Raw genomic sequence first — 111802 nt, 5'->3', positions numbered from 1 at the left:
CAGGGGGACCGCGACCGCGCACGCGCCGACCGCGGCGGCGACCACCGGGTCGACGACGGCCAGGATCGCGACGACGACGACCGTGTTCGCCGCGACGATCCCGACCTGCGGCACGTACCGGCTGAAGTACGGGTCGAGGTTCTCCACGCCGTCGACGAGGAGCGACTGCACGTGCCCGGTGCGTTCGCGGGCGAGCGGCACGGGCCCCCGCGCGGCGAGCCGGTCGAGGACCCGGGCGCGCAGGTCGGACTTCACGCGCGTCATCGCGAGGACCGACAGGCGCTCGCGGGCGATCGCGACGCCGGGCCGCACGAGGAGCAGCACGACGAGCAGCGCGAGCCACGGCCCGGTCTCGCCGACCGGGTCGGCGAAGAGCGCGACGAAGATCCGCGACGTCGCGTACGCCTGCGCGAGCAGGAGGAACGAGACGAGCAGGCCGAGGAGGAACGGCCCGACCAGCGTCCGGCGGAGCGGACCCAGCAGGCCGAGCAGGCGGAGGTGGACGGAGTCGGGCCTCATCGTCGTGCGCTCTCGGACATGGTCACGGACCCTAACCAAGAACGGTTATCATTCGCAACCATGACGACCGAAGTCACCCGGATTGCGCGCACCGGACATCGCGGACCAGGGGCGTCCGCGCTCGTGCTCGGCGCCTTCGCCGTCGGGCTCGCCGCCACGGCGGTCCTCAGCGTCGGCGTCGGCTCCGTCGCCGTCGCGCCCGAGCGCGTGCTCGCCGTCGTCGCCCACCACCTCGGCGTCGGCGCCACCGACCCCTGGTGGAGCGCGTCCGAGGACAACATCGTCTGGCTCCTGCGCGCCCCGCGAGTCCTCACCGGCATCGCCGTCGGCGCCGCGCTGTCCGTCGCCGGGGCGGTCATCCAGGCCCTCGTGCGCAACCCGCTCGCCGACCCCTACCTGCTCGGCATCTCCTCCGGCGCCACCGCGGGCGCGGCGGCCCACATCCTCTTCGGGCTCGCCGCCGTCACCGGCGCGACGGCGCTCGCCGGCAGCGCGTTCCTCGGCGCCGTCGTCGCGATCGTGCTCGTCTTCGCCGTCGCCCGGATCGGCGGTCGCCTCGTCCCGTCCCGCCTCGTGTTCGCCGGGATCGCCGTCGGCCTCGCGCTCGGCGCGCTCACCAACCTCATGGTGTTCTTCGCCGACTCGCGCGACGGCGTCCGCGCCGTCCTGTTCTGGACCCTCGGGTCGCTCGGCCAGAGCCGCTGGGACGTCCTCGGCCCGGTCTGGATCGTCACCGCCGTGTCCGTCGTCGTGTTCTGGGCCTGGTCGCGCCGCCTCGACGCGATGGCGCTCGGCGACGACACCGCGCGGTCGCTCGGCACGCACCCCACGCGGTTCCGCGCCGCCGCGGCGCTGCTCGTCGCCCTCCTCGTCGCCACGGCCGTGTCCGTGTCCGGCGCGATCGGGTTCGTCGGGCTCGTCGTCCCGCACCTCGCCCGCCTGCTCGTCGGCGGGGCCCATCGCGTGCTGCTCCCGACCGCGGCGCTGCTCGGCGCCGTCGTGCTCGTCTGGGCCGACACGCTCGCGCGGTCCGTCGTCGCCCCCGCCGAGCTCCCCCTCGGCGTGCTCACCGCGCTCCTCGGGACGCCGCTGCTCGTCGTCCTCGTCCACCGCCTGTCCACCGCCTGACGGCCCGCCGTCGGACCGGCCCACCGAACCACCCACCCATCCACCGATCCCGAGAGGACCCTCATGACCACCTCCCTGCACCGCACCCCGCGCGGACGCGCCCGACGCCGCCCGGCCGTCGCGCTCGCCTCGCTGGCCGTCGGCACGCTCGCCCTCGCGGGCTGCGCGAGCGCGAGCGACGCCGGCGCTCCCGACGACGCGGAGCCGTCCGCGACGTCCGGGACCACGGACGCCGCCGCCACGACCTACCCCGTCACCGTCGAGGACTGCGGCGAGGAGGTGACGTTCGACGCCGCCCCCGGCTCCGTCCTCACCATCGGGAGCGACGCCGTCGCCCTGCTCGACGCCGCGGGCGCGGCCGACCGCGTCACGGCACGCTCCGGCGAGTTCGGGGCCGAGCTGCCCGAGGGCCTGGAGAACCCCCCGACGGACGCGACGGTCGTCGACCCCTCCGACCCGACGACCGAGCAGGTCATCGGGGCCGGGGCCGAGGTCGTCGTCGGGTACGGGTTCTTCAACGCCGACCCCGCCGCGCTCGCAGACGCCGGCATCCCCACGCTCACCGTGTCCGGCGAGTGCGGGCACGACGTCGGCACGACCCCCGAGCCCGTGACGTTCGACGTCGTCCTCGGTGACATCGAGCGCTTCGGCGCCGTGTTCGACACGCAGGCAGCCGCCGCGGCGTCGGTGGACGCGCTGCGCGAGCGCCTCGACGCCGTCGCGGCCGAGCGGCCCGACACGTCGCGCTCGGCGGCCACCGTGTACTACTTCTCGTCCAGCTCGCCCCTGAGCACCTACGGGGGCGCGGGCATCATCCAGTCGCTCATGGACGAGGCGGGACTGGAGAACGTGTACGCCGACGAGCCCGAGACGTACCTGGAGATCTCGCTCGAGTCGCTGCTCGACGCCGACCCCGAGGTGATCGTCCTCGCGTACGGCCTGCACGGAGAGTCGTTCGAGGAGGCCGAGGCCCGGTTCCTCGCCGAGCCCGGGGCGAGCGACCTCCAGGCCGTGGAGGCGGGTCGCGTCGTCGGGATCCCCGCGAACGAGACCACCGCCTCGCCGGCGTCCGTCGCCGGGCTGGAGCGGCTCCAGCAGGCCGTGGCGAACCTGGGCTGACGTGCTCCGGGCCCGGGACCTGCGGGTCCGCTACGGCCGGTCCGTCGCCCTCGCCGGGGTGGGCCTCGAGGCCCGCCCCGGCCGGGTGCTCGGGCTCATCGGCCCCAACGGGAGCGGCAAGTCGAGCCTCCTGCGCGCGTTCGTCCGCGCCGTCGACTCCACGGGGACGCTCGTCGTCGGCGACGACGACGTCCGCCGCCTCCGCACCGCGGAGCTCGCACGGCGCACCGCGCTCGTGTCGCAGCAGGAGGAGCCCGCGCTCAGCCTGAGCGTCGGCGAGCTCGTGCTGCTCGGCCGGAGCGTGCACCGCTCCGGCTGGGTGTCGTACACCGCCGAGGACCGCCGGCTCGCGGCCGAGGCGATGGATCGCACGGGCGTCACCCACCTCGCGCACCGCGGCGTCGCGGGGCTGTCCGGCGGCGAGCGCCAGCGCGTCCTCGTCGCGCGCGCCCTCGCCCAGCACAGCCCCTACCTGCTGCTCGACGAGCCGACCAACCACCTCGACGCGCGCTACCAGCACGAGGTGCTCGCGCTCGTGCGCGACCTCGGCCTCACGACCGTCGTCGTGCTGCACGACCTCAACCTCGCGGCGCGCTACTGCGACGACCTCGTCCTGCTCGACGCGGGCACGCTCGTCGCGACGGGCACGCCCGAGGAGGTGCTCGTCCCGGCGGTGCTCGAACCCGTCTACCGGGTGCGCGTCACGCCCGTGGACGTCGACGGCGTGCACCAGCTCGTGCTCGCCCTGCCGCGGGACCAGCCGCAGGTCGCCCCGGCACGCGCTCCCTGAGCGTCCCGCGACGGGCGCGAGGCCACGGTGGCGTCCCCGCAGATGCACGAACGGCTCGAGCGATGCACCCGGAGGTGCATCGCTCGAGCCGTGGTGCATCGCTCGCTGGCGGGCCGGTCGGCCGCCGGCTCAGCCCTGGCGCGCCTTCCAGCGCGGGTTGAGCCTGTTGATGACGTACGTCTTGCCTCGGCGCCGCACGACCTTGGCGCCGGGCTTGTCCTTGAGCGAGCGCAGCGAGGCGCGGACCTTCATCGCGCACCTCCGTCCTGCACGCCGCCGCGGGTGCCGTAGCGCTGGCGGAACCGCTCGACGCGGCCGGCGGTGTCGACGACGCGCTGCGTGCCCGTGTAGAACGGGTGGCTCGCGCTCGAGATCTCGACGTCGACGACGGGGTAGGTGTTCCCGTCGGTCCACGTGATCGTCTCGCGCGGCACGCCCGGACCCTGCGGGTGGTCGCCCGCGAGGGTCGAGCGCGTGAGGAACGCGAAGTCGGCGGACTTGTCGCGGTAGACGACGGGCCCGTACTCGGGGTGGATGGTCTTCTTCACCGTGCTTCTCCTTCGTGCTGGTGCTGTGCCGGGTGCGAGGCGGCGTGCCGCCCGCCGGCTACCAGCTGGACTTCGTGACGCCGGGCAGCTCGCCGCGGTGCGCCATCGCGCGCATCCGCACGCGCGAGATGCCGAACTTCCTCAGGTGGCCGCGGGGGCGGCCGTCGGCCACGTCGCGGTTGCGCAGGCGGGTGGCGCTCGCGTCGCGCGGCTGACGCTGCAGCTCGAGCACGGCCGCGGCCTTCTCGTCGGGCGTGGACGACGGCGACGCCACCACGCGCTTGAGCTCGGCACGCCGCTCGGCGAACCGGGCGACGACGAGCGCGCGCTGGTCGTTGCGGGCGATCGTGGACTTCTTGGCCATCAGCGCTCCTCGCGGAAGTCGACGTGCCGGCGCACGACGGGGTCGAACTTGCGGAGCACGAGCCTGTCGGGGTCGTTGCGCCGGTTCTTGCGGGTCACGTACGTGTACCCGGTGCCTGCGGTGGACCGCAGCTTGATCACGGGACGCAGGTCCTGTCGGGCAGCCATCAGAGCTTCTCCCCTCTCGCGAGGATCTGCGCCACGACGACGTCGATCCCCGTGCGGTCGATGGTCTTGATGCCGCGGGCGCTCACGCGCAGCGTGACGGTGCGGCCGAGCGAGGGCACCCAGTAGCGCTTCTTCTGGATGTTGGGGTCGAAGCGCCGCTTGGTCCGCACGTGCGAGTGCGAGATCGAGTGGCCGAACCCCGGCGAGGTGCCGAGCACCTGGCAGTGGGCGGACATGGTGGTTCCTTTCTGGACGACCCCGCGACGGTAGATAGTGAGAACCATTCCCGTCAAGATGTAGAGTGCAACGCGCCCACCGCCCGGATGTTCCCGCGAGCGAGAACTGGAGACCTCCGCATGACGACCGACCGCCCGCACGCTCCCGACCCCCGCACGCCGCTCAGCGTCCTCGCGACCACCGACCCCGTCCTGCGCGACTCGGCGGTGTTCGGACTCGCCGTCGGCGGCGCGGGAACCGTGGTGCTGCGCCACGACATCCACGCGTCCGAGGGCGAGCTGCGGCGCGTCGTCGTCGACGGCACGGGCGTGGTCGAGGACGTCCGCGTCCCGCTGGAGCACGCGTGCCTGTCGTGCGCGGTCCGCGAGGACGCCGTGCCGACGCTCCGCCGGCTCGCCGAGGAGGCGCGCTGGGACCACGTCGTGCTCGCGCTCCCCGTGGCCGCCGAGTCCCTCCCGGTGACGCGCGCGCTGTCCGCGGCGAGCGCGCCGGGCGGCGACCTCGAACGGCTGCGCCTCGCGACCGTTCTCGCCGCGGTCGACGTCGAGACGGTCGAGCACGACCTGCTCGGCGACGACCTGGTCGACGAGCGCGGCATCGCGCTGACGCCCGACGACGAGCGCGCCGTCGGCGAGGTGCTGGCGGCGCAGCTCGAGCACGCCGACCTCGTCGTGACCACGGGGTCGCCCGACGCCGCCCCGACGGGATCGGGTCTCGTGGACCGCCTGCGCGGGGCGGGGACCCGACGCCTCGACGGCCTGCACGGCCTCGACGCCGCGGACCTGGCCGCCGGCCGCCACGACGCCGCCCTCGGGGAGCGGCGCGCGCACCCGCTCGGCGCGAAGGGTGCGGGACGGCACGGGGGCACGCGGCGGCGACCGGGCGACCGGAGCTGGACCCTCGAGCTGCGGTCCGGGCGCCCGTTCGACCCCGAGCGGCTGCTCGCCCGCATCGAGGACCTGGGGACCGGTCGCCTGCGCTCGCGCGGCGTCTTCCACGTGGCGAACCGCCCCGACTCGCTGTGCGCGTGGGACGGTGCGGGCGGCCAGCTGTGCATCGGCGGGCTCGGCACCTGGGACGACGCGACGTCCGCCGAGGGCCACCGCGTCGAGCCGCACACCCGCATCGTCATGATCGGCGTGACCGACCCGGACGCCGACGACGAGCGCGACCGCCTGCTCGCCGCGTTCCGGGAGGTGCTGGCCACCCCCGAGGAGCTGTCCGACGGCGGGCTGCGCTGGCTCGGGCGCGACGACGTCCTCGCGCCGTGGCTCGGCGCCCGGTCCGACGCGGCGTGAGCAGCCGAACCGTCCACGAATGACGAACCGGTGGCGGTCCGCCACGTGAGCTCCCCCCTGCCGAGCTCGCGTCGCGGACCGCCACCGGTCCGGGTGTCGCCGCGTGACCCGTCGCGACGACGTCCCCCACCTGCGAACGAGGGGCGCGCGGCCGGACCCGGACATCTCCGTGACGTGATCTGCGTCACATCATGTCGCGGCGCGCGGGCGCCCGCACGCCCGGGGACACCTCAGCCCTGGCCCGCACGCCGCGCGCGGACCGCCCAGGCACCCCCCGCTCCCGCGAGCACCGAGGCCCCGACGACCCCCGCGACGAGCGGCGCGAGGGGCGTCGGGTCGGCACCGGCCGCCACGGGCGCCGCCGCCGCGGGGCTCAGCGTCGCGGCCGTCGCGACGAACGTCGGCGCGGGCCGCTCCCCCGACGGCTCGGTGTCGTCCCACGTGTACGACGCGCCGGACGGGCACTCCTGCTCGGCGACGAACACGAACGCCTGCCCGATCTCCCCGGTTGCGCGCACGTCGACCGTGAAGGCCGCGCGGTCGCCGTCGGGCACGGGCTCGCCCTCCCACGCCACGGCGTCCGGGGTGAGCTCCGAGGTCCAGTCGTCCGGCTGGTCGGCGGCGAGGGCCTCGACGCCGGCGGGCATCGTGACGCGCAGGGCGTCGGTGGGCTCGCCGTCGCACCCGTGGTCGAACGTGAACGTGATGCGCGCGGTGCCGTCCCCCAGCGGCTCGACGGTCTCGATGAGCACGTGGGCCGCGGCCGGGGCGACCGTGGCGAGCACCGCTCCCCCGGCGAGCACGCCCACGGCGAGGGCACGGGTCAGCGTGGCACGCCGGGTCACGACGCCACCTCCAGGGGGATCTCGACGATGGGGCTCTCGTACTTCGACGTCCGGACGTTGAGGGTCAGCGTCCACGACCCGGCGAGCGGGAGGTCGAGCGGCGCCTCGTACGCGCCGGGACCGGTGTTCACGAGCTCGTGCGAGAACGGCCCGAGGGCCGGCTCGGCGAGGGTCGTCGTGACCACCGGGTCGGCGGTCGGCTCGAGCGGCGCGCCGTCGGCGTCGAGCAGCACGATCTCCAGAGCGTTCACCCCGACGACGCCCGGTGTGACCCGGACCTGCACGGTCCCGTCCCCGAGCGGCTCGGTGACCTCGACGCCGGCGGGTGCGGTCTCCTCGGCCGACGGGGCCGCGGCCGCGGTCCCGTCGACGGGGCTGCGCGAGACGAGCACGCCGGTGACGGCGAGCACGACGACGAGCAGGCCGGCCTCGACCGCGACGGTCCGGCCGAGACGGTGCGAGGCGTGGGCGTCCGCTCCGGATCCGCCGGTCCCGGCGGTGCCGCGCTCCGTGCGCGCGGCGAACGACGGCACGAGCCGGTAGCGGTTCCACGCCGCGACGGCGACGATGCACAGCGCGACACCGACCTTGACGAGCAGCGCCTGCCCGTAGGCGGTCGACACGAGCGCGTCGAGCGTGCCGAGGATCCGCCAGCCCAGCAGCAGGCCCGTCACCGCGAGCGCGAGCACGACCCACGCGCCGAGCGCGGAGAACCGGGTCACGGTGACCGCCGCGCGGCGGGCGTCGACCTGCGCCGAGCGCGCGAGCACGAGCGCGAGCCCGACGACGCCGCCGAGCCAGACCGCCCCGGCGACCACGTGCAGCACGTCGGCCGCGACGACGAGGACCGTCGGGCCGAACGTGCGCGTGTGCCCGACGAGCGCGAGCGCCCCGAGCGCGAGGGCCGCACCCCCGAGCGCGACGCCCGCGGGCCACAGCGCCCGCGTCTCGCGCGCGGCGCGGGGCGTGAGCAGGGCCGCGCACAGGAGCCCGGCCAGGCCGAGCGCGGCCGCCAGCGCGGTGTCCGAGGTGAGGCCGGTGCGCCAGGTCGCCGGGTCGAGCACGGCGTCGAGCCCGCGACCGGCCTGCCACGCGGGCGTGAGCGGGACGCTGAGGACGAGGCCGACGGCGCCCACCGCCAGCCCGACGGTCCGCACGCGCCGCAGGCGCGACCGCAGTCGCGGCATGGCGCCGGGTGTCGCGTGCAGCACGAGGAGCTCGAAGACGACGAGGCCCGCGACGAGGAACGTGCCGAGGTAGACGGCGGACTGGTCGACGGCGCGCACGGCCACGAGGGCGGCCGACGGCTCGGCCACGCGCGCCTCGACGCTCGTCGCGCTGGGTGCGCCGACGGAGAACGTGAACGCGCCTGCGACGGGGTGCGAGTCGAGCGAGATGACGCGCCAGCTCACGACGTACGTGCCGTCGGCGAGCTCGTCCGCCGGGGTCACGACGAGGGCGGCGTCCACGGAGGAGACGGCCACGTCGACGGGCGTCCCGTCGGCGGCGAGGACGGTGGTACCGCCGTCCACCGCCTGCACGGGCTCGTTGAACGTGATGGTGAGGTCGTCGGGCGGCGCGTCGAGCACGGTGCCGTCCTCGGGGTCCGTGCCCACGAGGACGGCGTGCGCCGCGGCCGGGCCTCCCGCGAGGATCGCGAGGGGGACCGCGGCCGCGGCGACGACCGCCAGCGCCACCGCCCGGTGCAGGACCGAGAGGCGGGCCGTGCCGGTCATGGAGGTGTCAGCCCTGGGCGCGGCGCGAGCGCACGAACGCGAGCGCGCCGAGCAGGAGCCCGGCGGCACCGAGGACGAGGGCGACCCACGAGACGACCGGGGTCGCCGCGTCGTCGGAGGCCGCGGCGTCGTCCGACGCGTCCTCTGCCGTGTCCTCGGCGGCGACCTCCTCGGTCTCCGCCTCGGCGGCGGTGTCCTCCGTCGCCGTGTCCTCCGCGGCGGCGTCCTCGGTCGCGGCGGCCGCGGTGACCTCGAACGCCGGGGCGGGCGACTCGAGGTCGTCGCTGGTCTGGCCGTCCGCGGGGATCTCCACCCAGGCGGTCTCCCCCTCCTCGCAGGTCTGGACGGTCGGGAAGCTCAGGGTCTCGCCCGCGGCGTCGGGCAGCTTGAGGGAGAGGTCGAACGCGTCGCGGTACCCGTTGGGGATCGGCGTCTTCGCGGTGTAGACGACCTCGGCGACCCGCTCGGTGTACTCGCCGCCGTGCCCGTTGTCGACGGGCGTCTCGAGGTCCTCCATGACCTTTTCGACGTCCCAGCCGGGGTGGATCTCCGGTGCGACGGAGATGATCTGCTCCGGCATCTGGATGGCGATCTCGGTCGTCGCGGACTCCCCGCAGCCGTGCCCGAACGCGAACGTCAGGACGGTGTAGGAGTCGGCGGTGGAGACGCTCGGGCTGACGGTGACGTGGGCCGAGGCGACTGACGCGCCGGCGACGACGAGACCGGTGGTGAGGGTGGCGGCGCCGAGGGCGCGCAGGGAGGTACGCATGGGGGTGTGCCTTTCGGAAAGCGGTTCAGGGGGGTACGTGCAGCGGCACGACGGCGTGCCCGCGACGGCGCGCGGAGAGGGGACGCCCGCCGAGGCGGGCGCCGGGCTCAGGCGAGCGCCGGTGGCGCGCGCCCCCCGACCGTCCCGGGCACAGGGGCGGGGCGGTCGACCGGGAGGGTGACGAGGACAGGGACGGCGGCGAGGACGGCGAGGGGGCGGGGGTGCCCCGGGACCTGCCGGCCGGTCAGCCAGGTCCACAGCCGCCAGAGCACGGCGTCGCCGTGCCGCAGGACGAGCGCGACGGCGACGGTGGCGACCGCGTGCGCGCCGAGCATCGCGAGGGTCGAGAGCGCGTCGTCGTGCTGGTGGGACGAGGGTCGCGGCGCGACCGACAGCGTCGCGCACGCCACGAACACGTGGTGCAGGGCGAGCTGGCCGACGCCGAGCACGGCGAGGAGAACGGGGAGCCGGATCTCGCGCCGCGCGAGCGGGCGGACCACGACCGCGGCGAGGGCGGTGAGGACGACGAGCGGGACGACGCCCGGGTGGGCACCGCCCGCGAGGTCGTGGGAGACGAGCGACAGGCCGACGGCGGTCGCGGCGAGCACGAGGGCGCGCACCGCGCGGAGCAGACCGGACCCGGGCGAGCCCATGCCCGCGACGCCGCGCTCCGGCGTCGGGCAGGGCACGGCTCGAGGTCCTGACCTGGTCGGCATCGACCGGTACCTCCTGCCCGACGGCGGCGGTGCCTCGTCGCACCGCGTCCACGCTTCCGTCAGAAGGTAGCCGCGCTTTCGACGATGGTCAATCAAAAGTGCGAACCTGGTCGTGCGAGACCCTCGCCGACCGTTCCGGGCCTCACGCACCGAGCAGCCCCTCGCCCAGGTACTCCCCGTCCCGCGCGCCCGGCGGGACCGCGAAGACCGCCGACCCCACCGGCGTCGTCCACTCGTTGAGCAGGTCCAGCTCGTCGAGGCGGCGCTGGATCGGGACGAACTGCCGGTCCACGTCCGCCTGGAACGTCACGAACACCAGTCCCGAGTCCGAGAGCGCCCCCACGGGCGGCGCGTCGTCGTAGTTGTACGCCCGCCGCAGGAAGCGCTGCTCCGGGTCGTCGGTCCGCGAGCGGCGGATGTGCGCGAACGACCCGATGACCTCGAACCCGTTCGGGCCCTTCGCCTCGAGGTCGGGCTCGTCGTGCTCCGCGGTGCCGGTCAGCGGCGCGCCGGTGTCGAGACGACGCCCCACGGCCTCCTCGCGGCCCGACCGGTCGAGCTCGTCCCACGACTCCAGGTTCATCGCGATACGCCGCACGACCATCGACGTGCCGCCCGCGAGCCACCCCCGCGACGCGTCGACGTGCCACACGAGGTCCGGGTCGATCGCCGGGTCGAGGTTCCGCGTGCCGTCGACCTGCCCCATGAGGTTGCGCATCGTCGTGCCGGGCGCGACCGTACCCGGCGAGCGGCGGAAGCCCCGCTGCACCCAGCGCACCGTCGTGAACGTCCGGGCGTCCTTGACGAGCAGCCGCACGGCGTGCGCGACCGTCACCTCGTCGTCCGCGCACACCTGCAGCAGCACGTCACCGTCGTTCCAGCGGTCCTCCAGGCGGTCCACCCCGAAGGCCGGCAGCGGGCGCAGCCACGACGGCCGCCGGTCCTCCAGCCCCGCCGCCGTGAAGACCGCCGGCCCGTACCCCAGCGTCACCGTCAGTCGCGCGGGGACGGCCGCCAGCTCGGGCTCCGTGTCCGCGAGGCCGGGTCGGCCCGCCATGAGGCGTTCGACGTCGTCCGTCCAGATCCGCATGAGCCGCACCAGGGCGTCCCGGTCCACCCCGTCCACGAGGTCGAGCGCGACGAACGCGGCGAACGACTGCGGGACCGTGTCGACGCCGGGCTGGCGGGCCCCGCGGAACGCCACCGTCGCGGCGCCGGTCGCGTCGGGCGCGGGGGTCGGGGGCGGCGCGGGCGTCGCCGCGTCCGCGACGGCCCGCCCGCCCACCGCCAGGGCGGCACCGCCGAGCGCGGCGGCGCCACCCTGGAGGAACGCCCGGCGCGACGCGCCGCGCCGGGCCCGAGCGGCCTTGTCCGGATCGCTCACGAGTCCGCGCTCTCCTCGTGCTCGCCGCCCATGTCCGTGTCGCCCTCCTCCATGGCCCCCTCGCCGTGGTACTCCTCGTTCGCCCCCGAGAAGGTCCGGGCGGGCGCCGTGAACGCGTAGGTCGACCCGTCCTCCGCCGTCAGGGTGACCGTCACCTCGTCGCCCGGCTGGATCGGCTCCGTGACGTCCATGAACATGAGGTGGTCGCCACCGGGCGAGAGCTCGTGCGACTCCCCCGCCGCGACGACGAAGCCGCCGGCCTTCTGCTGCATCACCATCTCGCCGTCGTCCCCCGTCGCCATCTCGTGCAGCTCCATCGACGAGGTCGCGGTGCTCGTCGCGGAGACGACGCGCACGTCGGCGTCGGAGTCGTTCGTCAGCGTGCCGAAGGCCGCGGTCATCCCCTCGTCGGCGGCCTTGACCCACGGGTCGGTGATGCTCAGCGCGTCGGCCTCCGCGGCGGCCGGGGCGTCGCCGGAGGCTCCCTCGGCGCCCGACGAGCACGCGGCGAGCGTGCCGCCGAGGACGAGGGCGCCGAGGCCGGCGAGCAGGCGGGTTCGGGTGGTGTGCACGGTGTTCTCCAGGGTCGTGAGGGGTGTCGTGGGGGTGGGACGCGGCCGGGTCATGCGCGGACCCGGCTCGTGCGACGCGCTCGCGCCGCGAGCAGGAGGTCGACGAGCAGGAACGCCGCCAACGGGATGCCGAACAGGGGCAGGAACCAGCCGACGGCGGCAGCGAGCGCCAGGACGGTGATCGAGAGCCAGAGCGGGGCACGGCGCAGCGCGCCACGCCCGACGACCGGGCCCGGGCCGCGACCCACGGAGCGGGTCGGGCGGCGCTGCCACCACATGCGGTAGCCGAGCACGACCAGGGCGACGAGACCGAGAGCGACGGCCGCGAGGGCGATCTGGTTCCAGATCCCGAACAGCAGGCCCATGTGCGCGGCGATGCCCCACTTCGTGAGCTTCGCGCCGAGCGGGTAGTCGGCGAAGTCGAGACGGTCCACCACCGCGCCGGTCGACCCGTCCACGGCGATCGTGTCGGACTCCACCGGCCACGAGGACGTCGTCTCCTTCACGGTCCAGGCCTGCCAGTCCTCCGCGGGCGGCGTGACCTGGAGGGGATCGACGAGCCCCTCGGCGCGCGCCACGGCGAGCACGCCGTTGATCCCGACGCCCGCGGTCAGCACGTCGTCGGACGACGGTCCCGCGGAGGGACCGTGGTGGTGTCCGTGGCCGCCGCCGTCGCTCTCCGGCGCCTGCGCGTCGGGCAGCGTGGCGTCGACCTGCGGCGTCGTCCAGGACAGGGCGGTCCGCATCTCCCCGATGTTCGCGCCCGCGTGCTCCGACCACGTCAGACCCGTGACGGCGATGCCGAGGAGACCGGCCGCGACGACCGTCCCGACGGCACCGTGCCACGACAGGACACGCTTGCGGGCGCTCTTCGCGCGGACCTCGGGCACCACGAGCCGACGGGCCGAGCGCGTCCGGGCCACGCGCGCGACCCACATCGCGAGACCGCCGAGCACGACGACCCACAGCCAGGACGCCGCGAGCTCGGAGTAGAGGCGGCCGGCCTCACCGAGGTGCAGGCTGGAGTGCAGCTCGCTCACCCACGCGCGCGTCCCGAACGCGTCGCCGGACATCGTCTCCGCGCCGCGCACCTCCAGCGTGTACGGGTCGACGAACACGGTGCGGTTGAAGCCCTCGGGGACGTCGTCGACGGCGAGGACGACCCACGTCGTCGCGTCGGCGGTCGCCGCGGGGCGCACCTGGGAGACGGTCCCCTCGGGGTGCGCGGCACGTGCCGCGGCGAGCTGCTCGTCGAGCGCGAACGTGCGGGTGCCGACCTCGTCGACGCGCAGCTCCTGCCGGTGCAGGAGCGAGTCGACGGTCGGCATCGCGGTGTACATCAGGCCGGTCAGGGCCGCGACGAGCAGGAACGGCCCGACGAGGATCCCGGCGTAGAAGTGGAGCCGGTGGAGCAGGGGACGCAGCGCCCCCCAGGTGGTGGGTCGTGGCGGGGGCGGTCCGTCGCCCGCGGGCGTGGGGAGCGTGTCGGCCGCGGTGGGCGGCCGGGTGGCCGTGTCGTCGTCGACACGAGGGGTCGCTGAGGTCATCGGTGGGGTCCTTCGGGGCAGCGCGACGCACGGCCGCGCACGGGAGGGGGCAGGGGTCGTCCGACCGCCGGCCTCCCCTCGGGAGCACCGGCGCGGTCAGGCGGGGGCGAGGCGCGGCGCGGGCGGGCCGCGGCGCGGGGCGACGGAGCGCCCGGCGCGGTGCAGGGGCCACCCGACGGCGTCGGCGTCGGGGACGGGGGTGCGCGACCCGCCCGGGACGGGCAGGGCGCGTCCGCGCAGGAGGGGCAGGAGCCACGTCCACAGCGCGACGGCGAGCCGCGCGGCGCGCTCGGCGGCGCCGAGGAGGACTGCGGTGACCACGACGGCGACGGCGTGCAGCGCGAGCATGCCGGGCGTCGCCGCGGCGGCGTGCACGGCGTGCGCCGCCTGGTCGGCACCCGTCGCCGCGAGGCCGGACAGGTCCGGGACGGCGGCGTGGCCGGTCCCGTGGGCGCCGGACACCGCGGGGCCGGTCGCCGTGCCGGTCGCCGTGCCGGTCGCCGTGCCGGTCGCGGTGCCGGACGAGGCCCCCGGGAGAGAGGGGGGCGTCGCGACGAGGACGAACCCGTGGTGCAGGAGCACCTGGAGCGCGCCGAGGAACGGCACGAGGACGCGCACGCGCGCCCGGGTGCGCGCCATGAGCGCGCACAGCACGACGGTGAGGATCCCGAGGAGGAGCGCGCCCGCCCCGGTGGGCACGTGCCCGCCCGCGGCGGAGTGCGCGGCGGCGGCGACGGCGAGGGTCGTGGACGCGAGCACGGTGGCGCGCGCGCCGCGGGCGACCCCGTCGGGGAGGACCGCGGACGCGCGGGCGCGCACGGCGGCGTTCCTCGTCGTCGTCATCGGCACGGCCCTTCGTCGGCGGGGCCCGGTGCGCTGGCGCGCCTTCCCCCCGTATCGGGCAGAAAGTAGCGGGGGCCCGGGGCGGGCGTCAACGGTCGGTGGTGGTCGTCGGGCCTCATCGGGCGCTGGCGTCGCGCCGGGCGAGCTCGGCGAGGCGTGCGTTGTAGGCCGCGAGCTCCGCCTCACCGTCCCGGTCCGCCTGCCGGTCCCGGCGCCGTCCGGCCCGCTCGTCGTCGCGCGTCCACTGGACGGCGACGACGATCGCGGCGATCACGACCGGGAGCTCGCCGGCGCCCCACGCCACCGACCCGCCGACGGCCTGGTCCTCCAGGAGCGCCTCGGTGTCCGTGTACTGCATCGCCGTCCACCAGTCCGCGGCGAGGACCTGCTGGTCGGCCATGACTGCGACGCCGAAGAACGCGTGGAACGCCATGGTCACGAGCAGGACGAGGAGCCGGATCGGGTAGGCCGCCCGGGCCGGGCCGGGGTCCACCCCGAGGACGACCCAGAAGAACAGGTAGCCGCTGAGCAGGAAGTGGACCTGCATGAGCAGGTGCCCCGGGTGCTCGAACAGGGCGTACTGGAACCAGCCCGTGTAGTAGAACGCGACGAGGCTGCCCGCGAAGATCAGCCCCGCCACGGGCGGGCGGGTGAGGAACCGCGAGTACCGCGAGTGCACGACGACGAGGATCCACTCGCGCGGACCGCGGGACCGGTCCCGGCGCGCGGGCAGGGCGCGCAGCGCGAGGCTGACGGGTGCCCCGAGGGCGAGGGGCAGCGGCACGACCATCATGAGCGTCATGTGCTGGACCATGTGCGTCGAGAAGTGCACCGCCCCGTAGACGCCCGGACCGCCGCTGGTCGCCCACGCGAGCGCGACGCACCCGAGCAGCCACATCACGGTGCGGCCCACGGGCCACCGGTCCCCGCGGCGGCGCAGCCTCACGACCCCCGCGACGTACAGGCCCGCGAGGGTCGTCGCGATGCCGAGGAACAGCCAGTCGGGCTGGACCGACGTGACCATCCGGGCCAGGGACACCGGCTCCGGGTACGGGAACCCGAGGAGCGCGTGGCGCACGTCGTACGCCACCGGGTCCTGCGGCACCGGCGGGGACGAGCGCGAGAGCGCGACGGACGCCCCGAAGGTCGCCGCCATGACCACGACCTCCCCGACGGCCAGGCGCACGAAGGCGCGACCGCCGTCGGGCCCGCCGAGCCTGGGGATCACGCGCTGCCGCTGGGCCCAGCCCGCGACGCCGAGCAGGACCAGGGCGACGACCTTGCCCGTGAGCAGCAGCCCGTACGACGTCGTGACCAGGTCGACGGGCGACCCGAGCCGCAGCGACGCGTTGACGACGCCCGAGAACGCCGCGCCCGCGAAGCACCACGCCGCGACGACGGAGTAGCGGCCCACGACGTCGGGCAGCGCGTCCCGCACGCGCCCGCGCAGGAGGACGAGGCCGACGAGCCCGCCGACCCACACCGTCACGGCGACGAGGTGGACGAGCAGGCTGTTCACGGCGTTGAGGTGCTCGTCCGAGCCCGCGGCGTGCCCGGAGAGCGCGACGGGCAGCAGCGCGGCGAGCGACAGCACCGCCGCGACGCCGACCCGCCCGACGCGCCGCGCACCGGTCGACGCCGCGAGGGTGGCCGCGACGAGCAGCGCGGACACGCTGAGGTACTGGCCGAGCTCGATGCCGGTCGCGTAGTAGCGCACCTGCTCCCAGAAGCCCGGGTCGCCCGGACCCATGCCGACGCTGTTGCCGGTGGTGAGCACGATGACGGCGACCGCGGCAGCGAGCCAGACGGCGGCCGCGCGGGCCGCCCAGCGCGTCGCCGTCCACTGGGCGTACGACACCGCGCCCAGAACCCGGTCCTGGCCGGGCAGGACGCCCGCGGCGAGGACGAGCAGCCCGATCGTCAGGGCGGCGGCGCCGTCGTGCACGACGCGCGCGACGGGCAGCCCGTAGCGCACGACGGCGCCCGGGTCCAGGAGCAGGCGGGGCGCGAGCTCGCCGGTGAGAGCGAGCCCGGCGAGCGCCACGACGACGGCGAGCGGCAGGCACCACAGGAGCACGAGCTCGGCAGGGCGCACCGCGGGCAGGCGCAGGCCCGCGACGTGCGGCACGTCAGGACGGGCGACCGTGGGGTCGCCGGAAGGGTGTGACGAAGGCATGGTGTTCCTCGGCCAGCACGACGACCCGGACGACGCGGTCGCGTCGCCCGGTCGTGCGCCGGAGGTCAGGCCTGGGGGCCGGTGCCGTCGTCCGCGCCGTCGGCGGGTCCGTAGCCACGGCGGCGCAGGACCAGAACGACGGCCGTGCCCACGACGGCGAGGACGGCGATCGCGCCGACGACGATCGGGAGCGCGCTGCTGCCGTCCTCAGCGTCGGTCGCGTCCGCCTCGTCGGTCGTCGCGGCGGTCGTGTCCGGCTCCGCCGCCGCGCTCTCGTCGGCGTCCTCGGTGGCGGTGTCCTCGGTAGCGGCGTCCTCGGTCGCGGGCGCCTCGTCCGTGGCGCTCGTCGGCTCGCTCGGGGTCGGCTCCGGCTGCTCCGCGACGGCGAACCCGAAGGACCCCTCGATGGGGTGCCCGTCGGACGAGACGACGCGCCACGCCACCGTGTAGGAGTCCCCGCCGAGGGTCGCGGCGTCGAGCGGGAGGGTCGCGACGCTGCCGTCGATCGTCGGCGCGCCCTCCGCGACGACCTCCCCCGCGGCGTCGGTGACGACGACGCGGGGTTCGACGGCGAGCGGTTCCGTGTTGAACGTCAGGGCGATCGCCGCGGGCGGGGTGTCGAGCTGTGCGCCGTCCCCGGGCTCGGAGCCGGTGAGACGGTCGTGGGCCTGGGCGGCGGGGGCCGTCGCGGTCGCGAGGACGGCCGTCAGGCCGAGCGCCGCGAGGAGCGCGACGAGGGCCGTGAACAGGGGGGAGGCCGCCGGGCGGGCGGCGAGGGTGCGTTCGCGGGTCATGGGGAGTCTTCCGTCGAGGTGCGGCGGGGTGCCGCGGGGCCCGGCCGGCGTGCGCCGGGGTGTCCTCGTCGGGGTCTCGCGCGGTGCGCGAGCGGTGGGCAGGTCCTAGGCAGGGCTCCCGACGAGGCCGCCGGGCGGCGGCCCGCGTGTCGGGGCCGTCCCCGGGTGGCGTGCGGCCGCGCCGTGCACCGTCCGCCCGACGGCGCGGACCGCGCGCGCGACGGGGAGGGCGACCGGGTCGAGGACGACCGGACGCGGGGCGAGCCAGGCGACGAGCCGCACCAGGGCCTGCTCGCCCCGGGCGAGCACGACCGCGAGCACGAGCGTCGCGGCGACGTGCGCGAGGAACATCGCGGTGCCGGGGACGACCGGGGCGACGGCCGAGACGGCCGGTGCCGCGGCGTCGGCCACCGTGGGACAGACGACGCCCCCGTGACCGCTGTGGCCCGCGCCCGTGGAGGTGCAGGCCACCGCACCGTGCCCGAGGGCGTCGAGCGTGAGGTGCAGGCCGAGCTGCGCACCGCCGAGCACGCCCACGAGCCGCGGCACCGTGAAGCGGTGCCGTGCCGCCGCGGTGGTCCCGGCCAGCGTGAACGCGCCGAGCGCGGCGAGGACCAGCGGGTCCGGGAGGTGTCCCCCGCCGAGGGCGTGCGCGCCCGCCGTGACGGCGAGCACGAGGGTCGCGACGAGCGCCGCGCGCGCGAGGCGCAGCGGGCCGGCGACCGGGGAGACCATGCGCCCCAGCCTAACGGCTCGGTCTCACGCGCTGAGACCTGCTCCCGGGGTCGCGGGAGGGGCGTCGGTCACGTCGTCGCCGGGCGGAGGGCCCGCGTCGTCGCCGGGGTCGACCGCGCCGTCGTACCCCCCGACGAGGGCGCGCGCGGGCAGGACGCGGTCGATGCCGACGAGCACGAGGCCGAGCACGAGGAACCCGGCGCCGTAGAGCACGACGTTGACGAGGAGGCCCGTCCAGCCGAGCGCGTCGAGGTCGACGAACCCGTACGGGTACTCGCTGCCCGCGCTGACGAACCCGCGGATCGTGGTGAACGCGAAGTAGGCGAGGGGGTAGAGCAGCCACTGGGCGGCGGTGAGGCCGCGCAGGCGGCGGTGCGGGGTGAGGAGCACGAAGTCGACGAAGACCGCGAGAGGAAGCACCTCGTGCTCGATCTGCCCGTCGGTCAGGCCGAGGAACACCGCCGGGGCGTCGGGGTCCTCGGGGGCGAGGACGAGGAGGGACACGAGGCCCGTGATGGCGGCGAACAGCGTCACCGCGCCGGTGACCCACGCGGGCGGCTGCCGACGTCGCAGCAGGGATGCGACGCCCGACCACGTGAACGCGACCGCGACGAGGAACCCGGTCTGGTTGGTGAAGTAGATCAGCCCCTCGACGTCGCCGTCGCGCCAGATCGCGCGCGTGCCCACCAGCGCGAGGACGACGAGGAACAGCCGGAACAGACCGACGACGACGTGCATGCGTGCTCCTTCGCGCGCTCCACCGGGCCGACGACGGCCCGTACGCCGAGCCTATCGCCGCCCGCGCCCCGCCCGTGCCGCACCCGCCGGGTGATGATGGGGTCATGACCTCCTCCCCCACGCGCCCGGAGCGCACCACGCCCCGCACCGCCCGAGGCACCGTCGCCGTCACGAACGGCTACGTCGTCCCGATCGCCTCCTCCCCCGTGGAGAACGGCACGGTGCTGATCGAGGACGGCATCATCACCGCGGTCGGCGCGGACGTCGTCGTGCCCGACGGCGCCCGCGTCCTCGACGCGCACGGCCGGTGGGTGCTCCCCGGCTTCGTCGAGGCCCACGCGCACCTCGGCGTCCACGAGGAGGGCGAGGGCTGGGCCGGCAACGACACGAACGAGATGACGAACCCCAACGGTGCCGCGTTCCGCGCGATCGACGGCATCTACGTCGAGGACGAGGGGTTCCGCGACGCGCTCGCGGGCGGCGTCACGACCGCCGTCGTGAAGCCCGGGTCGGGCAACCCGATCGGCGGGCAGACCGTCGCGATCAAGACGTGGGGCGGGCGCACCGTCGACGAGCAGGTGATCCGCGAGGCCGTGTCCGTGAAGTCCGCCCTCGGCGAGAACCCCAAGCGCGTGTACGGCGACAAGAAGCAGACCCCGTCCACCCGCCTCGGCGTCGCCCAGGTGATCCGTTCCGCGCTCGTCGACGCGCAGAACTACGCCGCGAAGCGCGACGCCGCGGACGCGAAGGGCGAGCCGTTCGAGCGCGACCTCACGAAGGAGACGCTCGCGCGCGTCCTCGCCGGCGAGCTGTTCTGGGACCAGCACACCCACCGCGCCGACGACATCGCGACCGCCCTGCGCCTCGCCGACGAGTTCGGGTACCGCCTCGTCCTCAACCACGGCACCGACGGCGCCGCCGTCGCCGACGTGCTCGCCGAGCGCGACGTGCCCGTCATCTTCGGGCCCATGTTCACGACCCGTTCCAAGGTCGAGCTGCGCGACCGCGCCATCGCGACGCTCGGCGTCCTCGCCCGCGCGGGCGTGCGCGTCGCCATCACGACCGACCACCCCGTCGTCCCGATCAACTTCCTCGTGCACCAGGCGTCGCTCGCCGTCAAGGAAGGGCTCGACCGCGACGTCGCCCTGCAGGCCCTCACCCTCAACCCCGCCACGTTCCTCGACCTCGACGACCGCGTCGGCGCGCTCGCCCCCGGCCTCGACGGCGACGTCGTCGTGTGGTCCGGCGACCCCCTCGACGTGACGTCGCGCGCCGAGCACGTCCTCGTCACCGGCACCGAGGTCTACACCTGGGACCCCGCCGGGAACCACGGCCGCGGCGCCGGCCGCGTCGTCGAGCGCCGCGAGCGCTTCACCGGCTGACCCGATCCGCAGCACCACGCTCGCCCCGCTCAACACCCCACTCACCGGAGCGACGCGCACGCGACGCACGCGGTCGCCGTCGGGCGGGCCTCCAGACGCTCCGCGGGGATCGGCCGTCCGCACCGGGCGCACACGCCGTACGTCCCGGCGTCGAGGCGTGCGAGGGCCGCGTCGACCTCCTCCACGCGGGCCGCCGCGTCCCGCGCGAGCGCCTCGACCTGGGCCCGCTCGAACGCGACCGTCGCGCCGTCGGGGTCGTGCTCGTCGTCGGCGTTCGAGTCGCGCGACGCCTCGACGATGCCGACGACGTCCGCCCGCAGCGCACGGCGCCGCCGCTCGGCGTCGGCACGGACGTCGAGCAGTCTGTCGCGTGCGCCGTCGTGCGCGACGCGAGGTCGAGCGTCCGGTCGTGGGGTCGGTCGTGACGTCATCGTCCTGGTGCAACGCGCCCGGCGGCGAGATTCCTCCCGGGGCGGCGGTCACGTCGTCTCGCGAGGCGTCGGACGCTGGCAGCGTGTCCACCGTGGTGGGAGAGTGGGCGCGTCCGGGCCGTCCCGGGCCGCCTGCGCGCCGTGCGGGCGGGGCGACGTCGCCCGCGGGCGATCCCGGGAGGACCGATGAGCACACGGGCGACGACCGTCGTCGGCTTCGACGCCTTCGGCGGGCCCGAGCGCCTGCACGTGGGGCGGGAGCAGGTGGGTGAGCCTGGTGCGGGGCAGCTCCGCGTGGCGAACGTCGCGATCGGCGTCAACCCGGCGGACGTGAAGCGGCTCGCGGGGTCGTTCGGGGGCGCTGTTCCCGGGGTGCTGGGGTTCGAGGCCGCCGGGGTGGTGGACGCCGTGGGCCCCGAGGTCGAGGGGTTCGCTCCGGGCGACGAGGTGGTGTGGCACGGGACCGGTGCTCAGCGCGAGCTCGCTCTCGCGCGGGCGGACCAGGTGCGGCGCAAGCCGTCGTCGGTGCCGTTCGAGCAGGCGGCGGTGCTGCCGGTGGCGGCGGCGACCGCGTTCTCGGCGCTCGTCCAGGCGGACGTCGGCGAGGGCGACGTGGTGCTGCTGCACGGTGCGAGCGGGGGCGTGGGCTCGGCGGCGGTGCAGATCGCGCGGGCGCTCGGGGCACGGGTCGTCGGCACGTCCTCGCCCGCGAACCACGAGTACCTGCGTTCTCTGGGCGCGACGCCGGTCGCCTACGGCGCGGGGCTCGTCGCGGCGGTTCGTGCGCTGGGCGACGGGCTCGACGAGGTGAGCGTCGTGGTCGACCTCGTCGGCTCGGCCGAGACGGTGGAGGCGACGGTCGAGCTGCTCGGGGACGGCCTCACGGACCCCGATCCCGACGCGCCGCCGATGGCGGTCACCGTCGCGGGGTCCGCCGCGGCCCGCGCCGCCGGGATCGTGGACAAGGTCGACGCGCGGGGTGCGCTCGACGAGGTGCTGGCGCTCGCGGAGGACGGCGGTCTGCGACTGGAGGTCGCGCGACGCTTCGCGCTCGCCGACGCCGCGGCGGCGCTCGACCTCGTCGCCGGTGGCCACGTGCGCGGGAAGGTCGTCCTGCTGGTCGACGAGAACGGGACCGAGACGGGCGTCTCAGACGTGTGAGGCTGCCCACAGGGAGGGCGAGGAATCGGCGGGATTCCGCCGCTGAGAGCCGCTCCGGGTCGGAAACTTCCTTGCACGGGCGGGGCGCGCCGGTGTCCAATCCTTAGCATGCGTAAGTACCTTGCCGCTACCGCGGCGCTCTCCTGTGCCCTCCTGCTGGCGTCCTGCGCGTCGACGACCGACCCGTCGAGCAGCGACACCACGACCCCCGACGAGACCACCACCACCGAGGCCGAGGCGCCCGAGGCGACCGTGCTCCCCATCGAGCAGTCGTGCGCCGGCTTCTACGACGGCGGCGAGAACTCCCTCGCGACGCGCGTCGACGAGACCTTCCCGCTGACGACCGAGGAGGTCACCGACGAGACGGTGACCGAGCTCGCGACCACGCGCGACAAGATCGCCTCGGTCCAGCGCTTCGCCGACATCGAGCTCCAGGCCGACCTCAACGGCATCAAGGCCCCGTTCGAGGCCGCCCTCACGGGTGTCGAGGTCACGACGGTCGACTTCGAGCCGGCGCTCGAGTCGTTCCGCACGCAGTGCGCCGAGGCCGGGTACGAGTTCGCCGCCTGACCTGAGCGCAGCGCCTCCTCCAGCGCCGAGAACGGGGTTGCTGCCGGTATCCGTCGGATAGCGGCAGCAACCCCGGTCTCGGGTGCGAGGAGGTCCGTGGTCGGCGTCAGCGGGTGCCGGCCTCCACGGGCTCCTTACCCGCCGCGCCCGGAGCACCCGCCGTGCCCGACGCCGCGGCCTCCTCGGTGCCCGAGGTCGCCTCGTCCGTCGTGCCGGTCGCGGCGTCGGCGGTCTCGTCGTCCGCGAACAGGTCCTCCGCCGTCGCGGACTCGTACTGCTCGACGTCGAGGATGCCCTCGCGCTTGGCGACGATCGTCGGCACGAGCGCCTGGCCCGCGACGTTCACCGCGGTGCGACCCATGTCGAGGATCGGGTCGATCGCGAGCAGCAGGCCGACGCCCGCGAGGGGCAGGCCCAGCGTCGAGAGCGTGAGGGTGAGCATGACGACCGCGCCCGTGAGCCCCGCGGTCGCGGCCGAGCCGACCACGGAGACGAACGCGATGAGCAGGTAGTCGGGGATCGTCAGGTCGATCCCGAAGATCTCCGCGACGAAGATCGCCGAGATGGCCGGGTAGATCGAGGCGCAGCCGTCCATCTTCGTCGTCGCGCCCAGCGGCACGGCGAACGACGCGTACTCGCGCGGCACGCCGAGGTTGCGCTCGGTGACGCGCTCCGTGACGGGCAGCGTGCCGATCGAGGAGCGCGAGACGAACGCGAGCTGGATCGCCGGCCAGGCGCCCTTGAAGTAGCTCGTGATCTTCAGGCCGTTGGCGCGCAGCAGCACCGGGTACACGACGAACAGGACGAGGGCGAGGCCCACGTAGATCGCGGCGGCGAACCACGCGAGCGAGCTCAGGGAGCTCCACCCGTACGTCGCGATGGCGTTGCCGATGAGGCCGAGCGTGCCGAGCGGCGCGAGGCGGATGATCCACCAGAGCACCTTCTGGATGATCGCCAGGGCGGACCGGTTGAACGCGAGGAACGGGTCGGCCTTGCTGCCGGACTTCAGCGCCGCGATGCCGATGACGAGAGCGACGACGAGGATCTGCAGCACGTTGAAGCTCACGGACGTGGACGCGCCGCTCACGGCACCGTCCGCGCCGGTCTCGAGGTTCGTGCTCGCCCCGAGGCCGAGCACGTTGCCCGGGATGATGCCGGTGAGGAAGTCGAGCCACGACCCGGTGCGGCCGACCTCGGACGCGTCCTCGACCGAGACCGACGCCCGGTTGCCCGGCTGGAACAGCAGGCCGAGGCCGATGCCGACGGCCACGGAGATCGCCGCGGTGATGGCGAACCACAGGAGCGTCTGCCCGGCCAGGCGCGCGGCGTTGGTGACGGTCCGCAGGTTCGCGATCGACGCGACGATCGCCGTGAAGACCAGCGGCGGCACGATCGCCTTGAGCAGGGTGACGAACGACCCGCCGATGGTGGCGAGCGTCGTCGTCAGGCCGTTCGGCACCTCGCCGTCGGCGTCCTGGGGGCCCATCGCGAGCGCGACGCCGCCGAGGACCACGCCGAGCGCGAGGCCGAGGAGGATCTGGGTGCTGAAGGACGGGAAGCGTCGGCGACGCTTGCCGGACGCCGACGACGCGGCGTCGGGCTTGGCCGCGGAGGGCGGCGTGGAGGAGGTCGAGGGCACGGAAGGACCTTTCGGGGTGCGTGCGGGAGCACGGGCGCGACACGGCCGCGCTCGGGGAGGGGGCGGGGTGTGTCGTCGCCTCCGCGCGACGGACCCGGGACGGGGTCGGGCGGAGGGTCCAGCCGGACGGCCGCGGACCGCACGGGACCTCAGGAACCGCGCGTCACGACGGGACGGGACGGGTCCGGGAGCCGGGGAGCGGCGGGAGGATCAGCGACGACGAGGGGTCAGCGACACAGCGCGCTGGCGACTCGACGGAGGTCGACGTCGCGGCGCTCGGTGAGGTACCACGTGGGCACGCTGACGGACACGAAGGTGTCTCCCGGTCTCGCTGGAAGGACTGCAGGGCGGCATGATCGTCGCCCGCGGCACCCGATCCTACCTGCTCCCCCAACCCCTCGACCCCGTCGCGCATTCCCGCCGGTTGCCGACCCCGCGGCAGCGGCGGACACTCGAAGACGTCAGGGGGAAGCGCACCGCAGCGCCGCACGACGTCGTGACCGCGCCACGCCCCGTCCGGGCGGAGGTCGCGTCCGACGCCCGCCACGCGGGCCACACGAACCGAGCGGGCCCCGGCCCGCGACCTCGAAAGAGGCACAGGGGGATCCACCATGCACACGCTCACCATGCGGCGTGCGGCCGCGGCCGCCGTCGCACTCGTCCTCGGGACCGTCGGCATCGCCGCCGCCCAACCCGCCTCCGCAGCGCCCGTCACGTCGACAGGGTCCCTGGGGACCAGCGACATCACCGTCACCTACTCGGAGACCGACCTGGCACCAGGGGACACCGTCGACGCGACGATCTCCTTCCGCAACGTCGACGGCATGCCCAAGGACGTCGACTACCGCATCGGCGGCGGCGGTCCGTCGCTCGCCGACGTGTTCGACCTGACCGCGTGCACCTTCGCCCCGGGAGTCGCCGTGACCTGCGGCTTCGGCGGCTTCAACGGGGCACTCGTGGTCACCGTCGACGACCTGCCGAGCAAGGTCACCACCGTCGACGTCGAACTGACCGTCCGCGACGACGCCGCACCCGGCACCGTGGCCGTGCCCCAGAGCTACGCGGACCAGAGCACGCTCACGATCCTGTCGCCGCCCGTGGCGTTCGAGATCCTCGCCGCGGACGCCGACCTCGGGGTGTCGCTCGACGCCGTCGCCGGGCCGCTCCTGTCCTCCCAGATCACGTACACGCTCGACGTGACCAACTCCGGCCCTGCCGACGCGACGGCGTCGGTCGTCACGGTCGCCGTGCCGAGCCAGGCCTCCTCCGCGACCGGGCTGCCGCCTGGGTGCACCTACTCGTCGGGGAACGACACCATCACGTGCGACACGGCCGCCGTCGCGAACGGGACGACCGCGACCCGGAGCTTCACCGTCAACGTCGGCCTGCTGTCGCTCGGCTCGCTGCCGGCGACGGCGACCCGCACGTCGTCGAGCCCGACGGACCCGAACGCCGCCAACGACACCGCGAGTGCGAACTGCACCACCCTCACGAGCCTGCTGATCAGCTGCCCGTGACACCTGCCGCGCGGACGGGGCGGGCCGCCCCGTCAGCGCGCCGGGCCCCGCGGTGCCGGCGTCAGCGGTTCGGCGCGTCGAGGAAGTCGCGCATGAGCGGGCCGGCCGTCGTGGACCCGCCGTCGCCCGTCTCGACGAACACCGCGACGGCGAGGTCGCCCTGCGTCGCGATCATCCACGCGTGCGCCTGGGTGCCGTCGCCGTACTGCGCGGTGCCGGTCTTCGCGCCCGGCTCCTCCGGCAGGTCGGCCAGCATCGACGCGGACCCGTCGGTCACGACGGACCGCATGAGGCTGCGCAGGGTCGCCGCCTCGTCCTCGGTGAGGTCGCCGGACGGCTGCTCCGCGTCCGCGGGCTGCACGTCGGGGCGGACCATGACCGGCGCGACCCGGTGCCCGGCCGCCACGCTCGCCGCGACCGTCGCCATGCCGAGCGGGGACGCGAGAACGCGGCCCTGGCCGATCATCGACGCCGCGTGGTCGGTGCCCACGGAGTCCGTCGGGACGTCCCCCCAGAACGCCGGGGCGCCGAGGTCCGCCTCGACGCCCAGGCCGAGGGACGCCGCGGCGTCGTGCAGCGCCTGCTGGCTCACGGTGTCGCGCTGGCCGATCATCGCGGTGTTGCACGAGTTCGCGAACGCGGTGCGCAGCGGGACGTCGCCGAGCGCGTCCGCGGGGTAGCCCGGCACGTTCTGGAACGTGCGGCCGTCGACCGTGATCTCCGCCGGGCAGGCCACCGTCGAGTCCGGGGTGAGGCCCGCGCGCAGCATCGCCAGCGTCGTCGCGACCTTGAAGGTCGAGCCCGGCGCGTACTGACCGGTCGTCGCCGTCGACAGGCCCTCGCCCGCGGTCCCGCTCGCCGCCGCGAGCACGTCACCCGTCGACGGGCGGATCGCGACGATCGCGCTCGGCGACGTCTGGCCGGCGAGCACCTGCTCCGCGGCCATCTGCATGTCGGGGCGCAGGGTCGTGCTCAGCGGGACGCCCGCCACCGGCTCGACGGCGAACACCTCCCGGGTCTCCTCGTCCGGCGTGCCGCCGTCCGGCACCACGGAGATCGACACGCCGGGGGTGCCGCGCAGCTGCTCGTCGTACTGCCGCTGCAGGCCCGACAGGCCGACAATGTCCCCGGCCGCCACCGCGCCGTCGGACTCCTCCACGACCTCGGCGGTCGCCGCGCCGACCCGGCCGAGGAGGGGCCGCGCGAACTCGCGCGTCGGGGCGAGCGGCAGCTCCGCGTCGAGGACGGCGACGCCGTCGATCTGCCGCGCCGCGTCGACGTCGATCCCCGCGCTGTCCTCCGTGCGGACCGTGATCGCCTCGACGAACGCCTTCTCGCCCGCCCCGGCGACGCGCTGGGCGTACTCGTCCGCGTCGATCCCGACGACGTCCGCGAGCGCCCGCGCCGCGCCGTCCCACGCGTCGGCCGCCACGCGCGTCTTGTCCACGCCGAGGCGGTGCACGGGCCGGTCGGTGACGATCGGGACGTCGTCGGCGCCGAGGACGTCGGCACGGTCGGGGCGCACGCGCTCGACGGCGAGGCGGTCGCCCTGCCCGAGCTCGGGCACGAGGACGTCCGGCGCCCAGGCGACCTCCCACGCGCCCGGCCCGTCCTCCCCGTCGCCGGGCTCGGCGAAGGTGAGGTCGACGGTGGTCGTGTACTCCCAGGCGGACTCGTCGGTGACGTCCCACCGGTAGGCGAGGGTCGCCGTCGCGCGGTCGCCCGCGTCGTCGCCCTCGTCGTCGACGTCCACGGTCTCGACCTCGACGGTGTGCGTGAGCTCCGCGACGGGTTCGAGGACGGCGTCGAGGTGGCCCTGCACGTCGTCGACGGCGCCGTTGGAGAAGGTCAGTCCGCTCACGTCGCCGGCCGCGATGCCCGCGGCGAGCCGTTCCGCGGCGTCCTGGGGCTCGGGCCGGTCGGGCGAGCAGGCGGCGAGCGGCAGCGCGAGCGCCGGGACGAGGAGCGCGACCGTGGCGCGACGCCGGGCGGCGGGGCGGGCGTGGGCGACGGTCACGGAGGTTCCCCCTGTTCCGGACGGACGAGACACACCGGACCGTATCCCACGGCGCCCACGGCCCGGTGCGTCCCCGTCAGGTCAGCGCGACTCCTTCACCGCCTCCTCGCCGGCGGCCACGGCGGGCTCCTCGGAGCCCTCGACGTGCGGGTGGCGCCGCTCGAGCGCGGCACCCTCGACGTCGACGTCGGGCAGGATCCTGTCGAGCCACTTCGGCAGCCACCACGCGGCGCCGCCCAGCAGGTGCATGACCGCCGGGACGACGAGCATCCGCACGACGAACGCGTCGACGAGCACGCCGAACGCGAGCGCGAAGCCGATCGGCCGGATCATCGCGTCGTGGGCGAAGATGAAGCCGCCGAACACGGAGATCATGATGATCGCGGCCGCCGTGACCACGGACCGGCCCGCCCGGAAGCCCTGCACGACGGCGAGCCGCGCCGGCGCGCCGTGGGCGTAGGCCTCGCGCATGCCCGTCCCGAGGAACAGCATGTAGTCCATCGCGAGACCGAAGAGCACGCCGACGAGGATGGTCGGGAGGAAGTTCAGCACCGGGCCGGGCTGCTCCACGCCGAACACCGGCGCCAGCCAGCCCCACTGGTAGATCGCGACCACGCCGCCCAGCGCCGCGTAGTACGACAGGACGAACCCGGCCGTCGCGACGAGCGGGACGAGCAGCGAGCGGAACACGACGACCAGGATGATCAGCGAGAGGCCGATCACCACGGCGAGGTAGACGGGCAGCGCGGCGGACAGCTTCTCGGAGATGTCGATGTTGCCGCTCGCGGCGCCCGCGACCCCGAGCTCGACCTCGCCGCCGGCGGCGTCGACGGTCAGGGGCGTGAGGTCGCGCAGGTGGTGGACGAGCTCCTCGGTGGACTCGCTCGTCGGGCCCTCGGCGGGCACCACCTGGAACGCGAGGACCGTGCCGTCCTCGGACGCCCCGGCGGGCGCGACCGCGACGACGTCGTCCTGCGCGGCGAGCTGCTCGCCGATCCCGAGCTGGACGGCGACGAGGTCCTCCTCCGCGACCGGCTCGGGCACGTCCGCCACGACGAGCAGGGGGCCGTTGACTCCCGGCCCGAACTCCTCGGCGACCGTGGAGTACGCCTGGTACGCGGTCGAGTCGTGCGGCTCGGAGGAGCCGTCGGGCAGGTTGATGCGCAGGTCCGTCGCGGGGATGGCGACGACGCCCAGCACCGCGACGCCGAGAACCACGCGGCCCACGGCGACGAGGGTCGACATGGGGCGGACAGGCTTGCCGTCCGTGCCGGTCGTCGCCGTGCTCGGGGCCGCGTGCGCGCCGTGCACCGGCTCCAGGGCCGCACGCTCCTTGCGGTTGAGGATGCGCGGGCCGATCGCGGAGAGCAGCGCGGGCGTGAGCGTGACCGCGACGAGCACGGCGATCGCGACGCTCGCCGCGCCGACCGTGCCCATGAGGCCGAGGAACGGGATGCCCGTGACGTTCAGCGCGAGGAGCGCGATGACGACGGTCGACCCGGCGAACACGACCGCGTTGCCGGAGGTCCCGTTCGCGAGCCCGATGGACTCCTCGACGTCGTAGCCCTCCTTGAGCTGTCGCCGGTGCCGGTTGACGATGAACAGCGCGTAGTCGATCCCGACGGCCAGGCCGAGCATGAGGCCGAGCACCGGGGTGACCGACGACATCTCGACGACGCCGGAGAACGCGAGGGCGCCCAGCGCGGCGACGCCCACGCCCACGAGCGCCGTGACGAGCGGGAGCCCGGCACCGATGAACGTGCCCAGCATGACGACGAGCACGACGCCCGCGACGACGAGGCCGACGATCTCGCCGGGGCCGATGATCGACGGGGCCTCCATGGAGATGTCGGAGCCGAGGTCGACCTCGACACCGTCGATCGCGGCGACGCCCTCGGTGAGAGTGTCGATCACGGCGTCGCGGGTGTCCTGCGACACCGTGAACTGGTCCTCGGTGAACACCACCGTCGCGACGGCCGCGTCGGCGTCCTCGGAGACCACACGGATCTCGGACGCGAGGTCGAGCAGCGCCTGGCCCTGCTCGAGCTCGGCCACGCCCGCCTCGAGCTCGGCCGCGTTCGCGTCGAGCGTCTCCTGCTGCGTGTCGAGCTCGGCGAGCCCGGCGTCGATCTGCTGCTGCTGCGCGTCGAGCTGGGGCGCGACGGCGTCGGCCTGGCCCGCGGCCTCGGCCTGGGCGCGGGCGGCGTCGAGCTGGGCCTGGCCCTGCTCGAGCTGCGCCCGGGCGTCGTCGAGCTGCTGCTGACCGGCCTCGATCTGCTCGCGCCCGGTCGCGATCTCGTCCTGCGCGGCGTCGAGCTGCGCGGCCTGGTCGGCACGGTCCGCCTCCGAGGCGAACGGGTCGACGACCGTCTCGACGCCGTCGATCGCCTCCACGTCCGCGAAGACGTCGGCGAGCGCGGACTCCTGGTCGGCGGTGAACGCCTCGTCGCCCGTCGTCGTGAGGACGACCGTGCCCGTGCCGCCGGCCGCCTCGGGCAGCTCGTCGGCGACGCGGTCCGTGACCTCCTCGGTGGGCGTGCCCGGGATGGAGAAGCTGTCGGTGAGGGTGCCGCCGGCGACGGCGAAGCCGACGCCCGCCACGACGAGGAGCGCGAGCCACGCCGCGACGACGGCGCGCACGTGCCGGGCGGCGCCGCGCCCGAGACGGTAGAGGAGCTCTGCCATGGTGTCCTTCCGAGGGTGTGTCAGGTGGCGGGGAGACCGGTGGTGCCGGTGAGGTGGACCATGCGGTCGAGGAGGTCGGCCCAGGCGGCGCGGGAGGCGGCGTCGTCCGCTCCCCCGGTCCGGGCGAACCAGTAGCGGTGGAGCACGACGAGGTTGCTCGTCATCGACCCGACGACGAGGTCGACGTCGATGCGCTCGACACCAGGGTGACGCCGGTGGAGCGCGTCCGCGAGATCGTCGCTCGTCCCGACGAGGGACCGCAGCAGGAGGACGACCTGGTGGGCGGGGACGGCCACGTCCTCGGCCGCGCACGCCGCCCAGTCGCCGATCCCGAGGCCGCGCGTCAGGGACGACAGCGCGGGGACGAGGTCGGCGGAGCGCAGGGCCCGGGCGGCGTCCGCGGCGACCGCGGCGCGCGGGTCGTCGGCCTGCGGGACGGGCGCGTCGTCGAGCGCGTCGACCACGGAGTGGAAGGCGTCGGCCAGGACGGCCGCCATGACGTCGTCGATCGACGCGAAGTGGTTGAAGACGGTGCGCCGCGCGACGTCGGCGCGCTCCGCGAGCTCGTCGACCGTGAAGTCCAGGCCGCGCGTGGACTGCATGAGCGCCGCCGCCGCGTCGACGATGGACCGTCGCGTGCGGGCCTTGAGCCGCGCGCGCCGGTCGACGGGGGGAGAGACGTCGGGCACCCGTCCACACTAGGTGCATCGTTGCACTCAGTGCATCGAAAGGCGTGAGGCGTTCGTCACGCCCCGTCGCCCCCTCACCGGGAGAGCGACGCCCCCATCCGCGCGACCGCCTCCGCCAGCACGTCCACGCCCGTCGCGAGGTTGAGACGCACGTGCCCCTCGCCGCCCCGACCGAACCGGCGCCCGTCCTCCAGAGCGACCCGCGCCCGGTCGAGGAACCAGCCGCGCGGGTCCGCCCCGGGCGACCGCGCGCCGTCGGGCACGCTCCCGGACGCCGACCCGGCGGACCCGCCGGGCAGGGCGCGGCAGTCGAGCCACGCGAGGTACGTCGCCTCGCCCGGCCGGTACCGCACCGCCGGCAGGTGCTGCGCGAGCAGGTCGGACAGCAGGTGCGCGTTGCGCTCCACCCCGGCGAGCACCGCGTCCAGCCACGCCTCCCCGTGGTCGAGAGCCGCGACGTGCGCGAGCACCGCGACGTGGTGCACCCCGTGGCTCGCCTCCTCCGGCACGCGCCGCAAGTCGTCCACCGCCCCCGGCCCCGCGACCGCCGCCGCGGCCTTGATCCCCGGCAGGTTGAACGCCTTCGACGCCGAGACCACCGCCACCGCGTCGTGCGACCCCGGCACCGTGAGCACCGGGGTGTGGGTCGTGGCAGGCCGCCCGTCCAGACCGGGCCGCGTGAGCGGCGCGTGGATCTCGTCCGCGACGACCCGCACCCCGTACCGCTCCGCGAGCGCGAGCCCCGCGGCGAGCTCGGCCGGCGTGTGCGCCGTCCCCGTCGGGTTGTGCGGGTTGCACACGAGCCAGACGGCGCGCCGCCCCGACCCCGGCCCTCGGCCGTGCGCCGCGGCACCGGTCGCCTCCGCGAAGGCGGCCTCCAGGGCGTCGAGGTCCAGGCGCAGGTCCGCCCCCAGCGGCGCCTCCACGACCCGACGCCCCTCGTTGCGCGCGAACCCGTAGAACGGGGGGTACACCGGCGGGTTGACCACCACGGCGTCGCCAGGCGCCGTGAGCACGCGCAGCACCTCCACGACGGCGACCATGACGTCGGGCAGGGTGCGGGTCGCCGCCGGGTCGAACGACCAGCCCCACCGCCGCTGCGCGAACCGCGCGTACGCCTCGCCGTAGGCCGTGCCGTGGTCGTACCCCGTGTCGCCCGCGCACAGGGCCGCGGTCACCGCCTCGACCACCGGCTCGCACGGCGCCGTGTCCATCTCCGCGACGAACAGCGGCAGCACGTCCGGCTCGAACGCGCGCCACTTCACCGAGGTCCGACGCCGCAGCTCGTCGAGCGTGAGGACGTCCAGCGGGGTGCGGAGCGGGGTGTCGGCCATGCGCCCAGGCTAGGAGGCGGTGCGCTCTCCGGCGAGATCGGCGGACCCGGTCGAGATCGGCGGACCCGACCTGCCGACCTCGTCCAGGTCCGCCGAACTCACGACGGCGCCCCGCCGGGCGTCAGCGGACGGTGTCGTCGCCGCGGGGTGCGGCGCCGCGCCGTCGCGCGTGGGCCGGCCGGGCGTCGTCGTGCACGGCGCGCCACACGCGCGTGACGACGAACCAGGCGACCGCCGCGGCGACGACCACGATCACGACCGTCTGGAAGAGGCCCGCGTACCGCTCGACGACGTGCCAGTTCTCCCCGAGCGTGTACCCGGCGAGCACGAACAGCGTGTTCCAGATCGCGCTTCCCGCCGTGGTGAGGAGCGTGAACCTCCACACCGGCATGCGTTCGACGCCCGCGGGAATGGAGATGAGGCTGCGGAAGATCGGGATGAACCGGCCGAAGAACACCGTCGCGCCGCCGTGGCGCAGGAAGAACTGCTCCGTGCGGTCGACGTCCTCGACCTTGACGAGCGGGAGGCGCTCCGCGACCCAGCGGGTGCGCTCGCGACCGACGAGCGCACCGACCGCGTACAGCGCGAGCGCCCCGACGACCGACCCGGCGGTCGTCCACAGGATCGCCTCGGCCAGCCCGAAGCTCCCCTGGCTCGCCGTGAACCCGGCGAGCGGCAGGATGACCTCGCTCGGCAGCGGCGGGAACAGGTTCTCGAGCGCGATGGCGATGGCGGCGCCGACCGGCCCGAGCGTCTCCATGAGGTTCACGGCCCAGCCGGCGACGCCGTCGAGAGTAGGCTCCGCCGCCGCGGCGGCCGCGGGAGAAGCCGTCGGAGGAGCCACGAGCACGGCGAAGGGTCCGGAGGTCACGCCTCCCGACCCTAGGCGGAGCCCGGGAAGCCCGCGTCGCGCGGCGACCGGGATGCTGTGGAGGTCCTGGGCAGGTTGTCAGCGCCCGACGGGTCCCGGGACCGGTGGGGTGCTGACAGGTCGAGAGCCGAGGACGAGGGAGTCGAGGAGCATGACGGGGTCCCACGCGTCCGACTCGGCGTTGCACACCACGACGACGGTCGTGCCCGGCGCCGACGCGTCCGCACCGTCCGGGTAGTGGCGCAGCATCGCGCTCGACCCCGTGTTGATGCCCTCCTTGTACGCCGAGCGCACCGACCCGTCGGCGTACAGCTCGAACTCCAGCCCGAACCCGTAGTGCACGCTCGCCGCGCGCGGCACGTCCTCGGCGTCCTTCTCGTCCGTCTCCTCCGTGTCCGCGTCGTCGTGCTTGACCTGCGGGGTGAAGAAGGCGCGCGTCAGGTCCGGCGCGAGGAGGACGCCGTCGCGCACCGCGCCGAGGAACCGGGTGAGGTCGGCCGCCGTGACGTGCGCGCCGCCGTCGGGCGACCCGACGGGCGGGTAGGAGTAGATGTTCTGCCGCCACCCCGTCACCGGGCCGCGCGACCCGTCCGCGCCGCGGGCGCGCACCGGCTCCCAGCCCTCCGCGACGTCCGGCTCCGCCTCGTCCATGCGGAAGAAGCCCGAACGATCCATCCCGGCGCGCGCGAACACGTGCTCGCGGACGTGGTCGCGGTACGTGCTACCCGTCACCGCCTCCAGCGCGAGCCCCGCGAGGACGAACCCGACGTTGCAGTACCGGCAGCCCTCGCCCGGCGAGAAGTTCGGCTCCTTGTGGACGAACCCCGGCAGGAAGTCCGCCGTGCGCGTCACCGAGTAGCTCGGCCGGTCCACCCACAGCGCCTCGTACGACTCGCCGGCCTCCTCGTCGGCGTCGTCCGCGATGCCCGACGTGTGCGTGAGCAGGTGCCGGATCGTCACCTCCCGCGGGATCGCCGTCCCGCCGAGGTCGACGTGGTCGTGGACCCGGTCGTCGAGGCCCAGGCGCCCCTCGCCGACGAGCTGGAGCACCGCCACCGCCGTGAAGAGCTTCGTCACCGACGCGACGTCGAACCGGGTCGTCGTGCGCACCGGCACGCCCCAGCGGCGCGACGCCGTCCCGTACGCCCGCTCGAACACCTCGCGGCCGTGGTGCTCGACCCGCACGACGCCGGAGAACGCGTCCCGCGCCGCGGCCTCGCGCAGAGAGGTGTCCAGGGAGGCGAGAGCGTCGTCGTCGAGCGGGCTCATGGGTCGACGGTAGGCCTCGTCGCCCCCCGCCCGCACGCCCTTTCCCTCTCGTCGTCCCGATCGTCGCAACGGCGGGCTCGGCGTCTCAGTAGCGCCAGGCGCGCATGTCGTCCTGGTAGGTGCGCTGCACGGTCGGGGAGAGCAGGGTCGACGGCGGCAGGTCGCGCCGGGGGTTGTCGGCCGCGAGGTGCGTGGTCGCGGCGAGCGACGCGGCGTCGTGGAAGCGCAGCCCGTCGGGGAGGGGCGTGCGCGCGAAGAGGCCGGGGGCGCCGTCGGGCCCGGGGAGGGACAGGACGAAGCCCCACTCGCCGAACGACGGCACGTTGACGCCGAACGGCACGACGGACCGGTCGGGGCCCGCGGCCTGCACGGTCGCGACGACCTGCCAGAACGCGTCGGGGGTGAAGTACGTCGACGTGGCCTGGGTCGCGAACGCGCCGCCGGGGCGCAGGTGCGCGCCGACCGTCGCGTAGAACTCCTGCGAGTAGAGCTTCGCGACACGTTCCGTCGACGGGTCGACGAGGTCCACGAGCACGACGTCGAACGTCTCCCGCGTCTCGTCGAGCCATCGGAACGCGTCGGCGTTGACCACGGTGACGCGCGCGTCGTCGAGCGCGTGCCCGTTGAGGTCGGCGATGAGGCGGTTGTCGCGCGCGAGGTCGGTGACGGCCGGGTCGAGGTCCACGAGCGTCACGTCGCGGACCGACCCGTACCGCAGCACCTCGCGGGCGAGCAGACCGTCCCCGCCACCGAGGATCGCGACCGACGCGGGAGCCGCGACCGACGTCATCGCCGCGTGCGCGAGGGTCTCGTGGTACCGGGCCTCGTCGACGGACGAGAACTGGAGCTGGTCGTTGAGGTAGAGCCGCACGTCGCCCTGGTAGTCGGTGACGACGAGGCGCTGGTACGCGCTGGTCTCCTGCGCCACCACCGGGTCCGTGTACATCCGGGCGCCGATCGACGACTCGAGCCACGTCGCGGCACCGAACCCGCCGAGCAGCACCGCGAGCGTCACCCACGTCAGCGCCGTCCACCGCGGCGGGTGACCCATGCGCGCGAGCATGAACAGCGCCACCGCGACGTTGAGCACCGCCACGGCGAACGCCGTGCGCACCAGGCCGAGGGACGGCAGCAGCAGGAACGGGAACAGCAACGACGCGGCGAGCGCCCCGAAGTAGTCGAGCGCGAGCACCTTCGACAGCAACGACACCGACTCGTCACGCCCGTGCTCCTTGAGCAGCGCGACGAGCAGCGGGATCTCCACACCGATCGCCGTGCCGATGACGAGCGACAGCGCGACGAAGACCGCCCAGTACACCTCCGTCTGCGCGTACGCCCAGAACAGCACCAGCACCGACGTCCCGCCCAGCAGGCTCAGGACCAGCTCGTTGCGGACGAAGTTCAGCCCCGCCGCGCGCTGCAGCCGCGGCGCGAGCAGCGAGCCCAGGCCCATGCCGAACAACGTCAGACCGGTCGCGACGGAGAACGCGACGACCGAGTCGCCGAACAGGTACGACGCCGCCGTCCCGAGGACGAGCTCGTACACCAGCCCGCCCACGGCGACCAGGAGAGCCGCCGCGAACACCGTCGGGCGGTCCAGGCGACGCCCCCGGGCCGGGGCGGGCGCGTCGACGACGTCGAGGACGGACATGCTCAGGACTGGATGGTCCCCGCGATGATCAGGCCGATCGCGACGGCCAGACCCGCGATCATCACGCCGAACGCGGTGTTGTGCTCGTCGACCAGCTCGCGGTGCAGGTTGAGCTTGAACACCTTGTTCGCCACGACGAGCGTGAGCAGCAGCAGCACGATGCCGAGCACCGAATACAGGATCGTCGAGAGGAAGGCCCAGACGGGCAGGAGGAGTGCGGCGTCCATGGATCGGCTCCTAGCTGAGGGTGGGTGTCGTGGTCATTTGCCCAGTCCGCCGCCCCCGCCGCCGTACACGGGGCGTCGGACGCAGGACGAGGACTCGGTCGAGGTCGAGGTGGGCTCCCCGGACGCCGGCGCGGTGACGACGGTGCGCGGCGTGCACGAGCCGTCGTCGTCCGACGCGGACGCCTGGCACGCGGCGAACGCGAAGACCGAGACGACGGCCACCGCGAGGAACCCGAAGGTCGAGCGGCCGCGGCCCCGCGGTGCCAGACGGCGCCCGAACAGCCGCTTCTGCTCCGCGACGTCGAGGCGGCGCCCCGCGTACACGCTCGTCACCGGGCCGAGCGGGCCCGCGGTGGTGCGCTCGACCGAGACGACCACACCGTGCCCCGCGAGGTCCGCGTACTCGACCCTCTGGCCCGGGACGAACGGCTCCGCGAACGTCCCCGCCACCGCGCGCACCGTGCCCGTGCCGCGCTCGCGCACGTGCAGGCGGTGCGGCCGCCCGTCGAGACGCAGGTCCAGCGCACGCCCCCGGTGCAGGTCCGACAGGTCGACGACGGGCGGGTCCGTCTCCGTCGGCCGGTACAGCGTGACGTCGCCCGAGTCGTGGTCGTGCTCGACCCACAGGTCCGACCCGTCCGCCCCGACGAGCTGCCACTCCTCCCACGTCGACGTCGAGCCGGCCTGCGTCGTCTCGAGCACCGCCGCCGCCCGCACGCGCGTCCGCGGCGCCTCGGGGCCCTCGCCGACCAGCTCCTCACCGACGCGCATCGACAGACGCGCGCCCGCCGCGGTCGTCCCCGACGTGCCCGGACCCGACCCGCCCGGACCCGACGCGCTCACACGAGGCTCCGCGCGGCGACGTCGGCCGCGGCGAACGTGTCGCGCAGCAGGGCGCGGACGTCGTCCACGAACGTCGGGGACGACGGCGCACGGCACGTCGTCAGCGTCACGTACGCCGCCCCGTGCTCCGGCCACGTGTGGACCGCGAGGTGCGACTCCGCGAGCAGGACCGCGATGCTCGTGCCCTGCGGCTCGAACCGGTGCGCGACCTCACCGAGCGGCGTCATCCCCGCCAGGTCCACGACCTCGGCGAGCGACGCGCGCACCGTGGGCTCGTCGTCGAGCAGGCGGGGGTCGGCGCCCGTCACGTCGAAGACGTGGACGAGGTTGCGGTGCACGGCTCAGCTCCGTCGGGACAGGGTCGCGCGGGCGGAACGCGGCGTCGTCCTCCCGGGCCCGCGGTGACGGACCGCGCACACCCTAGCGGACCGGACGAAGCGGACCACCCACCGTCCGGGCGAGGGAGTACCGGGGTCGGCCGGGGTAGAACCGTGGTCGCGCGAGGTAGAACCGTGGTTGCGCGAGGTAATACCCGGGTTTTCGTGCCCGACGTCGCGTGGTCGCCCTGGGTGCCGGGCGTGCGGCCCTCGGGACGATGCTCACGACCCGCCGCCCCCACGAGCACGAACTGCACGAGGTCGCGGAACTGAGGCAGGAGCGCCTGCCACGGGCGCTCGACCCCGACTCGCCGGGCGTCGCGCGCGTCCTGCTCGTCCACGCGCCGTCGACCACCCCGCGCGGCTGGCCGCTCACGCGGACCCACGGGACACACGCGTACGGTCGACGGTGCGCGCGTGGTCCACGCGTAGGCGCGGGCCGGCAGGCCGGCACAGAGCGGCGGGCCGGGCGTCAGCGGACCAGCTCGCGCCAGTTCTCCGGGACGCGACCGCCCGGCGTCGGCTGCTCCACCGGGTGCGACAGCGGCGCCGCGAGGTGCGGGCCCTCCAGGACCTGCGCCGTCGGGTAGTCCCAGTACCAGTCCTCGCCCGGCTCGAACGACCGCATCAACCGGTGCCCGGTCTCGCGGTAGTGCGCGGTGGCGTGCTGCGCGGGCGACGAGTCGCAGCAGCCCACGTGCCCGCACGTCGCGCAGCGGCGCAGGTGGACCCACCAGCCGTCGGCGTCGCCGCACTCGGCGCACCCCTCGCCGCTCGGCGCCGCGGACGGGTCGAGGGCGGCGGCGAGCGCCGCCGCGAGCGCGGGGTCGTCGAGCCCGTCGCCGTTGACGTTCGGTGCGCGGTCGGCCGTCACCGTGCTGCGGCGCCCGACGCACGGACGACGGGCGCCCACGCCTCGGGGTCGAGAGCGGGCGCGGGCGTCGCGTCCGCCCAGCGACGGCAGTCGTCGATGGTGGCGGAGAGCAGGTCGCGCAGGCGCTCGTCGGGGTTCGGCACGCACGCCTCGGCGATGCCCTGGACGGCCGCCGAGATGATGCTGGGGGCGGCGTCGCGCACGAACCGTCCGGGCCGCAGGCGCGCGCCCTCGCAGAACTTCTGCGCCCACCGGGCCGTGCGCGGGCACGTGGCGAGCGCGTCGGCCGACTCGGCGCTGAGCGTGCCGGGCGGTCGGTCGTCGAGCACGTCGAGCATCTTCTCGGCGCCGATGACGGCGACGGCGAGGGTCTGCTGGCGCTCCGCGGGCGCGATCGGCAGGGCCGCCTGCGCGGCGCGCAGCGCGATGCGCACGTCCCAGTGCGGGTCGGCGCTCGTCAGGCCGATCACCGACGGGATGAGGGGCGCGAGCCGCGGGCGCTCGGGATCGACCGTGAGGTCGTTCACCGCGCGGGCCAGCATGGCGAGGAGCGGGTGCGTGCACCTCGGGTGGTCGCTCCATCGTTCGCCCGCGAGGTAGGACGCGAGCTCCATGAAGCACGCGCCCTTCTTCGGGTTGCGGTGCTTGCCACGGCCCAGCATCGGCAGCACGTCGTAGGTGTCTGTCACGAGGTCACCCCCACACGGCGGGTCCGGTCAGGTCCAGTCTGCGCCGGGCCCTCGACCTTGGCAACGGGAGACGTGACGGAGGCCACACCTGCGCACCCCGCCCGCGTCGCGCACCTGTCAGCGCCCCACCGGTCCCGGGGTCGACGGCGCGCTGACAGGTCGGGCGTCTGAGGTACCTCAGACGCCTCAGCCGTCACCGGGGCACCGCATCTGAGGTGGTGGACGCAGGATCGGTGCCCGGTCGACCGATCCCCGGGGCACCGGCTCAGGACGAGTGTGGACGTCAGGCAGGCAGGGAGCCTGCGAGACGGGGGACGACCATGAGCATGCCGTTCGGCCCGGCCTTCGAGGCCGAGGTCACCTACCACCAGGAGAAGGTGCGCGACGACTTCCGCCGCGGCGACCCGGTGCTGCTGCACTGGCTGCGGGGGCGTCGCCACCGCCACCAGTCGACCGCCCGGTGAGCCGCGCGGCCACGGCGCCGCCGGCACGGGACCAATCCTCTGGCCCCGTGTCGGCGGGCGGGGGGAGGATGGGGCCCGTGCCCCGGCCTTCCTCCCGTGCGTCGTTCGTGGCCCGTGCCGCCGAGCTCGACCTGCTCGACGCCGCGGTGGAGCGCGCGCGCCGCGGGGAGCCCGGCGTGGTCCTCGTGGGCGCGGACGCGGGCGTCGGCAAGACGCGGCTGCTGACGCGCGCCGGGGAGCGTGCTGCCGAGGCGGGCGCGACGGTCGTGTGGAGCCACTGCGTCGACCTCGGCGAGGTCGGGCTCCCCTATCTCCCCTTCACGGAGGCGCTGACCATGCTGCGGGGCGTGCACGACGCCGTGGACCGCACGGTCGAGGAGCGTCCCGCGCTCGCCCGCCTGCTCGACGCGGCGCTCCCGGCCGACGACGAGCAGAGCCAGGGCGAGCGCCTCCAGCTCTTCGAGAGCATCGCGGCGGCGCTCGCGGCGTCGGGCACGCCCGAGTCGCCGCTGGTGCTCGTCGTCGAGGACCTGCACTGGGCGGACCCGTCGAGCCGTGACGTGCTGCGCTTCGTCGTGGCGCGGCTGCGCGCGGAGCACGTCCTCGTCGTCGCGAGCTACCGGTCGGACGACCTGCACCGCCGCCACCCGCTGCGCCCGGTCCTCGCGGAGCTGCACCGCCACCCGCGCGTCGAGCACGTGGAGCTGCGCCCGTTCACGCCCGCGGAGCTGCGCGCGTTCACGACGGCCGTCGCGGGCGGCCCGCTGGACGACGACGCGTTCGAGTCGGTGCGGACCCGCTCGGAGGGCAACGCGTACTTCGCGGAGGAGCTCGTCGAGGCGGGACCGGGCGACGCGCTGCCGTGGTCGCTCGCGGACGTGCTGCGGGCTCGCCTGGAGACGCTCGACCCGGCCGTGCAGCACCTGGTGCGTGCCGCGTCGGTGTCGGGCCGGCAGGTCTCCGAGCCGTTGCTGCGCGCCGTCCTCGCGGAGGACCCGACGTTCGACGACGCGGCGGGCGGCTTCGACCGTGCGCTGCGGGAGGCGATCGCGCACCACGTGCTGGCCGTCGAGGGCGACCCGGGCGGGCGCGCGACCGTGGCGTTCCGGCACGCGCTGCTCGCGGAGGCGGTCGCGTCCGACCTGCTGCCCGGGGAGCGCGTCGGCGTGCACCGCACGTACCTGGGGGCCCTGGAGGGGGACCGCACGCTCGGCTCCCCGGCGCTGCGCGCGCACCACGCGCTCACCGCGCACGACCTGCCGGCCGCGCTCACGGCGTCGCGCGCCGCGGCCCGCAAGGCGGCCCGCGTCCTGGCGCCCGCGGAGGAGCTGCGCCACCTGGAGCAGGTCCTGTCCCTGTGGTCGGCGGTGCCCGACGCCGCGGAGCGCCTCGGGGAGGACCGCGTCGCCGTCGCGCTCGCGGCGGCGGGGGCGGCGAGCCGTGCCGGGGAGCCGGAGCGGGCCGTGGCGCTCGCCCGGGCCGTGGTCGACGCGACGGCCGGGGACCCGCTGCGGCAGGCCGCGCTGCGGCACGTCCTGTCGCGCTACCTCCTGGGCACGGAGAAGGTGGACGAGGTCCTCGCGCACACGGAGGCGGCGCTCGCCGTCCTGCCCGCGGACCCGCCGTCGCTCGACCGCGCGTGGACGCTCGCGATGCGGGCTCGCGCGGCGATGAACGCGGACCTGGACGAGCTCGCCGCCGAGGTCGCGGCGGAGGCGCTCGCCGAGGCGCACCGGGTGGACGCGCCGGACGTCGAGGCGGACGTGCTCACGACGATGGCCGTCCTGGAGGTCGAGGACGAGGACCGCGCGGCGGTGCTGCTGGAGCGCGCGCGGGAGCGGGCCGTGGAGGCCGGCGACATCCTCACGGAGCTGCGGTGCTGGTACAACATCGCGGCGAACCGCTACTACGCCGGGCGGCTCGACGAGGCGCTCGACGTCGCGCGCGACGGCGTCGACCGGGCGCTCGCCACGGGCCTGGGGTGGAGCGTGTACGGCGTCGAGCTGCGCCTGTTCGTCGACCTGGTCCGCTACGCGACGGGCGACCTCACGCCCACGGACACGGCGGGCGAGCCGGTGCCGGAGAGCTGGGTGCCGACCCTCGCCGCCGTCCAGCTCTACGCCGCGGTGGCACGCGGCGACGAGGACGCGGTCGAGCGCGGGGCGGCCCTGCGCCGCGACTGGTCGCGCGACGGCATGATCGCGCTCATCTCGGGCGGCTGCTCGATCGACGCGCTCACCGCTGCGGGGCGGTACGCGGAGGCGGTCGACCTCGCCGTCGAGCTCGTGGAGTACCTGGGGCGCACGTGGAGCGACTACTTCCTCGGGCGGATCTGGCTCTCGGCGCTGGCCCTCGCGGCGCTCGCCGACGCGGCCGAGGAGGCCCGGCTCACGGGTGGCGGCGACTCGCCCGAGGTGGCGGACCTCGTCGCGCGCGGCGACGCGCTGCTGGAGGCGGCGGGGACGACGGCGGAGCGCGGCCGGCCCCGCGGCGGGACGCTCGGCCCCGAGGGTCGTGCGTGGCTCGCGCGGGCCGCGGCGGAGCACGCGCGCCTCACGGGCGCGGACGACCCGGGCGCGTGGGAGGCGACGACGCGCGCGTTCGACTACGGCTACCGCTTCGAGACGGCACGCTCCCGGTTCCGGTGGGCGGAGTCGCTGTGCGCCGCGGGCGACCGCAACGCCGCGGAGATCGAGGCGGCGCAGGCGCTGGAGGAGGCCGAGGCGATGGGCGCCGGGCCGCTCGCGGAGGCGGTGCGCGCGCTGGCGCGGCGGGCGCGGCTCGACCTGCCGGGCCTGCGCCGCCCGACGACGGCCGTCCTCACGGGGCGGGAGGACGAGGTGCTGCGGCTCGTGGCGCAGGGGCTCACGAACCGTCAGATCGGGGAACGGCTGTACATCTCGACGAAGACGGTGAGCGTCCACGTGTCGAACGTCCTGGCGAAGCTCGGGGCGTCGGGCCGGGCGGAGGCGGTGTCGCTCGCGCACCAGCGCGGACTCATCGACGTCTGACGCGTTCGTCCGGTTTCACCCCGTCCGACCAGCGGTTTTTGCACGTTTCGCCCTGCCGTCGGGACGCGGGGCTGACCATACTGGAGCATGACCGAGGCCCAGGCGCTCCGCGAGCTCGTCGAGGCGGGGCTCGCGGCGCCCGCGGCGGACGAGTCGTTCGACCGGTTCGCGCGCCTCGTCCGGCGCCAGCTCGGCGTCCCGACCGCCCTGGTCACCCTGGTGCTCGACGACGAGCAGGTCTTCCCCGGGGCGTTCGGCCTCCCGGAGCCGTACCAGAGCCGTCGCCGCACCCCCCTGTCGCACTCCTTCTGCCGCTACGTCGTGGACGACGCGCAGCCGCTCGTCGTGACGGACGCGCGCGAGGTGCCACGCCTGGAGGGGAACGGCGCGATCGACGACCTGGGGGTGGTCGCGTACGCGGGCTTCCCGATCTTCGACCCGCGCGGGCACGTCGTGGGGTCGTTGTGCGCGATCGACGGGAGCCCGCGGCCGTGGTCGGACACCGACCTGGCGACGTTGGCGGACCTGGCGGCGGCGTGCACGTCGGAGCTGCGGCTGCGTCTCGCGCGCGAGCGGGCCCGGCGCATGCAGCGGGCGGCGCTCGTGGCGAACCGGCGGGCGCGGCTGCTGCTCGACCTGTCGGAGTCGTTCGCGGCGGCGCGCTCCGTGGAGGACGTCGCGGAGCGGCTGGTGGGCGTCGGCGCGGCGATCGGCGCGCGCTACACGGGTCTCGCGCTCCTGGACGACGCGGGCAAGCGCCTGACGTACACGACCCTGGACCATCTGGAGCCCGGGGTGCCGCGCGTCTTCCGGCGGATGCGGCTGGACGAGGAGCGGGGCGCGACGGTCGCGGCCCGGACGCGCACGCACCTGACGTTCCGCGACCACGAGGAGTACAGCCGGGCGTTCCCGGAGGCGGCGAGCCTCATCGCCCCGGACGGCGTGCACGCGCGCTCGTTCGTGCCGGTCGTGTCGGAGACGGGGCTGCTGGGGATCATCGCCCTCGCCTGGGACACCGACCGCGACTTCGACGACGACGCGCGTCAGACGGAGACGACGATCGCGTCGTACGTGGCGCACGCGCTCGACCGGGTGCGGCTGCTGGAGGAGCGGCACCGGGTGGCGGCGACCTTGCAGACGGCGATGCTCACCGAGCTCCCGACGGTGCGGCACGCCGAGCTCGCCGCGACCTACGCGTCCGCGACGCGCACCGACCAGGTGGGCGGCGACTGGTACGACGCCGTGGTCGTCGACGAGGACGCGTCGGTGCTCATGATCGGCGACGTCACGGGGCACGACATGCGGGCCGCGGCGCAGATGGGGCAGATGCGCTCGATGCTGCGCACGTTCGCGTGGTGCCAGGACGAGCCGCCGGCGACGCTGCTGCGGCTGCTGGACCGCGCCAACCGCGGTCTCGCGCTGCACGCGAGCGGCACGGCCGTCGTCGCGCGCCTGGACCGGTCGGGGGACGGGTTCGACGTCACCTGGTCGACCGCCGGGCATCCTGCCCCGCTCGTGCTCCGCGCCGACGGGTCGGTCGACGTGCTCGACGGCGCCCCGGACCTCATGCTCGGGGTGCTCCCCGGGACCGCGCGGCACGACCACCGGACGCGTCTGGCCCCCGGGGACACCCTCCTGCTGTACACGGACGGGCTGGTCGAGCGGCGCGGCGCGGCCTTCTCGGAGCGGGTCGCGGAGCTGGCCCGGACGCTCGCCGCCCATGCGGACACCGCGACGTCGGCCCTCCCGGACGCGCTCGTCCGGGCGCTGGTCGAGGGCCCGCAGCAGGACGACGTCGCCGTGCTGGCGCTGCGGGCCCGGTACACGGTGCCGCACCTGCCGCGACCGGGCCGGCCGGCGACGGCGCGGCGCGCGATGGCGTCGGTGTCCACGGCGATCGGGCCCACGCGCCGGTGGGTGGACGACCTGCTGGAGGACTGCGACGTGCCCTCGGGGGTGCGGCGCGTGGCGATGCTGCTCACGAGCGAGCTCCTGACGAACGCCGTGCAGCACGCGACGGGTCCGGTCGAGGCCGACGTCGAGGTGGGGCACCGGGTCCTGCGCGTGGGCGTGCGGGACGCGAGCACGACGCCGCCCCGGCTGCGCACCCCGGAGCCGCACGAGACCGGGGGGCGCGGCGTGCAGTTCCTCGAACGGTGCGCGCGGCGCTGGGGCGTGGACGAGCTGCCGGCCGACCCGGACGGCGGGACCCCGGCGGGCAAGCGGGTGTGGTTCGAGCTCGCGGTGTCGGGCTGACCCCCTGGGCGGTGTCGGAGCCCGGCGGTAACGTGTGGCGTGGGCCACATCCCGGTCCGCGTCGCGCTCGCCGCCCCCGTGAGACACCACCTGAGAGGCCACAGCCATGACCGACGTCGCCGCACCCGTCGACCGCAGCCTCGCCACGCCGGACGACCGGCCGGCCCGCGACGAGCTCGACACCGCGCTCTCCGGGTACCGCCGCGAGCTCACGGGCTACTGCTACCGGATGCTCGGGTCCGCGTTCGAGGCGGAGGACGCGGTGCAGGACACGTTCGTGCGCGCGTGGCGGTCCTACGACCGCTTCGAGGGGCGGTCGTCGTTGCGCTCGTGGCTGTACCGGATCGCGACGAACGTGTGCTTCGACGCCCTGGCGGCGCGCAAGCGGCGGGAGCGTCCGATGGGCCTCGGGGGTCCGCAGTCGGCCGACGTGGAGAACCTCGGCCAGGTGCTGCCGGAGGAGACCTGGGTGGAGCCGGTGCCGGACGACCGGGTGCTGCCGCGCGAGGGCGACCCGGCCCTGGTCGCGGTGGGCCGGGAGTCGATCCGCCTGGCGTTCGTCGCGGCCCTGCAGTACCTGCCGCCGCGCCAGCGCGCGGTCCTGCTGCTGCGCGAGGTGCTGCGGTGGCAGGCGAGCGAGGTCGCGGAGCTGCTCGACACGACGGTCGCGTCGGTGAACAGCGCCCTCCAGCGGGCCCGTGCGACGCTCGCGGCGCGGGCACACTGGGACAGCGCGGCCGCGGACGGCGAGCCAGGTCCGGCGGCGCCCGGCGGACCCGACGACGCGGCCCCGCTCGCGCCCGCGACGACGGACCAGAGCCTCGGCGACGAGGAGAGGCGCCTGCTCGAGCGCTACCTCGACGCGTTCGAGCGCTACGACATGGACGCGCTCGTCGCGATCCTCCACGAGGACGCGACGCTGTCGATGCCGCCGTACCCGCTGTGGATGCGCGGTACGGGCGACATCGTGCAGTGGATGGTGGGACCGGGCTGGGAGTGCGAGGGGTCGCGGCTGGTCCCGGTGCGCGCCAACGGCACGTTCGGGTTCGGCCAGTACCGGCGCGCCGAGGGCGGCGGGTACGAGCCGTGGGCGCTCCAGGTGATCGAGACGCACGAGGGTCGCGTGACCGCGATCAACGCGTTCCTCGACACGCCCGCCTGGTTCCCGCTGTTCGGGCTCCCGCCGCGCCTCGACGACTGACCGCGCCGACGCTCACGCCACCGACGACGGCCCTCAGCCGAAGGTGTCGAGGAGGGTCGCGCGCTCCGCCTCGGTGAGGTTCGTCGCGACGAGACGACCGTGGACGCCGTGGAACCGCTCGCCGACGGCGTCGAGGTCCCCGTCCTCCGTGACGACGAAGAGCGCCGACGTGCCCGGGGTGACGCCCGCCCGGATCCGGTCGAGCTGGTCGTCGTCGATGCCGACGGCCGCCATGGCCTTCGACGCGGCCCCGAACGCCGCGCCGGCCGCGGCGCCGACGAGAGGCGCGAAGAACAGCGACCCGAGCAGCAGGCCCCAGAACGCGCCCCACCCGGTGCCGCGCCACGTGTCCTGGTGACCGTGGCGCGTCGTGGGCTTCGACGCGCCCTCGGGCCACGACACCACGGCCGTGTCGACGAGACGGACGTGTCCCTGGGACGCGGCGTCGTGCAGGATCCCCGACGCCGTGTCGGCGCCGGCGGGGGTGTCGAACCCCCAGACGGTGAAGGTCGCCATGGTCGTCCTCCTGGAGTCTCGTGGGGTCGGCCGTCAGCCGAGGAGCTTGGCCTTGGCGGCGGCGAACTCCGCGTCGTCGAGCACCCCGGCCGAGCGGAGCTGGCCGAGCTTCTCCAGCTGGGCGAGCAGGTCCCCCTGCCCGGCCGCGGCGGGGGCGGCGGGTGCGGGAGCGGCGTACTGCGCCTGCGCCGCCTGCTGGGCGGCGGCCTGCTGCGCGGCGGCCTCGATGCGAGCCTGCTCCGCCTGGGCGGCGGCCTGCTGCTCCTCCCAGCTGCGCTGCTGCCGGGCGTTCTGACGGCGGGAGACGGCACCGGCGGTGGCCTGGGCGGTCCCGGCGATGACGGCGGTGCGGGCGGCGGTCCCGATGAGGCCGGGACGACCGACGCGGCGGATGGGCATGGCGTGACTCCTTCAGCAGTCGAACGGGGACGGGGGTGCGGGGGGGGTGACGTCCTCGTCAGCCCTCGACGAGCGCGAGGTCGGCGACCTCGTTGACGACCTCGGCGGGGATGCGCTCGCTGAGCAGCACCACGCCGTCGTTCTCGTTGGCGGCCGCGACGATGCCGCGCGCCCACGTGTGCTCGACGACGAGGACCGTCGCGGACGTCCCCGGCGCGAGGCCCGCGGCGACCTCGTCGAGGTCCTCCTCGCCGGCGAGGCCCGCGCTCGTGAGCTCGACGTCGGTGATCTCGACCTCGTCACCGAGGTCCGTCAGCTCGAGGATCTCGACGTCGCCGGCCTCGGACCGGCGCACCACGACGAGGTCGAGGAGCGTGACGGTCCCCGCGGCGAGGACGTCGCGCACGGCCGCCTGGACGGCGTCGGGGATGCGGCTGGTGGGGAACGCGAGAGCGACGATCTCGACGGGGCCGAAGCTGGAGATGGGCATGAGGTTCTCCCGGGTGTCGGAACGGGTGGGTGCGAGGGCCCGGCGCCTACGCGCGCGAGGCGCGCTCGGCCTCGTCGCCGTGGACCACGAGGGCCCACAGGACGAACACGTCGAGCGCGATGGTGACGAGAGACCACCAGGGCGTGAGCTGGAGCGTCGTGAACTGGGCGACCGCGTTGATGACGACGAGGACGATCGCGACGAGCCGGGCCCAGCCGCGCCCCGAGAGCAGGGCGAAACCGGTGACGACGATCAGCAGCCCGATCACGAGGTGGATCCAGCCCCACGTGGAGACGTCCAGCACGGCGACGCCCTGCTCGGAGATCTCCACGAGGCTCTTCGGCGAGAACACCGCGACGAGGCCGCTGATCGCGTTGAACAACCCGATCGTCACGAGCACGATCCCCGCGAACCAGATCCAGCCGACCCACGCCGTCACCTGAGATGACCGTGACATTCCTCCGCCTCTCGCCCGCCCGCCGACCGGTTCGGCGGCGCCGTCGTCCGCGCGTCGATCGTGGCACCGATCACGAGGTTCGGCATCCCGACGCGGAAGGGGTCCGGTGCGCCGCCGCGCCCGGGTCCGGGGGGCGCACTACGTTCGACCCATGACCGACCAGCCGACGCCCGTCGCCCGCGACGCCGACCCCTGGTCCGGCGTGCCCGACGACGGCACCCGTCCCGTCCAGCACGACTCGCGCAGGCCGCCCCGCTGGGTCCCGCGCGCGCTGGTCATGGGCGTGGTCGCGGTGTTCGTCGCGATCTTCGCGTGGCACGCGCTCGGTCAGCTCGAAGGCCTCGGCGTCAACATCCTCATCGCGTTCTTCATCGCGCTCGCCCTGGAGCCCATCGTCGTGTGGCTGGTGCGGCACGGGTGGCGGCGCGGCGTGGCCGCGGGGGTGTCGCTCATCGGGTCGATCGTCGTCGTCATCGTCGTGCTCGCCCTGTTCGGCAACCTCTTCGTGCAGCAGCTCGTCCAGCTCGTCCAGTCGTTGCCCACGCTCTACGAGCAGTTCCGCGACTGGCTCGGCTCCCGGTTCGACGTCGCGCTCCCCGAGTCCGACGAGCTGCTGCGGCAGGCGTTCGAGCAGTTCGGGCAGGACGTCGCGTCGGGCGCCATCGTGGTCGGCACGACGATCGTCGGGGGGATCTTCGCCGCGCTGACGATCCTCCTCGTCACGTACTACCTGCTCGCCGCGGGGCCGCGGTTCCGGGCCGCGGTGTGCCGGTGGCTCACCCCGGGTCGGCAGGAGGAGGTCCTGCGGCTGTGGGAGATCACGCAGGTCAAGGTGTCGGACTTCATCAACTCGCGCATCGTGCTCGCCGCGCTGTCGAGCGTGTTCACGCTCGTGTTCCTGCTCATCGTGCAGACCCCGTACGCGCTGCCCCTGGCCGTGTTCACGGGCGTCGTGTCGCAGTTCGTCCCCACGATCGGCACGTACATCGGCGGGGCGCTGCCCGTCGCGGTCGCCCTCACGTCGCAGGGCGTGCCGCAGGCCCTCGGCGTGCTCGCCTTCATCATCGGGTACCAGCAGCTCGAGAACCTGTACTTCTCGCCCAAGGTGTCCGCGCGGGCGCTGGAGATGAACCCGGCGGTGAGCTTCGTCGTCGTGCTCGCGTTCGGTGCCGTGTTCGGGGCCCTCGGGGCGTTCCTCGCCCTCCCCATCGCGGCGACGATCCAGGCCGTCGCGAACACGTACCTCCAGCGGCACGAGCTCATCGACTCCCACCTGCTGCACGACCCGGGGGAGGACGACGACCGGCCCCGGCGTCGCCGCCACGACGGGGAGGGCGGCGCCGGCCACCGGCGGCGCGCGAACCGGCGCGCGGCCGCGGAGGCGGCCCGCACGGTGGACGAGCGGCGGGCCGAGGGCATCGAGTAGCCCGTCGGCTCAGACGACGCTGATCCCGTCGCCGACCATCTTCGTCCCGAGGACGAGGAGCAGGACGGACATGACGACGGCGTTGTGCTGCACCAGCCACGCCTTGAGCGCGTCGAGGACCTCGGCGGCACGGTCGCCGGTCGCGACGTAGACGACGACCGGCATCGCGACGCCGGCGCTCGCCACGAGGCCGAACACGACCGCCGCGACCACGCTCGTGCCCGTGCTGCCCGCGGCGGCGGCCCCGATCGCGGTCCCGCCGGACACGGTCAGCAGCAGGTTCTTCGGGTTGACGGCCCCGAGGAGCACGGCGAGTCCGAGGGCCTGCACCGGTCCGAACCGGTCCACGGCCGCCATCCACCGCGGCTGCTCCGGCTCCACGCCCTCGCGGGGCCGGCCGCGCCACTGGCGCACCGCGACGACGAGGAGCAGGACGCCGAGGGCGATCTTCAGCCACCCGGTCCAGGGGGCAGGGCCGGCGTCGTCGGGCGACGCGGCCTCCGACAGGAGCGCGACGACGAGCGCCACCCCCGCGACGGACACGAACCAGCCGACGAGGAACGCCGCAGCGTTGACCGTCGCGCGGGCGCTGCTCAGCATGAGCACGACGGCGACGATCGGCAGCGGGCTGATCATCACGCCGACGGCGACGGGCAGGGACTGGCCGATCGCGGCTCCCACGGGTCGTCTCCCGGTCCCGCGCCGTCAGGCGTTCTCGTCGAACGCGGCGCGGAGCTTCGCCTCCTCGTCGGCGGACAGGTTCGTCTGCAGGAGCTCGCCGTGGAACCCCTGCGCCCGCAGGGCGTCGTGCACGCGGTCGAGCACCCCGCCGGACGTGAGGACGAACAGGGCGGACGTGCCCGGGGTGACCTTGCTGCGGACCGAGTCGATGAAGTCGTCGTCGATCCCGACGTCGGTCAGCGCGCCGGCGATCGCGCCCGAGGCCGCGCCGATCGCCGCGCCCAGCAGCGGGATGAAGAAGATGAGGCCGAAGAGCATGCCCCAGAACGTCCCGCCGAGGGCGCCCGCCGCGGTCGTGCTGTTCGCCTGCCGGGTCCGCGGCTTCTTCTTCCCCTCCTCCCAGGACACCGTCGCGGCGTCCTGCACCTGGATGAGCTCCTGCTTCTGCAGGGCGAGCAGGGCGTCCTCCGCCTGCTGGGCGCCGTCGGGGGTGTCGAACTTCCACACGGTCAGGGTGGCCACGTCGGTCCTTCTTCCGTCGTCTCGTCGGAGGCACGCGGGTGCTCCGCGCCGACTGCGTCGGCGTCTCGACGCTAGGGCCAGCCCCCAGGGACCGCCACCGGGCGGATCTCCGCTCCGGTGGCGGCATCCGCGCGGCACGAGAGGATCGGTGCCGACGCACGACGCGCCCACGAAGGAGGACGGCGATGGCCGGCAACCCGGTGCTGCTCGGCTCCCTGCGCGGGTACCGGGCGCAGTGGATCCGTCACGACGTGGTCGCGGGCCTCACCGTGTGGGCGGTCCTCGTCCCCGAGTCGCTCGCGTACGCGTCCATCGCGGGCGTCTCACCCGTGGTGGGCCTGTACGCGGCCGTGCCCTCGCTCGTCCTGTACGCGCTGTTCGGCAGCTCGCGGCACCTCGTCGTGGGTCCGATGTCCGCGACCGCCGCGCTCTCCGCGAGCGTCGTCGCCCTCTACGCGCCCGGGGACGACCTCGCCTTCGCCGCGCTGACCTCCGCGGTCGCCGTCGTCACGGGGCTGCTGTGCGTGGTGGCCGGCCTCGCGCGTCTCGGGTTCCTCGCGGCGTTCGTCTCGACCCCGGTGCTCAAGGGGTTCGTCGTCGGGGTGGCGCTCGTGATCATCGTCGGCCAGGTCCCCGCCCTGCTCGGGATCGAGAAGGGGGGCGAGGACTTCTTCGCGGAGGTGTGGCACGTCGTCACGCGACTGGGCGAGACCCACCTGCCCACCGCGGCCCTCGGCGTCGGCACCCTGGTGCTGCTGATCGTCCTGCGGCGCGTCGCGCCCGCCGTGCCCGGGTCTCTCGTGGCCGTGGTGGCCGGGGTCCTCGCGGTCGCCCTCCTCGCGCTCGACGACGACGGCGTGGCCGTCGTCGGGCCCATCGACGCGGGCCTGCCGACCCTCGGGCTGCCCGACGTCACGTGGGGCGACTACACGTCGCTGCTCGGGCCGTGCGCCGGGGTCATGCTCGTCGGCATCGCGGAGGCGCTCGGTGCGGCGAAGGCGTACGCGGCCCGGGACGGGTACGACATCGACGCGAACCGGGAGCTCCTCGGGATGGGCGCCGCGAACCTCGGGGCTGGTCTCGCCTCCGGCATGGTCGTCAACGGGAGCCTGTCGAAGACCGCCGTCAACGGTGGGGCGGGCGCACGGAGCCAGCTGTCCGGGCTGGTCGCGGCCGCGCTCACGCTCCTGACCCTGCTCTTCCTCACCCCGGTCTTCGAGTCCCTGCCGGAGGCGTCGCTCGCGGCCGTCGTCATCGCCGCGGTCGTGGAGCTCGTGGACGTGTCGGCGATGCGGCGCCTCTACGGCCTGCGCACACCGCTGATGCTCCGGCTGTACGGCGGCGCGGCGCGCAGCGACTTCTACGCGGCCCTCGCCACCGCGGTCGGGGTCCTCGTGCTCGACACGCTCCCCGGTCTCGTCGTCGGGATCGTGCTCTCCCTCCTTCTCCTGCTGTCGCGCGTGTCCCACCCGCACGTCGCCCGGCTCGTCCGCGGGCCCGGCGGCATGTGGGTGGACGCCGACCGTCTCGCGGCGCTCCACCAGGACGCCGGGACGGTCGTCCCCGGCGTGCTCGTGCTGAGGATCGAGGGCGGCCTGTTCTTCGCCAACGTCGACGTGGTCCGCGACCGCGTGCGCGAGCTCGTGACGAGCGAGCACCCCCGCGTCGTCGTGCTCGACGCGCACAGCGTCCCGTTCGTCGACGTGGACGGCGCGGAGACCCTCGTCCGGCTGCGCGACGACCTGGAGCGGGACGGCGTACGACTCGTCCTGGCGCGCGACGTCGGGCAGGTCCGGGACGAGCTGCGCACCGCTGTCGGGCCCGACCGGCCGGCCACGTTCCGCCGCATCGACGCCGCGATCGACGCGAACCGACCGCAGGACGCCTGACGGCGCGGCACCTCGGACCGCCCGGAAGGTCGGGACACGTGCCTCTGTGGCCCGGGACACCCCGTCGACGAGCCTTCCCTGGTCGATGACGGTGGCGCGGACGGCCGCGCCCGACCAAGGAGGACCTCCCGTGCAGGACGCACCGCTCACCACCTCGCCCCTCGTCGGGGCACCCGCCGCACGCCGCGCCCGCGAGGGGTCCTCGCGGGCCTGGGCCTGGACCGGCGCCGCCGCCGGGGTGCTCGGCCTCGTCTCCGTCCAGAGCTCGATGGCCTTCGGCGCCAACTGGGAGGAGACCGCCGGCGACGCCGACGCGATCGTGGCGGACATGGCCGGTCGCCTCGGCTCGCAGATCGTGTTCCACACCGCGACCATCGCCTGCGCGCTCCTCGTGCTCGTCTTCGCGGCGGGCCTGCGACGCCGCCTCGACGCGCAGGCGCCCACCGGGTCCCTGCTCCCGACCGTCGCCGGCTGGGGCCTCGTCCTCGTGTCCGTCGCCGGGCTGCTCGGCTCCGGCCTCGACACGCAGTTCCTCTTCGCGTTCTCCGAGCCCGAGCTGCTCGTCCCCGAGTCCGGCGCGTTCTACGTCGACTGGGTCGCGACGATCCCGTGGCTGTGGGTCGGCGCCGGCGTCACGGGCGTCGCGCTCGGCGTCGCCGCGCTGCGCCACGCGGCCGCCCCCCGGTGGATCGGCGTCGTCGGGGTCGTGCTCGGCGGCCTGACCCTGCTCACCGGCATCTCGCCGCTGCAGTACATGGCCGGCTTCGTCGGGCCGGTCTGGCTCGTCGTCACGGCGCTCGGCTTCGCGCTCGGGGACCGGCGCTGAGCGCCGCCCCCGGTCACGCACCCGCCGGTGCCCGACGACGCGAGCCCGCCCCGCGTCGTCGGGCACCGGGTGATCTCCCCGGCGAGGTCTGGTCGCCACGGGTGCCCCGGCCCTACCGTGACCCCGTGGCCGAGCCCGGTCCCGGCCGCGCCGGGATGCCCCGCACGGCGTGGACCCTCGGGGTCCTCGCCTGGGTGCTCGGCGTGACGGCGCTCATGCTCCAGCTCACGTCCGGCGTGCCGGTCCTGCTCGGCGACCTGCTGTTCGTCGTCGTCGACGCGACCGTCGCGTTCGTCTACGGCACGGTCGCCGCGGTGATCCTCGCGCGGCGCCCGCACGTCGTCGGGTGGCTCACGGCCCTCGCCGGGATCGGCGGGGGCCTCGCCGCGCTGGGCGGCGGGTGGCTCAGCTTCTCCTCCACGCACCCCGCGCTGCCACCGCTCGACACGCTCGCGGAGATGTACGGCTGGGCGTGGATCCCCGGCACGGTCGGGCTCTTCGTCCTCGTGCCGTGGTTCGTCCGGTCCGGCCGTCTGCGCGTCGGCGACTGGTGCGGCGTCGCCGGCGGCGTCGCGTCGATCGCGTACTTCCTGCTCGCCTCGGTCGAGGACCCGCGGCCCGCGATCGTCTCCGTCGTCGTCGCCGGCCTGGTCACGGCCGCCGCGACCGCCTGGCGGTGGCGGAGAGGACCCGTCGAGGACCGCCGCGGGCTGGGACTGCTCGCCCTCGGCACGACGCTCATGGCGCTGTCCTTCCTGCCGCTGCTCGGCCTGTGGGCGAACCCCGAGGTCGTCCTCGCGCTCCCGCTCACCCACCTCGCGTGCCAGGCGCTGTTCCCCGCCGCGATCCTCGTGTGCGTGCTGCGCAACCGGCTCTGGGGCATCGACCTCGTGCTGTCGCGCGCGACCGTCGCCGCGATGCTGACCGTCGGGCTCGCGGTCGTGTACGCGGTCGTCGTGGTCGTCGCCACGGCCGTCGTCGACGGGGCCGCGGCGCAGGTGCTCGCCGCCGTCGGCACCGCCGTCGCCGTCCAGCCCCTGCACGCCTGGCTCCGTCGCCGCGTCCGCGTGCTCGTCTACGGCGACGGCGGCGACCCCGGACGCGCCGCCCTCAGCGTCGGCCGACGCCTCTCCACCGCGTCGACCGCCGACGAGCTCGTCGCGGCGCTCGCGGGCGGCGTGCGCGAGGCCCTGCGACTGGAGTCCGTGACGATCGAGCGGCCCGCCGTGGCGGAGCCGAGCAGGACGGTCGTCCCGGCGGCCGGGCGGGTCGGGCCGAGGGGCGCCGGTGCCGTCACGCCGCCGGACGCGGTCGTGCGCGACGTCGTGCACGGCGGGCGACTGCTCGGGCGCGTGCACGCGGTGCCCCGGGCGGGCGAGCGGCTCGACGCACGCACGGGCGACGCGCTCGACCAGCTCCTGCCCGTCGTCGGCGCCGGGCTCGCGCTCGCCCGGGGTGCGCGCGAGCTGGAGGCGGCGCGCGACGCCACCACACGGGCGCGGCTGGCCGAGCGACGCGTCATCCGGCGCGAGCTGCACGACGGCGTCGGGCCCTGGCTGACCGGGCTCCGCCTCGGGCTGCAGGGTGCGCGCAACGTGCTCGCCACCGACCCGGCGGCCGCCGCGGCGATCCTCGACGCGCTCGGCGCCGAGGCGGAGCAGCGCGTCGAGGACGTGCGCGCGCTGTCCCGGAGCCTGCTCCCTCCGTCGCTTGACGAGCTGGGTCTCGAGGCCGCGCTCTCCGAGCTGGCGGGGCGGCAGGCTGTCGCAGGCTTCGTCGTCGACCTGCGGTGCGACCCCGGCGAGGGCCTCGACGCGCGCGTCGCCGCGGCCGCGTACGCCATCGCGAGCGAGTCCGTCGTCAACGCCGCGCGGCACTCCGGCACGGCGGAGTGCCGGCTCACGGTCGAGGTGCACGACGACGCGCTCGTCGTGACGTGCGAGGACCGCGGCGTGGGCGTGGCGCCCGGCACGCGCGCCGGCGTGGGCGCGCGGTCGGTGCGCGAGCGCGCGGACGAGCTGGGCGGACGGGTCGAGGTGGGGCCCGCGGTGCCCGGCGGTGCCCCGGCGCCGGGTCCGCTCGGCCCGGGAGCAGGTGGCCCCGGCACGCGCGTGCGGGCCGTCCTGCCGCTCGTCCCGGGCCGGACACCGCTCGCGGAACGGTCGGTCGTGCCGTGAGCGTCGACGTGGTCGTCGTCGAGGACCACCCCGTGTTCCGGCTCGGCCTCGTCGCGCTGCTCGGGTCGCTCGACGGCGTGCGCGTCGTCGGCCAGGCGGCCGGTGCGGCCGAGGCGCGCGCGCTGCTCGGGCTCGCCGGCGCACGGGCGGGGCGGCCCGAGGGCGGGCCGCCGGGCGACGGTGCGCGGGCGTCGTCGGGCGGCGGCGGTGTCGCGGCCGACGTGGTGCTCGTCGACGTCGACCTGGGCGACGGCTCCGGCGTCGACGTCACGCGCGACCTCGTGCGCGCGCGGCCGGACGCGCGCGTGCTCGTCGTGACGATGCACGAGGACGCGGACGTCGTCGTCGCGGCCGTGCGGGCCGGGGCGCGCGGCTACCTCGTGAAGTCGGCGGGCCCGGACGAGATCGAGCGGGCGGTGCGGGCCGTCGCCGACGGCGCGATGATCCTCGGGCCGGCGGTCGCCGACCGGGCGATGGCGTACGTCGTCGGCGGCCGTTCGGCGGTGCGCGTCCCCTTCCCGCAGCTCACCGACCGCGAGCGCGAGGTGCTCGACCTCGTCGCCGCCGGCCTCGACAACGCCGCGATCTCACGGCGGCTCGTGCTCAGCCCGAAGACCGTGCGCAACCATGTGACGAACGTGCTCACCAAGCTCGGCGCGCGCGATCGTGCCGCGGCCGTCGTGGCCGCGCGGGAGGAAGGTCTCGGCGGGGCGTAGCGTGCTCCCGCGCCTCCCGGCGCGGTGCCGCCCCCCGTCCCCGTCAGGACCCGGCGTCGTCGTCCTGGATCACCGACAGCACGTTGCCCGCCGGGTCGCGGAACCACGCGATGAGGGGCCCGCCGCCGCGGAACACGAAGTCGTCGTCGGTCTCGACGGGCGTGCCCTCGTACCGCTCGAACGTGACGCCGCGCTCGCGCAGCTCCGCGACGGTCGCCGGGACGTCGCGCACGGGGAAGTTGAGGACGGTGAACGACGCGGGGTCGTGCGCGTCGCCCTTGGGGTACACGAGGATCCCCGTGGTTCCGGCGAGGTCGAGCCAGAGCATGTCGTCGCCGCGGACCGGCAGGCCGAGCACGTCGCCGTAGAACCGCCGGGCCGCGTCGACGTCGTCGACCGAGAACCCGCTGAACGCCTTGCCGAGCATGGTGCCTCCTCCGTCCGTGGGCCGGCCGGCCGGTCGGCTCCTCCAGGGTCGACCGTGCGTGCACCGCTCGCTCATCGGCGTCGGTGGGGTGCGGCAGGATGGCGGCATGAGCACGGACCTGCTGCTGCTGGACACCGCGAGCCTGTACTTCCGGGCGTTCTTCGGCGTCCCCGACTCGATCAAGGCCCCGGACGGCACGCCCGTCAACGCGGTGCGCGGTCTGCTCGACATGATCGCGACGCTCGTGACGGACCGGCGTCCGCGGCGCCTCGTCGCGTGCTGGGACGACGACTGGCGGCCCGCGTTCCGGGTCGAGGCCATCCCGTCGTACAAGGCGCACCGGGTCGCGCGCGAGGTGCCCGGCACCACGGGTGTCGAGGAGGTGCCGGAGAAGCTCGTCGCGCAGGTGCCGGTGATCGTCGACGTTCTGGCGGCGCTCGGCGTCGCGCGCGTGGGCGTCCCCGGGTTCGAGGCGGACGACGTCATCGGCACGCTGACCGCGCGCGAGGTCGCCCGGGGGGCCGGCTCGGCGGCGGAGGGCGACGCGCGCGTGGAGGTGGTCACGGGCGACCGGGACCTGTTCCAGCTCGTCGACGACGCCGCGGGCGTGCGCGTCCTCTACCCGACGAAGGGCGTGCGGAACCTCGACGTCGTGGACCAGGCGCGCCTGGCCGAGCGCTACGGCGTGGGCTCGGGCACCGCGTACGCGGACATGGCCGCCCTGCGGGGCGACCCGAGCGACGGGCTGCCCGGCGTGCCGGGGATCGGGGAGAAGACGGCGGCCGCCCTCCTCGACCGGTTCGGCGACCTCGCGGGGGTGCTCGCGGCGCGCGACGCCGGCGACCCGGGGCTCACCGCGACGCAGCGTCGGCGCCTCACCGAGGCGGCGGACTACCTGGCGGTCGCGCCGACCGTCGTCCAGGTGGTGCGCGACGCCCCGGCGCCGGAGGTCGACGACACCCTCCCGACGGCGCCCGCGGACCCGCAGGCGCTGGAGGCGCTCACGGAGCGCTGGGGTCTGGGGTCGTCGGTCGAACGCGTCCTCGCGGCGTTCCGCGCCTCCTGACCTGGGACGGCACGAGCGGGTCGGGACGCCCTCCCTACCTCTCGACGCCGCCGGCCGGGCGGCGTCGTGGCACGGCGTCCTGTCGCCCGGGCCACGGTCCGACCAGAGGGGACACCCATGTCCGAGAGCACACCCACCACGACCGCGAGCAGCGCGCCGGACGTCACGCCCGACGCCGTGGCCGCGTTGCGCGCCCGCGTCAGCGGCGCGGTCCTGGCCCGCGGGGAGGTGCCCGACGGCGGCCCGACCGCCGCGGACGCCGTCGCGCCGCACAGCACGCTCGTCGTGCACGACCCGGAGGTCGTGGTCGTCGCGGCGTCGGAGGACGACGTCGTCGAGGCGGTCCGGTTCGCGGCCGACCACGACCTGCCCGTGCGCGTCCACGCGACGGGGCACGGCGCGGCGTGGCCCGTGGACGACGCCGTGTTCGTCGCGACGCCGGGCCTGACGGGCGTCGAGGTCGACCCCGCCACCCGCGTGGCGCGGGTCGGTGCGGGGACGCGCTGGCAGGCGGTGGTGGACGCCGCCGCGGAGCACGGCCTCGCCCCGGTCACGGGCTCGTCGACGCACGTCGGGGTGGTCGGGTACCTGCTCGGCGGCGGGTTCGGGCCGCTCGCGCGCAGCCACGGCCTGACCACGGACTGGGTGCGCGGTTTCCGAGTGGTCCTCGCCGACGGGTCGGTCGTCGACGCCGACGCGGAGACGGAGACCGACCTGTTCTGGGCGCTGCGCGGCGGCAAGGGCGGCCTGGGCGTCGTGACGCGCGTCGACGTCGAGCTCGTGCCGCTGACGACCCTCTACGCCGGGTCGATGACGTTCGACACCGCGCACGTGGAGGACGTGTTCCGCGGCTGGGCACGGTGGACGGCGTCGGTTCCCGACGACGTCACGACCTCGGTCGTCATGCTGTCCCTCCCGGACCTGCCGTTCGTCCCCGAACCCCTGCGCGGTCGGGACGTGCTCACGCTGCGGTTCGCCTTCCCCGGCGACCCGGCGGACGGCGAGCGGCACGCCGCGGGGCTGCGCGCCCTGGCCCCCGCCCTCGTCGACACGGTGGGTCCCCTGCCCGCGGCCGAGGTCGCGAGCATCCACGCCGACCCGGAGGACCCGGGGCCGACGTGGATCTCGGGAGCCGCGCTGCGCGACGTCGACGACGCGTTCGTCGACCGGTTCCTCGCCGAGTACGGTCCCGCGAGCGCCTCGCCGTTCCTCGGCGCGGAGGTCCGCCACCTCGGGGGCGCGGCGCGGACCGACGTGCCGGAGGGGTCGGCGGCGGGCGGCCGCACGGCCGGCTACCTCGTGACGCTGCTCGGGATGAACCCGCCGCGCGTGCCGGACATGGTGGCCAGCACGGCGGCGTTCGCGCAGTGGTCGCAGCCGTGGGCCGCGTCGGAGACGAACGTCAACTTCCTCCCCGGTCCGTGGACGGACGAGACGCTCGCCCGCGCGTGGTCGTCCGAGACGTACGACCGGCTGCGGTCCGTGCGGGCGCAGTACGACCCGCTGGGCCGCTTCCCGTTCGGTTCCTGACCCGCCGCCCTCAGGGGCGCGCGTGCTCGAAGATCACGGTGGTGCTCGTGCCCGCGACCTCGGGCCGGACGCTGATCGTGCGGGAGACGAGGTCGCGGAGCGCGTCGGAGTCCTCGACGGCGACGTGCAGGAGGAAGTCGCGGTCGCCGGTGACGAAGAAGACGCCCTCGACGTCCGGCAGCGCGAGCAGGTAGTCGCGGAACGCCTCCAGGCCCTGGCGGGCCCCGGCCTGGAGGCGGATCGCGATGAGCGCCTGGAGGCCGCGGCCGAGGGCGGCGGGGTCGACGTCGGCACGGAACCCCCGCACGACGCCGCGCTCGACGAGGGCGCGCACGCGCGCGTGGCAGGTGGACGGCGCGATGCCGACCCGCTCGGCGATCGCGGCGTTCGTCGCGCGGGCGTCAATGGTGAGCACGTCGAGGATGCGCCGGTCGGTGTCGTCGAGCTCGACGGGTCGTCCCGCGTGCCGAAGATCCTTCGTCACCATGTGGCCCACCTCGCCCGTCCCGCAGAAGATCCGATCCGTCTCGCGTACTCTACCGACGATCCTTCGCCTCCCCTTGCTCTCCCCCGAAGGTTCGACCACTGTGGGCGCTGCGCGGCACCACCCCGCCGCGCACCAGCCACACGCCCGCCTCGCCACCCGCGAGGCGGGCGTCGGTCGAAGGAGCCCGACGTGCGCCCCACCTCCCCTGCCCTGCGCGTCCCGCGCCCCGCCGAGCACCGCCGTCCCCGCACGGCGCTCGTCGTCGGCGCCGGCATGGTCGGCCTCGCCACCGCGTGGCACCTGCAGGAGCACGGCGTCGACGTGACGGTCGTCGACCGCACGGGTGTCGCCGCCGGGTCGTCGTGGGGCAACGCCGGCTGGCTCACGCCGGGCATGGCGATGCCGCTCGCCGACCCGTCCCTGTGGACGTACGGCCCGCGCGCGCTCCTCGACCCCGCGGCGCCGCTGCACGTCCCGCTCCGGTTCGACCCGCGCCTGTGGGCGTTCCTCGCCCGCTTCATGTCGCACGCGACGCAGCGCCGGTGGGACCGCGCGATGGCGGCGCTCACCCCGATCGACCGGGTCGCGCTCGCGGCGTTCGACGAGCTCGCCGCGGGCGGCTCCGCCGGGCACCCGGTCGCGGCCCGCACGACGCCCGGGCCGTTCACCGTCGCGTTCGAGCACGAGCACGAGTCGCTGCCCTTCCTCCACGAGCTCGAGCACGTCGACGCCGCGGGGCAGCACGTGCACGTGCGCCGCGTCGAGGCGGGCGAGCGCGCCGCCCAGCTCACCGACCGCGTGTCCACCGTCCTGGCCCTGGAGGGTCAGCGCTTCGTCGAGCCCGGTCCGTTCGTCGACGCGCTCGCCGACTCCGTGCGCGCCCGGGGCGGCCGCGTCGTGACGGGGCTGGACGTCGTCGGGGTCCGCCGCGACGGCCCCGCCGTCCGCGCCTCCGCGCGACCGCCGCACGCCCCCGGCGACCTCACGGACCTGCGGGCCGACGCCGTCGTGCTCGCCACCGGCGCGTGGCTGCCCGCGCTCGCCGCACCGCTCGGCGTGCGCACGCGCGTGCAGGCCGGTCGCGGGTACTCGTTCACCGTCAAGACCGACGAGCCCGTCGGGACGCCGATCTACCTCCCCGCACGACGCGTCGCCTGCACGCCCTACCAGGGGCGCTTCCGCATCGCGGGGACGATGGAGTTCCGCGGCCCCGACGAGCCCCTGCAGCCGCGCCGGATCGACGCGATCCTCGCGTCGGTGCGCCACCTGTTCCGCGGCGTCGACCTCGACGACCGGCACGACGAGTGGGTGGGCTCGCGCCCCGTCACGCCCGACGGCCTGCCGCTCGTCGGCGCGACGCGCGCCCCCGGCGTGTACGTCGCGGGCGGGCACGGCATGTGGGGCGTCGTGCTCGGCCCGGCGACGGGGCGCGCGCTCGCGGAGCAGGTCGTCACGGGGCGCGTCCCGGACGAGATCCGCCCGTTCGACCCGCTGCGCTGACCCCCCGCACGGGCCGCACCTCCGCCGGCGCGCCGCCTACCCTGGCGCGCATGGACCTCGCGCGCTCGATCCCGCTGTTCGTCCTCGCCGCGCTCCTGGAGATCGGCGGCGCCTGGCTCGTGTGGCAGGGCGTGCGGGAGCACCGCGGCTGGGTGTGGATCGGGGCGGGCGTCGTCGCCCTGGGCCTGTACGGGGTCGTGGCGACGCTCCAGCCGGACGCCCACTTCGACGTCGTGGGCGCGCTCGTGTGCCTCGCCGGTGTCGCGATCGTCATGTACGCGCCACGGCAGGCGTGACGCGCCCCGCCCGTCCTGCCAGGATCGTCCCGTGACCCGTGGCGGCCTGACCGACGACGTGATCCGGGACGTGCCGGACGCCCGAGCCGACCTCACGCTCCAGCGCCTCGGGTCCGGCACCGGGTCCGGCACGGGGTCCGGCCTCGTCTACGCCGGGTGGGCCCAGCGGGTCCTCGCCCACCTCCTCGACGCCGCGATCGTCTCGGCGGTGACGTTCCTCGCGCTCGGCCCGGTCGGCGGCTTCTCGATGCTGCCGTCGTTCACGCTCGGGCCGTCGACCACGGTCGACGTGACCCTCACGGACAGCGGGTGGTTGCTCGCGACCGTCGTCGCCGGGCTCGTGCTCCAGGCGTACACCGGGTCCACACCGGGCAAGCGGACGGTGGGGATCGTCGTCGTGCGGGAGGAGACGGGACGACCCGCGGGGCTCGTCTCGACGGTCCTGCGCCAGCTCGCCCACGTGCTCGACGCGATCCTGCTCGTCGGGTTCCTCCGACCGCTGTGGCACCCGCAGCGCAAGACGTTCGCGGACTCGCTGCTGGGCACGGTCGTCCTGTCGACCACCCGCCCTCCCGTGCCGCACCCGTGGGTCGCCGCGCTGGTGCGGTCGGCCCGCGCGCTGCGGCCCGTGCCCGACGACGCCCCGCCCCCGCCCGGGCGGCGCGCCTCGGCCGCGGTGACGGCGGGCGCGACGCTGCTGTGCGTCACGGCGGCGGCGTTCGCGCTCACCCCGGGGACGGTGACGCAGGACGACCTGTGGCAGGAGAGCTGCACGCCGCTCGTCGAGCCGGGCGCGTCGGACGCGCCGCTCGTCGCCGAGTCCGTCGGCGTCGTGTCCTGGGCGACGGGAGTGACCGAGACGCGGTGGGGCGTCTCGCGCACCCGCCCGCCGGAGGCGGCCCCGGACGACGCCGGGCTCGAGGTCCTCTACACCGTCCTGCCCGCCGCGGACGCCGCGCCGGAGGTGCCCGTCGAGGCCGAGCTCGTCCTCACCGTGCACGACGCGGACGGGAACCTCCGCGAGGACCGGGGATCGCAGATCGAGGTGACGCCCCACGCCGACGGCAGCGTCGACCACGTCCTGGTCGCCGGGACCCCCGGTGCCGACGTCGAGAGCATCCGGCTCCCCGCCTCGCAGACCGTCGACCTCGAGCCGGGATGGCGGTGGGAGGCGTCGGTGCGGGTCGACGGGTCGACGATCGCGTCGTGCGGGGGTCGCGGCCCCGCCTGAGCACCGGCGCGCGGCGGGACCGCCGCACGCGGGTCCGTCCCGGATGGTGGGACACGCACCGCAACACGGACGAAACGCGGTGATCGACCGGGCGAAACGTCCGCGTCCCACGATGGGAGGGCGCCGGGCACCGGCCCGGCGCACCAGCCCCGACCGGGCGGCGCGCGGCGCGTGCCGCCCGGCGGCGCACCACCGCCCGACCGACCCCCGGGAGCCCCCGTGCCGGACCGCAGCCCTCTCTTCTCCTCGCCCGGAGCCACCGACGCGCCCGTGATCGAGCCGGTCCGCGTCGTGCGGCCCACCACCGTCGACCTCGGGCTCAACATGCACGGGGAGCAGCGCAAGCACGCCAACCCGGGCGACGAGCTCACGGTCGACCCGGCGGACCGGCGGCGTCGTGCCCGTGCGGCGCTGCTGGACCTGCGGCGCGACGTCATCCGGCGCAGCGCGGCCACGAACCGCTGACCGGCCGCCCTTCCGTGGGCGGGGCCGCGTAGGTTGGTCCCATGCGGATCGGAGCGCACCTCGACCAGTCGGACGTCCTCAACCAGGCGAAGGCCCTCGGGGCGGACGTCGCCCAGATCTTCCTCGGCGACCCGCAGTCGTGGAAGGGCCCCGAGTTCACGTACCCCGGCGGTGCGGAGGCCCTGAAGGCCGACGCCGCCGCCGCGGACCTACGCCTCGTGGTGCACGCGCCGTACGTCATCAACGTCGCGAGCACGAACAACCGCATCCGCATCCCCAGCCGCAAGCTGCTCCAGCAGATCGTCGACGGTGCCGCCGCGGTGGGCGCGGTCGGCGTGGTCGTGCACGGTGGCCACGTCACCGCCAAGGACGACCCCGCGAAGGGGTTCGACAACTGGCGCAAGGCGATCGAGGCCCTGCAGACCGACGTGACGGTGTACGTCGAGAACACCGCGGGCGGCGACTTCTCGATGGCCCGGCGCCTCGACCGCATCGAGGGCCTGTGGGCCGCGATCCAGCAGGCCGACGGCGGCACGGACGTGGGCTTCTGCCTCGACACGTGCCACGCGTGGGCGGGCGGGATCGACCTCGCGACCGCCGTCGAGCAGGTGCGCGCGATCACCGGCCGCGTGGACCTCGTCCACCTCAACAACAGCCGCGACACCGCGGGCTCCGGCGCCGACCGGCACGCCGGGCTCACGGCCGGGACGATCGACCCGGAGGCGCTGCTCGGCGTGGCCCGCGCCGCGGGCACGTCGGTGGTGTGCGAGACGCACGCGGACGTCCCGGCCGACGTCGCGTGGCTGCGCGAGGCGCTCGCGTGACCGGGTCCGGGTCCGGGGCCTGGTCCGGGGCAGCGCACGCGCCGATGCCGTGGCGCAACGTCGCGCTCGACACGGCCGACCCGCGCGGCCTCGCCGAGTTCTACCGCAGCCTCCTCGGGTGGGAGTACACGCCCGGCGCGGAGGACCCGGAGACCGCCCGCGACGACTGGCTCACGCTCGAACCCCCGGCCCCGGGCGGGCCGCGGCTCGCGTTCCAGCGCTCCGACGCACCCGTGCGACCGTGGCCGGGCGGCGCGCGCGTCCACGCGGACTTCACCGTCCCGGACCTCGCCGCCGCGCACGATCACGCGCTGGCCTGCGGGGCGACGCCCCTGACGGGCACGCCCGAGGAGGAGGGTCACCCGGACGACCCGTTCCGGGTGTACGCCGACCCCGCGGGGCACCCGTTCTGTCTCTGCGCACCGGGTGCCTGAGCGCGTGCCTGAGCGCCGTGCCTGACCGGGTGCCCGAGCGTCCGCGGGCACGGACCGCCGCGCGCCGCGGACCTGTCCCCGGGTAGCGTCGCGCCCGCACCACGCCGTCGCCGTACCGCCACGGAAGGATCTCCGCGTGTCGTACCCCTCCGGGCCGCCCCGACCCTCCGGTCCGCCGCACCCCTCCGGCCCTTCGCACACGTCCGGGCCGCGGCAACCGGCCGGGCCGCCCGTCCCCGAGTACGGCACGCCGGGCCGGGCGGCACCGTACGGCACCGACCCGTACGGTGACCGCTCCCCCGCAGCGCCGCCGGCCGACCTGTTCGCCCCGCCGGTGCACGACACCGTGCTCCGGGCCGACGCACCGCACGCCCCGCACGACCCCTACGGCCCTCCGGCCCCGGCGCCCCGCAGACGTCGGCGCGCGTCGGACGTTCTCCTCCTGACCCTCGCCGGGGTCGGCGTGCTCGTGTTCGCGGTCTGCGTCGTGCTCCTGCTCGTCGGGCGCGACGACGCCCCGCCCGCCGCGCAGGAGGCGACGGCGTCCGCGACACCCGACCCCGCGCCGTCGGGCAGCCCGGCCGCGACGCCCGACCCGGCGGAGACCACCACGGACGACGAGACCGCGAGCGACGACCCCACGGGCGACGAGTCGACGGACGAGGACGCGCCGTGGCTCGACGCGCGCTACCGCGCGGGTGCGGAGACGGACCCCGTCGACGGCCCGGCGCTCGCGCCGATGTCCTGGGAGTTCTTCTCCGACAACGACTGGACGGTGAACGGCGACCGGATCGCGCTCACCGCCCGGCGGGACTTCGCGTGCGACGACCTGCCCGACGTCCCGGCGCTCGCCGTGGGCGTCGCGGACGTGTGCCAGGGCGGGTTCGAGGCGCGCGTCGTCTCGCACGACGGGCCGGCGGTGGGGCTCGACGCCGTCGTGGTCGAGGTCGGGTCCGAGGAGGCCGCCGAGCGGGTGGTGGCGGCGTACGACGCCGCGGGCAGCGGCCACCCGCTGGCGGACACGTCCGGCCCGGCGCACCCGACGCTCGCGGCGGCCGTGCCGCAGCCCGGCTTCGAGACGACGACGGAGATCCTCGACTCCGGGCAGGGGCCCGCGATCATGCTGCCGACGGGCAGCGTCGTCGTGCTCCTGCGGCTCGGGGTGGACGACGCCCTGGGTCGTGAGCAGGTGCTGCCGGTCGCGCGGGCGACGGGGTTCGTCGTCGCGGACCACGAGGCGGCGCAGCTCTTCGGCGGCTGAGCGTCACGCCGGGCGGTCGTCGTCGTCCACGACGGGGCCGCGTCGCAGCTCGAGGTCGATCTGCTCGGCGTCGAGCAGGTCGAGGGCGTGGCGCAGCGCCTGCGAGCTGTACACGCCGGACGACCGCGCGTCGAGGAGCGTGGTGCGCTGCGCGGCGATGGCACGCAGCCGCAGCTCCTTGTACTGGGCGAACACGTCGGCGGTGGTCGCGGCGTCGGTGTCGCGGGTCTCGAGCTCGTGGACGACGTCGCGGCGCACCCGGGCGACGACCCCCGGGTCGAACGGGCGGCCGTCGGCGCGGCGCAGGTCGGGGGCGTCGACGACGCGCGCGGCGGCGGCGTCGAGCTCGGCCCGGACGGCGCCGCGGTCGTTGTCGGCGGGCGACGTGCCACCCGCGAGGCCGAGCCGGCGCACGACCCACGGCAGGGTGCCGCCCTGGATCAGGAGGCTCCCGAGCGCGACGCCGAACGCGACGAGGACGAGGAAGGAGCGGTGGGGCGTGTCGAGCGGGAGGGTCTGGGCGGCTGCTACGGTGACGACGCCGCGCAGGCCGGCCCAGACGAGCAGGACGCCCTCGCGCGGGCCGAGGGGCTGGGCGCGCAGGTAGTCGATGTCGGCGGCGCGGCGGCGCAGCACGGAGCGGATGCGGCCGACGCGCCGCTGCGGGTCGGAGCCCGGTCCGCGCATGCGCTCCTTGGCCCCCTCGGGCAGCGCGGCGGCCCCGGCGCGCAGCGTGCGCCGGGCGGCGGGCGGGAGGGGGGACCGCACGTGCGGGCCGGCGGCGACGGCACGGAACTGGGCGGTGACGCCGGTCGCGCCGTCGGGGTCCGTGGACGCGTCGAGGGGGGTGCCGTCGGGGGCGAACCTCGCGTCGAGGCGGCGCTGCATCCCCTCGATGTACCCGCGGACCTCCTCGCCCCGCCGGGCTCGCCGCCCGGCCGAGTGCACGAGGGGCAGCACGTACGCGGCCCGGACGAGGAGCCCGGCGAGCAGCGCGAGCGCGGCGACCCCGACGGCGCTCCACAGGTTTCCGTGCGTGTCCACGACGTCCTCGACGAGGGCGAACAGCTCGAGGCCCACGAGGAGGAACACGCCGCCCTCGAGCAGCAGCTCGATGGTGCGCCAGTTCGACTCCTCGGAGATGCGGTCCTGCGGCCGCAGGTGCTTCGCGGCGCCGTTGCCGGTGACGAGCCCCGCGGTGACGACGGCGACGAGGCCGGACGCGCCGAGCAGCTCCGCGGGCAGGTAGGCGACGAACGGCACGACGAAGGACACGGCGACGCTGAGCGACGCGCGCCCGAGCCGGGACCGGACGGCCAGGCCGAGCAGCCCGACGACGAACCCGATCGCGACCGCGACGACGACCGCGACGACGAAGTCCCCCGCGACGGACCACAGGGACACGCTGGCGGCGGTCGCGGCGATGGCGGAGCGCAGCAGGACGAGGGCGGACGCGTCGTTGAGCAGGCTCTCCCCCTCGAGGACGGTCACGACCCGCGGCGACGCGCCCAGACGCTTGACGATGGACGTGGCGACCGCGTCGGTGGGGCTGACCACCGCACCGAGCGCGATGCCGACCGACAGGGGGATGCCCGGCACGACCCGCGTGAAGAGAAAGCCGAGCGCGACGGAGGACACGACGACGAGCGCGACGGACAGCCCGCCGATCGCGGTGAAGTCGCGGCGGAAGTCCATCGTCGGCAGGCTCACCGCCGAGGAGTAGAGCAGGGGCGGCAGGACCCCCGCGAGGATCCACTCGGGCTCCACCTCGATCGCGGGCACCACGGGCACGAAGCTCACGCCGATCCCCACGAGGACGAGCACCAGCGGGGCCGCGACACCGGCGCGCGGGGCGAGGACGTTGACGACGACGATCGCGACGACCACCGACGCCCCGAGCGCGACGATCCCGAGGATCTGGTCCTCCGTGAGCTGGAACGGGAAGTCCATCCGTACCTCCGCGGCGTCGGTCCGGCCGGGCCCGCAGCGCCCGGCCGCGTCCAACCTACCGAGGTCGGTGCCCGACGGCGCCCGGGGTCCTGGCGCGTCGCCGAACCCCGGGTTGTCGGTCACCGGACGCCCGTCGTGACGGGCAACCCGGGGTTCGGCACCTCGGGTCGCGAGGGCACCGGGTGTCGGCGAGGCTGCGAAGGACGCCCCGCCCGACGAGAAGACCCGACGACAAGAGGTGACGACGTGGACGCACGCGACGTGCTGGAGGACCTGTTCGGACGCATCGGACCGACGGCGACGCGCGCCGTCGAGGGACTGGACGAGGACGCGCTCACCGCGCGGGTCGACCCCGAGGCCAACACCATCGCCTGGCTCGCGTGGCACCTCGCGCGCGGCCAGGACGTCCAGGTGGCGGCCGCCGTCGGACGTGACGAGGTGTGGACGCGCGACGGGTGGGCGGACCGCTTCGGCCTGCCGTTCGACGACGCCGCGTCCGGCTACGGCCAGAGCGCCGACGAGGTCGCACAGGTCCGGGCGAGCGACGACGTCCTGCTCGGCTACGTCCACGCCGTGCAGGTGGAGACCGCCGACGTGCTCGCCTCCCTCGCCGACACCGACCTCGACCGTGTCGTCGACGACGCGTGGGACCCGCCCGTGACGCTCGGCGTGCGCCTCGTGAGCGTCGCCGTCGACTGCCTGGAGCACGCGGGCCAGGCCGCGTACCTGCGCGGCGTCCTCGAACGCACCGGCCGGGCCTGAACCGGGCGCCGGCCGGGCGCCGTCGTGCAAGATCCGCACCGCCCGGCACACGGACAGGGCGTGAACCCCGTCCGGGACCTCCGGCAGCGCACGCCCCGCCACACGGCCGCGGCGCTCGCGGCCGCCGCCCTCCTCGCCCCGACGCTCGGGGCGTGCGCCGCGCTCGGCGCGACCTCGGGCACGGAGTCGTGCGTCGACTGGGTGTCGTTCGACACCGCGGCCGACCGGGAGGCGGCCGCGACGCTCGTCGTCGACGCGACCGTGCTCCGCCGCGACGGCACGCGCCCCATGCTCGGCACCGACGCGCACGTGTGGGAGGTCGAGGTGACCGACGTCGTCCACGGCGACGCCACGCCCGGCGACCGGCTGGCCGTCGCCTCCACCCCGCAGACGTGCAGCGACGGGACTTACCCGGACGGCGACCCGCTCGACGTCGACCACGCCGTGCGCCTCTACCTCGCGGACGGCGACCACGCGGTCCCCGGCACGGCGGAAGGGTGGTCGCTGATCACCCCGTTCGACGGGGTCGGCGCGGCAGGCTGACTCCGAGCGATGCGCTCGCGCCCGAGCGATGCACCTCTGCGTGCATCGCTCGGGCGGACGTGCGTCACTCGCGGGTCAGGCGCTCGCGCGCACCACGACCGACGACCCGAACGTCGTACGACCGCCGGCGCGCGACCGGCCGAGGAGGTCGGCGGTGGCGGCGGCGGCGATCTGCTCCACGGGGTGGGTGGCGGTGGTCAGCGCGGGGCCGAGCTCCCGCACCACCGGGTGGTCGTCGAACCCGGTGACGGCGACGTCGTCGGGCACGCGCACGCCGTCCTCGGTGAGGGCGCGCACGGCGCCGACGGCGAGCAGGTCGCTCATCGCGACGACGGCGTCGGTCTCGGGCCACCGGCGTCGGGCCTCGCGCACGGCGGTGGCGCCGGCGCTCGCCGTGAGGTCGGCCGCGAGGACGTGTCGCGGCAGGCCTGCGGCGTCCATGGCGGCGGTGTACGCGGCGACGACGCGGCGCGACCCGGGGAGCCAGCGCGGCCCGGCGAGGAGCACGACGCGGCGGCGACCCGTGCCGAGGACGTGGGCGAGGAGACCGGTGATGCCGGCGGCGGCGTCGACGTCGTACGAGGGGACGCGCCCGTCGGCGGGCCCGACGGCGGCGACGCGCGGCAGGAGGCGGTCGGGGACGACGGCGAGGACGTCGGCGGAGTAGTCGACGAGCAGGACCCCGCCGACGCCGGGGTCGCGGGCGAGGCGGCCGAGCTCGTCGCCGGGGTCGCGGCCGAGCCAGCGCAGCGCGACGCCGACGCCCGCGGTGTCGGCGGTGCGGCTCGCGGCGGCGACGACGCGTGCGACGTACGGGTCGGCGAGGAGCTCGGACGACGGCGACCCGACCGCGACGACGACGCGTTCGCCGCGGCCGCTGGCGAGGGCCCGTGCGCCGGGGTGCGGCACGTAGCCGAGGCGGTCGGCGGCGTCGAGCACGGCCTGGCGGGCGCGGGCGGAGACGGGACCGGTGCCGGTGAGGACGCGGGAGGCGGTCGAGCGGGACACGCGCGCGGCGGCGGCGACGTCCTCGAGCGTCGTCTGCGACATGGCCCGCTCCCGGGGTCGGTGGTGCCCGGCGCCGTCCCGCCCGGGAACACAAGCCTACCGGGCGGTCGTGAAAGCGCTACCACTTTCTCGCGGTGGTCGCTCCCCGACCGTCAGAGCACCACGTCCGACCTGACTCCCAGCTCCCGCCACCCCGCGCGGTCGGCCACGCCCGCCGCCGCCGGGGCGGGCACGAGCACGTCGGCCGCGACGAGCGGGCCCAGATCGAGACCGGTCAGCGCCTTGACGTCCCCGACCGGCACCTGGAACGTCCGGAACGGCCCCAGGGGCGGCACGTCACCGGCCGCGAGCGCCCGCGCGTCCGCCGCGCGCAGCTCGAGCTCGCCGAGCTGCGGCGTCTGGTCCAGCACGAACGCCGTCGCCGCGAGCGTGCCGACCGGCCCGGCCGCAACGCCACCCCCGGCCGCCCACGTGACGACCTTCCAGAACAACCGTGGGATCCCGACGCCGCGGTAGACCGGGTCGTCGGCGGCGAGGACGGGCCCCGTCTCCACGACGAGGCGCAGGCCGAGGGTGCGCGCGTGCTCCAGGACGTGGTCCTCCAGGCCGTTCCACAGGTCGAGCGACTGGTTGAACCGGGCGGCCTGCGGCGCGGCGTTCGGGTAGGCGAACGTCTCCGTGTTCGCCCGGGCCGCCGTCGCCGGGTCGCCCCACACGGGGTCGCGGCGACGCACGAGGTGGCCGCGGTCGAGGTCGTTGCGCGCGTAGAGCTCCGGGCCGGTCTGCTCGTCGGCGGCGACGCGGGGGTCGAGGTGCCAGTCGTCGTCGCGCGGGACGTCGACGAGCTGGGCGCCGTCGACGTCCACGACGGTCGCCGCGGCGAGCCGCCGCAGCGGGTCGAGCAGGACCGTGAAGTGGGTCGACGGCAGCACCCGCACCTCACGGCCCACCTCGGGCAGCGGCACGGGGACGCCGAGAAAGTCGGGGTCGTGGCCGGTCACGGTCCGAGCCAACCACGGTGTCGGGCGACGCGCTCCCGGGTGCAGCGCTTGCGAGGAGGCGCGACCGCTCGGACGCTGGTCGCGGTCCAGCAAGCGGCCTGCACCACAGAGGGAGACACGCCGGGGAACCGGCCAGGAGGACGAGCCGTGGACATCGCCGAGACCACCCTGGACGCGTCCGGGAGCCGGCCCGCCGCCGCGCTCCCGCGCGCCGACCTCGCCCGCGCGGCCGAGGTGGGTGCCGACGTCGCGGCCACGCTGCGCTGGGTCGTGGACGTGGCGCCGCGCCTCCCGCACCCGGGCGGGGGCCGTACCGGCGAGCTGTGGTCGGCGCTCGCGTCCGTCGCCGCCGCCGACGTCGCGGTGGCGCGCATGCTCGAGCCGCACCTCGACGCGCTGGCCGTCCTGGACCAGGCGCCCGAGCCGCCCGACCTCGCCGTCGTGGGGGCGGGCCCGGGGAGCACGTGGGGCGTGTACGCCGCGGAGGGCCCGGGCGTCAGGCTCGACGCCGTGACCGACGGCGGCGCCTGGCGGCTCACGGGCACCAAGCCGTGGTGCTCGCTCGCCGCGGACCTCAGCCACGCGCTCGTCACCGCGTGGACCGACGACGGCCGACGCCTCTTCGCGGTCGACCTGCGGACCCCGGCGGTCCGGGCCGCGGACGGGCCGTGGGTGCCGCGCGGGCTCCCCCAGGTGGTCTCCGCGCCCGTGACGTTCGACGGCGCCCCCGCCGTCCCCGTCGGCGCGGCCGGCTGGTACCTGGAGCGGCCGGGGTTCGCGTGGGGCGGGATCGGGGTCGCGGCGTGCTGGTGGGGCGGCGCCGTCGGCCTCGCGCGCACGCTGTGGGCCGCGCTCGGCCGGCGCGAGCCGGACCAGCTCGCGCTCGCGCACCTCGGCGCGGTCGACGTCGCGCTCACCGGCGCGCGCGCCGTGCTCGCCGAGGCTGCGAGCGCCGTCGACGCCGGGGTGTCGGGACGCGAGTCGTCGGTCCTCGCGCGGCGGGCGCGGACCGTCGTCGCCGACGCGGTCGAGGAGGTGCAGCGGCGCTGCGCCCACGCGCTCGGCCCGGGGCCGCTGACGGCGGACGAGGCGTTCGCGCGGCGCGTCGCCGACCTCGGCCTGTACGTGCGCCAGCACCACGCCGAGCGCGACCAGGCGTCGCTCGGGCGCGACCTGCTCGCCGCGGGGACGTGCCCGTGGTGAGCTTCGACCACCGCGACCCGGGCACGCCCGAGGAGGCGTGGGTCGCGGCCGGGGTGCTCGACCGCCCGGCACCGCTCGACCTCGACGGCGTCGACGCGCTCGTCGTGCTCGCCGCCCACCCCGACGACGAGTCGTTCGGCGCGGGGGGCCTCGTGCACCGGCTCGGCTCCCGCGGCGTCCCGGTCACCGTCGTCGTGGCGACGGACGGGGAGGGGTCGCACCCGGCGTCGACCACGGCACCCGAGGCGCTGCGGGCCGAGCGGCGGCGCGAGGTCGTCGACGCGGTCGGTGCGCTGTGCCCGACGGCGCGCGTCGTGCTGCTCGGCCTGCCCGACGGCGGGCTGCGCGAGCACCGCGTGCCGCTGGAGCGCGCCGTCGACGCCGCGCTCGACCTCACGGACGGCGACCGTCCCCTGCTGTGCGCGCCGTGGCGCGGCGACGGCCACCGCGACCACCGGATCGCGGGCGAGGTCGCGGCGTCGGTCGCGGGACGCCGGGGCGTGCGGCTCGTCGAGTATCCGGTCTGGCTGTGGCACTGGGGCGACCCGGGCGGCCACGACGTGCCGTGGGAGGCGCTGCGCGGGCTGCGGCTGACCGACGCGGAGGTGGCGGCGAAGGCGCGGGCGCTCGACGCGCACGCCTCCCAGGTCCGGCCGCTGTCGGCGCGACCCGGCGACGAGGCGATCCTCGGGGCCGACATGCTGCGGCACGCCGCACGGCCGGTCGAGGTGCTCGTCCAGTCGGCACCCGACCGCGACGCGACGGCGGGGCGTGACGCGACGGCGGTGCACGACGCGACCCCGGCCGCGGCGCGCGAGTCCCTCGGCCGGGAGTTCTTCGACCGCTTCTACACCGGCCGCACCGACCCGTGGGGGTTCGAGACGCGCTGGTACGAGGAGCGCAAGCGCGCGGTGCTGCTCGCGAGCCTGCCGCGGCGACGCTTCCGGTCGGGTCTGGAGCTCGGCTGCTCCACGGGCGTGCTCACCGCCGCGCTGCGCGACCGCTGCGACCGCCTGACCGGGGTCGACATCGCCGACGCCCCCCTGCGCGTCGCGCGCGAGCGCCTCGGCGACGACGTCGACCTCGTGCGCCTCGACACCCCGGACGAGTGGCCCGACGGCGAGTTCGACCTGGTCGTGCTGTCGGAGGTCCTCTACTACTACGGCAGCGACGACCTCGACCGGGCGCTGGACCGGGTGCTCGGGTCGCTCGCGGCGGACGGCGTCGTCGTCGCGTGCCACTGGCGGCACGACGTGCCCGAGTACCCGCTCGGCGGCGACGAGGTCGCGGCGCGCGTTCAGGATCGCAGCGAGCTCGGCGTGCTCGCCCACCACGAGGAGGACGACTTCGTGCTCGACGTCCTCGCCCGCCGGCCCGTGGCGTCGGTCGCCCGTGAGGCGGGCCTGGCATGAGCGGGGCTGGGACGAGCGGGCCCGTCGAGGCGGTGCTCGTCGTCGTCCCCGCGCACGACGAGGAGGCGCTGCTCCCCGCGTGCCTCGCCGGGCTGCGACGCTCCACGGACCGGCTCGCCGCGGTGCGTCCCGAGATCGCGGTGTCGGTCGTCGTCGTGCTCGACGGGTGCACCGACGGGAGCGCCGGGGTGGTGCACGACGCCGGGCTCACCGCGATCGAGACGCCGCGGGTCGGCGTCGGGCGGGCCCGGGCGGCGGGCGTGGAGACCGCCGCGCGGGGCATGGGAAACGGCATCGGGAACGGAGCCGCGCACGAGGAGCGCACATGGCTCGCGTGCACGGACGCCGACTCGGTGGTGCCCGAGCACTGGCTCCTGCGGCACGTGGAGCTCGCCGAGGCGGGTGCGGACGTCGTCGTCGGCACCGTGCGCCCGCGCCTGGCCGACCTCTCCGCCGACCGCGCCGCGGTGTGGCGCGCGACCCACGTGCCCGGGCACGCGAACGGTCACGTCCACGGCGCCAACCTCGGCCTGCGCCTGTCCGTCTACCGGGCGGCGGGCGGCTTCGCGCCGGTGGCGGAGCACGAGGACGTCGCGCTCGTCGCCGCGGCACGACGCACCGGCGCCCGCCTCGTGCCCGACGCCGCGTGCGAGGTCCTCACCTCGGCCCGCCTCGTCGGGCGCACACCGGGCGGGTACGCCCGGCACCTGCGCGAGGACCTCGTCGCCGACCCGGAGCTGTCAGCGCTGTGACGACCCGGGGGTCGGTGGGTCGCTGACAGGTCGTCGGACGCGACATCGGCGGCGACATCATGTGGTGTCACATTGCCTCTTGTGTGACACCACTGATGGTGTCATAGTTGAGCCATGGACCTCACACGCTATGTCGACGAGCTGCGGCACCAGCTCGCCACCGCGGCCGCTGCGGGCGGTGACGACGCGCGCGACCTCGCCGACCGTCTGACCGCCTCGCTCGACGCCGCCGCCCGCCTCATGCTCCTCGACGCGCTCTCCGACGCCGCCGGGGAGATCTCCGCCGAGCTGGCCCCCGGGTCGGTCGACATCCGCCTGCGCGGCGGGTCGCCCGAGTTCGTCGTCGCGGCGCCGTCGGCACCGCCCGGGCCGCCGACCGCCGTCGACCAGCCCCCCGCGCCCACGTCCGCGTCCGCCGCCGACGTCCCCGCGTCCGGGGCGGCCGACGGTGACCGCGGCGAGAGCGTCCGCACCACCCTGCGCCTGCCCGAGCAGCTCAAGGCGCAGGTCGAGACCGCCGCCGCGCGCGACGGCGTCTCCGTGAACACGTGGCTCGTGCGGGCGGTCACCGTCGCGCTCGAGCAGTCCTCCGGCGGGCCGACCGCCTCCGGCCGCGCGCCGCAGCGCTCCGGCAACCGCGTCACCGGCTGGGTGCGCTGAGCGGCCCCGGCCGCTCGACGACACCACGCCGCACCCCTTCGCCCACTCTGACACCACGCTGACACCACCCGAGGAGCTCCGTCATGCCCACTTTCGCCGCCCCGCAGCCCGTCCCCGTCGTGGTGGACGTCCCGTTCGCCCACGTGCACGTCGTCGCCGGGGAGCGTGACGACGTCGTCGTCACCGTCCTGCCCACGGACCCCGGCAAGTCCGGCAGCGTGCGCGCCGCGGAGGACGTCCGCGTCGACCGCGACGGCGACGCCGTGTCCATCACCTATCCCGGGTCCTGGAAGCAGTTCGTCCTGCCCTTCGCCGCCGGCACCGCCAACATCACGGTCGAGGTCCCCACGGGTTCCGACGTGCGCGGCAAGGCCGGCTCGCTCTACGCCGAGGGCACGCTCGGCACGGTCGTGATGACGCTCTCCGCGGGCGACGTCCGCCTCGACGACGTCGACCGGCTCGAGCTCAAGGCGTCCGCGGGGTCCGTCACCGTCGGGCGGGTCCGCCACCGGGTGGACCTCACCGCGAGCGCCGGGTCGGTCCGCGTCGGGGAGGTGGCGGGCGAGGGGTCGGTCAAGGCGACCAACGGCATGACGTTCGTCGGCCTCGTCTCCGGCTCCCTCGACGTGCACGGCGCGAACGGCGACATCGCGGTGGACCGCGTCCACGGGGTGCTCGCGGTGAAGTCGGCCCACGCCGGGATCCGGGTCGGCAGCCTCGACGCGGGCACCGCCACCCTCGCGACGTCGTACGGGTCGATCGAGGTGGGCGTCCCCGAGGGGACGGCCGCGTTCCTCGACGTCGCGTCCCAGCACGGCACCGTCCGCAACCACCTCACGCCCACCGAGGGTCCCGTGGACCAGGAGTCCACCGCGGAGATCCACGCCACGACCGGCTACGGCGACGTCGTCGTCCGCCGCCCCTGACCGTCCACGTCCCGACCGGACCACGCCGACCGCGCGGCCCGCCGAGGAAGGAGCACGAACCATGACCACCGACCAGAACCCCCGCCCCGCGATCCGCGTCCAGGGCGTGCGGAAGTCGTTCAAGGACCTGCACGTCCTGCGGGGCGTCGACCTCGAGGTGCAGGCGGGCAGCATCTTCGCCCTGCTCGGCTCGAACGGCGCCGGCAAGACGACGATGGTCCGCATCCTGTCGACCCTCCTCACGGCCGACGCCGGCACGGTCACCGTGAACGGGCACGACGTCGCGACCCACCCGGGCGACGTGCGCGCCTCCATCAGCCTCACGGGCCAGTTCGCCGCCGTCGACGAGGTGCTCACGGGCCGGGAGAACCTCGTCCTCGTCGCGAGGCTGCGCCACCTGGACGACCCGGGTGCCGTCGCGGACGACCTCCTCGCCCGCTTCTCGCTCACCGAGGCGGGCGCCCGCCGGGCGTCGACCTACTCGGGCGGGATGCGGCGTCGGCTCGACATCGCGATGAGCCTCATCGGCGACCCGGCGATCATCGTCCTCGACGAGCCGACCACGGGCCTGGACCCGCAGGCGCGGATCGACGTGTGGCGCACCGTCAAGGACCTCGCGCACGGCGGCACCACGGTGCTGCTGACGACGCAGTACCTCGACGAGGCCGAGCAGCTCGCGGACCGGATCGCGATCCTCCACGAGGGCACGATCATCCAGCACGGCACCCTCGCCGAGCTCAAGGCGCTCCTCCCGCCGGCGACGGTGGAGTACGTGGAGAAGCAGCCCTCCCTGGAGGACGTGTTCCTCACCCTCGTCGGCGCCACGGACGGTGCCGCGCAGCCCGGAAAGGACGCCTGATGACCACCCACGTGCTCGCCGACACCGGCACGCTCACCGGCCGCTCGCTGCGGCACATCCTGCGCAGCCCCGACACGATCATCACCACCGCGGTCACGCCGACGGCCCTCATGCTGCTGTTCGTGTACGTGCTCGGCGGCGCGATCGACACGGGCTCCGGGGAGTCGTACATCGACTACATGCTCCCCGGCATCCTGCTCATCACCGTCGCGTCGGGCGTCGCCTACACCGCGTACCGGCTGTTCCTCGACCTCCAGGGCGGCATCTTCGAACGGTTCCAGTCGATGCCGATCGCGCGGTCCAGCGTCCTGTGGGCCCACGTGCTTACGTCGGTGGTCGCGAACCTCGCGTCGATCACGATCGTCATCGCCGTCGCCCTGCTCATGGGCTTCCGCACCGGGGCGTCCGTCGGGGCGTGGCTGGCCGTCGGCGGCATCCTCGTCCTGTTCACCCTCGCCCTGACGTGGCTCGCCGTCATCGCCGGGCTGTCCGCGAAGACCGTCGACGGCGCGAGCGCCTTCAGCTACCCGCTGATCTTCCTGCCGTTCATCAGCTCGGCGTTCGTCCCCACCGACACGATGCCCGGCCCGGTCGCCTGGTTCGCCGAGAACCAGCCGGTCACCTCCATCGTCGACAGCATCCGCGCCCTGTTCGCGGGGCAGCCCGTGGGGGCGGACCTGTGGGTCGCGCTCGGCTGGCTCGTCGGCATCCTCCTCGTCGCGTACGCCGGCGCCGTCGCGATCTACCGCCGCAGGATCAGCTGAGCGCCCGACGGCGCCCGGGCCCCCGGGCGGCCGTCGTCACCCCTGCACCGGCACGGGCCGGACGACGCACACCCGCGTCGTCCGGCCCGCAGCCGTTCGACAGATGTTGCACACTCACCTAGCCTGAGATCCATGCCGAACCGCACCATCGGGTTTCGCCCGACCGACGAGGACCGTCGGATCCTCGACGCCATCACGAGCTCCGGTCTGTCGACGACTGACGCCATCCGTCGTGGGCTTCACCTGGTCGCGCACGAGCAGTGGCTCGACCTGGCCCGCGCGGACGCCGAGCGCCTGCGGGACGAGAACGTCAACGACGCCCCGGACGCCTGGTGATCCGGGGCGCCGTCTACCGCATCGATCTGGGGAGCCCACGAGGCCACGAACAGGGTGGCCGCCGCTACGGGCTCGTCCTCTCGCCCTCGGAGATGCCGTGGTCCGTCGTGACCGTCGTGCCCACCTCGACCAGTGCGGCCGCCGCGGTCTTCCGTCCGGAGATCGAGGTCGCCGGCGAACGGACCGTGATCCTCGTCGACCAGATCCGGACGATCGACATCGACTACGTGGTCGGCGAGCCCGTCGACTTCCTCCACCATGAGGACCTCGCCACCGTGGAGCGGGCCGTGGTCAGCTACCTCGGGCTGCTCTGACCTGCCTCACCCACCGGGCGGCGCGCCTCGACCCCCGTCGGACGTGGGCCGGAGCTCGACGTCGCCGTCGGCGCTGATGACGATCTCCTCGTCCGGGCACACCGGGCCCCGGACGACGACCTCCTCGCCCGTCGCGAACTCGACGGTCACGTCGCCGGGGCTGCAGCCGTAGTCGAGCAGGGCCGCCCCGCCCCATCCCGGCGCGTCGAACTCCTCGTCACCCGTCGAGACGACGACGTCGGTGTCGCTCTCGTTGAGAACGGAAAGGCTTCCGGCGCTGCAAGCGGCCAGCCCGGCCACCAGCGCCGCGGCCGCCAGTCCGCCCGACACCCGTGGAGCCCGTGCGTTCATGAGGTCCCCTCGCTCGGTGAGCCGTCCCGAAGCCGTCGGAGCGCGGCACCGACCCAGAGGTCGAGCACGGCATCGGCCTCCACGGCCGCGGCGTCGACACGCAGCCAGCCGGTGCCCATCGACCGGCCGGCGCCCATCTCCGCGCGGGACGCCTCTTCTCGTCGACCTAGGTCCGCGTCGTCGTCGGGGGTCACCCGCACGAGGAGGCTGTGGTCCTTGTGCACGGCGACGACCATCGAGTCGTCCACCATGACCGCGACCGCCCCGAACATCGACACCTCGCGGACGGACGCTCCGGTCGGGAGGCGGTCGCGCACCCGGTCGAGGAGCGCGCGGGTCCGCGCGTCCGTGCTCCTGGCGCTCACGTCGCAGGAACCTTCGGCGTGTGGTTGTTCGTCACCGGAGGGCGCTGCCGGGGTGAGCCGCTACTCAGTCTCACGTGTCGCCGCGACCTCGCCGCCTCGGCGACTCGTCCATCGGTATGCCCGGGTCAGGGAGCGCGTCGATGACTTGGTCGCGCGGGGAATGTCGCTTCTCCGGGGATGCGTCACCTCTCGCATCCCATGATGTCGAGCGCTTCCCGGGATCGGACAGATCGTCGTCGTTGTCAGCCGTGGGTGCCTTCTCAGATGCGTTCATGAGTCGCTCCAAACAGTGAATCCGAGGACGAGGAGGATCGTCTGAAACAGGAGCAGCACGATCCCGATTCTGTACGAGACGACCTTTCGACCCAGTTTCTCCGCATTGATCACTTCGTGCTGTGCGACGGCGATCGCGAGCCGCCGGTACATCTCGTTTACCGAAACGCCCGCCGTGTCGATCCATTCTTCGACCAGTAGTCGGCCGTCGAGGTAGAAGATCCACCCCTTTGTCGGCAACAGGATGAGGGTCGAGCACCCCACGACCCCGATCACCAGACCAACGAGGACGAGTGCCAGCGGCGTCGGCAGCACGTTGCCCTTGGTGGGGTCGGAACCGATCAGGCCGAGGCCTGCGGCGAACGTCGCGACGACGGATGACGTGGTGACGAGTGCGGTCGCCCGCGAACGCAGATTGGTCAAGGTTGAGTCCTGGTGCGCGACGGCGGCTTGAGCCTGGTCGAATGCGAGCTTGAGGCGCTCGTCCACCGGGGCGCTCGACGTGGTCATATCGCCCCCGAGCGTGAAAGTAGGATCGTTCTCCGTTATACGGCAGCCCACGTCCACGGTCCAGGGTGAAACCAAACCACCGTGCGTCGACGTGCAGACATAGGGCAGTTTCCGGGCGTCGCCATGGAGACGGAGGGACCAGACCTCGCCGACGACGTCCATGAGCTGCGGATGGTCCGCGACGGTGACAGCACGCGGGCCGGGCCACCGCGAGGGTGACCCGGCCCGGTCAGCCGTCGGACCGTGACGCCCGTCAGACCGCCCCGAGCTGGGCGAGGCGGTCCCACGAGCGGTGCAGGCCGAGCGCGGTGCGCAGCGTCGCGGGCAGTGTCGTCGCGTCCCCGGTGACGGTGACGTCGGGCGCGGACGTGTCGACGCCCGCGGCGGCGAGCACGTCGGCGCCGTCGCCCACCGCGGCGATGGCCTTGCCGTGGCGGAACGCCTCCTGCAGCAGCACGGCCGTGCGCGGGTCGGTCCCGATCGGTGTGCCGGTGGTGCCGTCGGCGACGACGACGGCGTCGTACTCGATGGAGCGCGTGGTGAGGATCGTCCGGTCGACCACCTCGGTGGTCCTCCCCGAGGCGACCTCGCCGCCGTGCGCGGCGACGACCCGGACGACGACGCCCTCCTCGTCGAGTGCGGCCCGCAGCGTCCCGACGACGCCCAGGTCCGCGCCGTCGTGCACGAGGACGCCGACGACCCGGCCGTCGATGCGGCCCGGCTCGGTCGGGAGCTGGGAGAGCGCGGGCGAGGGCTGCACGCCGTCGGGCACGTCGCCCGACGGCGCGTCGAGCCCGAGGCCGTCCGCGACCCGGGAGGCGAGGCCGCCGTCGACCTTCGCGAGGCTGGCGAGCATGCGGGCGCGGATCTCCTCCGACGCGCACTTGCCGAGCTCGAACGTGAACGCCTCGACCTCGTGCGCCTGCTCGACCGGCGAGAGCGACAGCCAGAACAGCCGCGCCTGCGTGAAGTGGTCCTCGAACGACACCGGGTTCGCGCGGACCTTCTCCCCCTCGACCGGCGTGGGCAGCGTGACGTAGGCGGCCTCGGGCCGGGTGACCGGCCGGTCGCCGTCGATCGCGTTGGGCTTGTACGTCACGACGCCGGAGTGCACGGCCGTCTGGTGGATGCCGTCGCGGAGCATGTCGTTGACGGGCGCGTGCGGCCGGTTGATCGGCAGCTGGGCGAAGTTCGGCCCGCCGAGGCGCGAGAGCTGCGTGTCCAGGTAGGAGAAGAGGCGGCCCTGCATGAGCGGGTCGTTCGTCACCTGGATGCCCGGCACGAGGTGGTCCACGTGGAACGCGATCTGCTCGGTCTCGGCGAAGTAGTTCGTCGGGTTCGCGGTGAGCGTCATGATCCCGACCGGCTGCACCGGGCACAGCTCCTCGGGCACGATCTTCGTCGGGTCGAGCAGGTCGATGCCCTCGAACGTCTCGTCCGGGGTGTCGGGCATGATCTGCAGCCCGAGCTCCCACTGCGGGAACGCGCCCAGGTCGATCGCGTCCGCGAGGTCGCGGCGGTGGAAGTCCGGGTCGGCGCCCTGGGCGATCTGCGCCTCCTCCCACACGAGCGAGTGCACGCCCAGCACCGGCTTCCAGTGGAACTTCACGAGCGCCGTCGACCCGTCCGCCGCCTCGAGGCGGAAGGTGTGGACGCCGAAGCCCTCCATCGTGCGGTAGCTGCGCGGGATCGCGCGGTCCGACATGGTCCACATCGCCATGTGCGTCGACTCGGTGTGCGACGAGATGAAGTCCCAGAACGTGTCGTGCGCGCTCTGCGCCTGCGGGATCTCGCGGTCCGGGTGCGGCTTGCCCGCGTGGATGATGTCCGGGAACTTGATGGCGTCCTGGATGAAGAACACCGGGATGTTGTTCCCGACGAGGTCGAACGTGCCCTCGTCGGTGTAGAACTTCGTCGCGAACCCGCGCACGTCGCGGGCCGTGTCGGCCGACCCGCGCGACCCGAGCACCGTGGAGAACCGCACGAACACGGGCGTCTCCTTGTCGGCCTCGGAGAGGAAGCCCGCCTTCGTCACGCTCGACGCGTTGCCGTAGGCGCGGAACGTGCCGTGGGCGCCCGCGCCGCGCGCGTGCACGACGCGCTCGGGGATCCGCTCGTGGTCGAAGTGCGTCATCTTCTCGCGGAAGTGGTGGTCCTCCATGAGGAGCGGGCCACGCCGCCCGGCCTTCAGCGAGTGGTCGGTGTCGTCGACGCGCAGGCCCTGCGCCGTCGTCAGGTGGTCGCCCGCCTGGGCGCGCGGGTCGACGTCGTCCGCACCGGGCAGGTGGAACGGGCACCCGGTGGGGCTGCGCTGCTCCGGTGCGGCGGTCCGGGGCGCGGGCGCTCCCGGCACCGCGCCGCCGACAGGACGATCGTGCTGGTCAGAGGTCATCGTGCAGCTCCTCAGGGGGAAGGGGCGGCGCGCCCGGTGTCTGCAGGCACCGTCCCACCCTCGGGGCGGACGACGACGCTCGCACCCCTGGCGGCCCGTGGGCGGCACGCGGTAGGAACGCCCCATGAAGACGCCTCCCCCGACCGACGCCTGGTGGATCTGCCGCACGTGCGCCGTCGAGCACGCCGAGCGCCCGCACGTGTGCGCGATCTGCGCCGACGAACGCCAGTGGGTCCCCGCGACCGGGCAGGCCTGGACCACCCTCGACGCGCTCGCCGCGGCGGGAGAACGGGTCGTCGTCGCCGAGCTGGAACCCGACCTGCTGGGCCTGACGAGCGAGCCGAGCGTCGGGATCGGGCAGCAGGCGAAGGTCGTGCGCACGCCCGCGGGCAGTCTCCTGTGGGACCCGCTCGGCTACGTCGACGACGCGGCGGTCGAGGCCGTGCGCGCGTTCGGTCCCGTCGTGGCGATCGTCGCGAGCCACCCGCACATGTTCGGCGTCCAGGTCGAGTGGAGCCGCCGCCTCGGCGGGGTCCCCGTCCTCGTCGCGGAGGCCGACGCGCGGTGGGTCGCCCGGCCCGACCCGGTGATCGAGACGTGGTCGGGCGAGCGCGAGATCCTGCCGGGCGTCGTGCTGTCGCAGCCGGGCGGGCACTTCCCCGGCAGCGCGGTGGCGCACTGGGCGGCGGGCGCCGAGGGCCGCGGGGTGCTGCTCAGCGGCGACACGATCATGGCGAACCCGGACCGCACGTCCGTGAGCTTCATGCGCTCCTACCCCAACCGCATCCCGCTGTCCGCGGCCGTGACGCTGCGCGTCGCGCACCACGTGGCCCGCCGTCCCTTCGAACGGCTCTACAACAACTTCGAGGGCGTGGTCCCCGCCGACGCGCACGACGTCGTGCTGCGCTCGGCCGAGCGCCACGCCGCCTGGGTGCGCGGCGACTTCGACCACCTCACCTGAGCAGGCCGACGGTGGAACGCACCACGACCGGAGTCACGCGCCCACGACGAGCGAGACGGCGATCGTCGCCATGACGACGGCGATCGCGCCGTCGAGCACCCGCCACGCCACGGGCCGGGCGAACAGGGGCGCGAGGAGGCGTGCGCCGTAGCCCAGCGCGGTGAACCACATGACGCTCCCGAGGACGGCACCGGTCCCGAAGAGCCCGCGGACGACGTCGGGCCCGGGGGTGCCGTCACCGGCGTGCGCGGCAGCGTAGCCCGCGGCGAGCGTGCCGAGGAGGAGGACGGTGTCGAGGTAGACGTGCGGGTTGAGCCACGTCAGGGCGAGCGCCGTCCCGACGGCGGCCCGCGCCGACCCGGGCGCACGGGAGCCGCTCGCCGTGTCCAGCACCCCGGGCCGCAGCGCGCGGCGAGCCGCGAGCGCCGCGAGGACGAGGAGGAACGCGGCGCCGACCCAGCGGACGGCCGTGAGGACGGCGGGGGCTCCGGTGACGAGCGCGCCGAGTCCGGCGGTCCCGGCGGCGACGAGGATCGCGTCGGACGCCGCGCACACGACGACGACGGGGAGCACGTGCTCGCGGCGCAGGCCCTGGCGCAGCACGAACGCGTTCTGCGCGCCGATCGCGACGATGAGGGACAGGCCGGCGGCGAGGCCGGCGAGGAGGTGCTGGGCGAGGGAGAGCGCGGTCACGGTGTCGACGCTAGGCGCGATCCCTCGTGCAGTACAGCGAATGTTTCTGCACGATCGTAAGATCTGCTCATGGTCGACCTGCCGCCGGACCAGCTCCGCACCCTCGACGCCATCGCCACGACGGGGACGTTCGACGCCGCCGCCCAGCGCCTCGGCGTCACCCCGTCCGCGGTGAGCCAGCGCATGCGCGCGCTGGAGTCCGCCGTCGGGCAGGTGCTCGTACGGCGCGGACGCCCGGCCGAGCTCACACCCCCGGGCCACGTGCTCGTGCGGCACGCGCGCCACGTCCTCCTCCAGCAGGCGGACGTGCTCGCCGAGCTCGGCCTGAACGCCCCGGCCCGGGGCGACGCACCGCCCGCACGGCCCGACCTGCCGGAGATCACGCTCGTCGTCTCCGGCGACGCCCTCACCACCTGGGCGCTGCCCGCGCTCGTCGAGGCGTCGGCGTGGGCGCAGCTCGAGGTGGTGCGCGAGGACGAGGAGCACTCGATCGGCCTGCTGCGCGACGGCACGGCCGTGGCCGCCGTGTCGTCCGTCGGCGACGCGGTCCCCGGGTGTCGTGCGACGCTGCTCGGGTCGATGCGGTACCGGCCCGTCGCCAGCCCGGCGTTCGTCGCGCGCTGGTTCCCGGACGGGCCGACGCCCGCCGCGCTCGCCGTCGCCCCCGTCCTCGCCTTCGACCGCAAGGACGACCTCCAGGAGCGCTACCTGCGGGAGCGCCACCGGCGGGACCGTGCGGGCGGCGCGCCGCCGGACCCGCCGCGCCACCACGTCCCGGCGTCGCACGAGTTCCTCCGCGCGATCGAGCACGGCATGGGCTGGGGCATGCTGCCCGACCTGCAGAGCGAGACCGGGGTGCGCGCGGGGCGCCTCGTCGGGTTCGACGACGCGAACGCCGTGGACGTGCCGCAGCACTGGCAGCAGTGGCGTCTGCACTCGGCGTCGCTCGACCGCCTCGCCGCCGCCGTCGCCCGGGCGGCTCGCGCCGCACTGGGCTGACCGTCACCGAGATCGGCGGACCTGGCCGACGTCGGCACCCCCGACCTGCCGAGCTCGACGAGGTCTGCCGATCTCGGCGCGCGTGCCCGTCGCGAACGACGGCACCTCGGGGCAGACTCGCAGGGTGGACGAGCGGACGCGGACGCGGCACGTGGCCTGGACCGGGTGGGACGACGACCCACACCGGCTGGAGGCGGCGACGTTCACGCTGCACCCGAACCGGCTCGACGCGCACGGGACGTCCCGTGCCACCGGGTACGCGACCGCGTGGGCCCTCACGACGGGTCCGGGCTGGGTCACCGAGCGGCTGGAGGTCACGGCGCGCGGGCCCGGGTGGGCGCGGCACCTCGACCTCACCCGCTCGCCCGACGGCGCGTGGCTGGCCGACGTCGCGACGTCCGGCCGCGCTCCCGGGCACCTCGGCCCGCCCGGGCTCGACGACCCGTCGGTGCTCGACGGGGCCGTCGACTGCGACCTCGCGCTGTGCCCGGCGACCAACACGATGCCGGTCCTGCGGCTCGGCCTGCCGGGGGACGCCGCGCCCGCCGGCGAGACGTCGTTGGTGATGGCGTGGGTGGACCTCCCGTCGCTCCGGGTGCTCCGTAGCGAGCAGGTCTACGCCCCTGCCTCGCCCGTCGACCCGGCGACGGGCCACGGCACGGTCCGGTACACGAGCGCCACCCGCGACTTCACGGCCGACCTCACGGTCGACGCGGACGGGATCGTCGTCGACTACCCGCAGCTCGCGCGCCGCCTCGGGACCCCGGTCACTCCGACGGGGGACGACGCCGCGTCTGCTTGACCCCGGCACGGCGCTTCTTCGCGTCGATGCGCCGCTCCACGGACCCGCGCGTGGGACGGGTCGAGCGCCGCGCCGGGCCCGGCGGTGCGAGGGCGTCGGCGACGAGCGCGGCGAGGCGCGCCCGGGCGGCCTCCCGGTTGCGCAGCTGCGCCCGGTGCTCCGACGCCGCGACCGTGAGGACCCCGCCGACCAGGCGCCGCCCCAGCCGTTCCTCGACCCGGGCACGCTGCGCGGGCGTCAGCACGGCCGACCCGCCGACGTCCCACGACAGCTCGACGCGCGAGTCCGCCGTGTTGACCCCCTGACCACCCGGCCCGGACGACCGCGAGAACCGCCACCGCAGCTCGGCCTCCGGCACGACCAGGGCGCGCGTCACGCGCAGGCCGGGGCGGGCGTCGTCGGGCACGGCACCATCATGCCGGGCAGGGCGCGCCGACCGTCAGACGAAGCCGAGCGACCCGAGCACCCCGCGCAGGATCTCCTCGCCGCGCGCCGAGTCGGGGACGGAGAGCATGACGGTGTACCCGACCCCGCCCGCCTCCCGGACGTCGACCTGGACCTGCAGCCCGGGGGCGCCGTCCACCGTGAACGGGTACCGGGTCACGACGACGTGGTCCGCACCGGGCACGTCGACCGTCTCGACGGTCGCGCCCCACGACTGCTCCGCCTCCGCGAGGGAGGCGGCGTCAGGCGCCACCCAGGTGGCGTACCCGCCCGCCACCGACACCGTGAGGTCGGACGGCGTCCCGCTCCCGACCGCGTCCGCGGCGGCGGGGCCGGTGGTCCCGCTCGTCCACGAGCTGAGGCGCGCGCCGTTCCGCAACGGGTCGCGCGCCGGGGACCAGCCCGGGGGGACGGCGTACGACAGCCCGGCGAGCTCGTGCACGGCCCAGTCGTCCGGCACGCCCGTCACGACCCCGTCCACGTGCGGCAGGTCTTCCGTCCGTGCCGTCTCCCCCGAGTCGTCGTCCGTCGGTGAGGTGTCCGTGGACGCACGCTCGGTCGGGGTGGCGGCGGGTCCGGTCGGCGCGGGATCGCGGTCGAGGACGACCGGCGCGACGACCACGGAGGCCGCGACGAGCGCGGCCAGCCCACCACCGACCGCCCGGCGCGTCCGCACGGTCCGCACCGCGCGTGCCGCTCGTGCGTCGGGCTCGAGCTCGGGGACGTCGACGTGCTCGGCCGCGTCACGCAGCCGCTCCATAAGCGGGTCGGTCCGGGTCATGACGGCTCCACTCCTACGGTCGGGCGGACGGCGGGCTCCCCGAGGAGCTCGCGCAGCCGCGCGAGGCCGCGCGACGACTGCGACTTGACGGTGCCGACGGGCAGCCGGAGGGTCCGCGCGGTCTCCGCCTCCCCGAGGTCGAGCAGGAAGCGCAGCACGACGACGCGCCGCTGCTTCACCGGGAGCTGCGCCAGCGCGCGGACCACGCGGTCACGGTCCGCCACGCGGTCTGCCAGCCGGTCCTCGGCCGGCGAGGCCCCACGGGCGGCGACCGGCCCACCGGCGAGTGCGGCGAGGTCGTCGGGCTCGACGGCGTGCTCGCGGCGCGTGCGGCGCCACGTGTCGACCCGCAGGTTGGCCAGCACGGTTCGTGCGTAGGCGAGCGGCGACCCGTCACGCACGCGACCCCACGACCGGTAGGTGCGTTCCAGCGTCTGCTGGACGAGGTCCTGCGCTCGGTGCTGGTCGCCGCAGAGCAGGAACGCGACGCGGTACAGGGTCGCCGCGTGCTCGCGGACGAAGACCGTGAACTCCTCGCGGTCCGTCGCGGCGCCCCCGCCGGCGACGACGACCACGTCCTGCTCGCCGCTCATCCGCACGGTCTCTCGATGCTCATGCCGACGTAGACGCAGCAGCCGTGCACGAGGTTCCGTCCGGCTCCAGCCCTCTCCGGGCCGGACGTCTCAGTGCCCACCCAGCGCGGCGTCGATCTCCTCGACGCGCCGGGCGACCAGGTCGCGCAGCACGTCGTCGGGCAGGGGGTGGTCGGCGGAGAACCGGATCGTGCCCTTGGCGTGCGACCAGCCGTCGAGCCGGGGGGCGACGGCGGCGACGGCCGCGGGGCTGTACGGGTAGACGGCGAGGTGCCGGGCCGAGCTCATCGCGCTGAGCAGGGCCTTGCCGCGGTAGGTCAGCGCGGGCATGCCATAGCTGGTGCCCTCGGCGGCGTCGGGCACCATCTCGCGCGCGACGTCGACGACGTGCGCGAGCGTGCCGCGGTCCGGCTCGGCGAGGCCGGCGAAATAGTCCGAGACGGTCCCCATCGGCCCATGGTCCCGCTACCCGGCGGCCCGCGCCCGTCCGGCGTCGAGCACGGTCCGCTCGGTGGCGCGGAGCACGGCCTCGGCGATCGCGTCGTCGAGCCGCGCCGTGTCGACGGTGAGCACGAGGTCCACGCCGCCGCCGGGCGCGTCGACGAGGTGCAGGGCCAGGGAGATGCCGCCCTGGTTGTCGGGGGCGTCGGCCCGCGCGAGCCGCCGGCTGCCCGTCGGGCGGGCGTGGTGGTTGCGGTCCGGCCCGGTGCCGCGCCGGTCGTTGTACCAGCAGGTCGTGTCGTGCCGGGCGTCGAGGTCGGAGGCGGCGTCGTGCACGAGCCGGTCCTTGTCGTAGTACGCCGACCGGTACGCCGTCATGGCCGCGCGCCACACCCGGGCGGTCACGTCCTCGAACGGCGCGTCGAGACCGTCGACGTGCAGCAGGCCCTCCATGGCGACCGTCGCGACCGACCGCGCGAGCGCGGGCCGGAAGCGGTTGCTCGACATCACCTGGAGCACGACGTCGTCCCTCCCGGCCGCGTCCGCGAGCGCCCGGCAGGACGCGGCGAGGAGCACGACGGCGGGGCTCACCCGCCAGCGTGCGGCGAGCCGGTCCGCGGCCGGGCCGAGGCGGCGCGAGCGCAGGACGGTCTGCCGGTACCGGGCACGGGGTGCGGCGGGCGGCACGCCCGGGGACGTGGGTGCACCGGTGGAGGTCGGGGTGCCGCCCGGGGGGCGTGGGGGGAACGTCTCGGCGGGGGCGGCGCGCATGGTGCGCAGGACGCGGGCCCGGGCCGCGTCGTCGTGCCGCCGCCCCGCGGGGGACGCCTGCCAGGCCGCCTCGTCGAGCGGCGTCCACGTCCCGTCGAGGGCGGGGAGCGGCGTGCCGGACGCGAGGGCGACGAGGTCGGCGTCGAGCACGGGCAGCGCCCAGCCGTCCGCCGCGGTGTGCGCGACGACGACGACGGCGTGGTGCACGGCGTCGCCGACGGTCACCAGACCGGCCCGCACCGGCAGCTCGCGCGCGTACGCGAACGGCGCGCCCCACAGCTCGTGCCGCAGCCGCGCCGCGACGACCGGGACCTCCGCGACGGTCGCGACCCGCTCCTCCACGACGGGCACGGCCGCGTGCGCGGTGAGCTCCTGGGCGTAGCCGTCGCCACGCGGCACGAGGCGGGTGCGCAGCGCGTCGTGCCGCTCCACGACGTCCCGCACGACGCGGAGCGCCGTCGCGACGGGCACGGGCCGGTCGAGCGGTCCGCCCCACGTGAGGTTGAACTGGTGGTCGAGGGGCGCGAGCGCCGCGAGGGCGCGCCGGATCGCGGTCTGGCCCCACGTCGCGGGCCCCGACCCTGCGGGGCCGCGCACCTCGACGTCGTGCGTCGCCCTCATGCCGTCCTCCTCGGGGGTGCGTCGTCCGGTGCGGGCCAGGTGTGCGCTCGCCAGGTGTGCGGCGTCGGGCCCGGGGTGGCGCACGCCGCGACCGCCCCGTCCGGTCCGGGCAGGTCGCTCACCCACCACTCCTGGCCGCGCCACGCGCCGTCGGTGGCGCGCACGGGCCCGGGGTCGCGCACGTCGAGCCCGAGCACGTCGAGGAGCCGCCCCCCGACGGCCTTCGCGCACGCCTCCAGGCGGGCCACCCGCCGCCACTGCTCCTGCTCGTCCCCGTCGGCCCCGGTCTTCCAGAAGCGCCGGGCGAGCGCGGCGACGTCCACCCGCGCGTCCGTCACCTGCACGTCCACCCCCACGTCCGTGGTGGCGAGGGCGACGAGCGCGTGGTCGCCGCTGCGGCTGAGGTTCCACCGCTGCCCGACGACGGCCCCCGGCTTCCCGTGCGGCCCCACCTCCCACGCCACGTCCCCCGGCGCGACGCCGGTGCGTGCGGCGAGGACCTCACGGGCCGCGACGTGCGCGGTCACGTAGCGCGCGGCGTCGGCGGCCGAGGCGAGGCGCTGCGCGCGGGCCCTCTCCGCGGCGCCGAGCACCGACGCGGCGCGACGCGTCGACGGGCCGGTGCGCACGTACCAGACGTCGACCGTCGCGCCGTGGTGCCCCGTCACCGGGCCGCGACCCGCGAGGCCGCGGGGGTGCCGGTCGGAGCGTCCGGGGCGCGGCCGCCCGCGGTGACCGTGACGCCCGCCCCGTCGACGTGCGCGACGACGCCCCGCAGGTCGACCGTCCCGTGCGCGGCACCGGCGAGGACGTGCGGCGCGACGGACAGCACCGTCGCCCCCGCGGCGGATCCCGCGGCGACGCCCGCGGCCGCGTCCTCCGCGACGAGGCAGCGCCCCGACGCCACCCCGAGCAGGTCCGCGCCACGCAGGTATCCCTCGGGCGCGGGCTTGCCGTGCGCCACGTCCTCCGAGCACACGAGGTCCCGCGGCACGGGCAGGCCCGCCGCCGCGAGCCGGGCGAGCGCGACCTCGCGCGCCGCCGACGTGACGACCGCCCACCGGTCGGCGGGCAGCGCCGCGAGCAGGTCCGCCGCGCCGGGCACCGCGACGACGTCCTCGGTGTCGTCGCACGAGATGCGGTGCAGCCAGGCGGCCTCGCGGTCGACGTCGGCCCAGGGGGCGACGAGACGGACCACCTCGACGTCGCGCCGGCCGTGCGACGCCTCGACCACGGCGGCGCCGTCGAGCCCGTGCCGCTGCGCCCACAGCAGCGTGTGCCGCTCGATCGCCGCGGCCGAGTCCACGAGGGTCCCGTCGAGGTCGAGGAGCAGCGCCTCCCCCGACCACCGCCACGCCACGCTCACAGCAGCTCCTCGGCGCGCGCGAGCCGCGCACGGTCGTAGGCGGCGCCGAGCCGCGGGAGGAGCCCCGCGGGGTCGTGCGCGTGCGGCAGGCCGAGGCCCTCGTCGGACGGGACGGCGAGCACCCGCGGCCCCTGCCCGAGCGCGTCGAGGGCGTGCACGAGGTCCGCGACGTCGTCGTCCGGCCGCCCTGCCGCCCACAGCGCCCGCGTCACGTACCCGACCTCCGGGTCGACGCCGAGGACGGCGCGCGGCGGGACCCGCTCGCACGCGAGGAGCTCGACCACGGCACGGCCGTCCGCCGGGACCGGCGCCCCGAGGTGGCCGGAGTCGGGGGCGACGACGTGCTCCACCGCACCGTCGAGCGCGTGCCGGGCGGCCAGGTCGCCGAGCGCCGCCCCCGCGCGCACCCCGCACGCGACGCAGTCGTGCACCACCGCGAGGACCCGCGGCGCCTCGCCCGGCGCCGCCCGGCACACGGTCTCGGCGTCCGCGACGGCCAGGCGCCGCACCGCGGCGAGCAGGTCCGCGTCCGCCGTCCCCGGGTCGGCGTCGTCGGGGTCGCCGGCCGGGCTCCCCGCGCCGGCCGCGCGGCCGCGCGCCTCCCCGGCCGCCAGCGCGACGAGCCCGACGGCGACGAGGTCGTCCACGGGCGCGTCGCCCCGGTCCGCGGGGTCCAGCCCGGACAGCACCCACGTCCGCACGGCGGCCTCCCGCTGGGCGCCCGGCTGCGCGGCGACGGCCGCGGGCCAGGCCGTGCGGGCGACGTCGTACCCGAGCAGCCAGCACGCCGCCGCGAGCTCGGCGCACGCCGCGGGCGGCACCGCCGCGAGCGACGCGGGCGCCATGGCGACGAGACGCCGCACCTCCGTACCGACGAGGGCGGGGTCGGCGCCGAGCCACCCCGACCACCGGCGCCACTCCCAGTCGAAGGGGTGCTCCAACGGTTCGCCGACCGCCGGCCGCAGCACGCGCAACGCGCAGCGCGACCCCTGGAGCGTCACCGCGACGGGACGTCGGGTCGCGGGGGTGCGGGACGGCGTCGTGCCCGGCGAGGGCGCGTCCCAGGCGTCGGGGTCGACCGGGCCGACGGGCGGGACGGTCGCGTGGCGGGCGCCGTGCGCGTCGTTCCCGGCGAGGCTCGGGCCGTCCCCGTGCTCGACGACGTGCGGCAGCGTCGCGACCACCGGGTACCCCTCGCGCGCGCAGAAGTCGACGACGGCCTCGTCGTCGTCGCGCAGGTCGTCGGGCAGCGTGTCGAGGTACGCGGCGAGGGCGCGCGCGCCGTCCGCGGGGAGGACGAGCGCGAGGGTCGGCACCCACTCGTCGTGCCCGAGCGGGGCCCACGCCTGCCCGGCGACCGCGGCGGCGCGCACCAGGTACGCGTTGCGGGGGCTGTTCCAGTTCGAGTAGAGCGCCACGGCGTGCCGGTCCCGCGCCGCCACCGCGCGCTCCACGAGCGCCGCGAACCCGGGGACGGGCGTGACGTCGTCCTGCAGCACGAGGTGGTGGGTCGCCCCGGGCGCGACCGCCGCCCACGCGCGCCGCGCGGTCCGCAGCGGGCTCGGCGGGCCGTCGGGCTCCGGGTCCTCCACGACCCGCACGTCGAGGGGCGCGCACGCCGCGACGAGCCCGGACACGTCCCCCCGCGCCGGGTGGTGCATGACGACGGCGCTCAGCACGACCGTCACGACGCACCCCCCGCCTCCGGTGCCTGCGCCGCCCGGCGGCGCACGAGCACGACGGTGAGCGGCAGCAGCACGGCGAGCCCGACGGCGTTCGCCACCGCGACGGTCGTGTACAGCGCGACGGGCCCGCCGCCGGACCGCGCGAGCGCCGCCCCGACGCCGAGCGACATGGCGTAGTAAGCGACGTTCAGGGTCACGGCCAGACGCCCGTGCCCGAGCTGTTCGAGGAGCGTGACGAGGTAGAGCACCACGCCCATGCCCGCGTACGACGGGCCGACGACGCGCAGGTACAGCGCGGCCTGCTCGGCCACGGCGGCGTCCGCGGACAGCAGGCCCGCGACCAGCGGCGCGGTGCCCAGGACCACGACCCCCACCGCGACGTACACGAGCACGACGACGACCGTCCCCGCCCGCAGAGTGCGCGGCAGCAGGCGCAGGTCGCCCGCGCCCCACTGCTGGTTCATCACCACGCTCACGGCGGCGGCGAGACCGATCGCGGGGACGATGACGAGCGTCTGTACCGTCGCGGCACCGCCGTAGCCGGCCACGACGTCCGGGCCCGACGGCCCCAGCACCCACACCATGACGAGGTTCGTCACCGTGAGGAGCAGGTACGACAGCCCGACCGGCAGCCCGATGCCCAGCAGCAGCGGTCGCACCGCGACCGCTGCCCCGGCCGACCCCCTAGGCTCGGTCGTCCCCGCTGTCCCGGTCGTCCCCGCAGGCCCGGTCGCGCGCGACGGCCTCGTGGCGAGCCCGGCGCGGGCGAGCAGGAGCCACGCGACGGCACCGCCCAGCACCGCCGACGCGGCGACACCCAGGGGCACGGACATGACCCCGAGGCCGCCGACCCGGCCCGCGCCCCCCACGACGCCGACCTGCACCCCCGCGACGAGGAATGACACGACCGCCGACGCCCCCGGACGACCCCAGCCGCGCAGCGACGCGGCGGCGACCGTCGTCGGCACGGACAGCACGGACGCCACGACGGTCCAGCGCGCGAACGCCACGAAGTCGTCGACGAGCGGCGCCGGGACGTCGAGCAGCGCCGCGAGCGACGGCGCGAGCAGCACGACACCGAGCGCCGCCACGCCGAGCACCGCGGACCCGGCGCCCACGAACCGCAGCAGCGTGCCGGTCGCGCCCCGGCCCTGGCCGTCCCTCGCGGACGAGCGCGCTCCGCGCAGGCGCGCGAACCCGACCTGCGTCGCGACGTCCAGACCCTCCTGGACGGCCAGCACGAGGAACGACACAGGGATGAACACGGACCGCACGTAGAGCGCGTCGTCGCCCATGTGCCCCAGCAGGGCCGCCACGACGAGCTGCGCGAGCGCACCGACGACGAGCGCCGCGCAGATCGGTCCCGCGAGGCGCACCACGCGGCGACGCAGGACGCGGACGGACGGGTCGGCGTCGGGCACGGCGGCCGCACCCACGGGCGCGGGGGCGGGCGCCGGTGCGACCGCCGCCTCCTCAGACGAGCGCGACATCCCGTGCCCTGCCCTGCAGCCACCCCTGGGCGAGCGTGAGGCGCTGCACGGTCCGCGTGCCCTCCATCATCTCCAGGCCGGGCACGTCGCGGACGAGCTTGTCGAGGTACGGGTGCTCCCAGCGGCTGCCCGGACCGAGGAACGTCGGCGCGGCGTGCGTGACCTCCTCCGCGAGGTCGAGCGCGGCCGTCTTCGCCGCGGCGGGCAGCGTGCCGTCCGCCGGGTCGACGTCGGCCTCCGCCGCGGCGCGCAGCACTAGCGCGCGCACGGCGTGCAGGCGCTCGGCGTACGTCTCCAGGCGCTCGCGCTCGTCCGCGCGCAGGGTGCGCCGCTCCGCGCGCACGTAGTCGAGCGCGGCCTGCGTGACGCCGACGCCGAGGGCCGCGACCACGGGGCGCAGGCGGTTGAACGTGCGGACCGCGCCGATGAGGCCGCGCCGCGAGGGCGACAGGTGGCGGCCCAGCATGTCGTCCGGGTGCAGCGCGACGTCGTCCAGCACGACCTCGCCGAGCTGCACGGCGCGCATCCCCGTCGTCACGAGGGGGCGCGCGTCGAAACCCGGCCGGTCCGTCGTGACGAGGTGCACGCCGACGCCGAGAGGACCGGGGCGGTGCCGGGCGAACACGACGCCGAGGCTCGCGCGCGCCACGTTGCCCACGTACCGCTTGTGCCCCCGCAGCACGCTGCCGCCGTCGTCGGAGGTCGCGACCTGCGTCTCGAGCGCCGCGGCGTCCGACCCGCGCGCGGGCTCGGTGAGGCCGAAGAACGTCCAGGTCCGCGGCTGCGCGACACGCCGGTAGAACCGGTCGCGCTGCTCGTCGTCGGCGAGGTCGTCGACGACGATGCCGGACATCGACGGGCCGGGCGCGCCCACGACCACCGACGCGTCACCCCGCGCGAGGGTCTCCGCGACGACGACCCGCTCCACGCAGGTGCGCACGTGCACGGCCGCGCCGCGCACGCGCAGCGGGTCGACGTACCCGGGAGGGAACCCGCCGAGCTCGCGGTAGGGCAGCGCCCCGGAGTCGAGCAGGGCCCCCAGCGCGGCCGGGTCGGCGTCGATCGCGAGCGCATGGTCGCGCAGCGCGCGCGTCACCGGGGCGAGCTCGGCGCGCAGGGCGTCCAGGTCGGTCATGCGTGCACCTCCTGCGGGAGCCTCCCGCTCGCGTGCCCGAGCAGGTCGATCGTGCGTGCGAGCCGCGCCGGGGCGTCGTCGACGAACCCGGCGGCGCCCCACAGGTTGTGGACCGTGCGCGCCGAGCGCGTGAGCACGTCGTCGACGCGCGCGAGCCGCGCCGCCGTCACCGGCCCGGGACGGGACAGCAGGGTCTGCGCCTCCAGGTGCGCGAGCGCGGCGTCGGCGACCACGACCCGCACGGGCGCGAGGTTCACCGTCGCGGTGCCGCCGACGGTGCGCCCGCGCAGCCGGTCGACGGCCTGCTCGCAGAACCGCTCGCACAGCCCCGTGCGCACCCAGGCGACGCCGACGCGCCACGCGGCGTCCGCGGCCGGGCCGTCGGCGGCCGGGCCGTCGGCGGCCGTGCCGTCGGCGCCGCGGCCGACGCGCCAGGCGAGGAGGTCATCGGTCTCCCCCGCGACCGCCCCGACGCGCTGCGCACCCGCGGGCGGGGCGACGGTCTCGGGCAGCAGCACGCACTCCCCCGCCAGCGCCGCGACGGGGAGCAGCGCGGCGAGGGCGGCCAGGGCCTCGGCCGCGCCCGCGGTCCGGGCGGTGTCGCGCACGCGCACGAGGTCCGCGAGCGCCGTCGCCCCCGGGGTGGCCGTCGGCGACGGTGCCGGCGACGGTGCCGGAGCCGACGCGGAGGCCGGGGTCGTGGTCACGGCGCTCATGCGGGCACCGCCTCGACGACAGGCCGCTCGGCGGTCGTGCGCGTGCCCGCGTCCGGGTGCCCGACGCGCGGGCCCAGCCGCAGCGTGCACCGGTACCCGAGCCCGTGGCAGCGTTCGTGGACGACGAGCGGCACGTCGGGCGCGTCCGCCTCGCGGGCGGCGAGCACCTCCCACACGCCCGTGGTCGCGGCGCCGGGGTCGGCCCGTACCACGGAGGTCGGACCCACCCCGTCCGGGGAGTCGTCGCCGTCGTCGGCCGGGTCCACCTCGGCGCCGAGAACTCGCAGCCCGGTGGGCGCGCCGACCGGGCCGGACGCGCCGTCCGGCGTCCGCTCCCCGGGGTGCCGGGCGTACTCGGCCGTGGCGCGGGCGACCGCGGCCGCCACGTCCCCCCGGGGCGCGCGACGCACCGTGAGCTCCTCGACCGGACGCCCCGCCACGCCGTGGCCGACGACCAGCGCGACGACGCGGTCGCGCGCGGGGAGGCGCACCGTGCCCGGGTCGGGCAGGGTGCACTGCTCCAGGACCAGCACGAGCGCCGACCCGCCGGTCATCACGAGCTGCTCGTGCGCGAGGCGCAGCGCCGTGAACGGACCCGCCACGCCCTGCTCGGTCACGCTGAACGTGAACGGCCGGTCCGCGAACAGGTCGCTGACGAACCCGCCGAGCAGGCGTTCGTGCTGCAGGTCCGGCGTCGTGACGGCGAGCACGACGACGCGCACGTCACCCAGCGCCCCCCGGGCGGCGAGCGCGTCGCGCGCCGTGCGGATCATCGTCGGGTAGTCGCGGCCCGGCCCGTCGGCGAGCCAGTCCGTCGGGACGTCGGTGCCGTACACCCAGCGCAGGTCCTCCGCCACGGCCTGGCGCGGACCGTCGCCCGCGGGCGCGAGGTCGTCCACCGGGACGTCGACGACGTGCGCGACCCGCAGCGGCGCGCCGTCGGCGCTCACGAGGCGCACGTCAGCGCTGCGCCGAGTGGTCGACGACGAAGTCCGTCAGCGCGCCCACGCTCTCCAGGTGGTGCTGCTCCAGCGCCTCGGGGTCGACCTCCATGTCGAGCGAGTCCTCGAGGGCCATGAGCAGGCCCAGGACGCTCGTCGAGTCGAGGTCGAGCTCGTCGAAGAGGCGGGTGGACTCGGTGACGTCCGGCAGCGGTCGCCCGAGGACGCTCGACAGCGCCTCCACGACCGCGCCGACGACGCGCTCGCGGCTGAGCTCGGCGGTGGTGCTCACGGTGGTCTCCTCCGGTTCGGTGGCCGCCACGACGGGTGGCCGGGTCGGTGCCGTCCGGCCGTCGGGTGACGACCGGACGAAGGTCGGTCAGGTGAGCGCGGGCTCCGGCTCGCCGGCGGCGGCGCGCACGCCGGGGGCGACGCGCTCGACGCGGTCGCTCAGGTCGTGGAACACCTGGTTGCCCAGCAGGTCCTCGACCGTGTCGGGGCGTCGCACGAGGTAGGCGTCGCCGTCGGTCACGAGGACCTCGGCGGGGTAGCCGTGGCTGAGGAAGTGCACCGGCGACGCGGTCGCGCCGTAGGCGCCCGACCGGTCGACGGCGACGAGGTCGCCGGGGGCGAGGTCGGCGGGCAGCGCCACCGCCTTGCCGATGGTGTCGTTCGGGGTGCACAGCGGCCCGGTGACGTTCCAGGCGACGGCCTCGGCGGTGCTGTCGCGCCCCACCATCCGCATGGGGAAGTTCCGCTTGACGAACGACCCGATCCCGACCGCCGCCATGTGGTGGTTCGTGCCGCCGTCGGCGACGGCGAACCGCTCCCCCATGGACTCCTTGACGTACCGCACGCGCGCGACGTAGCTGCCGCACGTCGCGACGAGGTAGCGGCCGAGCTCCATGACGAGGTCCGTGCCGGGGTGCCGCGCGGCGAACTCCTCGACGACGGGGTTGATCGCGTCCGTGAGCACCTGGACGTCGAGGTCGCGCTCGCGCTCGAAGTACGCGACGCCCAGCCCCCCGCCCACGTCGACGAGCTCCAGCGGGAAGCCGACGTGCGCGGCGAGCCGCTCTGCGAGCTCGAAGATCCGGGTCGTGTTCTCCACGATCGTCGACTCGTCGAGGATGCGGGTACCCATGTACGCCTGCACCCCCACGACGCGCACCGCGGCGAGGTCGCGGAAGGCCTCCGGGGTGTCGAGAATCTGCTGCTCGTCGATGCCGAACTGCCGCGGCTTGCCGCCCATCGTCAGGCCCGAGCCCTTGACCTGGAACGACGGGTTGACGCGCAGCACCACCCGCGCCGTCGTGCCCGCTTCCTGCGCGAGCCCGTCGAGGAGGCGCAGCTCGCCCACCGACTCCACGACGACGGCCCGCACGCCCAGCTCGAGGCACGCCTCCAGCTCGCCGCGGCTCTTGCCCGGCCCGAGGAACAGCACGTCCTGCGGGGCGACGCCCGCCGCGAGCGCCGTGCGCAGCTCGACGAGCGACGACACCTCGGCGTTCGCGCCGAGGGTGTGCAGGAGCCCGCACACGCTGACGTTCGGGTTGGCCTTGAGCGAGTAGAAGATGCTCATCGCCGGGTGCAGGCGCTCGCGCAGCTCCCGGAAGTTCCGGGTGAGCTCGTCCGCGTCGTACACGTACAGGGGCGTGCCGAACCGCTCGGCGAGCGCCGCGAAGTCCGGCGTCGTGGTCCCGGTCATCGGGGGTCTCCTTCGGTCAGGCGCGCGGCGACGGCGCGGTCGAGACGGGCGAGGGCGGCGTCGTCGGGCGCGACGAGCAGGCCGTGCAGGCGTCCGGCGAACGTCCCGCCGTCACCACCGCGCGCGGCCCCGGCGTTGACCGTGCCGGTCCCCTGGACGACGAGCCCGGCGTCGCCGGGACGCGTGGGCAGCACGTCGCCGAGCCGGTCCGCGAGGGCCGCGAACGGCAGCGGCGTGTCGAGGACGAGCGGGTACTGGCGGGCGAGGCCGACCCACCCGTCGGGCAGGAAACGCTCCTGCAGCGGCACGGTGTAGGTGGACATGTTGCTGCGCGCGTTGATCTCCAGCACGGGCAGCACGCCGCCGTCCGTGCGGACGAGCGCGTCGACGCCGACGAGGCCGTGGAACCCGTCCGCGGCGAGCCTCTCCCCGAGGCGCGCGGCGACGTCGGCCAGCGCGTCGACCTGCGCCGGCGCGAGGCGCGAGGGGATGCGGTGCCCCTTGTGCACGCCGCCCTCGGTGATCGCCTCCTTGACGAAGTCGAACACGACCCGCCCGTCCGGGGCGACGGTGAAGTGGTAGTTCAGGTCGGTCGCCTTGTCGGCCCACACCTCGACGACGACGGCGAGCCGGTCGTCGCCGGACCGCGCGGCGCGCCGCGACACCATGCGCACGAGCTGGTCGAGGCGGCGGGGGTCGTCGACGACGAGGATGCCCTTGCCGGAGACGCCGTACGCGTCCTTGACGCCCACGGTCGCACCGTCCGCGACGAGGCGCGCCGCCTCCTCGCAGGCGCGCACGAAGTCGTCCACGGTGCGGCACGCCCAGCCGCGTGCCTGCTCGACACCGAGCGCGTCGCACAGCTCGCGGCTGTACACCTTCGAGTTCACGGTCTTCGTCGTCGCGGCCCCGGGGAGCAGGGAGCGCAGCCCCGTCGCGGCGGCGAGCTCCTCCTCGACCGCCGACGTACCGTGCGCGAGGAGGCGCACGCCGTCGGCCGCGAGGCCGCGGAGCGTCCCGAGCAGCGCGGGCGACGCGAGCGCGTCCTGCGTGACGGTGCGCAGCGGGTCGCTCACCTCCGCGACGTGCACGGTCGGCAGGTCGACGCCGAGCGCGTCGAGGTGTGCGAGGTGGTCGGGGTCGGGCGCGCCCTTGAGGACCACGTGGTCCCCGGCGCCCGCGAGCAGGAGGGCCAGCTCGTCCATGCGGTTGACGAGCGCGGCCGTCGCCGACGCGCCGCCGACGCTCGGCAGGCCCACCTCGCCGCGCGCCCACTCGTCCTCCACCTCGAAGTTCCCGAGGAGCACGAGCGGGGCGTCCGCGGAGCCCGCGAGGGCCTGCTTCACGCGGGCGCGGAACGGCCCCGTGCCCGACGCCGCGTGGGCGCCCCCGGGCGGGGCGGTGGTCTCGGTGACGCTCATGCTCGCTCCTCGCGGTGCCGCAGGACCATGGCGGAGAACGTGGCACCCAGGCCGACGGCCACCATGAGGTAGGGGTCGCCGTCGCGCAGCATCCCGGCGGACCGGGCGGCCGCGTACCCGATGAACGAGTCCGCGCCGAAGCAGTGCCCCGTGCGCGGCACGTCGTCGAGGCGCACGCGCGACAGGGGCAGGTCGAGGCGCTTGCAGAGGCGCTTCCACGACACGCGGTTGACGTTGTGGGGCAGGACGAGGGCGAGGTCGTCGACCGTGAGCCCGGCCTGCGCGACGGCCTCCTCGACGACCTCGGCGAGCACCTCCGTGTACGCGACGCCGAACGGCGCGACGAGATCCTCCGGGAGCGGCACCTGGTGGTACTCGCCGAGGGTCCGCGTCGCGTACGCGAGGACCGGGTCGCCCGGCGCGTGCGCCGACACCAGGCACGCCGCGGTGCCCTCCCCCATGACCGTCGTGCCCTCGATGAGGCGCGACCCCGGGCTGAACGCCTTCTCGCCCGTGAGGACGAGCGCCAGCGCGTCCGGGTCCCCGTCCGCGGCGAGCAGACGACCCGCCAGGTCGACCGCGAGGAGCGCCGACGCGCACGCGTGCTGCGTCAGCGTCCACACGACCGCGTCGTCCAGGCCGAGGCGCGCCGCGGCGTCGTGCAGGGGGTTCACGCCCACCGGGGCGACCGTCGCGATCGTCCGGGCCCCGAGCACGTACCGCACCCGGTGCTCGTTGCCCGCCAGCCCCGGCGTCGCCCGCGCCGCGCGCACGTAGATGTCCGCGAGGTCCTCACCGACCGCCGTGCACACCTCGCGCAGCCCGAAGAACCGCTCGAAGACCCGCAGCTCCGTGCCGTCGATGCCCAGCTCGTCCGCGATGTCGCGGATCGCCACGCCCGTCGCGGGGACGTACGCCCCGACGTCCACGACCGCCGTCATGCGCCCGCCCCCGCCCGCGCGTCCACGAGGGACGCGAGGTGCGCCGCGAGCGCCGCCGGCGTCGGGTGGTCGACCACCGCCTCCGGGTCGACGTCGACCCCCGCCTCGTCCTCGACGTCGCCCAGCAGGGCCAGCACCTGGACCGAGCCCAGGCCGAGCCCGGTGAGGTCGGCGTGCGGGTCGACGTCGGCCGGGTCGGTGCCGAGCGCCGCGGCGACGAGCCCGACGACGAGGTCGAGGAACCGGGCGTCGGTCGTGGGGTCCTGGGTCGTCATGCGGGTGTCCCTGCTGGCTCGGAGGGGACGCGCGACCGCCGGGACGCGCGCAGCGAGTGGATCTCGTCGAGGTCGCCGGAGCGCAGCAGGTCGCGGGCGCGCCCGCGCTGCACCTTGCCGCTCGTCGTGCGGGGCACCTGCCCGGGGCGCACGAGCACGACGTCGTGCACGGCCGCGCCCGACACCTCCGCGAGGTGGGCCGCCATCGCCCGCACCACGTCGTCCAGCGGGTCGGCGCCGTCGGTCGCGACGGGCGACGGGCGGAACTCCTGGACCGCGCACAACGACCCCGGGGCGGACTCGAACACCGCACCGGGCCGGCCCTGCGCGCCCGCGTGCAGGTCGCGCAGCTCGCGCTCCAGGTCGTACGGGTACAGGTTGCGGCCCGCGACGAGCAGGAGCTCCTTGATGCGGCCCGTGACGACGAGCTGGCCGTCGTGCAGCGCCCCGAGGTCACCGGTGCGCAGCCACGGGCCGCTGCCGTCGGCCGCGACCGCGCCGAACGTCTCGGCGGTCGCCGCGGCGGCACCCCAGTACCCCGCCGCGACGCCGCCGCCGCGCAGCCAGACCTCGCCGACGCGGCCGTCGGGAACCGCCGCGCCGTCCTCGTCGACGAGGCGCACCTGGACGCCGCGCGGCACGCCGCAGCCGACGAGGCGCGTCGCGCCCGTCCGGCCGTCGGCACGATCCTGAGGGACGGGCACGAGGCGGCCCGCACCGAGCTCGGCGGTGTCCGCGTGCACGACGAGCGGGTCGTCGCCCGTCGGGTAGGACACCGTGAGGGTCGCCTCCGCGAGCCCGTAGCCCGGGCCGTGCGACGCCGCCCGGAACCCGGCGGGCGCGAAGCGGCGCGTGAAGCCGTCGAGCGTCGCGGCGTCGACCGGCTCCGCGCCGTTGAGCGCCCACCGCAGGCGCGACAGGTCCAGCCCCTCGACCTGCGCGTCGCGCACGCGCCGCACGCAGTGCTCGTAGCCGAAGTTCGGGGACGCCGTGACGGTGATGCCCGCCTCGTCGACGAGCGCGAGCCAGCGCGCGGGACGCTTGAGGAAGTACGACGGCGACATCAGGTACGTCGTCGCGCCGAGCCCGAGCGGGACGAGCAGCATGCCCACGAGACCGAAGTCGTGGTACGCCGGAAGCCAGCTGCAGAACCGGTCGTCGGGCGTGAGGGCCAGGCCCTCGACGAAGGCCCCGTGGTGGTGCACGACGTTCGCGTGCGTGACGACGACGCCCTTCGGGTCGCTCGTCGACCCCGACGTGTACTGGAGGAACGCGACGTCCTCGGGCGCGGGACGGGGAAGGCGACCGACCGGCGCCGGCGAGCCCGCGGCGTCGGGCGTCGTGTCGTCGAGGGTGAGCACGGCGAGGGGCGACCCGTCGGCGCGGCGCACCCCGCCCGCCCACGCGACGACGTCGGGGGCCGCGGCGGCGTCGACGAGGACGAGCGCGGCGTCGCAGTCCGACGCGATGCCCTGCACCCGCGCACGCTGGTGCGCGTGCCCGCCGGGCAGCGGGCTCGGCACCGGGACGAGACCCGCCCGCAGGCACGCCACGAGCCCCACGACGAACGACAGGGTCGTCGTGTGCAGGAGCAGCGCGCGGTCGCCCGGCGCGTGGTCCGCGACGAGGCGGGCGGCGAGGGCGAGCGACCGGTCGTGCAGCGCGGCGACCGTGAGGGAGCGCGGCTCCCCCGCCTCGGGCACGACGACGACGGCGAGGGCCTCGGGACGGTCGCGGACGTGCACGTCCAGGAGGTCGACGAGCGTGGCGGCGCGCTCGGGCGCGTGTGCGTCCACTGGTTCCCCCTGGCTCTCGTCGGTCGGCGCGGTGCGTCGGCCGCGGGGGGCGATCCCGGGCAGCCCGGAGGACGCCCGGCTCTCGCCCGACACGGGGAGCCTAGGGAGAGGACGCCGGGGTGTAAACAAACTCGGCATGTCCGGAAGCGGACATTTGTCCTCCGCACCGGTACAGTCGCCGGACGTGGACCCTGCCGAGAGGGACGACGAGCAGCACGTCGAGCTGGGCGGCCGCACCTCGGCGCGGGTCGCCGCGCTGCGCCGCTCCCGCGACGTGCTCGTGCTCGACCGCGGGGACCCGACCGCGCCCCTCCCCCTGTGGGTCCGCGTCCGCGAGCACACCCGGCCCGGCGTCGTCGTGCGCGTCGTCGTGCCGGAGCGGCACGAGGACGACGGCGCCCCGTGCCCCGCCGTCGTCCACGGCCCCCCGGTCGACCTGCGCGCCGCGCCCGCCCTGCCCCTCTCGCTCGTCGTCGTCGACGACACCGTCGTCCTCGTCGCCGGTCACGGCCGGACCCGCGCCGTGACCGACCGGCACTCCGTCCGCGCCCTGCGCCTCCTCGCCGAGTCCGTGTGGGACGGCGCGCGCCCCGCCGCGGACTCGCTGCGCCCCGACGAGGACCTGCTCCTGCGCATGCTCGCCGACGGCAAGACCGACGCCGCCGTCGCCGCCCGCCTGGGCGTGTCCCCGCGCACCGTGCGACGCGTCGCCGCCCGGCTCATGGCACGGCTCGGGGCGACGAGCCGCTTCGCCGCGGGGGTGCGCGCCGCGCACCGCGGCTGGATCCGCACCACCGACCGGTGACACCGCGGTCCGTCAGGCCCCGCTGGGTCCCGACCTGCAAGATCACACCGCGTCGCGCTTGACCTCAACCGTGGTCGAGGTCCTAGCGTGGCGAGCACACCGACGGAAGGAACCCGAGGAACCATGCCTGTCTACACGCTGCCCGAGCTGTCCTACGACTACGGTGCGCTCGAGCCGCACATCTCCGGGCGGATCATGGAGCTGCACCACTCCAAGCACCACCAGGCCTACGTCACCGGCGCCAACACCGCCCTCGACAAGCTCGCCGAGGCCCGCGAGAGCGGCGACTTCGCCGCCATCAACCTCCACGAGAAGAACCTCGCGTTCAACCTCGGCGGCCACGTCAACCACTCCGCCTTCTGGACCAACCTCTCCCCCGAGGGCGGCGGCGAGCCCACCGGCGAGATCGGCGCCGCCATCGACGAGCACTTCGGCTCCTTCGACGCCTTCAAGAAGCAGTTCGCCGCCGTCGCCGCCGGCGTCCAGGGCTCCGGCTGGGCCATCCTCGCCTGGGACTCCATCGGGCAGAAGCTCGTCACCGTCCAGCTCTACGACCAGCAGGGCAACATCGCCCTCGGCCTGACCCCCATCGTCCTGCTCGACGTGTGGGAGCACGCCTACTACCTCGACTACCAGAACGTGCGCGCCGACTACGTCACCGCCTGGTGGAACCTCGTCAACTGGACCGACGCCGAGGCCCGCCTCCAGCGCGCCCGCACCCAGACCGCCGGACTCATCGTCCCCGCCTGACACCGCCGTCGGACCCCCGACGACACACCCGCACACGCCGAACCCCGGGTTCCTCGGCACCTGAGCACTCAGGTGCCGAACGACCCGGGGTTCGACGTCGCTCTGGTCCGGCAGTCCCCTGTCGGCTGCCCGTCCCGCCAGTGCCGGGCGCCTCCGTCCGCTGCGAGCACTCGATCGTCGGTGACCCTTCGCGGTGCGTGCGGACCTGTCGACTGATGAGCGCGAGCAAGCCGACGTGGCGGTCGTCGTCTCTCGTCGCACCTCGCCGATAGGGTGCCACCCATGACCACCCGTTCGGGCGCGGGCCGCCCGTGGACCCTGCTCATCTCCCTCGGCTGTCTCCTCCTCGTCGCGGCGGCAGCTGCCGCTGTGATCGAGGGGTACGCCTCAGACGCTCAGGAGCGCAGTGGGAGCCTGGCCGTCCCGTTCGCCCTCGCCGTGGGCGCGGTGCTCGTCACGACGCTCGGGGTCGTCGGCTCCGTCCGGGCAGCCCGCCGGACGACGAGCACCCCGACCACGGACTCCTGAGCTCGGCGCTCCTCTCGCCGGAGACGGGTACAGCACGAGGCCCCGGGCACCCCGCGAGGGGAGCCCGGGGCCTCGTGCTGTGCGGAGGCGCGGTCAGACGGTCAGTGCGCGTGCTGCCCGCGGGAGAACTCGAAGACCCAGCCCACGAGGGCGATGGCGCCGACGGCGATCCCGACGTAGACGAGCCACCAGCCCACGGCGAGACCGAGGAACGTGATCGCCGCGGCGGCGGCGATGGCGAGCGGCCACCAGCTCCACGGCGCGTACACGCCCTGGTCGCCGGCGCCCTGCTCGATGAGGCCGTCCGGGTCGTCCTCGGGCCGGTCGTCGATGCGCTTGGCCGTGAGCATGAGGTACGCGCCGATCATGGCGACGAGACCGGCCGTCAGCAGGATGGCGACGGAGCCGACGGGCTCCCACTCGCTCATGAAGCCGTAGACGATGCCCGCGGCCAGGAAGAAGGGCGTCCCCCAGAGGAAGAGCTTGTACTCGATCTTCACTTCCGGTCCTCGCTCTCGCCGCCCGTGCCGGGCTCGTCGATGATCGTCGTGCTGCTCGACGTGCTGCCGTCCTCGGAACCGCTGAGGCGGTCGAGCGCGACGCTCTTCTCGCCGCGTCGGTCGGCCTCGCCGTAGACCTTCTCCAGCACGTTCGGGTTGGGCTCCGCGTGGTCCATCGCCGCGACCTCGGGGTGGTGCAGGTCGAAGGCGGGCGACTCGGACCGGATGCGGGGCAGCGACGTGAAGTTGTGCCGCGGCGGCGGGCAGGACGTGGCCCACTCGAGCGAGCGTCCGTAGCCCCACGGGTCGTCGACCTCGACCTTGGGGGCGTTCCGCCAGGTCGTGTAGACGTTCCACAGGAACGGCAGCGTGGAGGCGGCGAGGATGAACGCGCCGATCGTCGAGACCTGGTTCTCCCAGGTGAACCCGTCGGAGGGGGCGTAGTCGGCGTAGCGGCGGGGCATGCCTTCGACGCCGAGCCAGTGCTGGATGAGGAACGTCGTGTGGAACCCGACGAACAGCAGCCAGAAGTGGAGCTTGCCGAGGCGCTCGTTGAGCATGCGGCCCGTGAACTTCGGCCACCAGAAGTAGAAGCCGGCGAACATCGCGAACACGACGGTCCCGAACACCACGTAGTGGAAGTGCGCGACGACGAAGTACGAGTCCGACAGGTGGAAGTCCAGGGCGGGGCTCGACAGGATGATGCCGGTCAGGCCACCGAAGAGGAACGTCACGAGGAAGCCGATGGACCAGAGCATCGGCGTCTCGAACGTGAGCTTGCCGCGCCACATGGTGCCGATCCAGTTGAAGAACTTCACACCGGTCGGGACCGCGATGAGCATCGTCATGAAGGCGAAGAACGGCAGGAGCACGGCGCCCGTGACATACATGTGGTGGGCCCAGACCGTCACCGACAGCGCGGCGATGGCGATCGTCGCGTAGACGAGACCCTTGTACCCGAAGATCGGCTTGCGGCTGAACACCGGCAGGATCTCGGTGACGATGCCGAAGAACGGCAGCGCGATGATGTACACCTCAGGGTGGCCGAAGAACCAGAACAGGTGCTGCCAGAGGATGGCGCCGCCGTTCTCGGGGTTGAAGACCTGCGCGCCGAGGCGGCGGTCCGCGCCCAGCGCGAACAGCGCCGAGGCGAGCGGCGGGAACGCCATGAGGACGAGGAGGCTCGTCACCAGCGTGTTCCACGTGAAGATCGGCATCCGGAACATCGTCATGCCGGGCGCGCGCATGGTGATGATCGTCGTGATGAAGTTGACGGCGCCGAGGATCGTGCCGAACCCGGCGAGTGCGAGCCCGAACACCCAGAGGTCTCCCCCGAGGCCCGGACTGAACGTCGTGTTGGACAGCGGCGCGTAGGCGAACCACCCGAACGACGCCGCGCCCTGCGGCGTGAAGAAGCCGGCCGAGGCGATGAGGCCGCCGAAGAGGTAGAGCCAGTACGCGAACATGTTCAGGCGCGGGAACGCGACGTCCGGTGCACCGATCTGCAGCGGCATGATGACGTTGGCGAAGCCGGCGAACAACGGGGTCGCGAACAGCAGCAGCATGATGGTGCCGTGCATCGTGAACAGCTGGTTGTACTGTTCCTTGCTCTGCACGAGCTGGATCCCGGGCTCGAAGAGCTCCGCGCGGATCACGAGGGCCATGAGGCCGCCGATGCAGAAGAAGATGAACGACGAGATCAGGTACAGGTACCCGATGGTCTTGTGGTCGGTGGACGTCACCCACTTGATGACGGTCCGTCCGAGGGTCTGTCGCCGAGGGGCGAGACCGGGGATGACTTCGGCCTGCGCGACCATCAGTGCTCACCCTCCGTGGTAGCAGCGTCGGTGTTCGGCGGGTCCTGGAGGCGGCTGAAGCCCTCCACCGGGATCTGCCCCTCCTGGCCCTTCTCGCGGAGCTCGGCCATCTGCGCGTCGAACTCGGCGCGGTCGACGACCTCGACGTTGAAGAGCATGCCGGAGTGGTGCTCGCCGCAGAGCTCGGCGCACTTGCCGGCGTAGACGCCCTCGCGCTCCGGGGTGACGACGAACTCGTTCGTCCGGTGCGGGATCATGTCCTGCTTGTAGAGGAACGCGGGGATCCAGAAGGAGTGGATGACGTCGCGCGAGTCGAGCACGAACCGGACGCTCTCCCCCACCGGCAGGTAGAGGGTGGGCAGGGCCTCTCCGGTACCGGGCGCGCCGTCGATCGTGGCGTCGTCGGTCAGCGTCTCGCCGACGTCGGCGAGGTGCACACCGGACTCGTACACGTCCTCGTCGACGTAGTTGAAGTCCCAGCTCCACTGCTTGCCGATGACCTGGACGGTCATGTCGGACTCGACGTCCTTGTCCTGGATCGCGGTCATGTCGCGGTCCGTGTAGACGAACAGGACGAGCACCATGACGATCGGCACGGCCGTGTACATGATCTCGAGCGGCAGGTGGTAGCGCGTCTGGACCGGCAGGACGTGGTCGTCCTTGCGCTTGCGGTAGGCCGCGACGCACCACAGCATGAGGCCCCACGTGATGATGCCGACGATGAGCGCGGCGATCCACGAGCCGGTCCACAGCGAGGTGATCCGAGCGGTCTGGTTGGTCACCTCCCCGTCCTCGTATCCGGGCAGGAACCCGCGCTGGACGGTGTCGGTGGCGCAGCCGGACGCCACCGCGGCGACGGCGACGGCCAGAGCCGTCGCCCGCAGGATGGTGCGCCGTGTGCGGCTAGGGGGTTGCGAGTGCAAGGGGGGCCTTTCACGTCACGTCCTGCACCGTCCCGTTCTCCACGAGCCCAGCACAAGACCTTCGTCCTCGACACACGAAGCCTAGCGCGGGATTCTGCGCTTCGTGGCCCGGACCGTGCCCGTCCGGGCGGAGATTCACCACACGTCGGGGCCGGTCAGCGCGGGTTCGGCACACCCGGGCCGGGTCTGTCAGATCGTTGCGGCTCGCCCGGCTCCCGGACCACCGGAGTACCGTGATCGTGCCCCCGGGACCCGGCGCGCGTCGTCGGCGCGAGCACAGCGTTTCCGCGGGGGTCGCCACGCCCGACGGCGCCCGGGCACCGGCTCGGCCGCCGCCCGGGCCGACCGCATCGTCCGGAACGCACCGCGGGAGCACCTTGTGACACACACCACCCGAGCGGCTCGCGTCCGCCTCGACAACGGGGGGCGGGCGCCGTGGCACCCGCTCGCCCGCCGGGCCTTCGAGGAGGCGCTCGACGACGGGTGGGCCGACCCGCGAAGGCTCCACGCCGAGGGACGCCGGGCCGCCGCCCTCCTCGCCGGGGCGCGGGAGGCCGTCGCCGATGCGCTGGGCGCCCGCACCGAGGAGGTCGTGTTCACACCGTCGCACTCCGCCTCGCTCCACGCGGCGGTGGCCGCCGTGGCGGGCGGGCGGCGACGCACGGGCCCGCGCGTCGTCGTCGGCGCCGTCGAGCGCGCCGCGCTCCTGCACGCCGCGGAGCACGGCGGGCTCGACCGCGAGGTGGTCGGCGTGGACCGCGCGGGGCGGGTCGACCCGGGTGCGATGACCGCCGCCGTCGCCGCGCCCGGCACGGCCCTCGCAGCGCTCCAGCACGCGAACGGCGAGGTCGGCACTCTCCAGCCCGTCGCCGTCGTGCACGACGCCTGCCGCGCGGCGGGCGTGCCGCTCCTCGTGGACGCGGGGGCGAGCCTCGGGCACGTCGCCGTGCAGGACGCGTGGGACGTGCTCGCCGCGGACCCGGGCGACTGGGGCGCGGCGCCGGGCGTCGGGGTGCTGGCCCTGCGGTCGCGCGTGCGCCGTCGCGGGCCCGGGCCCGAGGACCCCGACCCGTTCGCGCCGGGCGGGGTGGGCGTACCGGCGGCGTTCTCCGCCGCCGTGGGGCTGCAGGCCGTGCTCGCCGACCGCGCGGCCGAGGACGCCCGGCGCCGGGCGCTCGTGGAGCGCGTGCGTGAACGCGTCGCCCGAGTGCCCGACGTCGAGGTGGTCGGCGACCCGGTCGACCGGCTGCCGCACGTGGTGACCTTCTCGTTCCTCTACGTCGACGGGGAGGCGCTGGTCACCGAGCTGGACCGCGAGGGGATCGCCGTGGGGTCGGGGTCGGCGTGCACGTCGAGCACCCTCGAGCCGTCGCACGTGCTCGCGGCGATGGGGGTCCTCACGCACGGCAACGTGCGTCTCGCGCTCGACCGCTCGACCACCGAGGAGGACGTGGACCGTCTCCTCGACGTCCTCCCGGGCGCCGTCGCCCGCGTCCGCGCGACGCTCGGGGTGGAGGGCCTGTGACCAGCGACGACGCACCCCCGCCCGCCCGCCTCGACGACGTGGTGGACGCACGGGGCCTGCGCTGCCCGCTCCCGGTGATCCGCCTCGCCGCGGCGGCGCGGGACCGCGAGGCCGGGACGCGGCTCACCGTCTGGTCGACCGACCCCGCCGCACGGCTCGACGTGCCGGCCTGGGCCCGCATGCGCGGTCACCGGGTGGTCGACGAGCGGGAGCTGCCCACCGCGGGACCGGTCGCCTGGGCGGTCACGGTCGAGCTGGACGGCTGAGGGACAGGCGTGGTCTCCGTCGACCGTGCCCGGGACGCGCGAGAGCCCGGCCCCCAGCGGGACCGGGCACTCGTCGGGCACGTCAGCTGAAGGAGCCGCCGCAGGCGCAGGCGCTGCCCGCGTTGGGGTTGTCGATGGTGAAGCCCTGCTTCTCGATGGTGTCCGCGAAGTCGATCGTCGCGCCCTCGAGGTAGGGCACGCTCATCTTGTCGACCACGACCTCGACGCCGTCGTAGTCGCGCAGGGCGTCGCCGTCGAGCAGGCGCTCGTCGAAGTAGAGCTGGTAGATCAGGCCGGAGCAGCCGCCGGGCTGCACGGCCACCCGCAGACGGAGGTCGTCGCGACCCTCCTGCTCGAGGAGGGTGCGGACCTTGTCCGCGGCCCCGTCGGTCAGGTTCACGCCGTGGGTGGCAATGTCGGTGGTCTCGCTCATCTCGTCTCCGCGCTGTCGGGGGCAGGGACTGCCCCGGTGGTGGCCGGCTTCGTGATCCCCCGGGTCGTCGCTCGGGAGCTCGCGTCAGGTCCTCAACACCACACGTGCCGGTGGTGTTCCCGAGTCTACGCCGCGTGCAGGGCGTCCCGTCGAGCACGGTCGGACCGGACCGGGACGACAGCAGGCGGCGGACCGTCCCTGGGCGAGGTCCGCCCCGGTGGAGGTCCGCCGGCAACCGCCGTCAGGTGCGCGACCAGGTACGGGCGACGCGCTCGACGACGTCCTGCGGCTCGTCCTGCCCCCACGCGTAGGCGCCGCTGAGACCGGCGGCGGCCTGCTCGCGCCGCCCGGAGACGACCGACCGCGCGACGACCACCACCGGGACCGCGTGCGGCGCGGCGCGCCGCGCGACCTCACGGACCGCGCCCTCGCCGAGCTCGTGCGCACCCAGCGCGTCCGCGACGACGACCACGAGGTCCGCGGCGGCGAGGCGCTCGTCGAGACCGACGGCGTCCGCGACCACGCGCAGCGCCGGGACCAGGCGACCACCGAGCGCGGCGAGTGCGAACGCTGCGCCGCCCCCGCTGCCCGTGCCCGGGGCTCCGGACAGACGGCGCGGCGCCGCCGCCGCGAGCAGGTCCCGACCGCCGACGGGGGTGTCCCCCGCCCGGTCGAGCGCGTCGGCGGCGACGGCGACGTCGTGCGCGGCGGCGCCGAGCGCGCGTTCCAGGTGCTGCGCGAGCGTCCCGTCCACGCCGCGCGCCGCGAGCGCCGCGCTCGCCCCGTGGAGTCCGAGGAGGGGTGCGTCGGTCGCGACCGCAGCGACCGGGCGCACCCCGCGCAGGGCCGTGCGCGCCGCGCGCAGGAGGTCCGGCGTCACCCGCCCGACCCCCGACGCCGCGGTGCCGCCCGACGGCGCGTGGCTCGCCAGGGCGTGCAGCAGCCCGGTGCCGGCATCGTGGCTCCGCGCTCCCCCGGTCGCGACGACGACGCGGCCCGGCCGCCCGTCCGCGGTGCGTGCGGCGTCCGCGGCGAGGACGAGCAGGTGCCCGAGCGCGGCGGAGGACCGTGGACCTCCTCCGGCGACAGCGCCCTCGCCTGGTGCGCCGCGGGGCAGGTCGAGAGCGGGGACCTGGGACGCGTCGACGTAGACGGTCGCGGTGCGGGGGTCGCGGCGGACGGCGACGGGGACCTCGCGCGCGCCCGGCCCGGGCACGACGCCCGCGAGGAGCTCCGGCGCGGCGTCGGCGAGGGCGTCGAGGAAGCCGAGGCCGGCCGCGGCGAGCCCGAGGTGCTCGACGGTGCCGCTGCGCTCCCGGGCGGACGCCGACCACCAGCGGGCGACATCCTGCGGCCCGGGTCCGGGCGTCGCGGCGGGCGGGGTCGACCCGACCCCCGGGGCGTCGGTCGGTTCGGGGGCGGGCCACGCGCCGTCGGGCACGGGTGGGCCCGACGTTCCGGTGACGAGGACGCGCATGCGGGGATTGTGCC

Annotated in this window: 116 protein-coding genes (1 of these 116 cut by a window edge); 45 read left to right on the top strand and 71 right to left on the bottom strand. The window is 75.4% G+C overall.

Features of this window, described 5'->3' with window-relative positions:
• On the bottom strand, positions 1–519 hold the beginning of the coding sequence (locus LGQ04_RS03490) for an ABC transporter ATP-binding protein/permease (protein ID WP_229242222.1). Its footprint begins 1230 nt before the window's first position; the window shows 519 of its 1749 coding nt (coding positions 1–519); the start codon lies at positions 517–519; its stop codon lies beyond the left edge, outside the window.
• Between the two features lie 60 nt (positions 520–579).
• On the opposite strand from LGQ04_RS03490, the gene LGQ04_RS03485 reads away from it, so the two are divergent.
• The 3 genes from LGQ04_RS03485 to LGQ04_RS03475 all read left to right on the top strand — a co-directional run bounded on the left by LGQ04_RS03485 (position 580) and on the right by LGQ04_RS03475 (position 3556).
• Positions 580–1647: a FecCD family ABC transporter permease gene (locus tag LGQ04_RS03485; RefSeq protein WP_229242220.1), complete on the top strand. Its 1068-nt coding sequence runs from the start codon at positions 580–582 to the stop codon at positions 1645–1647.
• Between the two features lie 63 nt (positions 1648–1710).
• Positions 1711–2766: an ABC transporter substrate-binding protein gene (locus LGQ04_RS03480; RefSeq protein ID WP_267493966.1), complete on the top strand. Its 1056-nt coding sequence runs from the start codon at positions 1711–1713 to the stop codon at positions 2764–2766.
• A 1-nt stretch (position 2767) separates the two neighbouring features.
• Positions 2768–3556, top strand: a complete 789-nt coding sequence (locus LGQ04_RS03475; protein ID WP_229242218.1) for an ABC transporter ATP-binding protein — start codon at positions 2768–2770, stop codon at positions 3554–3556.
• Positions 3557–3685: 129 nt separating this feature from the next.
• On the opposite strand, the gene ykgO is transcribed toward LGQ04_RS03475, so the two are convergent.
• From ykgO to rpmB, 5 genes are read right to left on the bottom strand one after another with little or no spacing between them, the layout of a single operon-like run.
• Positions 3686–3808 carry a type B 50S ribosomal protein L36 gene (gene ykgO / locus LGQ04_RS03470; protein WP_229242216.1) on the bottom strand — a complete coding sequence of 41 codons (123 nt, stop codon included), beginning with the start codon at positions 3806–3808 and terminating at the stop codon, positions 3686–3688.
• Positions 3805–4104: a type B 50S ribosomal protein L31 gene (locus LGQ04_RS03465; protein ID WP_229242215.1), complete on the bottom strand. Its 300-nt coding sequence runs from the start codon at positions 4102–4104 to the stop codon at positions 3805–3807. The genes ykgO and LGQ04_RS03465 overlap by 4 nt, the downstream gene beginning before the upstream one ends.
• Before the next feature lie 58 nt (positions 4105–4162).
• Positions 4163–4468: a 30S ribosomal protein S14 gene (gene rpsN / locus LGQ04_RS03460; RefSeq protein WP_229242213.1), complete on the bottom strand. Its 306-nt coding sequence runs from the start codon at positions 4466–4468 to the stop codon at positions 4163–4165.
• A complete protein-coding gene (rpmG, locus tag LGQ04_RS03455; RefSeq protein ID WP_229242212.1) occupies positions 4468–4635 on the bottom strand; it encodes a 50S ribosomal protein L33 in 168 nt (55 codons plus the stop codon). Before rpmG ends, rpsN begins: the two co-directional genes overlap by 1 nt.
• Entirely contained in the window at positions 4635–4871 is a 237-nt protein-coding gene (gene rpmB / locus LGQ04_RS03450; protein WP_229242210.1) for a 50S ribosomal protein L28, read from the bottom strand. Before rpmB ends, rpmG begins: the two co-directional genes overlap by 1 nt.
• A 120-nt stretch (positions 4872–4991) precedes the next feature.
• Between rpmB and LGQ04_RS03445 the strand changes: the two genes are divergently transcribed.
• Entirely contained in the window at positions 4992–6170 is a 1179-nt protein-coding gene (locus tag LGQ04_RS03445) for a CobW family GTP-binding protein (protein WP_229242209.1), read from the top strand.
• Positions 6171–6400: 230 nt separating this feature from the next.
• On the opposite strand, the gene LGQ04_RS03440 is transcribed toward LGQ04_RS03445, so the two are convergent.
• The 12 genes from LGQ04_RS03440 to LGQ04_RS03385 all read right to left on the bottom strand — a co-directional run bounded on the left by LGQ04_RS03440 (position 6401) and on the right by LGQ04_RS03385 (position 19025).
• Positions 6401–7015, bottom strand: coding sequence for a DUF1775 domain-containing protein (locus LGQ04_RS03440; RefSeq protein ID WP_229242207.1), 615 nt, complete (start codon positions 7013–7015; stop codon positions 6401–6403).
• The gene (locus LGQ04_RS03435) at positions 7012–8751 is read right to left on the bottom strand and encodes a copper resistance CopC/CopD family protein (RefSeq protein ID WP_229242206.1); all 1740 of its coding nucleotides are present in this window, start codon (positions 8749–8751) and stop codon (positions 7012–7014) included. Before LGQ04_RS03435 ends, LGQ04_RS03440 begins: the two co-directional genes overlap by 4 nt.
• 7 nt (positions 8752–8758) lie before the next feature.
• Positions 8759–9520 (bottom strand): YcnI family copper-binding membrane protein, encoded by a 762-nt coding sequence (locus LGQ04_RS03430; protein WP_229242204.1) that lies wholly within the window; start codon positions 9518–9520, stop codon positions 8759–8761.
• A 107-nt stretch (positions 9521–9627) separates the two neighbouring features.
• Positions 9628–10209, bottom strand: coding sequence for a hypothetical protein (locus LGQ04_RS03425; protein WP_229242202.1), 582 nt, complete (start codon positions 10207–10209; stop codon positions 9628–9630).
• A 169-nt stretch (positions 10210–10378) separates the two neighbouring features.
• Complete coding sequence (locus tag LGQ04_RS03420) at positions 10379–11620, bottom strand: Dyp-type peroxidase (RefSeq protein ID WP_229242200.1); 1242 nt, start codon at positions 11618–11620, stop codon at positions 10379–10381.
• A complete protein-coding gene (locus LGQ04_RS03415) occupies positions 11617–12246 on the bottom strand; it encodes a copper chaperone PCu(A)C (RefSeq protein ID WP_229242198.1) in 630 nt (209 codons plus the stop codon). The genes LGQ04_RS03420 and LGQ04_RS03415 overlap by 4 nt, the downstream gene beginning before the upstream one ends.
• On the bottom strand, positions 12243–13739 hold the full coding sequence (locus LGQ04_RS03410; protein WP_229242195.1) for a PepSY-associated TM helix domain-containing protein: 1497 nt from the start codon (positions 13737–13739) through the stop codon (positions 12243–12245). Before LGQ04_RS03410 ends, LGQ04_RS03415 begins: the two co-directional genes overlap by 4 nt.
• A 96-nt stretch (positions 13740–13835) precedes the next feature.
• Positions 13836–14582 (bottom strand): hypothetical protein, encoded by a 747-nt coding sequence (locus tag LGQ04_RS17300; protein WP_267493965.1) that lies wholly within the window; start codon positions 14580–14582, stop codon positions 13836–13838.
• Positions 14583–14697: 115 nt separating this feature from the next.
• A complete protein-coding gene (locus tag LGQ04_RS03400) occupies positions 14698–16758 on the bottom strand; it encodes a bifunctional copper resistance protein CopD/cytochrome c oxidase assembly protein (protein WP_229242193.1) in 2061 nt (686 codons plus the stop codon).
• Positions 16759–16823: 65 nt separating this feature from the next.
• Entirely contained in the window at positions 16824–17552 is a 729-nt protein-coding gene (locus LGQ04_RS03395; RefSeq protein WP_229242191.1) for a copper resistance CopC family protein, read from the bottom strand.
• A gap of 105 nt (positions 17553–17657) precedes the next feature.
• Positions 17658–18287, bottom strand: a complete 630-nt coding sequence (locus tag LGQ04_RS03390) for a hypothetical protein (protein ID WP_229242190.1) — start codon at positions 18285–18287, stop codon at positions 17658–17660.
• Positions 18288–18311: 24 nt separating this feature from the next.
• Complete coding sequence (locus LGQ04_RS03385; protein WP_229242188.1) at positions 18312–19025, bottom strand: Pr6Pr family membrane protein; 714 nt, start codon at positions 19023–19025, stop codon at positions 18312–18314.
• A 104-nt stretch (positions 19026–19129) separates the two neighbouring features.
• Here LGQ04_RS03385 and LGQ04_RS03380 point away from each other — a divergent pair, with 104 nt between their 5' ends.
• The gene (locus LGQ04_RS03380) at positions 19130–20407 is read left to right on the top strand and encodes an amidohydrolase (RefSeq protein ID WP_229242186.1); all 1278 of its coding nucleotides are present in this window, start codon (positions 19130–19132) and stop codon (positions 20405–20407) included.
• Positions 20408–20448: 41 nt separating this feature from the next.
• On the opposite strand, the gene LGQ04_RS03375 is transcribed toward LGQ04_RS03380, so the two are convergent.
• Positions 20449–20838: a TraR/DksA family transcriptional regulator gene (locus LGQ04_RS03375; protein WP_229242184.1), complete on the bottom strand. Its 390-nt coding sequence runs from the start codon at positions 20836–20838 to the stop codon at positions 20449–20451.
• 186 nt (positions 20839–21024) lie between these two features.
• Between LGQ04_RS03375 and LGQ04_RS03370 the strand changes: the two genes are divergently transcribed.
• The gene (locus LGQ04_RS03370; protein WP_229242183.1) at positions 21025–21999 is read left to right on the top strand and encodes a quinone oxidoreductase family protein; all 975 of its coding nucleotides are present in this window, start codon (positions 21025–21027) and stop codon (positions 21997–21999) included.
• Positions 22000–22107: 108 nt separating this feature from the next.
• On the top strand, positions 22108–22569 hold the full coding sequence (locus LGQ04_RS03365; RefSeq protein WP_229242181.1) for a hypothetical protein: 462 nt from the start codon (positions 22108–22110) through the stop codon (positions 22567–22569).
• A 106-nt stretch (positions 22570–22675) separates the two neighbouring features.
• Here the strand turns inward: LGQ04_RS03365 and LGQ04_RS03360 are convergent, their stop codons facing one another.
• The gene (locus tag LGQ04_RS03360) at positions 22676–24208 is read right to left on the bottom strand and encodes a dicarboxylate/amino acid:cation symporter (RefSeq protein WP_372469917.1); all 1533 of its coding nucleotides are present in this window, start codon (positions 24206–24208) and stop codon (positions 22676–22678) included.
• A 611-nt stretch (positions 24209–24819) separates the two neighbouring features.
• On the opposite strand from LGQ04_RS03360, the gene LGQ04_RS03355 reads away from it, so the two are divergent.
• A complete protein-coding gene (locus LGQ04_RS03355) occupies positions 24820–25725 on the top strand; it encodes a DUF11 domain-containing protein (RefSeq protein WP_229242180.1) in 906 nt (301 codons plus the stop codon).
• A 61-nt stretch (positions 25726–25786) separates the two neighbouring features.
• Here the strand turns inward: LGQ04_RS03355 and LGQ04_RS03350 are convergent, their stop codons facing one another.
• The 12 genes from LGQ04_RS03350 to LGQ04_RS03295 form a co-directional block, all read right to left on the bottom strand.
• Positions 25787–27742, bottom strand: coding sequence for a penicillin-binding transpeptidase domain-containing protein (locus LGQ04_RS03350; protein ID WP_229242179.1), 1956 nt, complete (start codon positions 27740–27742; stop codon positions 25787–25789).
• 81 nt (positions 27743–27823) lie between these two features.
• Entirely contained in the window at positions 27824–30427 is a 2604-nt protein-coding gene (locus tag LGQ04_RS03345; protein WP_229242178.1) for an MMPL family transporter, read from the bottom strand.
• Between the two features lie 20 nt (positions 30428–30447).
• Positions 30448–31116: a TetR/AcrR family transcriptional regulator gene (locus LGQ04_RS03340; RefSeq protein ID WP_229242177.1), complete on the bottom strand. Its 669-nt coding sequence runs from the start codon at positions 31114–31116 to the stop codon at positions 30448–30450.
• 74 nt (positions 31117–31190) lie between these two features.
• Positions 31191–32450, bottom strand: a complete 1260-nt coding sequence (locus LGQ04_RS03335; RefSeq protein WP_229242175.1) for an aminotransferase class I/II-fold pyridoxal phosphate-dependent enzyme — start codon at positions 32448–32450, stop codon at positions 31191–31193.
• Between the two features lie 121 nt (positions 32451–32571).
• On the bottom strand, positions 32572–33210 hold the full coding sequence (locus LGQ04_RS03330; RefSeq protein ID WP_229242393.1) for a DedA family protein: 639 nt from the start codon (positions 33208–33210) through the stop codon (positions 32572–32574).
• A 189-nt stretch (positions 33211–33399) separates the two neighbouring features.
• Complete coding sequence (locus LGQ04_RS03325) at positions 33400–34590, bottom strand: serine hydrolase domain-containing protein (protein WP_229242174.1); 1191 nt, start codon at positions 34588–34590, stop codon at positions 33400–33402.
• A gap of 85 nt (positions 34591–34675) precedes the next feature.
• Positions 34676–36241 (bottom strand): polyamine aminopropyltransferase, encoded by a 1566-nt coding sequence (locus tag LGQ04_RS03320; protein ID WP_229242173.1) that lies wholly within the window; start codon positions 36239–36241, stop codon positions 34676–34678.
• 2 nt (positions 36242–36243) lie between these two features.
• Positions 36244–36468 (bottom strand): DUF350 domain-containing protein, encoded by a 225-nt coding sequence (locus LGQ04_RS03315; RefSeq protein WP_229242172.1) that lies wholly within the window; start codon positions 36466–36468, stop codon positions 36244–36246.
• A gap of 33 nt (positions 36469–36501) precedes the next feature.
• On the bottom strand, positions 36502–37311 hold the full coding sequence (locus LGQ04_RS03310; RefSeq protein WP_229242170.1) for a DUF4178 domain-containing protein: 810 nt from the start codon (positions 37309–37311) through the stop codon (positions 36502–36504).
• Positions 37308–37649: an S-adenosylmethionine decarboxylase family protein gene (locus LGQ04_RS03305; RefSeq protein WP_229242168.1), complete on the bottom strand. Its 342-nt coding sequence runs from the start codon at positions 37647–37649 to the stop codon at positions 37308–37310. Before LGQ04_RS03305 ends, LGQ04_RS03310 begins: the two co-directional genes overlap by 4 nt.
• A gap of 511 nt (positions 37650–38160) precedes the next feature.
• Positions 38161–38562, bottom strand: coding sequence for a UBP-type zinc finger domain-containing protein (locus tag LGQ04_RS03300; protein ID WP_229242166.1), 402 nt, complete (start codon positions 38560–38562; stop codon positions 38161–38163).
• Positions 38559–39251, bottom strand: coding sequence for a hypothetical protein (locus tag LGQ04_RS03295; RefSeq protein WP_229242164.1), 693 nt, complete (start codon positions 39249–39251; stop codon positions 38559–38561). The genes LGQ04_RS03300 and LGQ04_RS03295 overlap by 4 nt, the downstream gene beginning before the upstream one ends.
• 320 nt (positions 39252–39571) lie before the next feature.
• Here LGQ04_RS03295 and LGQ04_RS03290 point away from each other — a divergent pair, with 320 nt between their 5' ends.
• The 4 genes from LGQ04_RS03290 (at position 39572) to LGQ04_RS03275 (ending at position 46183) form a co-directional block, all read left to right on the top strand.
• Positions 39572–39715, top strand: a complete 144-nt coding sequence (locus LGQ04_RS03290) for a hypothetical protein (protein ID WP_229242163.1) — start codon at positions 39572–39574, stop codon at positions 39713–39715.
• A 68-nt stretch (positions 39716–39783) separates the two neighbouring features.
• Positions 39784–42726 carry a helix-turn-helix transcriptional regulator gene (locus tag LGQ04_RS17610; protein WP_372469916.1) on the top strand — a complete coding sequence of 981 codons (2943 nt, stop codon included), beginning with the start codon at positions 39784–39786 and terminating at the stop codon, positions 42724–42726.
• Between the two features lie 87 nt (positions 42727–42813).
• Positions 42814–44982: a SpoIIE family protein phosphatase gene (locus tag LGQ04_RS03280; protein ID WP_229242159.1), complete on the top strand. Its 2169-nt coding sequence runs from the start codon at positions 42814–42816 to the stop codon at positions 44980–44982.
• Between the two features lie 106 nt (positions 44983–45088).
• Positions 45089–46183 carry a sigma-70 family RNA polymerase sigma factor gene (locus LGQ04_RS03275; protein ID WP_229242158.1) on the top strand — a complete coding sequence of 365 codons (1095 nt, stop codon included), beginning with the start codon at positions 45089–45091 and terminating at the stop codon, positions 46181–46183.
• Positions 46184–46216: 33 nt separating this feature from the next.
• On the opposite strand, the gene LGQ04_RS03270 is transcribed toward LGQ04_RS03275, so the two are convergent.
• From LGQ04_RS03270 to LGQ04_RS03255, 4 genes are read right to left on the bottom strand one after another with little or no spacing between them, the layout of a single operon-like run.
• Positions 46217–46699 (bottom strand): DUF1269 domain-containing protein, encoded by a 483-nt coding sequence (locus LGQ04_RS03270; RefSeq protein WP_229242156.1) that lies wholly within the window; start codon positions 46697–46699, stop codon positions 46217–46219.
• A 33-nt stretch (positions 46700–46732) separates the two neighbouring features.
• Entirely contained in the window at positions 46733–47098 is a 366-nt protein-coding gene (locus tag LGQ04_RS03265; RefSeq protein WP_229242154.1) for an SHOCT domain-containing protein, read from the bottom strand.
• Between the two features lie 58 nt (positions 47099–47156).
• On the bottom strand, positions 47157–47588 hold the full coding sequence (locus tag LGQ04_RS03260; RefSeq protein WP_229242152.1) for a DUF6325 family protein: 432 nt from the start codon (positions 47586–47588) through the stop codon (positions 47157–47159).
• Between the two features lie 46 nt (positions 47589–47634).
• Complete coding sequence (locus LGQ04_RS03255) at positions 47635–48045, bottom strand: DUF7144 family membrane protein (RefSeq protein WP_229242150.1); 411 nt, start codon at positions 48043–48045, stop codon at positions 47635–47637.
• Between the two features lie 151 nt (positions 48046–48196).
• On the opposite strand from LGQ04_RS03255, the gene LGQ04_RS03250 reads away from it, so the two are divergent.
• The gene (locus LGQ04_RS03250) at positions 48197–49471 is read left to right on the top strand and encodes an AI-2E family transporter (RefSeq protein WP_229242148.1); all 1275 of its coding nucleotides are present in this window, start codon (positions 48197–48199) and stop codon (positions 49469–49471) included.
• 9 nt (positions 49472–49480) lie between these two features.
• Here LGQ04_RS03250 and LGQ04_RS03245 read toward each other — a convergent pair whose 3' ends face one another.
• Together LGQ04_RS03245 and LGQ04_RS03240 are read right to left on the bottom strand one after the other, a co-directional pair.
• Entirely contained in the window at positions 49481–50152 is a 672-nt protein-coding gene (locus tag LGQ04_RS03245; protein ID WP_229242147.1) for a GAP family protein, read from the bottom strand.
• Between the two features lie 24 nt (positions 50153–50176).
• Complete coding sequence (locus tag LGQ04_RS03240; protein ID WP_229242146.1) at positions 50177–50674, bottom strand: DUF1269 domain-containing protein; 498 nt, start codon at positions 50672–50674, stop codon at positions 50177–50179.
• A gap of 185 nt (positions 50675–50859) precedes the next feature.
• Between LGQ04_RS03240 and LGQ04_RS03235 the strand changes: the two genes are divergently transcribed.
• The 4 genes from LGQ04_RS03235 to LGQ04_RS03220 all read left to right on the top strand — a co-directional run bounded on the left by LGQ04_RS03235 (position 50860) and on the right by LGQ04_RS03220 (position 56282).
• Complete coding sequence (locus tag LGQ04_RS03235; protein WP_229242144.1) at positions 50860–52563, top strand: SulP family inorganic anion transporter; 1704 nt, start codon at positions 50860–50862, stop codon at positions 52561–52563.
• 130 nt (positions 52564–52693) lie between these two features.
• Positions 52694–53389 (top strand): hypothetical protein, encoded by a 696-nt coding sequence (locus LGQ04_RS03230; protein WP_229242143.1) that lies wholly within the window; start codon positions 52694–52696, stop codon positions 53387–53389.
• 125 nt (positions 53390–53514) lie between these two features.
• Positions 53515–55566, top strand: a complete 2052-nt coding sequence (locus LGQ04_RS17605) for a sensor histidine kinase (protein ID WP_229242141.1) — start codon at positions 53515–53517, stop codon at positions 55564–55566.
• Positions 55563–56282 (top strand): LuxR C-terminal-related transcriptional regulator, encoded by a 720-nt coding sequence (locus LGQ04_RS03220; protein WP_229242139.1) that lies wholly within the window; start codon positions 55563–55565, stop codon positions 56280–56282. The genes LGQ04_RS17605 and LGQ04_RS03220 overlap by 4 nt, the downstream gene beginning before the upstream one ends.
• A gap of 43 nt (positions 56283–56325) precedes the next feature.
• Here the strand turns inward: LGQ04_RS03220 and LGQ04_RS03215 are convergent, their stop codons facing one another.
• Positions 56326–56709, bottom strand: coding sequence for a VOC family protein (locus LGQ04_RS03215; protein WP_229242137.1), 384 nt, complete (start codon positions 56707–56709; stop codon positions 56326–56328).
• 106 nt (positions 56710–56815) lie between these two features.
• Here LGQ04_RS03215 and LGQ04_RS03210 point away from each other — a divergent pair, with 106 nt between their 5' ends.
• A complete protein-coding gene (locus LGQ04_RS03210; protein ID WP_229242136.1) occupies positions 56816–57775 on the top strand; it encodes a 5'-3' exonuclease in 960 nt (319 codons plus the stop codon).
• Between the two features lie 117 nt (positions 57776–57892).
• The gene (locus tag LGQ04_RS03205) at positions 57893–59305 is read left to right on the top strand and encodes an FAD-binding oxidoreductase (protein ID WP_229242134.1); all 1413 of its coding nucleotides are present in this window, start codon (positions 57893–57895) and stop codon (positions 59303–59305) included.
• Positions 59306–59315: 10 nt separating this feature from the next.
• Here the strand turns inward: LGQ04_RS03205 and LGQ04_RS03200 are convergent, their stop codons facing one another.
• On the bottom strand, positions 59316–59792 hold the full coding sequence (locus LGQ04_RS03200; protein ID WP_229242133.1) for an Lrp/AsnC family transcriptional regulator: 477 nt from the start codon (positions 59790–59792) through the stop codon (positions 59316–59318).
• A 189-nt stretch (positions 59793–59981) separates the two neighbouring features.
• On the opposite strand from LGQ04_RS03200, the gene LGQ04_RS03195 reads away from it, so the two are divergent.
• The 7 genes from LGQ04_RS03195 (at position 59982) to LGQ04_RS03165 (ending at position 65803) form a co-directional block, all read left to right on the top strand.
• Positions 59982–61292 (top strand): NAD(P)/FAD-dependent oxidoreductase, encoded by a 1311-nt coding sequence (locus LGQ04_RS03195; RefSeq protein WP_308016336.1) that lies wholly within the window; start codon positions 59982–59984, stop codon positions 61290–61292.
• Between the two features lie 50 nt (positions 61293–61342).
• Positions 61343–61588 (top strand): YnfA family protein, encoded by a 246-nt coding sequence (locus LGQ04_RS03190; protein WP_229242131.1) that lies wholly within the window; start codon positions 61343–61345, stop codon positions 61586–61588.
• A gap of 31 nt (positions 61589–61619) precedes the next feature.
• The gene (locus LGQ04_RS03185) at positions 61620–62819 is read left to right on the top strand and encodes an RDD family protein (RefSeq protein ID WP_229242129.1); all 1200 of its coding nucleotides are present in this window, start codon (positions 61620–61622) and stop codon (positions 62817–62819) included.
• A gap of 219 nt (positions 62820–63038) precedes the next feature.
• On the top strand, positions 63039–63284 hold the full coding sequence (locus LGQ04_RS03180; protein WP_229242127.1) for a hypothetical protein: 246 nt from the start codon (positions 63039–63041) through the stop codon (positions 63282–63284).
• Positions 63285–63325: 41 nt separating this feature from the next.
• Positions 63326–64108 carry a deoxyribonuclease IV gene (locus LGQ04_RS03175; RefSeq protein ID WP_229242126.1) on the top strand — a complete coding sequence of 261 codons (783 nt, stop codon included), beginning with the start codon at positions 63326–63328 and terminating at the stop codon, positions 64106–64108.
• A complete protein-coding gene (locus tag LGQ04_RS03170) occupies positions 64105–64542 on the top strand; it encodes a VOC family protein (protein ID WP_229242125.1) in 438 nt (145 codons plus the stop codon). The genes LGQ04_RS03175 and LGQ04_RS03170 overlap by 4 nt, the downstream gene beginning before the upstream one ends.
• A gap of 136 nt (positions 64543–64678) precedes the next feature.
• On the top strand, positions 64679–65803 hold the full coding sequence (locus tag LGQ04_RS03165; RefSeq protein ID WP_229242124.1) for a hypothetical protein: 1125 nt from the start codon (positions 64679–64681) through the stop codon (positions 65801–65803).
• Between the two features lie 3 nt (positions 65804–65806).
• Here LGQ04_RS03165 and LGQ04_RS03160 read toward each other — a convergent pair whose 3' ends face one another.
• Positions 65807–67753 carry a cation:proton antiporter gene (locus tag LGQ04_RS03160; RefSeq protein ID WP_229242122.1) on the bottom strand — a complete coding sequence of 649 codons (1947 nt, stop codon included), beginning with the start codon at positions 67751–67753 and terminating at the stop codon, positions 65807–65809.
• Between the two features lie 246 nt (positions 67754–67999).
• Between LGQ04_RS03160 and LGQ04_RS03155 the strand changes: the two genes are divergently transcribed.
• A complete protein-coding gene (locus LGQ04_RS03155) occupies positions 68000–68515 on the top strand; it encodes a mycothiol transferase (protein ID WP_229242121.1) in 516 nt (171 codons plus the stop codon).
• Positions 68516–68575: 60 nt separating this feature from the next.
• Complete coding sequence (locus LGQ04_RS03150) at positions 68576–69058, top strand: hypothetical protein (protein ID WP_229242119.1); 483 nt, start codon at positions 68576–68578, stop codon at positions 69056–69058.
• A 75-nt stretch (positions 69059–69133) separates the two neighbouring features.
• Here the strand turns inward: LGQ04_RS03150 and LGQ04_RS03145 are convergent, their stop codons facing one another.
• Positions 69134–70108, bottom strand: a complete 975-nt coding sequence (locus LGQ04_RS03145; RefSeq protein WP_229242117.1) for a LacI family DNA-binding transcriptional regulator — start codon at positions 70106–70108, stop codon at positions 69134–69136.
• 110 nt (positions 70109–70218) lie between these two features.
• Positions 70219–71067 (bottom strand): DNA/RNA non-specific endonuclease, encoded by an 849-nt coding sequence (locus LGQ04_RS03140; protein WP_229242115.1) that lies wholly within the window; start codon positions 71065–71067, stop codon positions 70219–70221.
• 147 nt (positions 71068–71214) lie between these two features.
• Here LGQ04_RS03140 and LGQ04_RS03135 point away from each other — a divergent pair, with 147 nt between their 5' ends.
• The 9 genes from LGQ04_RS03135 to LGQ04_RS03095 all read left to right on the top strand — a co-directional run bounded on the left by LGQ04_RS03135 (position 71215) and on the right by LGQ04_RS03095 (position 78293).
• Positions 71215–72270 (top strand): acyl-CoA dehydrogenase family protein, encoded by a 1056-nt coding sequence (locus tag LGQ04_RS03135; protein ID WP_229242114.1) that lies wholly within the window; start codon positions 71215–71217, stop codon positions 72268–72270.
• The gene (locus LGQ04_RS17600) at positions 72267–73682 is read left to right on the top strand and encodes a PIG-L family deacetylase (protein WP_229242112.1); all 1416 of its coding nucleotides are present in this window, start codon (positions 72267–72269) and stop codon (positions 73680–73682) included. The genes LGQ04_RS03135 and LGQ04_RS17600 overlap by 4 nt, the downstream gene beginning before the upstream one ends.
• Positions 73679–74434, top strand: a complete 756-nt coding sequence (locus tag LGQ04_RS03125) for a glycosyltransferase family 2 protein (protein ID WP_229242111.1) — start codon at positions 73679–73681, stop codon at positions 74432–74434. Before LGQ04_RS17600 ends, LGQ04_RS03125 begins: the two co-directional genes overlap by 4 nt.
• Positions 74435–74548: 114 nt before the next feature.
• Positions 74549–75094: a toxin-antitoxin system HicB family antitoxin gene (locus tag LGQ04_RS03120; RefSeq protein WP_229242110.1), complete on the top strand. Its 546-nt coding sequence runs from the start codon at positions 74549–74551 to the stop codon at positions 75092–75094.
• 83 nt (positions 75095–75177) lie between these two features.
• On the top strand, positions 75178–76020 hold the full coding sequence (locus LGQ04_RS03115; RefSeq protein ID WP_229242108.1) for a DUF4097 family beta strand repeat-containing protein: 843 nt from the start codon (positions 75178–75180) through the stop codon (positions 76018–76020).
• A 61-nt stretch (positions 76021–76081) separates the two neighbouring features.
• Positions 76082–76879: an ABC transporter ATP-binding protein gene (locus tag LGQ04_RS03110; protein WP_229242106.1), complete on the top strand. Its 798-nt coding sequence runs from the start codon at positions 76082–76084 to the stop codon at positions 76877–76879.
• Positions 76879–77643, top strand: a complete 765-nt coding sequence (locus LGQ04_RS03105; protein WP_229242105.1) for an ABC transporter permease — start codon at positions 76879–76881, stop codon at positions 77641–77643. The genes LGQ04_RS03110 and LGQ04_RS03105 overlap by 1 nt, the downstream gene beginning before the upstream one ends.
• A gap of 132 nt (positions 77644–77775) precedes the next feature.
• Entirely contained in the window at positions 77776–77979 is a 204-nt protein-coding gene (locus LGQ04_RS03100; protein ID WP_229242103.1) for a hypothetical protein, read from the top strand.
• On the top strand, positions 77904–78293 hold the full coding sequence (locus LGQ04_RS03095) for a type II toxin-antitoxin system PemK/MazF family toxin (protein WP_308016335.1): 390 nt from the start codon (positions 77904–77906) through the stop codon (positions 78291–78293). Before LGQ04_RS03100 ends, LGQ04_RS03095 begins: the two co-directional genes overlap by 76 nt.
• Before the next feature lie 6 nt (positions 78294–78299).
• Here LGQ04_RS03095 and LGQ04_RS03090 read toward each other — a convergent pair whose 3' ends face one another.
• From LGQ04_RS03090 to LGQ04_RS03075, 4 genes are all read right to left on the bottom strand, one after another.
• On the bottom strand, positions 78300–78644 hold the full coding sequence (locus tag LGQ04_RS03090; RefSeq protein WP_229242101.1) for a hypothetical protein: 345 nt from the start codon (positions 78642–78644) through the stop codon (positions 78300–78302).
• The gene (locus tag LGQ04_RS03085; protein ID WP_229242100.1) at positions 78641–79009 is read right to left on the bottom strand and encodes a TfoX/Sxy family protein; all 369 of its coding nucleotides are present in this window, start codon (positions 79007–79009) and stop codon (positions 78641–78643) included. The genes LGQ04_RS03090 and LGQ04_RS03085 overlap by 4 nt, the downstream gene beginning before the upstream one ends.
• A 270-nt stretch (positions 79010–79279) precedes the next feature.
• On the bottom strand, positions 79280–79954 hold the full coding sequence (locus LGQ04_RS03080; protein ID WP_229242098.1) for a hypothetical protein: 675 nt from the start codon (positions 79952–79954) through the stop codon (positions 79280–79282).
• A gap of 91 nt (positions 79955–80045) precedes the next feature.
• Positions 80046–82184: a catalase gene (locus LGQ04_RS03075; protein WP_229242096.1), complete on the bottom strand. Its 2139-nt coding sequence runs from the start codon at positions 82182–82184 to the stop codon at positions 80046–80048.
• Between the two features lie 124 nt (positions 82185–82308).
• Here LGQ04_RS03075 and LGQ04_RS03070 point away from each other — a divergent pair, with 124 nt between their 5' ends.
• Positions 82309–83145: an MBL fold metallo-hydrolase gene (locus LGQ04_RS03070; protein ID WP_229242095.1), complete on the top strand. Its 837-nt coding sequence runs from the start codon at positions 82309–82311 to the stop codon at positions 83143–83145.
• A 33-nt stretch (positions 83146–83178) separates the two neighbouring features.
• Here LGQ04_RS03070 and LGQ04_RS03065 read toward each other — a convergent pair whose 3' ends face one another.
• Positions 83179–83838 carry a LysE/ArgO family amino acid transporter gene (locus LGQ04_RS03065; RefSeq protein ID WP_229242093.1) on the bottom strand — a complete coding sequence of 220 codons (660 nt, stop codon included), beginning with the start codon at positions 83836–83838 and terminating at the stop codon, positions 83179–83181.
• Positions 83839–83907: 69 nt separating this feature from the next.
• Between LGQ04_RS03065 and LGQ04_RS03060 the strand changes: the two genes are divergently transcribed.
• Together LGQ04_RS03060 and LGQ04_RS03055 are read left to right on the top strand one after the other, a co-directional pair.
• The gene (locus tag LGQ04_RS03060) at positions 83908–84837 is read left to right on the top strand and encodes an ArgP/LysG family DNA-binding transcriptional regulator (RefSeq protein ID WP_229242091.1); all 930 of its coding nucleotides are present in this window, start codon (positions 83908–83910) and stop codon (positions 84835–84837) included.
• Positions 84838–84961: 124 nt separating this feature from the next.
• Positions 84962–85639: a putative glycolipid-binding domain-containing protein gene (locus LGQ04_RS03055; RefSeq protein WP_229242090.1), complete on the top strand. Its 678-nt coding sequence runs from the start codon at positions 84962–84964 to the stop codon at positions 85637–85639.
• Here LGQ04_RS03055 and arfB read toward each other — a convergent pair.
• The 18 genes from arfB to LGQ04_RS02965 all read right to left on the bottom strand — a co-directional run bounded on the left by arfB (position 85605) and on the right by LGQ04_RS02965 (position 102764).
• Entirely contained in the window at positions 85605–86045 is a 441-nt protein-coding gene (gene arfB, locus LGQ04_RS03050) for an alternative ribosome rescue aminoacyl-tRNA hydrolase ArfB (protein WP_229242089.1), read from the bottom strand. The two genes, LGQ04_RS03055 and arfB, sit on opposite strands and share 35 nt — an antisense overlap.
• A 33-nt stretch (positions 86046–86078) precedes the next feature.
• Complete coding sequence (locus LGQ04_RS03045; RefSeq protein WP_229242087.1) at positions 86079–86864, bottom strand: hypothetical protein; 786 nt, start codon at positions 86862–86864, stop codon at positions 86079–86081.
• Positions 86861–87457, bottom strand: a complete 597-nt coding sequence (locus LGQ04_RS03040) for a SigE family RNA polymerase sigma factor (RefSeq protein ID WP_229242085.1) — start codon at positions 87455–87457, stop codon at positions 86861–86863. Before LGQ04_RS03040 ends, LGQ04_RS03045 begins: the two co-directional genes overlap by 4 nt.
• Positions 87458–87547: 90 nt before the next feature.
• Positions 87548–87907, bottom strand: a complete 360-nt coding sequence (locus tag LGQ04_RS03035; RefSeq protein WP_229242084.1) for an iron chaperone — start codon at positions 87905–87907, stop codon at positions 87548–87550.
• A 15-nt stretch (positions 87908–87922) separates the two neighbouring features.
• Complete coding sequence (locus LGQ04_RS03030; RefSeq protein WP_229242082.1) at positions 87923–89290, bottom strand: condensation domain-containing protein; 1368 nt, start codon at positions 89288–89290, stop codon at positions 87923–87925.
• Positions 89287–89958: a 4'-phosphopantetheinyl transferase family protein gene (locus tag LGQ04_RS03025; protein ID WP_229242081.1), complete on the bottom strand. Its 672-nt coding sequence runs from the start codon at positions 89956–89958 to the stop codon at positions 89287–89289. Before LGQ04_RS03025 ends, LGQ04_RS03030 begins: the two co-directional genes overlap by 4 nt.
• Positions 89955–90656, bottom strand: coding sequence for an HAD-IA family hydrolase (locus LGQ04_RS03020; RefSeq protein WP_229242080.1), 702 nt, complete (start codon positions 90654–90656; stop codon positions 89955–89957). The genes LGQ04_RS03025 and LGQ04_RS03020 overlap by 4 nt, the downstream gene beginning before the upstream one ends.
• On the bottom strand, positions 90653–92344 hold the full coding sequence (locus LGQ04_RS03015) for a hypothetical protein (RefSeq protein ID WP_229242078.1): 1692 nt from the start codon (positions 92342–92344) through the stop codon (positions 90653–90655). Before LGQ04_RS03015 ends, LGQ04_RS03020 begins: the two co-directional genes overlap by 4 nt.
• Complete coding sequence (locus LGQ04_RS03010) at positions 92341–93831, bottom strand: MATE family efflux transporter (RefSeq protein WP_229242076.1); 1491 nt, start codon at positions 93829–93831, stop codon at positions 92341–92343. Before LGQ04_RS03010 ends, LGQ04_RS03015 begins: the two co-directional genes overlap by 4 nt.
• Entirely contained in the window at positions 93815–94966 is a 1152-nt protein-coding gene (locus LGQ04_RS03005) for an acyl-CoA dehydrogenase family protein (RefSeq protein ID WP_229242075.1), read from the bottom strand. The genes LGQ04_RS03010 and LGQ04_RS03005 overlap by 17 nt, the downstream gene beginning before the upstream one ends.
• The gene (locus LGQ04_RS03000) at positions 94963–95682 is read right to left on the bottom strand and encodes a hypothetical protein (RefSeq protein WP_229242074.1); all 720 of its coding nucleotides are present in this window, start codon (positions 95680–95682) and stop codon (positions 94963–94965) included. The genes LGQ04_RS03005 and LGQ04_RS03000 overlap by 4 nt, the downstream gene beginning before the upstream one ends.
• Complete coding sequence (locus LGQ04_RS02995; RefSeq protein WP_229242073.1) at positions 95679–96632, bottom strand: hypothetical protein; 954 nt, start codon at positions 96630–96632, stop codon at positions 95679–95681. Before LGQ04_RS02995 ends, LGQ04_RS03000 begins: the two co-directional genes overlap by 4 nt.
• A 10-nt stretch (positions 96633–96642) precedes the next feature.
• Positions 96643–96915, bottom strand: coding sequence for an acyl carrier protein (locus LGQ04_RS02990; protein WP_229242071.1), 273 nt, complete (start codon positions 96913–96915; stop codon positions 96643–96645).
• A gap of 87 nt (positions 96916–97002) precedes the next feature.
• Positions 97003–98331, bottom strand: coding sequence for a diaminopimelate decarboxylase (lysA, locus tag LGQ04_RS02985; RefSeq protein WP_229242069.1), 1329 nt, complete (start codon positions 98329–98331; stop codon positions 97003–97005).
• The gene (locus LGQ04_RS02980) at positions 98328–99752 is read right to left on the bottom strand and encodes a preATP grasp domain-containing protein (protein WP_229242068.1); all 1425 of its coding nucleotides are present in this window, start codon (positions 99750–99752) and stop codon (positions 98328–98330) included. The genes lysA and LGQ04_RS02980 overlap by 4 nt, the downstream gene beginning before the upstream one ends.
• The gene (locus LGQ04_RS02975; RefSeq protein ID WP_229242066.1) at positions 99749–100693 is read right to left on the bottom strand and encodes a 3-oxoacyl-[acyl-carrier-protein] synthase III C-terminal domain-containing protein; all 945 of its coding nucleotides are present in this window, start codon (positions 100691–100693) and stop codon (positions 99749–99751) included. Before LGQ04_RS02975 ends, LGQ04_RS02980 begins: the two co-directional genes overlap by 4 nt.
• Positions 100690–100968, bottom strand: coding sequence for an acyl carrier protein (locus LGQ04_RS02970; protein ID WP_229242064.1), 279 nt, complete (start codon positions 100966–100968; stop codon positions 100690–100692). Before LGQ04_RS02970 ends, LGQ04_RS02975 begins: the two co-directional genes overlap by 4 nt.
• On the bottom strand, positions 100965–102764 hold the full coding sequence (locus LGQ04_RS02965; RefSeq protein ID WP_229242063.1) for a fatty acyl-AMP ligase: 1800 nt from the start codon (positions 102762–102764) through the stop codon (positions 100965–100967). The genes LGQ04_RS02970 and LGQ04_RS02965 overlap by 4 nt, the downstream gene beginning before the upstream one ends.
• 184 nt (positions 102765–102948) lie before the next feature.
• Between LGQ04_RS02965 and LGQ04_RS02960 the strand changes: the two genes are divergently transcribed.
• The 3 genes from LGQ04_RS02960 to LGQ04_RS02950 all read left to right on the top strand — a co-directional run bounded on the left by LGQ04_RS02960 (position 102949) and on the right by LGQ04_RS02950 (position 104847).
• On the top strand, positions 102949–103569 hold the full coding sequence (locus LGQ04_RS02960) for a helix-turn-helix transcriptional regulator (protein WP_229242061.1): 621 nt from the start codon (positions 102949–102951) through the stop codon (positions 103567–103569).
• A gap of 123 nt (positions 103570–103692) precedes the next feature.
• Positions 103693–104319 (top strand): superoxide dismutase, encoded by a 627-nt coding sequence (locus LGQ04_RS02955; protein ID WP_229242059.1) that lies wholly within the window; start codon positions 103693–103695, stop codon positions 104317–104319.
• Between the two features lie 282 nt (positions 104320–104601).
• The gene (locus LGQ04_RS02950; protein ID WP_229242057.1) at positions 104602–104847 is read left to right on the top strand and encodes a hypothetical protein; all 246 of its coding nucleotides are present in this window, start codon (positions 104602–104604) and stop codon (positions 104845–104847) included.
• Positions 104848–104948: 101 nt separating this feature from the next.
• Here LGQ04_RS02950 and LGQ04_RS02945 read toward each other — a convergent pair whose 3' ends face one another.
• Genes LGQ04_RS02945 through ctaC form a run of 3 tightly spaced genes read right to left on the bottom strand, consistent with a single transcriptional unit; the run spans position 104949 to position 108087 of the window.
• On the bottom strand, positions 104949–105347 hold the full coding sequence (locus LGQ04_RS02945) for a cytochrome c oxidase subunit 4 (RefSeq protein WP_229242056.1): 399 nt from the start codon (positions 105345–105347) through the stop codon (positions 104949–104951).
• A complete protein-coding gene (gene ctaD / locus LGQ04_RS02940) occupies positions 105344–107164 on the bottom strand; it encodes an aa3-type cytochrome oxidase subunit I (RefSeq protein ID WP_229242055.1) in 1821 nt (606 codons plus the stop codon). The genes LGQ04_RS02945 and ctaD overlap by 4 nt, the downstream gene beginning before the upstream one ends.
• Positions 107164–108087, bottom strand: coding sequence for an aa3-type cytochrome oxidase subunit II (gene ctaC, locus LGQ04_RS02935; RefSeq protein ID WP_229242053.1), 924 nt, complete (start codon positions 108085–108087; stop codon positions 107164–107166). Before ctaC ends, ctaD begins: the two co-directional genes overlap by 1 nt.
• A 379-nt stretch (positions 108088–108466) precedes the next feature.
• Here ctaC and LGQ04_RS02930 point away from each other — a divergent pair, with 379 nt between their 5' ends.
• A complete protein-coding gene (locus LGQ04_RS02930) occupies positions 108467–109612 on the top strand; it encodes a cysteine desulfurase family protein (RefSeq protein WP_229242051.1) in 1146 nt (381 codons plus the stop codon).
• Complete coding sequence (locus LGQ04_RS02925; protein WP_229242050.1) at positions 109609–109878, top strand: sulfurtransferase TusA family protein; 270 nt, start codon at positions 109609–109611, stop codon at positions 109876–109878. The genes LGQ04_RS02930 and LGQ04_RS02925 overlap by 4 nt, the downstream gene beginning before the upstream one ends.
• A gap of 82 nt (positions 109879–109960) precedes the next feature.
• On the opposite strand, the gene erpA is transcribed toward LGQ04_RS02925, so the two are convergent.
• Positions 109961–110311 carry an iron-sulfur cluster insertion protein ErpA gene (erpA, locus tag LGQ04_RS02920; RefSeq protein ID WP_229242048.1) on the bottom strand — a complete coding sequence of 117 codons (351 nt, stop codon included), beginning with the start codon at positions 110309–110311 and terminating at the stop codon, positions 109961–109963.
• Positions 110312–110552: 241 nt separating this feature from the next.
• Positions 110553–111788, bottom strand: a complete 1236-nt coding sequence (locus LGQ04_RS02915) for a glycerate kinase (protein ID WP_229242046.1) — start codon at positions 111786–111788, stop codon at positions 110553–110555.
• Positions 111789–111802: the final 14 nt, after the last annotated feature.

The sequence above is a fragment of the Cellulosimicrobium marinum genome (assembly GCF_020551945.1).
In the GTDB taxonomy this organism is placed as follows: Bacteria; Actinomycetota; Actinomycetes; order Actinomycetales; family Cellulomonadaceae; genus Cellulosimicrobium; species Cellulosimicrobium marinum.
Note: the sequence above shows the minus strand (reverse complement) of the source record. Positions and strands in the feature narration are given on the sequence as shown.

Coding starts and splice junctions, on each gene's coding strand:
- LGQ04_RS03485 (WP_229242220.1), top strand. CDS start 580: ATGACGACCGAAGTCACCCGGATTGCGCGCACCGGACATCGCGGACCA.
- LGQ04_RS03480 (WP_267493966.1), top strand. CDS start 1,711: ATGACCACCTCCCTGCACCGCACCCCGCGCGGACGCGCCCGACGCCGC.
- ykgO (WP_229242216.1), bottom strand. CDS start 3,808: ATGAAGGTCCGCGCCTCGCTGCGCTCGCTCAAGGACAAGCCCGGCGCC.
- rpsN (WP_229242213.1), bottom strand. CDS start 4,468: ATGGCCAAGAAGTCCACGATCGCCCGCAACGACCAGCGCGCGCTCGTC.
- rpmG (WP_229242212.1), bottom strand. CDS start 4,635: ATGGCTGCCCGACAGGACCTGCGTCCCGTGATCAAGCTGCGGTCCACC.
- rpmB (WP_229242210.1), bottom strand. CDS start 4,871: ATGTCCGCCCACTGCCAGGTGCTCGGCACCTCGCCGGGGTTCGGCCAC.
- LGQ04_RS03445 (WP_229242209.1), top strand. CDS start 4,992: ATGACGACCGACCGCCCGCACGCTCCCGACCCCCGCACGCCGCTCAGC.
- LGQ04_RS03435 (WP_229242206.1), bottom strand. CDS start 8,751: ATGACCGGCACGGCCCGCCTCTCGGTCCTGCACCGGGCGGTGGCGCTG.
- LGQ04_RS03430 (WP_229242204.1), bottom strand. CDS start 9,520: ATGCGTACCTCCCTGCGCGCCCTCGGCGCCGCCACCCTCACCACCGGT.
- LGQ04_RS03415 (WP_229242198.1), bottom strand. CDS start 12,246: ATGACCCGGCCGCGTCCCACCCCCACGACACCCCTCACGACCCTGGAG.
- LGQ04_RS03410 (WP_229242195.1), bottom strand. CDS start 13,739: ATGACCTCAGCGACCCCTCGTGTCGACGACGACACGGCCACCCGGCCG.
- LGQ04_RS17300 (WP_267493965.1), bottom strand. CDS start 14,582: ATGACGACGACGAGGAACGCCGCCGTGCGCGCCCGCGCGTCCGCGGTC.
- LGQ04_RS03400 (WP_229242193.1), bottom strand. CDS start 16,758: ATGCCTTCGTCACACCCTTCCGGCGACCCCACGGTCGCCCGTCCTGAC.
- LGQ04_RS03395 (WP_229242191.1), bottom strand. CDS start 17,552: ATGACCCGCGAACGCACCCTCGCCGCCCGCCCGGCGGCCTCCCCCCTG.
- LGQ04_RS03390 (WP_229242190.1), bottom strand. CDS start 18,287: ATGGTCTCCCCGGTCGCCGGCCCGCTGCGCCTCGCGCGCGCGGCGCTC.
- LGQ04_RS03385 (WP_229242188.1), bottom strand. CDS start 19,025: ATGCACGTCGTCGTCGGTCTGTTCCGGCTGTTCCTCGTCGTCCTCGCG.
- LGQ04_RS03380 (WP_229242186.1), top strand. CDS start 19,130: ATGACCTCCTCCCCCACGCGCCCGGAGCGCACCACGCCCCGCACCGCC.
- LGQ04_RS03375 (WP_229242184.1), bottom strand. CDS start 20,838: ATGACGTCACGACCGACCCCACGACCGGACGCTCGACCTCGCGTCGCG.
- LGQ04_RS03370 (WP_229242183.1), top strand. CDS start 21,025: ATGAGCACACGGGCGACGACCGTCGTCGGCTTCGACGCCTTCGGCGGG.
- LGQ04_RS03365 (WP_229242181.1), top strand. CDS start 22,108: ATGCGTAAGTACCTTGCCGCTACCGCGGCGCTCTCCTGTGCCCTCCTG.
- LGQ04_RS03355 (WP_229242180.1), top strand. CDS start 24,820: ATGCACACGCTCACCATGCGGCGTGCGGCCGCGGCCGCCGTCGCACTC.
- LGQ04_RS03345 (WP_229242178.1), bottom strand. CDS start 30,427: ATGGCAGAGCTCCTCTACCGTCTCGGGCGCGGCGCCGCCCGGCACGTG.
- LGQ04_RS03335 (WP_229242175.1), bottom strand. CDS start 32,450: ATGGCCGACACCCCGCTCCGCACCCCGCTGGACGTCCTCACGCTCGAC.
- LGQ04_RS03330 (WP_229242393.1), bottom strand. CDS start 33,210: ATGGAGACGCTCGGGCCGGTCGGCGCCGCCATCGCCATCGCGCTCGAG.
- LGQ04_RS03325 (WP_229242174.1), bottom strand. CDS start 34,590: ATGAGCCCGCTCGACGACGACGCTCTCGCCTCCCTGGACACCTCTCTG.
- LGQ04_RS03320 (WP_229242173.1), bottom strand. CDS start 36,241: ATGTCCGTCCTCGACGTCGTCGACGCGCCCGCCCCGGCCCGGGGGCGT.
- LGQ04_RS03315 (WP_229242172.1), bottom strand. CDS start 36,468: ATGGACGCCGCACTCCTCCTGCCCGTCTGGGCCTTCCTCTCGACGATC.
- LGQ04_RS03290 (WP_229242163.1), top strand. CDS start 39,572: ATGAGCATGCCGTTCGGCCCGGCCTTCGAGGCCGAGGTCACCTACCAC.
- LGQ04_RS17610 (WP_372469916.1), top strand. CDS start 39,784: ATGGGGCCCGTGCCCCGGCCTTCCTCCCGTGCGTCGTTCGTGGCCCGT.
- LGQ04_RS03280 (WP_229242159.1), top strand. CDS start 42,814: ATGACCGAGGCCCAGGCGCTCCGCGAGCTCGTCGAGGCGGGGCTCGCG.
- LGQ04_RS03275 (WP_229242158.1), top strand. CDS start 45,089: ATGACCGACGTCGCCGCACCCGTCGACCGCAGCCTCGCCACGCCGGAC.
- LGQ04_RS03270 (WP_229242156.1), bottom strand. CDS start 46,699: ATGGCGACCTTCACCGTCTGGGGGTTCGACACCCCCGCCGGCGCCGAC.
- LGQ04_RS03265 (WP_229242154.1), bottom strand. CDS start 47,098: ATGCCCATCCGCCGCGTCGGTCGTCCCGGCCTCATCGGGACCGCCGCC.
- LGQ04_RS03260 (WP_229242152.1), bottom strand. CDS start 47,588: ATGCCCATCTCCAGCTTCGGCCCCGTCGAGATCGTCGCTCTCGCGTTC.
- LGQ04_RS03255 (WP_229242150.1), bottom strand. CDS start 48,045: ATGTCACGGTCATCTCAGGTGACGGCGTGGGTCGGCTGGATCTGGTTC.
- LGQ04_RS03250 (WP_229242148.1), top strand. CDS start 48,197: ATGACCGACCAGCCGACGCCCGTCGCCCGCGACGCCGACCCCTGGTCC.
- LGQ04_RS03235 (WP_229242144.1), top strand. CDS start 50,860: ATGGCCGGCAACCCGGTGCTGCTCGGCTCCCTGCGCGGGTACCGGGCG.
- LGQ04_RS03215 (WP_229242137.1), bottom strand. CDS start 56,709: ATGCTCGGCAAGGCGTTCAGCGGGTTCTCGGTCGACGACGTCGACGCG.
- LGQ04_RS03210 (WP_229242136.1), top strand. CDS start 56,816: ATGAGCACGGACCTGCTGCTGCTGGACACCGCGAGCCTGTACTTCCGG.
- LGQ04_RS03205 (WP_229242134.1), top strand. CDS start 57,893: ATGTCCGAGAGCACACCCACCACGACCGCGAGCAGCGCGCCGGACGTC.
- LGQ04_RS03200 (WP_229242133.1), bottom strand. CDS start 59,792: ATGGTGACGAAGGATCTTCGGCACGCGGGACGACCCGTCGAGCTCGAC.
- LGQ04_RS03190 (WP_229242131.1), top strand. CDS start 61,343: ATGGACCTCGCGCGCTCGATCCCGCTGTTCGTCCTCGCCGCGCTCCTG.
- LGQ04_RS03175 (WP_229242126.1), top strand. CDS start 63,326: ATGCGGATCGGAGCGCACCTCGACCAGTCGGACGTCCTCAACCAGGCG.
- LGQ04_RS03160 (WP_229242122.1), bottom strand. CDS start 67,753: ATGGACTTCCCGTTCCAGCTCACGGAGGACCAGATCCTCGGGATCGTC.
- LGQ04_RS03145 (WP_229242117.1), bottom strand. CDS start 70,108: ATGTCGCAGACGACGCTCGAGGACGTCGCCGCCGCCGCGCGCGTGTCC.
- LGQ04_RS03125 (WP_229242111.1), top strand. CDS start 73,679: ATGAGCGGGGCTGGGACGAGCGGGCCCGTCGAGGCGGTGCTCGTCGTC.
- LGQ04_RS03120 (WP_229242110.1), top strand. CDS start 74,549: ATGGACCTCACACGCTATGTCGACGAGCTGCGGCACCAGCTCGCCACC.
- LGQ04_RS03115 (WP_229242108.1), top strand. CDS start 75,178: ATGCCCACTTTCGCCGCCCCGCAGCCCGTCCCCGTCGTGGTGGACGTC.
- LGQ04_RS03110 (WP_229242106.1), top strand. CDS start 76,082: ATGACCACCGACCAGAACCCCCGCCCCGCGATCCGCGTCCAGGGCGTG.
- LGQ04_RS03105 (WP_229242105.1), top strand. CDS start 76,879: ATGACCACCCACGTGCTCGCCGACACCGGCACGCTCACCGGCCGCTCG.
- LGQ04_RS03100 (WP_229242103.1), top strand. CDS start 77,776: ATGCCGAACCGCACCATCGGGTTTCGCCCGACCGACGAGGACCGTCGG.
- LGQ04_RS03090 (WP_229242101.1), bottom strand. CDS start 78,644: ATGAACGCACGGGCTCCACGGGTGTCGGGCGGACTGGCGGCCGCGGCG.
- LGQ04_RS03080 (WP_229242098.1), bottom strand. CDS start 79,954: ATGGACGTCGTCGGCGAGGTCTGGTCCCTCCGTCTCCATGGCGACGCC.
- LGQ04_RS03075 (WP_229242096.1), bottom strand. CDS start 82,184: ATGACCTCTGACCAGCACGATCGTCCTGTCGGCGGCGCGGTGCCGGGA.
- LGQ04_RS03070 (WP_229242095.1), top strand. CDS start 82,309: ATGAAGACGCCTCCCCCGACCGACGCCTGGTGGATCTGCCGCACGTGC.
- LGQ04_RS03060 (WP_229242091.1), top strand. CDS start 83,908: ATGGTCGACCTGCCGCCGGACCAGCTCCGCACCCTCGACGCCATCGCC.
- LGQ04_RS03045 (WP_229242087.1), bottom strand. CDS start 86,864: ATGACCCGGACCGACCCGCTTATGGAGCGGCTGCGTGACGCGGCCGAG.
- LGQ04_RS03040 (WP_229242085.1), bottom strand. CDS start 87,457: ATGAGCGGCGAGCAGGACGTGGTCGTCGTCGCCGGCGGGGGCGCCGCG.
- LGQ04_RS03035 (WP_229242084.1), bottom strand. CDS start 87,907: ATGGGGACCGTCTCGGACTATTTCGCCGGCCTCGCCGAGCCGGACCGC.
- LGQ04_RS03030 (WP_229242082.1), bottom strand. CDS start 89,290: ATGAGGGCGACGCACGACGTCGAGGTGCGCGGCCCCGCAGGGTCGGGG.
- LGQ04_RS03010 (WP_229242076.1), bottom strand. CDS start 93,831: ATGTCGCGCTCGTCTGAGGAGGCGGCGGTCGCACCGGCGCCCGCCCCC.
- LGQ04_RS03005 (WP_229242075.1), bottom strand. CDS start 94,966: ATGACCGACCTGGACGCCCTGCGCGCCGAGCTCGCCCCGGTGACGCGC.
- LGQ04_RS03000 (WP_229242074.1), bottom strand. CDS start 95,682: ATGAGCGCCGTGACCACGACCCCGGCCTCCGCGTCGGCTCCGGCACCG.
- lysA (WP_229242069.1), bottom strand. CDS start 98,331: ATGACCGGGACCACGACGCCGGACTTCGCGGCGCTCGCCGAGCGGTTC.
- LGQ04_RS02980 (WP_229242068.1), bottom strand. CDS start 99,752: ATGAGCGTCACCGAGACCACCGCCCCGCCCGGGGGCGCCCACGCGGCG.
- LGQ04_RS02975 (WP_229242066.1), bottom strand. CDS start 100,693: ATGACGGCGGTCGTGGACGTCGGGGCGTACGTCCCCGCGACGGGCGTG.
- LGQ04_RS02970 (WP_229242064.1), bottom strand. CDS start 100,968: ATGACGACCCAGGACCCCACGACCGACGCCCGGTTCCTCGACCTCGTC.
- LGQ04_RS02955 (WP_229242059.1), top strand. CDS start 103,693: ATGCCTGTCTACACGCTGCCCGAGCTGTCCTACGACTACGGTGCGCTC.
- LGQ04_RS02950 (WP_229242057.1), top strand. CDS start 104,602: ATGACCACCCGTTCGGGCGCGGGCCGCCCGTGGACCCTGCTCATCTCC.
- ctaD (WP_229242055.1), bottom strand. CDS start 107,164: ATGGTCGCGCAGGCCGAAGTCATCCCCGGTCTCGCCCCTCGGCGACAG.
- erpA (WP_229242048.1), bottom strand. CDS start 110,311: ATGAGCGAGACCACCGACATTGCCACCCACGGCGTGAACCTGACCGAC.
- LGQ04_RS02915 (WP_229242046.1), bottom strand. CDS start 111,788: ATGCGCGTCCTCGTCACCGGAACGTCGGGCCCACCCGTGCCCGACGGC.